This window comes from Paenibacillus sp. G34, from assembly GCF_056856875.1.
This window is the reverse complement of sequence record NZ_CM166469.1, coordinates 2768227-2883569: the sequence shown is the minus strand read 5'-3', so window position 1 is coordinate 2883569 and position 115343 is coordinate 2768227. Positions and strand designations below refer to the sequence as shown.

At 45.3% G+C, this 115343-nt stretch carries 92 protein-coding genes and 1 pseudogene (1 of these 93 running past the window's edge); 24 read left to right on the top strand and 69 right to left on the bottom strand.

Going from position 1 to position 115343, the window contains the following annotated elements; translation table 11 throughout:
- Positions 1-730, top strand: the 3' portion of a protein-coding gene (locus AC1VYS_RS13250; protein ID WP_482914632.1) for a M15 family metallopeptidase. It extends 47 nt beyond the left edge of the window; the window shows 730 of its 777 coding nt (coding positions 48-777); the start codon falls outside the window, past its left edge; the stop codon is at positions 728-730.
- 247 nt (positions 731-977) lie between these two features.
- On the opposite strand, the gene AC1VYS_RS13245 is transcribed toward AC1VYS_RS13250, so the two are convergent.
- Positions 978-1220 (bottom strand): hypothetical protein, encoded by a 243-nt coding sequence (locus AC1VYS_RS13245; protein WP_482934525.1) that lies wholly within the window; start codon positions 1218-1220, stop codon positions 978-980.
- Between the two features lie 138 nt (positions 1221-1358).
- Here AC1VYS_RS13245 and AC1VYS_RS13240 point away from each other — a divergent pair, with 138 nt between their 5' ends.
- Positions 1359-1991, top strand: a complete 633-nt coding sequence (locus tag AC1VYS_RS13240; protein ID WP_482914630.1) for a nitroreductase family protein — start codon at positions 1359-1361, stop codon at positions 1989-1991.
- Positions 1992-2196: 205 nt separating this feature from the next.
- Here the strand turns inward: AC1VYS_RS13240 and AC1VYS_RS13235 are convergent, their stop codons facing one another.
- Positions 2197-3372 (bottom strand): leucine-rich repeat domain-containing protein, encoded by a 1176-nt coding sequence (locus tag AC1VYS_RS13235; protein ID WP_482914629.1) that lies wholly within the window; start codon positions 3370-3372, stop codon positions 2197-2199.
- Between the two features lie 233 nt (positions 3373-3605).
- Here AC1VYS_RS13235 and AC1VYS_RS13230 point away from each other — a divergent pair, with 233 nt between their 5' ends.
- Entirely contained in the window at positions 3606-4082 is a 477-nt protein-coding gene (locus AC1VYS_RS13230; protein ID WP_482914628.1) for an AraC family transcriptional regulator, read from the top strand.
- A 128-nt stretch (positions 4083-4210) separates the two neighbouring features.
- Here the strand turns inward: AC1VYS_RS13230 and AC1VYS_RS13225 are convergent, their stop codons facing one another.
- The 4 genes from AC1VYS_RS13225 to AC1VYS_RS13210 form a co-directional block, all read right to left on the bottom strand.
- Positions 4211-5461, bottom strand: coding sequence for an aminopeptidase (locus AC1VYS_RS13225; protein WP_482914627.1), 1251 nt, complete (start codon positions 5459-5461; stop codon positions 4211-4213).
- A gap of 121 nt (positions 5462-5582) precedes the next feature.
- A complete protein-coding gene (locus AC1VYS_RS13220; protein WP_482914986.1) occupies positions 5583-7124 on the bottom strand; it encodes an acetate--CoA ligase in 1542 nt (513 codons plus the stop codon).
- Between the two features lie 297 nt (positions 7125-7421).
- Positions 7422-7781 carry a cupin domain-containing protein gene (locus AC1VYS_RS13215; protein WP_482914626.1) on the bottom strand — a complete coding sequence of 120 codons (360 nt, stop codon included), beginning with the start codon at positions 7779-7781 and terminating at the stop codon, positions 7422-7424.
- A gap of 166 nt (positions 7782-7947) precedes the next feature.
- Entirely contained in the window at positions 7948-8952 is a 1005-nt protein-coding gene (locus AC1VYS_RS13210) for an aldo/keto reductase (RefSeq protein WP_482914625.1), read from the bottom strand.
- Between the two features lie 212 nt (positions 8953-9164).
- Between AC1VYS_RS13210 and AC1VYS_RS13205 the strand changes: the two genes are divergently transcribed.
- On the top strand, positions 9165-10001 hold the full coding sequence (locus AC1VYS_RS13205; protein ID WP_482914624.1) for an AraC family transcriptional regulator: 837 nt from the start codon (positions 9165-9167) through the stop codon (positions 9999-10001).
- Between the two features lie 95 nt (positions 10002-10096).
- Here the strand turns inward: AC1VYS_RS13205 and AC1VYS_RS13200 are convergent, their stop codons facing one another.
- From AC1VYS_RS13200 to AC1VYS_RS13160, 9 genes are all read right to left on the bottom strand, one after another.
- Positions 10097-10504: an Asp23/Gls24 family envelope stress response protein gene (locus tag AC1VYS_RS13200; RefSeq protein ID WP_482914623.1), complete on the bottom strand. Its 408-nt coding sequence runs from the start codon at positions 10502-10504 to the stop codon at positions 10097-10099.
- A gap of 346 nt (positions 10505-10850) precedes the next feature.
- Positions 10851-12815: an FtsX-like permease family protein gene (locus AC1VYS_RS13195; RefSeq protein WP_482914622.1), complete on the bottom strand. Its 1965-nt coding sequence runs from the start codon at positions 12813-12815 to the stop codon at positions 10851-10853.
- Complete coding sequence (locus tag AC1VYS_RS13190) at positions 12790-13560, bottom strand: ABC transporter ATP-binding protein (RefSeq protein WP_482914621.1); 771 nt, start codon at positions 13558-13560, stop codon at positions 12790-12792. Before AC1VYS_RS13190 ends, AC1VYS_RS13195 begins: the two co-directional genes overlap by 26 nt.
- Before the next feature lie 270 nt (positions 13561-13830).
- On the bottom strand, positions 13831-14814 hold the full coding sequence (locus AC1VYS_RS13185) for a sensor histidine kinase (RefSeq protein ID WP_482914620.1): 984 nt from the start codon (positions 14812-14814) through the stop codon (positions 13831-13833).
- Positions 14811-15515 carry a response regulator gene (locus tag AC1VYS_RS13180; RefSeq protein WP_482914619.1) on the bottom strand — a complete coding sequence of 235 codons (705 nt, stop codon included), beginning with the start codon at positions 15513-15515 and terminating at the stop codon, positions 14811-14813. Before AC1VYS_RS13180 ends, AC1VYS_RS13185 begins: the two co-directional genes overlap by 4 nt.
- A 76-nt stretch (positions 15516-15591) precedes the next feature.
- On the bottom strand, positions 15592-16950 hold the full coding sequence (nagZ, locus tag AC1VYS_RS13175) for a beta-N-acetylhexosaminidase (protein WP_482914618.1): 1359 nt from the start codon (positions 16948-16950) through the stop codon (positions 15592-15594).
- 474 nt (positions 16951-17424) lie between these two features.
- On the bottom strand, positions 17425-18528 hold the full coding sequence (locus AC1VYS_RS13170; protein WP_482914617.1) for an NADH:flavin oxidoreductase: 1104 nt from the start codon (positions 18526-18528) through the stop codon (positions 17425-17427).
- A 322-nt stretch (positions 18529-18850) separates the two neighbouring features.
- Positions 18851-20164: a hypothetical protein gene (locus AC1VYS_RS13165; protein WP_482914616.1), complete on the bottom strand. Its 1314-nt coding sequence runs from the start codon at positions 20162-20164 to the stop codon at positions 18851-18853.
- A gap of 170 nt (positions 20165-20334) precedes the next feature.
- Complete coding sequence (locus AC1VYS_RS13160) at positions 20335-21384, bottom strand: 2,3-butanediol dehydrogenase (protein ID WP_482914985.1); 1050 nt, start codon at positions 21382-21384, stop codon at positions 20335-20337.
- Positions 21385-21756: 372 nt separating this feature from the next.
- Here AC1VYS_RS13160 and AC1VYS_RS13155 point away from each other — a divergent pair, with 372 nt between their 5' ends.
- Positions 21757-22782: a LacI family DNA-binding transcriptional regulator gene (locus AC1VYS_RS13155; protein ID WP_482914615.1), complete on the top strand. Its 1026-nt coding sequence runs from the start codon at positions 21757-21759 to the stop codon at positions 22780-22782.
- Between the two features lie 272 nt (positions 22783-23054).
- On the opposite strand, the gene AC1VYS_RS13150 is transcribed toward AC1VYS_RS13155, so the two are convergent.
- From AC1VYS_RS13150 to AC1VYS_RS13140, 3 genes are all read right to left on the bottom strand, one after another.
- Positions 23055-23321 (bottom strand): hypothetical protein, encoded by a 267-nt coding sequence (locus AC1VYS_RS13150; protein ID WP_482914614.1) that lies wholly within the window; start codon positions 23319-23321, stop codon positions 23055-23057.
- A 102-nt stretch (positions 23322-23423) separates the two neighbouring features.
- Complete coding sequence (locus AC1VYS_RS13145) at positions 23424-23888, bottom strand: SRPBCC family protein (RefSeq protein ID WP_482914613.1); 465 nt, start codon at positions 23886-23888, stop codon at positions 23424-23426.
- Between the two features lie 76 nt (positions 23889-23964).
- Entirely contained in the window at positions 23965-24546 is a 582-nt protein-coding gene (locus AC1VYS_RS13140; RefSeq protein ID WP_482914612.1) for a TetR/AcrR family transcriptional regulator, read from the bottom strand.
- A gap of 281 nt (positions 24547-24827) precedes the next feature.
- Here AC1VYS_RS13140 and AC1VYS_RS13135 point away from each other — a divergent pair, with 281 nt between their 5' ends.
- Positions 24828-26060 carry an MFS transporter gene (locus AC1VYS_RS13135; protein WP_482914611.1) on the top strand — a complete coding sequence of 411 codons (1233 nt, stop codon included), beginning with the start codon at positions 24828-24830 and terminating at the stop codon, positions 26058-26060.
- 86 nt (positions 26061-26146) lie between these two features.
- On the opposite strand, the gene AC1VYS_RS13130 is transcribed toward AC1VYS_RS13135, so the two are convergent.
- The 4 genes from AC1VYS_RS13130 to AC1VYS_RS13115 all read right to left on the bottom strand — a co-directional run bounded on the left by AC1VYS_RS13130 (position 26147) and on the right by AC1VYS_RS13115 (position 33175).
- Positions 26147-27259 (bottom strand): HD-GYP domain-containing protein, encoded by a 1113-nt coding sequence (locus AC1VYS_RS13130; RefSeq protein ID WP_482914610.1) that lies wholly within the window; start codon positions 27257-27259, stop codon positions 26147-26149.
- A gap of 353 nt (positions 27260-27612) precedes the next feature.
- Positions 27613-29448 carry a UbiD family decarboxylase gene (locus AC1VYS_RS13125; RefSeq protein ID WP_482914609.1) on the bottom strand — a complete coding sequence of 612 codons (1836 nt, stop codon included), beginning with the start codon at positions 29446-29448 and terminating at the stop codon, positions 27613-27615.
- A gap of 284 nt (positions 29449-29732) precedes the next feature.
- Positions 29733-31667, bottom strand: a complete 1935-nt coding sequence (locus AC1VYS_RS13120; protein WP_482914608.1) for an S-layer homology domain-containing protein — start codon at positions 31665-31667, stop codon at positions 29733-29735.
- 68 nt (positions 31668-31735) lie between these two features.
- Positions 31736-33175 (bottom strand): dockerin type I domain-containing protein, encoded by a 1440-nt coding sequence (locus AC1VYS_RS13115; protein WP_482914607.1) that lies wholly within the window; start codon positions 33173-33175, stop codon positions 31736-31738.
- Positions 33176-33761: 586 nt separating this feature from the next.
- Between AC1VYS_RS13115 and AC1VYS_RS13110 the strand changes: the two genes are divergently transcribed.
- Entirely contained in the window at positions 33762-34091 is a 330-nt protein-coding gene (locus AC1VYS_RS13110; protein WP_482914606.1) for a hypothetical protein, read from the top strand.
- A gap of 149 nt (positions 34092-34240) precedes the next feature.
- On the opposite strand, the gene AC1VYS_RS13105 is transcribed toward AC1VYS_RS13110, so the two are convergent.
- From AC1VYS_RS13105 to AC1VYS_RS13090, 4 genes are all read right to left on the bottom strand, one after another.
- On the bottom strand, positions 34241-35533 hold the full coding sequence (locus tag AC1VYS_RS13105) for an amidohydrolase (protein ID WP_482914605.1): 1293 nt from the start codon (positions 35531-35533) through the stop codon (positions 34241-34243).
- A gap of 73 nt (positions 35534-35606) precedes the next feature.
- Positions 35607-35900, bottom strand: a complete 294-nt coding sequence (locus AC1VYS_RS13100; RefSeq protein ID WP_482914604.1) for a hypothetical protein — start codon at positions 35898-35900, stop codon at positions 35607-35609.
- A gap of 87 nt (positions 35901-35987) precedes the next feature.
- Positions 35988-37100, bottom strand: a complete 1113-nt coding sequence (locus tag AC1VYS_RS13095; RefSeq protein ID WP_482914603.1) for a saccharopine dehydrogenase family protein — start codon at positions 37098-37100, stop codon at positions 35988-35990.
- The gene (locus AC1VYS_RS13090) at positions 37084-37851 is read right to left on the bottom strand and encodes a class I SAM-dependent methyltransferase (protein ID WP_482914602.1); all 768 of its coding nucleotides are present in this window, start codon (positions 37849-37851) and stop codon (positions 37084-37086) included. Before AC1VYS_RS13090 ends, AC1VYS_RS13095 begins: the two co-directional genes overlap by 17 nt.
- Positions 37852-37984: 133 nt before the next feature.
- On the opposite strand from AC1VYS_RS13090, the gene AC1VYS_RS13085 reads away from it, so the two are divergent.
- Positions 37985-39124, top strand: coding sequence for a helix-turn-helix transcriptional regulator (locus AC1VYS_RS13085; RefSeq protein ID WP_482914601.1), 1140 nt, complete (start codon positions 37985-37987; stop codon positions 39122-39124).
- A gap of 156 nt (positions 39125-39280) precedes the next feature.
- On the opposite strand, the gene yidC is transcribed toward AC1VYS_RS13085, so the two are convergent.
- The 3 genes from yidC to AC1VYS_RS13070 all read right to left on the bottom strand — a co-directional run bounded on the left by yidC (position 39281) and on the right by AC1VYS_RS13070 (position 42221).
- Positions 39281-40213, bottom strand: coding sequence for a membrane protein insertase YidC (gene yidC, locus AC1VYS_RS13080; RefSeq protein WP_482914600.1), 933 nt, complete (start codon positions 40211-40213; stop codon positions 39281-39283).
- Positions 40150-40500: a hypothetical protein gene (locus AC1VYS_RS13075; protein ID WP_482914599.1), complete on the bottom strand. Its 351-nt coding sequence runs from the start codon at positions 40498-40500 to the stop codon at positions 40150-40152. Before AC1VYS_RS13075 ends, yidC begins: the two co-directional genes overlap by 64 nt.
- 104 nt (positions 40501-40604) lie before the next feature.
- A complete protein-coding gene (locus AC1VYS_RS13070) occupies positions 40605-42221 on the bottom strand; it encodes a DUF4153 domain-containing protein (RefSeq protein ID WP_482914598.1) in 1617 nt (538 codons plus the stop codon).
- Positions 42222-42361: 140 nt separating this feature from the next.
- On the opposite strand from AC1VYS_RS13070, the gene AC1VYS_RS13065 reads away from it, so the two are divergent.
- Complete coding sequence (locus tag AC1VYS_RS13065; RefSeq protein ID WP_482914597.1) at positions 42362-44143, top strand: ABC transporter substrate-binding protein; 1782 nt, start codon at positions 42362-42364, stop codon at positions 44141-44143.
- Between the two features lie 34 nt (positions 44144-44177).
- Here the strand turns inward: AC1VYS_RS13065 and AC1VYS_RS13060 are convergent, their stop codons facing one another.
- Positions 44178-45548, bottom strand: a complete 1371-nt coding sequence (locus AC1VYS_RS13060) for an FtsW/RodA/SpoVE family cell cycle protein (protein ID WP_482914596.1) — start codon at positions 45546-45548, stop codon at positions 44178-44180.
- The gene (locus tag AC1VYS_RS13055; protein ID WP_482914595.1) at positions 45548-45883 is read right to left on the bottom strand and encodes a PadR family transcriptional regulator; all 336 of its coding nucleotides are present in this window, start codon (positions 45881-45883) and stop codon (positions 45548-45550) included. The genes AC1VYS_RS13060 and AC1VYS_RS13055 overlap by 1 nt, the downstream gene beginning before the upstream one ends.
- Before the next feature lie 217 nt (positions 45884-46100).
- Between AC1VYS_RS13055 and AC1VYS_RS13050 the strand changes: the two genes are divergently transcribed.
- Entirely contained in the window at positions 46101-46691 is a 591-nt protein-coding gene (locus AC1VYS_RS13050) for a P-loop nucleotide/nucleoside kinase family protein (RefSeq protein WP_482914594.1), read from the top strand.
- A gap of 621 nt (positions 46692-47312) precedes the next feature.
- Here the strand turns inward: AC1VYS_RS13050 and AC1VYS_RS13045 are convergent.
- The 7 genes and pseudogenes from AC1VYS_RS13045 to AC1VYS_RS13015 all read right to left on the bottom strand — a co-directional run bounded on the left by AC1VYS_RS13045 (position 47313) and on the right by AC1VYS_RS13015 (position 55153).
- Positions 47313-48287 carry a sugar phosphate isomerase/epimerase family protein gene (locus tag AC1VYS_RS13045; RefSeq protein ID WP_482914593.1) on the bottom strand — a complete coding sequence of 325 codons (975 nt, stop codon included), beginning with the start codon at positions 48285-48287 and terminating at the stop codon, positions 47313-47315.
- A gap of 154 nt (positions 48288-48441) precedes the next feature.
- Positions 48442-50136 carry a hypothetical protein gene (locus AC1VYS_RS13040; RefSeq protein ID WP_482914592.1) on the bottom strand — a complete coding sequence of 565 codons (1695 nt, stop codon included), beginning with the start codon at positions 50134-50136 and terminating at the stop codon, positions 48442-48444.
- A 20-nt stretch (positions 50137-50156) separates the two neighbouring features.
- Positions 50157-50264: pseudogene (locus tag AC1VYS_RS13035) on the bottom strand (ABC transporter permease); the annotation flags it as partial.
- Between the two features lie 107 nt (positions 50265-50371).
- Positions 50372-51580, bottom strand: a complete 1209-nt coding sequence (locus AC1VYS_RS13030; RefSeq protein WP_482934524.1) for an MFS transporter — start codon at positions 51578-51580, stop codon at positions 50372-50374.
- 76 nt (positions 51581-51656) lie between these two features.
- Complete coding sequence (locus AC1VYS_RS13025; protein ID WP_482914590.1) at positions 51657-52727, bottom strand: ROK family protein; 1071 nt, start codon at positions 52725-52727, stop codon at positions 51657-51659.
- Positions 52728-52815: 88 nt separating this feature from the next.
- Positions 52816-54054, bottom strand: coding sequence for an ROK family transcriptional regulator (locus tag AC1VYS_RS13020; RefSeq protein WP_482914589.1), 1239 nt, complete (start codon positions 54052-54054; stop codon positions 52816-52818).
- 259 nt (positions 54055-54313) lie between these two features.
- Complete coding sequence (locus AC1VYS_RS13015) at positions 54314-55153, bottom strand: YitT family protein (RefSeq protein ID WP_482914588.1); 840 nt, start codon at positions 55151-55153, stop codon at positions 54314-54316.
- Between the two features lie 537 nt (positions 55154-55690).
- Here AC1VYS_RS13015 and desA point away from each other — a divergent pair.
- From desA to AC1VYS_RS13000, 3 genes are all read left to right on the top strand, one after another.
- Positions 55691-56749: a Delta(5) desaturase DesA gene (gene desA, locus AC1VYS_RS13010; RefSeq protein WP_482914587.1), complete on the top strand. Its 1059-nt coding sequence runs from the start codon at positions 55691-55693 to the stop codon at positions 56747-56749.
- Positions 56750-56841: 92 nt separating this feature from the next.
- Entirely contained in the window at positions 56842-57990 is a 1149-nt protein-coding gene (locus tag AC1VYS_RS13005) for a sensor histidine kinase (protein ID WP_482914984.1), read from the top strand.
- Positions 57987-58586: a response regulator gene (locus tag AC1VYS_RS13000; RefSeq protein WP_482914586.1), complete on the top strand. Its 600-nt coding sequence runs from the start codon at positions 57987-57989 to the stop codon at positions 58584-58586. Before AC1VYS_RS13005 ends, AC1VYS_RS13000 begins: the two co-directional genes overlap by 4 nt.
- A 172-nt stretch (positions 58587-58758) precedes the next feature.
- Here AC1VYS_RS13000 and AC1VYS_RS12995 read toward each other — a convergent pair whose 3' ends face one another.
- From AC1VYS_RS12995 to AC1VYS_RS12965, 7 genes are all read right to left on the bottom strand, one after another.
- Positions 58759-59694: a hypothetical protein gene (locus AC1VYS_RS12995; protein ID WP_482914585.1), complete on the bottom strand. Its 936-nt coding sequence runs from the start codon at positions 59692-59694 to the stop codon at positions 58759-58761.
- A 49-nt stretch (positions 59695-59743) separates the two neighbouring features.
- Positions 59744-60487, bottom strand: a complete 744-nt coding sequence (locus AC1VYS_RS12990) for a polysaccharide deacetylase family protein (protein ID WP_482914584.1) — start codon at positions 60485-60487, stop codon at positions 59744-59746.
- Positions 60488-60958: 471 nt separating this feature from the next.
- Positions 60959-61462, bottom strand: coding sequence for a ferritin (locus tag AC1VYS_RS12985; protein WP_441923752.1), 504 nt, complete (start codon positions 61460-61462; stop codon positions 60959-60961).
- A 167-nt stretch (positions 61463-61629) separates the two neighbouring features.
- Positions 61630-61749, bottom strand: a complete 120-nt coding sequence (locus AC1VYS_RS12980) for a dihydroorotate dehydrogenase (protein WP_111272660.1) — start codon at positions 61747-61749, stop codon at positions 61630-61632.
- 104 nt (positions 61750-61853) lie between these two features.
- Positions 61854-62111, bottom strand: coding sequence for a YolD-like family protein (locus tag AC1VYS_RS12975; RefSeq protein WP_090920584.1), 258 nt, complete (start codon positions 62109-62111; stop codon positions 61854-61856).
- Positions 62112-62275: 164 nt separating this feature from the next.
- Positions 62276-63979: a hypothetical protein gene (locus AC1VYS_RS12970; RefSeq protein WP_482914583.1), complete on the bottom strand. Its 1704-nt coding sequence runs from the start codon at positions 63977-63979 to the stop codon at positions 62276-62278.
- The gene (locus AC1VYS_RS12965; RefSeq protein ID WP_482914582.1) at positions 63976-70689 is read right to left on the bottom strand and encodes a DUF7507 domain-containing protein; all 6714 of its coding nucleotides are present in this window, start codon (positions 70687-70689) and stop codon (positions 63976-63978) included. The genes AC1VYS_RS12970 and AC1VYS_RS12965 overlap by 4 nt, the downstream gene beginning before the upstream one ends.
- A gap of 648 nt (positions 70690-71337) precedes the next feature.
- On the opposite strand from AC1VYS_RS12965, the gene AC1VYS_RS12960 reads away from it, so the two are divergent.
- Positions 71338-72039, top strand: coding sequence for a GGDEF domain-containing protein (locus AC1VYS_RS12960; RefSeq protein ID WP_482934523.1), 702 nt, complete (start codon positions 71338-71340; stop codon positions 72037-72039).
- Between the two features lie 116 nt (positions 72040-72155).
- On the opposite strand, the gene AC1VYS_RS12955 is transcribed toward AC1VYS_RS12960, so the two are convergent.
- Complete coding sequence (locus AC1VYS_RS12955; RefSeq protein WP_482914580.1) at positions 72156-72680, bottom strand: hypothetical protein; 525 nt, start codon at positions 72678-72680, stop codon at positions 72156-72158.
- Between the two features lie 89 nt (positions 72681-72769).
- Positions 72770-74410, bottom strand: coding sequence for a cache domain-containing protein (locus AC1VYS_RS12950; protein WP_482914579.1), 1641 nt, complete (start codon positions 74408-74410; stop codon positions 72770-72772).
- A gap of 311 nt (positions 74411-74721) precedes the next feature.
- On the opposite strand from AC1VYS_RS12950, the gene AC1VYS_RS12945 reads away from it, so the two are divergent.
- Genes AC1VYS_RS12945 through mnhG form a run of 6 tightly spaced genes read left to right on the top strand, consistent with a single transcriptional unit; the run spans position 74722 to position 80630 of the window.
- Positions 74722-77676: a Na+/H+ antiporter subunit A gene (locus AC1VYS_RS12945; protein WP_482914578.1), complete on the top strand. Its 2955-nt coding sequence runs from the start codon at positions 74722-74724 to the stop codon at positions 77674-77676.
- 1 nt (position 77677) lies between these two features.
- Positions 77678-78016, top strand: coding sequence for a Na(+)/H(+) antiporter subunit C (locus tag AC1VYS_RS12940; RefSeq protein ID WP_482914577.1), 339 nt, complete (start codon positions 77678-77680; stop codon positions 78014-78016).
- Complete coding sequence (locus AC1VYS_RS12935; RefSeq protein ID WP_482914576.1) at positions 78009-79487, top strand: Na+/H+ antiporter subunit D; 1479 nt, start codon at positions 78009-78011, stop codon at positions 79485-79487. The genes AC1VYS_RS12940 and AC1VYS_RS12935 overlap by 8 nt, the downstream gene beginning before the upstream one ends.
- Positions 79488-79493: 6 nt before the next feature.
- On the top strand, positions 79494-79970 hold the full coding sequence (locus AC1VYS_RS12930) for a Na+/H+ antiporter subunit E (protein ID WP_482914575.1): 477 nt from the start codon (positions 79494-79496) through the stop codon (positions 79968-79970).
- Positions 79970-80254: a Na(+)/H(+) antiporter subunit F1 gene (locus AC1VYS_RS12925; protein ID WP_090920611.1), complete on the top strand. Its 285-nt coding sequence runs from the start codon at positions 79970-79972 to the stop codon at positions 80252-80254. The genes AC1VYS_RS12930 and AC1VYS_RS12925 overlap by 1 nt, the downstream gene beginning before the upstream one ends.
- Positions 80238-80630 (top strand): monovalent cation/H(+) antiporter subunit G, encoded by a 393-nt coding sequence (gene mnhG / locus AC1VYS_RS12920; RefSeq protein ID WP_434751443.1) that lies wholly within the window; start codon positions 80238-80240, stop codon positions 80628-80630. The genes AC1VYS_RS12925 and mnhG overlap by 17 nt, the downstream gene beginning before the upstream one ends.
- 334 nt (positions 80631-80964) lie before the next feature.
- Here the strand turns inward: mnhG and AC1VYS_RS12915 are convergent, their stop codons facing one another.
- The 6 genes from AC1VYS_RS12915 to AC1VYS_RS12890 all read right to left on the bottom strand — a co-directional run bounded on the left by AC1VYS_RS12915 (position 80965) and on the right by AC1VYS_RS12890 (position 88244).
- A complete protein-coding gene (locus tag AC1VYS_RS12915; RefSeq protein ID WP_482914983.1) occupies positions 80965-82083 on the bottom strand; it encodes a rhamnogalacturonan acetylesterase in 1119 nt (372 codons plus the stop codon).
- 136 nt (positions 82084-82219) lie between these two features.
- The gene (locus AC1VYS_RS12910; RefSeq protein WP_482914574.1) at positions 82220-83239 is read right to left on the bottom strand and encodes a dienelactone hydrolase family protein; all 1020 of its coding nucleotides are present in this window, start codon (positions 83237-83239) and stop codon (positions 82220-82222) included.
- A gap of 117 nt (positions 83240-83356) precedes the next feature.
- Positions 83357-84109, bottom strand: coding sequence for a hypothetical protein (locus tag AC1VYS_RS12905; protein WP_145330245.1), 753 nt, complete (start codon positions 84107-84109; stop codon positions 83357-83359).
- 36 nt (positions 84110-84145) lie between these two features.
- The gene (locus AC1VYS_RS12900) at positions 84146-85066 is read right to left on the bottom strand and encodes an ABC transporter ATP-binding protein (RefSeq protein ID WP_482914573.1); all 921 of its coding nucleotides are present in this window, start codon (positions 85064-85066) and stop codon (positions 84146-84148) included.
- Between the two features lie 205 nt (positions 85067-85271).
- The gene (locus AC1VYS_RS12895) at positions 85272-87437 is read right to left on the bottom strand and encodes an MMPL family transporter (protein WP_482914572.1); all 2166 of its coding nucleotides are present in this window, start codon (positions 87435-87437) and stop codon (positions 85272-85274) included.
- 186 nt (positions 87438-87623) lie between these two features.
- On the bottom strand, positions 87624-88244 hold the full coding sequence (locus AC1VYS_RS12890) for a flavin reductase family protein (protein ID WP_482914571.1): 621 nt from the start codon (positions 88242-88244) through the stop codon (positions 87624-87626).
- A 257-nt stretch (positions 88245-88501) separates the two neighbouring features.
- Between AC1VYS_RS12890 and AC1VYS_RS12885 the strand changes: the two genes are divergently transcribed.
- Positions 88502-89161: a hypothetical protein gene (locus AC1VYS_RS12885; RefSeq protein ID WP_482914570.1), complete on the top strand. Its 660-nt coding sequence runs from the start codon at positions 88502-88504 to the stop codon at positions 89159-89161.
- A gap of 107 nt (positions 89162-89268) precedes the next feature.
- Here AC1VYS_RS12885 and AC1VYS_RS12880 read toward each other — a convergent pair whose 3' ends face one another.
- Complete coding sequence (locus AC1VYS_RS12880) at positions 89269-90504, bottom strand: multidrug effflux MFS transporter (protein ID WP_482914569.1); 1236 nt, start codon at positions 90502-90504, stop codon at positions 89269-89271.
- Between the two features lie 45 nt (positions 90505-90549).
- Positions 90550-91296 carry a GTP pyrophosphokinase gene (locus AC1VYS_RS12875; RefSeq protein ID WP_123063813.1) on the bottom strand — a complete coding sequence of 249 codons (747 nt, stop codon included), beginning with the start codon at positions 91294-91296 and terminating at the stop codon, positions 90550-90552.
- Between the two features lie 232 nt (positions 91297-91528).
- Here AC1VYS_RS12875 and AC1VYS_RS12870 point away from each other — a divergent pair, with 232 nt between their 5' ends.
- Complete coding sequence (locus AC1VYS_RS12870; protein WP_482914568.1) at positions 91529-92254, top strand: YoaK family protein; 726 nt, start codon at positions 91529-91531, stop codon at positions 92252-92254.
- Between the two features lie 36 nt (positions 92255-92290).
- Here the strand turns inward: AC1VYS_RS12870 and AC1VYS_RS12865 are convergent, their stop codons facing one another.
- The gene (locus AC1VYS_RS12865; RefSeq protein ID WP_482914567.1) at positions 92291-93211 is read right to left on the bottom strand and encodes a LysR family transcriptional regulator; all 921 of its coding nucleotides are present in this window, start codon (positions 93209-93211) and stop codon (positions 92291-92293) included.
- 174 nt (positions 93212-93385) lie between these two features.
- Between AC1VYS_RS12865 and AC1VYS_RS12860 the strand changes: the two genes are divergently transcribed.
- Positions 93386-94102: an O-methyltransferase gene (locus AC1VYS_RS12860; protein WP_482914566.1), complete on the top strand. Its 717-nt coding sequence runs from the start codon at positions 93386-93388 to the stop codon at positions 94100-94102.
- Between the two features lie 77 nt (positions 94103-94179).
- Positions 94180-95520: an MFS transporter gene (locus AC1VYS_RS12855; RefSeq protein WP_482914565.1), complete on the top strand. Its 1341-nt coding sequence runs from the start codon at positions 94180-94182 to the stop codon at positions 95518-95520.
- A gap of 74 nt (positions 95521-95594) precedes the next feature.
- Here the strand turns inward: AC1VYS_RS12855 and AC1VYS_RS12850 are convergent, their stop codons facing one another.
- The 13 genes from AC1VYS_RS12850 to AC1VYS_RS12790 all read right to left on the bottom strand — a co-directional run bounded on the left by AC1VYS_RS12850 (position 95595) and on the right by AC1VYS_RS12790 (position 114908).
- Positions 95595-95798, bottom strand: coding sequence for a hypothetical protein (locus AC1VYS_RS12850; protein WP_482914564.1), 204 nt, complete (start codon positions 95796-95798; stop codon positions 95595-95597).
- Positions 95799-95872: 74 nt separating this feature from the next.
- Positions 95873-96136 carry a YkgJ family cysteine cluster protein gene (locus AC1VYS_RS12845; RefSeq protein ID WP_482914563.1) on the bottom strand — a complete coding sequence of 88 codons (264 nt, stop codon included), beginning with the start codon at positions 96134-96136 and terminating at the stop codon, positions 95873-95875.
- 27 nt (positions 96137-96163) lie between these two features.
- On the bottom strand, positions 96164-97018 hold the full coding sequence (locus AC1VYS_RS12840; protein WP_482914562.1) for a chemotaxis protein: 855 nt from the start codon (positions 97016-97018) through the stop codon (positions 96164-96166).
- 244 nt (positions 97019-97262) lie between these two features.
- The gene (treP, locus tag AC1VYS_RS12835; protein WP_482914561.1) at positions 97263-99257 is read right to left on the bottom strand and encodes a PTS system trehalose-specific EIIBC component; all 1995 of its coding nucleotides are present in this window, start codon (positions 99255-99257) and stop codon (positions 97263-97265) included.
- A gap of 37 nt (positions 99258-99294) precedes the next feature.
- Positions 99295-101010, bottom strand: coding sequence for an alpha,alpha-phosphotrehalase (gene treC / locus AC1VYS_RS12830; RefSeq protein WP_482914560.1), 1716 nt, complete (start codon positions 101008-101010; stop codon positions 99295-99297).
- Between the two features lie 354 nt (positions 101011-101364).
- Positions 101365-102057 carry a metal-dependent hydrolase gene (locus AC1VYS_RS12825; protein WP_482914559.1) on the bottom strand — a complete coding sequence of 231 codons (693 nt, stop codon included), beginning with the start codon at positions 102055-102057 and terminating at the stop codon, positions 101365-101367.
- Between the two features lie 183 nt (positions 102058-102240).
- Complete coding sequence (locus tag AC1VYS_RS12820; RefSeq protein WP_482914558.1) at positions 102241-103944, bottom strand: glycoside hydrolase family 13 protein; 1704 nt, start codon at positions 103942-103944, stop codon at positions 102241-102243.
- 184 nt (positions 103945-104128) lie between these two features.
- Positions 104129-105001, bottom strand: coding sequence for an effector binding domain-containing protein (locus AC1VYS_RS12815; RefSeq protein ID WP_482914557.1), 873 nt, complete (start codon positions 104999-105001; stop codon positions 104129-104131).
- A 275-nt stretch (positions 105002-105276) separates the two neighbouring features.
- Positions 105277-107709, bottom strand: coding sequence for a glycogen/starch/alpha-glucan phosphorylase (locus AC1VYS_RS12810; protein ID WP_482914556.1), 2433 nt, complete (start codon positions 107707-107709; stop codon positions 105277-105279).
- A 364-nt stretch (positions 107710-108073) separates the two neighbouring features.
- On the bottom strand, positions 108074-109177 hold the full coding sequence (glgD, locus tag AC1VYS_RS12805) for a glucose-1-phosphate adenylyltransferase subunit GlgD (protein WP_482914555.1): 1104 nt from the start codon (positions 109175-109177) through the stop codon (positions 108074-108076).
- Between the two features lie 122 nt (positions 109178-109299).
- On the bottom strand, positions 109300-110463 hold the full coding sequence (locus AC1VYS_RS12800; protein WP_482914554.1) for a glucose-1-phosphate adenylyltransferase: 1164 nt from the start codon (positions 110461-110463) through the stop codon (positions 109300-109302).
- Between the two features lie 730 nt (positions 110464-111193).
- Positions 111194-112345: an iron-containing alcohol dehydrogenase gene (locus AC1VYS_RS12795; protein WP_482914553.1), complete on the bottom strand. Its 1152-nt coding sequence runs from the start codon at positions 112343-112345 to the stop codon at positions 111194-111196.
- An 868-nt stretch (positions 112346-113213) separates the two neighbouring features.
- A complete protein-coding gene (locus AC1VYS_RS12790) occupies positions 113214-114908 on the bottom strand; it encodes a M3 family oligoendopeptidase (protein WP_482914552.1) in 1695 nt (564 codons plus the stop codon).
- Positions 114909-115343 lie beyond the last annotated feature (435 nt).

The window sequence follows — 115343 nt, the reverse complement described above, 5'->3', positions numbered from 1 at the left end:
CTCAGTACTTGCGGGCACTGCCTTTACTACACTCCCTGTCAGCCAAATGCTCAATCCGGTCGCTTCTGCGGCAAGCTCGAGCTTCTCCCAATTTTTGCATGATAACGCCCCAAGCCGTACGATCACGACCTCTAGCAAGGGTGTTGCTACCGTAACGAATCTTTCCAGCACCGTTGTACTTGTGAATAAAAAAAGAAATCTGCCGTCCACTTATGAACCGAAAGATCTGGTGGTGCCTAACATCCCATTTAGCTTCTCCGGCTCCAGTCCGAAAAAGCAAATGCGCAAAGTAGCTGCTTCAGCCATCGAAAAGTTGTTTGCCGCAGCTAAAAAAGACGGCATTGATATCAAAGCCGTTTCCGGCTATCGTTCTTACGCCACGCAAAAATCAATCTTTGACCGCAATGCCAGCGTTAAAGGTGAGGCTGTCGCCAATAAAACTAGCGCTCGCCCAGGACAGAGTGAGCATCAAACCGGACTCGCCATGGATATTTCCAGCGCTTCCGCCGGTTATGATCTGCAGCAAAGCTTTGGCAACACCAAAGAAGGCAAATGGCTGAAAGCCAATGCCCACAAATACGGCTTCATCATCCGTTACGGCAAGGATCAAGAGAAATTGACCGGATATTCGTACGAACCATGGCATGTCCGGTATGTCGGTGTCTATATCGCTGGCGAGATCACGAGCCAAAAACTGACACTCGAGCAATATCTGGAGCATGCAAAATAGAGATTAACTTGATATGGAGCTTGTTCAGTTTTGTTTGATTCTGTTCAAACATGTTGTTCATCCAAACTTTTTGATAAAACAAACCCGGAGAACGGGGCACAATAGCCCCTTCTCCAATTAAAGTCCATAGGTCCTCAACGGTAAATCAATTTTGGACACCTGTATTCTACGATTAATTTTGGCGAAAAGCGCTGGCTCCCATACCAATTACAGTTCAAAGCTTCAAGGACAACAAACTTCAAACTTTTCAAGCTCCGGCAATGCGCCGAAACAAAGGTGGCAACCGTTTCACACCTTCGGTACCTGCCCATGTGCTTGCACCTGCCAGCAAATCATTATGGCACAGATAAAGGGCTACATTGTACACCAGATAACCCAGTATGAGCTCCACTACCACAAACTTTTTCAGGGTAGAAGATTTAATAACATACACCCGGAACTCATGATGGTGCAGCCGTGCTAATTTTAATCTGTGGATGAACGATATCATGACTCACCTCTGCCGTTTTCTACTAGCGTATGGCGAGTACGTCTTGTCTTATTCAAAAATAATACTTACATAAAGTAATTAAGTATGTTATATTCACTTTGTAAGCAAGCAAAATTATACATAAGCGAGGTAAACAACATGAGCGAATTGGACCATTTAATTAAAAATCGCAGATCTGCTGTTATTTTTGAAGAAGGAATTGAAATTTCGGAATCGGAACTAGAAGAAATGTTTGCTTTGAACAAGTTTGCACCATCCGCATTTAACCTGCAACACACTCACTATCTTGTATTGACCGATGAAGCTCAGAAAGAAAAAGTCTATGAGGCTTCACAGCAATATAAAGTGAAAACAGCTTCTGCGGTCATCGTTGTATTAGGCGATGTTAACGCACATCATCATATTCGCACGATTAATGAAGGCCTGCTCAACCTGGGCGCACTGACTCCATTTCAATACGAACAAGAATCCCAAAGTGTTATTGATTTTTATGAAACTCGAGGCAGATTTTTCCAACGCGAGGATGCTATCCGTAATGCCAGTCTGTCTGCGATGCAGTTCATGCTGATTGCTCAGGATCGCGGCTGGGACACTTGTCCGATGATCGGATTTAATGCAGAGGAACTTCAGCAGAGCCTGGGCATTCCGGATCACTACGTACCTGCGATGATGATTACGATTGGCAAAAAATCCGAATCCAAACAGAGACCACGTGGATATCGCAAGCCCATCCATGAATATGTCAGCTTTAATAAAATGAACGCCGAATAACCACGTCTGCACCCTTTCACATATTGTAGCTACTTTTCGCCAGACCTAATAAATCTCATAGCGATAATCGAAGTGGTTATCTTGACTTATCATCCTTATCATTCACTTTGATGTATCTATCTTCTTTAGGATCATAAAGATATACAAAAAGAGCCACGACATCGTGGCTTTTTTGTATTCTGCTACTTGATATCGGTTCATCGGTTCAATACGTTTCGTAAATCAACTCATTCGAGATCTGAAGACCGCTATCAAACTCGATATAGATATAGAGCTGTCCAGCCGGCGTCTCCCCGACATCAAATCCCAGTTTCAAGCTGCCATCCGCTTGGAATTCTGCATCAGCGAGCACTAAAGTACTCAGATCCTCATCGGGATGAGCTTCGCCAATGATATTAAGCGCCCTTTCTCGTAAAACATCCCATTGTTCCCAGGCAGCCTTGAACGAAGCCGATAACGTATCCATACCGGCCTTCGTTGAAATTTGTGCGGTTACTCGCAGTTCTCTTTCCTCATCTTGCAAATTCAAATAATACACGGTTGTTTCATTATCATATCGAAAAGTACCCATGCCCGGAACTTCATAATCCGCTTCAACAATCAGATTATCGCCGTATTGAATGTGCTCGAGCTTGTAATTTTGGCGGACATCGAGTGATTTTAGCTTATTTTCAGAACAATACAGCTCCACCAGTTCAGTATTATGAGAAAGACTCAATTCCCGAATATGATTGTTGAAACACCGCACACTTTCCAGACGAGGATTGGAACGGAGGTCCAAACATTGGAGTTGATTATGATGACAACGAAGCTCGGTCAAAATGGGACATCCTGTGATATCCAGATCGATGAGATCATTGCTCGCACAATCTAAATTCATGAGCTGGTCATTGCTTGCCAGATCCAGGGAGAAAAGTGAATTGTAACTGCAGGCGAGCTTCTGCAATTGTTTTAGATGATCCACTTTCAACTCAGAGAGCATGTTCCAGTGGCATTCAATGGATGCAAGCTTGTGATTATGTGACAACTCCAGTTTACGCAAACGATTGAAGCTGCAATCCAGTGTTTCCAGCTCTGTATTGAATTGAAGTTGCAGGTCGAGAAGCTGATTTTCTCTGCATATTAACGTTTGCAACTTCAGATTATGTTCAACACTTAGGCTGATCAACGCATTATATGAGCAATCAAGCAGCTTAAGCTCGGTAAAGTACTCAATTCCTTGCACGTTTTTCATGCCGACTTTTGGAAGTTCTAGGATCTCCACTTCACTCACATCTTGTACACGAATATAATCTCGTTGTTCACAATAATTGGCTAATATGTATTGCCTGAAATTCTCATCCGTAAAAGCACTTGTAATATCCATTCCATCCACACTCATCTATGAATCCCCTCCCTAAACAGTTTACACATATTCAATATCTAAATGTCCATTTCGTTCCTATTCTAAGAGTTCCATGAGAGGTTTTCAATGCTACCAGATGTCCATTTCTGTGCCGAGTCCTCTACTGAATCAATGTTATATCAAGTTTACCGAAAAATATTATGTAATTTTTTTTATAACATGTTAGCATACTTCAAGTAAGCACTCTATTCAAAAAGGAGATGATGATCATGGAAAAGAAAAACATGTGTCTCGAAAATCTTGCCTCCGTCCGTATTGCTTATGTCCGTCAAACTGGACCTTATGGCCCTTCAAACATCCAAGCAATGGAAGGTCTGAAACAATGGGCTGCGCAGAAAGAACTATTGAAAGAAGACACCGTTCTGTATGGTATTCCTCAAGATGATCCTGTATCCACACTCCCGGAGCATTGTAGATACGATGCCTGCATTGTAATTAGGGATGATTATAACCTTGAAAAAGAACCTCATCTCAACATTAGCTCAGGAAGCTTCTCAGGTGGAGACTATCTCGCAATCATGATTCCGCATACGGCTGAGGGCATTCAGAAAGCTTGGGATGAAATTATCCCGCAATTACAATTGCAAGACTATCGTATGGATACCAAACCTATTATCGAAAGATATCGTCCTCAACTGCTGGCTCAACATTTATGCGAGCTATGTATTCCTGTAACAAGGAATTAAAACAACTTATGTCACTCATTTCTTATGCCAAGCCAAGTTTTTATATTACTTCATCTTTCTAAACAAAAAAGCGACTTCCATCGAAGTCACTTTTCTCTAATTACATCTGATATTAATTTGAATTTGATTCAAACCTGGAAGGCCCAGTTTCCTTTGCGGAATACCGGCTCAATCGTGCCATCCTGCAACTCTCCATCGATGTCCAGTTCCGCGGAACCAATCATGAAATCAACATGCGTGAGACTTACATTACATTCATGTTTCAGCAGTTCTTCATTCGACATCGTCGTGCCATCCTTCATATTGAACGGATATGCACTTCCAACAGCCAGATGGCAGGATGCGTTCTCATCGATACCCGTATTATAGAAAATACGATTCAGGTTCGAAATTGGGGAATTATGCGGCACAAGTGCCACTTCTCCCAAATAACGAGCACCTTCGTCTGTCGCAAAAAGATTCTTCAAATGTTCTTCGCCAGAAGCCGCTGTATAGGCAACAACCTGACCATCTTTAAATGTAATTCGCATCTGATCCACGAGTTGACCGTTCAGGTTCAGCGGCATCGTGCTGCTAACATAACCGTTAACACCGCTGCGCTTCGGCATCGTAAATACCTCTTCTGTTGGCATGTTCGCTACAGTATAGACGCCTTGTTTGTTCTCACTGCCACCGCCGCCCCATATATGGTTTTTGACCAGCTCGATCTTCAGATCCGTACCTGGTGCGCGATAATGCAGACTCTTGTAATTTTTCTCATTCAGCAAATCGCTCATTTTGTTCAATGTCTCGATATGCTCTTTCCAGTTCTGTACGGCATCTCCGCCGTCCACACGATTCATCTTGAAAATGGTATCCCACATCACGTTGATGCGATCTTCCTCAGGAATATCGGCAAATACTTTATTCGCCCAAGCTTTGGTTGGCGCTTTGATCAAACACCAGCTAATTTCATGATTACGAGTGTATTTCGAGTATCCTTTACGCGCCTCTGCTGCCGCTTTGGTTGCACGCGATACTTTGGTTGCTTCAATTCCATTGTACAAGTCTGGGTCAGGTACTTTAATCGTCAGCGTTGCTCCTCCGGCTTCGGCGAACCGTTCCATCATGTCGCCTTTCCACTTCGGATAATAGTCAAAGCTGTCATCCGAACCTTGCTCAAAACGGCTACGTGTAATTTGATCGTCCTCGAAATCAACCTGCACATAATTAGCTCCGGCTGCGTATGCTTTTTGGACGATCAGACGGGTGAATTCCAATGTTTCAATCGGTGCTGTCACCAGCAGATCCTGTCCCTTCTGAATGTTCACACCAACCTTGACCACCAATTCCGCATATTGTTCCAATGATGTTGCAAAAGACTGCTCAAACGAACTCATGTTAAATTCACTCCTGCTTCGGTTAAGATTCGAATTGCTGTATTCTTATAACTTCATTTTCATAGATGCTTTTCTGCTTTTCATCTTTATCCTCTAAATTGCTTCATGCATAGTCCAAATACTAAGTGTTGCGTTTTTCCTGTTCACGGAGTTCAATGCGGCGGATTTTACCGGAGTTAGTCTTCGGCAGATCTGTCACAAATTCAATTTTACGCGGATATTTATAAGGCGCTGTCCATTCCTTCACATGTCTTTGCAGTTCATGCGCGAGTTCAGATGAAGCCAGTGCTTCATCTCTCAGCACAATAAACGCTTTGACGACATTGCCGCGAATTTCATCCGGACTTGCAACGACAGCACATTCTTTCACGCTTGCATGTTTCATGAGTGCTTCTTCTACCTCAAACGGACCAATCGTGTATCCCGAGCTGATGATGATATCGTCACTACGTCCTTCAAACCAGAAGTAACCTTCTTCATCTTTACTTGCCCGGTCACCAGTAACAAAATACTCTCCGCGCTGGTTCGCTTCCTTGCGCCCCTCGTCCTGATAATAAGCACGGAAGAGTGCTGGCATGTCCTGATGCACAGCTATGTCTCCCACTTCGCCCGCCGGCAGAGGTTGTCCATCTTCCCCGATAATTTCGATTAATCCCGGGGTAATCGACTGGCCCATGGAACCGATTCGCACAGGCGCATCCTTCAGACTGCCGATTAACAGTGTGCTTTCCGTCTGTCCGTATCCATCCCGAATGGTAAGATCGAAATGGCGCTGGAAGATTTCAATGACTTCCTGATTGAGCGGTTCGCCCGCTGATACAGCGCTGCGCAGATGGGATAAGTCATAGTGTCCCAGATCATCCGTTTTGGCCATCAAGCGGTATTCGGTCGGTGTACAGCAGAGCACGTTGATCTGATGTTCCTGCATCAATTCCAGATAACGCTTTGGCTTGAATGAGCCGTTGTATACCAATCCTGTAGCCCCTCTTCCGAGCACCGACAGGAACGGGCTCCAGATCCACTTTTGCCATCCAGGTGCTGCTGTTGCCCAAACGGTATCCGACGGCTGAATATCCAGCCATAACGTGGATGCGATCCGCAAATGAGCATATCCCCAGCCGTGACTATGTACGACTCCTTTAGGATTACCCGTGGTACCCGAGGTATAAGCCAAAATGGCCATATCATCACGGTGCGTCTGAACAGCAGCCATCTCGTCAGGCTGATTCTCCATCAGCTGGTGTACGTTAACCCAGCTTTCTCCAGGCACAGTATGGTCACTGTTAGGTGATGCAACGATACGATGGGCAAGTGCAGGCAGGTCGGAATCCATTTTTTCCACTTCCGATGTTGTCTCAGACCATACAATCACTGCCCGAGCCGATGAATGCCGCAGACGATATTCCAGATCTTTCGCACGTAACATCTCGGAAGACGGGATGACGGCAATTCCGAGTTTCAAACAAGCAATGTATATGACATAAGCAATAATCCGGCGTGGTACCATGACCAGCACCCGGTCTCCTTTCACGAGTCCAAGCTCACGCAGCCCCCCTGCCAGACGGTTGGCCTGTTTCAACAGTTCACCATACGTAATTTCTTCTACTTCTTGCTGATCGCTGAGCCATCTAAGTGCAATCCGGTCTGGCGGGTGATTCTCCATCTCGGATGTCAGGTTATAGGTTTCAGGCGAAATCCACTGTTCAAAATTCAAATGGAGCCTCTCCTTTATCATTCAAATATATATAAATTGAACAGGTTTACACATCCACTACGATGACAGAATAACCTTCCAATCGCTGTTATCTCCAGGTTTTTCTGTCCTCTCCGTTTACGTGTAAAAAAGTTCATTTATATAGCTTCTTTATATTATACATCAAATCCTAAGACCAGGTACTATGAACAGCAACCTTTTTTATTATAAAGCAAGATTTCCTCACTCATTACATGATAATTAAGGTCAACTATCTCTGGAAGTCATGTATGCTGAAGGTGTCAATTCATCACTCTCAATTACAATCGCCGTCAAACCCGTTGTCGTTTTAGTTTCATGCCATTCTCCGGTTTCCCAGAATACAGCCTCTCCCGCATTCACTTCAACATAATCGTTGTTACCACTTCTGACCCGGCCTTCCCCTGACATAATTAACATCAACTGTGGTGAAACCGCCTGGTGGTAACCAACCACACCATTAGCGGGTATATGCATACAGCCTATATGCGCGTTCCCACTCGTTTGAATGATTCGGGCCATCACAAAGTTTGAATCAAATTTCGTAATCTGCTTGCCGCTCTCTTGATCAAATCGATACAACTCCATGATGCATCCCCTTTTCTTGCTCATCTAAAAACCTAATCACGAATCATTCCAGTATAAACCTTATACCATCCGATACGCCAGTTTTCTCCTTTCGTACAACGCAAAAAGTACCTCTTCTCAATTAGAGAAAAGGTACTCATTATAACACATTCTGCATTCAATTCTTTCACCAAGGGTAATTTCCGATGCCATCCAAAATGGACTCGATCTCGCTCAGCTCCGCAGCTGTGAGTTCCGGAGCTTTGAGCGCAGCAACATTCTCTTCAATCTGGGATACTCGGCTAGCTCCAATTAATGCAGAAGTAACGCGGTTACCACGTAACACCCAATTGAGTGCAAGCTGGGAGATTGTCTGTCCTCTTCGCTCTGCTACTGCCTGCAGTCCTTCGAATTTGGCAATGCGTTCGTCGGTGTATGACTCTTTTTTCAACGTTCCGGTTGGATTGCTGCGTTCCGCTTTAATTTTGTCCACATATTTATTGGTTAACTGACCGCGGCCAAGGGGGCAAAAGGCGATGGAACCTACACCTTGCTCATCCAGCACATCTTGCAATCCGTCTTCAATCCAGCGATTTAACATAGAGTAGTTCGGCTGATGAACGAGACACGGTGTTCCGAGACGACGCAGAATGGTCACCGCTTCCTGTGTCTGCTCTGCATTATAGTTGGACAAGCCCACATAAAGTGCCTTCCCTTGTCTTACGATGTGATCAAGCGCTGTCATCGTTTCTTCCAGCGGCGTGTCTGGATCTGGACGATGATGATAGAAAATATCGACATAGTCCAGTCCCATACGGCGCAGGCTCTGGTCGAGACTCGCAATCAGGTTTTTACGTGAACCCCACTCACCGTATGGGCCGCTCCACATATGATATCCTGCCTTTGAGGAGATCAACAGTTCATCTCTGTAAGGACGCAGATGTTTATGATAGATCAAACCAAAATTCTCTTCAGCGGATCCCGGAGGCGGTCCATAGTTATTTGCAAGATCAAAATGGTTAATTCCAAGATCGAACGCACGTAAAATCATTTCTTCCTGAATATCCAGCGTGCGATTGCCACCAAAGTTCTGCCATAATCCGAGTGCAATCTGCGGCAGTTTAATGCCTGATTTACCAGAGCGCACATAGTTCATGTCATCATATCGTTGTTCATTTGCAATATAAGGCATCGTTATTCACTCTTTTCTGTAAGGTTGGTCGCTCAAGACGTTGTCACCCCTTTATCTTAGTCATTTTGGAGCAAGAACGATATGGATTATCACTATATTGATATGGAAAAATGATCGGTATCTATCCATATTTGTTTCATTTCAAATGACAAATACTACGTTGAATATGTTAAAATGCAAGAATCAACCACCTCACAACAGGAGTGAACGCTGTGATTACATATATGTTCAAAAACAGTCATTTCCAGGAGCTGCAGCTTCTTCATTATGGTACGGAAGCTTGTACACCCGGACACCATTTTGGCCCAGCGATGAGAGACTACTATAAAATTCACTATGTACTGAACGGCAAAGGTACGTTTGAAGTTTCCGGCAAGACATATCATCTGCACAAAGGCCAGGGCTTCCTCATCGTGCCTCACTCCGTGGTGCATTATAAAGCCGATCTGGATGATCCATGGGAGTATAGCTGGGTGGCGTTTCAAGGCTCGCAAAGCTCTTCCTTTCTACAACAAGCCTGTTTATCCGAGCAACACCCCATCTTTGATCTCGGGGATGAAGATGATGAGATGCGCTCCTGTCTGCACCGAATTATTCATTCTCGTACAACACACAAAGGCTGGGAGATTAGCATGACAGGATGGCTATATCAGTTTTTTGCGATTCTAATTGATCATGCCCATGACGAGAACTTACAGCCTACCGCCGATTTTGGCAAAGAAACTTATGTGACACAGGTGATCGATTTTATTGAAATGAACTATGCCAACGCCATTACGGTACAATCCATTGCTTCTCATATCGGCTTGCAGCGAAGTTATCTGTGCTCACTCTTCAAAGATCAGATCGGGAGCAGCATCCAATCCTACCTTGTCCATTATCGTATGCGCAGAGCAGCCGAACTAGCACTCGATCTTAGCCTGAGCATCGGTGATATCGCCCGTTCTGTCGGTTATAATGATCAGCTTCTGTTCTCTAAAATGTTCAAAAAAGTGATGGGCGAAGCCCCAACTTATTATCGCAAACAAAAAACAGCACCTTCGGTGTAACGTTCTACACCAAGGTGCTGCTTATTAATGAAACATGAATGAGTGCTTGCACTGAAACCCTCTAAAGGAATGACGCTACCTGCATTAAAATAGCCTTATACGTTTTCAGGCATGGCAATCCCAACAACTTGCACTTTAACTTCTTTCACGATTACGCCTGCCATCTGCTCTACCGCTTGCTGTACGTTGTGTTGCAGTTCCTGGCAGACCTCGTGCATCTTACGGCCATACTGCACATTAATACGCAGTTGAATCGATGCTTCATCATTTTGAATATGAACGTCTATTCCTTTTTGCAGACTTTTGCCGCTGATACTTTTGGCAAGACCTTCCGTCAACCCGACAGACATGGACGACACACCTGGTGTGGTTTGTGCAGCCATGCCTACAATTTTAGACACAACATCATTGGAAATATGGACGGTTCCTAAGGGAACCGCTGGAGGTGCGATATATTCCGCTTCGGGTGCAATGTTTTCAATTTTTTCAATCATTTCAGACATAAGTTCCTCTCCTTATGATCTTTTTTTGATGTTCTAAGTATGGCTGTTACCCCTTCTATTCTACCATGGTTTGCGAACAGTTACATTTCTGCTCTCTGAGCAGGTCAGCAAAAGCTGCTAAACATTCTGTCACTTCTCATTCAAGAACATCTGATAGATTCGAACCGCAATATTTTCACAATCATATACACTGTGATAATAATTAGATATTAACCAAAATTAAGGATCGTGCAATACTGAATCGGAGAAATGATCTGATTTTGACAGTAACCTAAAAAAATAAAAGCCCTGACCTCCCGGCCAAGGCTGATAAAACGTAGTGAAATGTATAAGTTGTACTGCTAATTTACACCAGCTTCGAATACATATGACGCAGATAACGCCAGCGCACCAGTGCAAAGAATACAACCTGCATCGTGACAAATACCATGAAGATTTGAAGGCTGTGTTCCAGAACAGAAAACTGAACCAGCTGATAGAGTGCCGCAAATGCCACCGAGCTGTGAATCAAGGCCACCAGAAGCGGTAGGAAAAACATCAGCACGAGTTGTCTTGTTACGATTTTGCGAAGTTCCGGGCGGCTGAGTCCCATTTTCCCAATCATGCGATATTGTGCCTCATCTCGCTCCAGATCTGCATACAGCCTGAAATAGGTGAAGCTTGCCGCAAAGGTGAAGAACACAATACCGATCAATCCACTTACGATGAGAATAATGCCATTGGTTTGTTTATTATTCAGCCAGTCTACGACAAGAGAAGTGAACTGAACATACCCCTTCTCCGGACGGTCTTTCTCAATCGCATCCAGCAATTCCGGAGCAAAACTGCGCGTAGCCATCCAGTCTTTTACCACAAAAAACGTCGTCTGATCGGAGTAAAAGTCAACATCCATCTTAATCTCTGCAATGTATGCTTCTCGAATCTTGGAATACAAGTCATCAGAAACAATGTAGATGCCAGCCTCACCTTCCATCGGAATCACGATGTCGGTTGCCGGTGGCAACATCTGCATTTGCAAATGCTGCTGTTCACCAATATACAAGTCAGCAGAGTATGGGTAACTATCCTCTTTCGTATCTAACAGTTTATTGCGTGCAGTAATATTAGGTGCTGTATTAAACGCCAGATCATTGCGATCCAACACCCGTTCTTCATAACCAAGCGCTTTGGCAAGACGGTTATATGAACTCAGTTTTACGATGTAGTTGTTATTGTTCTCATACAGAGGCTGATAACTACCTTTTACATATGGAACTTCATGATTAACCAGCGTCTCTTCAATTTTTCGCATCTGACGATCAACAACCGCAGCATCCGTAAAGCCTGAATTCGTATAGGTAAAAGCATATGGATTCGTCATGGAAGACAGCCTTGGATCACCTATAGTCAGCATGCTGCCAATGCCTGTAAACGCGGAAGCAGAGATAACACTGACCATAAAAAACATCACGGCATTATCTTTCATACGATAGGTGAGCTCGGACAGGAAGAGTAGATTGGTTTTGCGTAAAAATAACCCTTCATTCTTTTTCAGTGCCCGGATGATATAGACACTAAGCTGCGTAAACAATAGATATGTGCCTGCAATGACACTGAGCACACTGCCAAACAGTAACGGGAATAAAAGCACCCCCCACGCAAAGATAAATACGCCGGTATATCCTCCACCAATCAATACAACCGAGAGCAGCGCAAGCATACGTGATGCTTTAGGTTCAGGCTTCGGTTTCTCCTCCGATTTCACGAGATCAATCAGCGTTCCCTTACGGATCAATAATGACGAAGATAGAGCAATAACCACAAAGAGCAACAGAAATGCTCCAGCTGTTAAGAGAATTCCTTTGAGTGGAAAATAAAATCTCAGACTGTTCTCCACCGCAAGCATGGAACCGCAAATGAGCAAAACTAATTTACCGAAGATCAGTCCAAGTCCGATCCCCGCCACAATGGAAGCTATGCCGATACACATATTTTCCATAAACAAAAGTCGGTTCATCTGCTTGCGAGTCATGCCAATGATCAGAAAGATACCAAATTCCTTCTTCCGAGTCTTCAAAAATGAACCGACCGAATACAGCAAAAACAGGAAGGAAAATATGAAAATAATGATTTCGGCGATCATCAGACCCTGGTTAGCAAGTACCGTCACCGTTTGTGATGAACCTTTCAAACCATCTTGTAAATCCGGATGAAACAGCAGCAACGCATAGATAAAAAAGATCATAACCGAGAACGTACTGCTTAGAAAATGAGCTAAATAAATCCGTTTGTTTCGAACTACGTTATTAATGGCGAACTGGCGAAAATTCATGTCCAGAGCCTCCCATCAGGGATAATACATTTATAATCTTTTGATAGAAGGCCGCCCGATTATCACCGTAATGAATTTCGTTATATAACTGACCATCCTTAATGAAGACCACTCGGCTACAGTAACTAGCTGCAACCGCATCGTGGGTGACAAGCAACATTGTTGCCTGATCCTCTCGATTGCGCTGTTCGAGAATCTCCATCACATCCTTTGCTGCCTTGGAGTCCAGATTACCTGTCGGCTCATCCGCCAGAATCAATTTGGGAGAATGGATTAAGGCTCGGGCGATCGCTGTCCGCTGCGCCTGCCCGCCCGAAATTTCATACGTGCGTTTGTTCAAAATCCCTTCAATGCCAAGTTTGCTTGCCAGTTCCGCTACTCGTGCATTCATCTCCTGCACGGAAACACCATCCAGCGTTAATGGAAGTACGATATTTTCTTTGACCGTCAACGTATTAAGCAGATTGAACGATTGAAACACAAATCCCAATTCTCTACGCCGGAATAAAGCCAGCTTATCCGAATCCAGCTCAAAGGGGTTCTGACCTGCGATTTGCAACTCCCCTGATGTGGGATGATCAATCGTTGAGATCATGTTGAGCAGCGTTGTTTTGCCACTGCCGGATGGCCCCATGATACCCACAAACTCTCCTTCTTGAATACTAAGGTCAATGCCTGACAAGGCCTCGTATGAAACAACACCTTTATAAATTTTGCTGATCTGTTTGACAGAGCATATCTCCATACGTACAACTCCTTCATCGCTTCATTTGTATTTTAACTTTTCATCCAGGCTAACTTCTGATATCAGTCTACCCGAAACTCCACTCATTCTCCTATGGGTTAACCTTTCACCAACATGACAATATTGTAAGGTTCAGCTAGACTCTGAAAACTGCAAAAAAAAGACGCCTTCCTCACAGCACGGCAAAAGGCGTCGTTATAACTTATATTTTGATTTAAACTTGTTTCCAAGCTTATTTTGTATTTCAGGTTTCTTTCACGACCTTATCTTTCAAACCGAAAAAGTAATTCGCACGGTGGTTCCTTCCCCATACACTGATTCAAGCTCAATCTGATGATTCATGCGTGTGAGCACTTCTTTCGCAATATACAGGCCCATACCTGTAGATTCCTTGAAATGCCTGCCATTTTCCCCGGTAAAAAAAGGTCTAAACACCCGGTTCAGGTCTGACTTGGGTATGCCGATCCCATGATCCTGAACTTCCAGTATAACTTGGCGCTCCGCTTCATAGGCGCGAAGATGCACTTTCTGTCCGCTGCCTACTGCATATTTGATCGCATTGGATAAAAGCTGTACCAGTACAAATCGAATCCACTTTACATCAGACTGCACGACCAGTGAATCATCGATTTGCATTTCAGGATAGACATGGTTCCGAATGAAAAATCGTTTCAGCTCATGAATCGCTTCTTCTCCTACCGCTCGCAGTTCAACCGGTTCAACGCTGAAGTCCTGCTCAAAGGTATCCAACCTTGCGACATACAGAACCGTCTCCAATCCCCGGCGCATCTGATCTGCTTCCTCACGAATACTGCGAAAACGAGCATCATCGTCCTCCTGCTCCTCCACAGTCAGCTCAATAACAGATAACGGTGTCTTCATCTGATGTACCCACTGGTTTATAAACGTAAGGTATTCCTGTTGTTTTTGCTCAAGCCGGCTTAGGTGCGCGTGATACTGCGCATATTGCGAATCCAGCAGCTTTTCCAAGGAGGTTGACAGCGGTGCAGCTTCATGGAGCGCTACCAATTCATTCAGCGAATTCACTGGTCGTGTCATACGACTGTAAAAGGCACGATGGGACATGTAACGATACACCAGATAGCTGGCATACAGGAACAAACCTAATCCTACAGCGTATAGAGCCGTTTTCCAATGATTGTATCCATCGTACCAGAACACCGCCACCACGGTCAGCATCATCGCTATCACCCAGCACGTCAGAGCGAGATGTTCACGAATAAGCAGCTTCATAACTGTGATACCGCTCTCCAGTTATTAATTAGCCTGTAGCCAGAGCCTCTCACCGTTTCTAGTGCATCCGTAATGCCTAACTCGGCAAGGCGTTTACGTACACGTGTAATGTTCACACTTAGCGTATTGTCATCTACAAACGAATCATCCCAGAGCTTTTCCAAAATGGTTTCCCGACTGACCAACTTTGGACTACGACGCATCAGTGTTTCGAGTAAGATTGTTTCTTTCTTAGTGAGCTGTACTTTTAGATCACCGAGTTCAATCTCCAACCTTTCCAAGTAAACTACGAGTCCGTTCAGCTCCACTTTGCGTTCTTCATCACGGGCAGCATAGTCCCCATATACCCTGCGGAGCTGGCTACGTATTTTGGCCATAACAATCTCGTGTTCAAACGGTTTGGTGATATAATCATCGGCTCCGTTCTCCAAAGCCATAACTTGATCCATCTTTCCGCTCCTTGCGGAAATAAACAAAATGGGACATGTCGATATCGTACGAATCTGTCTGCACCAGTAGAACCCATCGTAGCTCGGCAAGTTAATATCCAACAATACAACATGAGGTTGAATCTGCTTGAACTGTTCCGTCACCTGCTCAAAATCTTCGACCAATACAGCACGGTCACCATAACGCTCGATATGTGATTTCAATAGTCCCGCAATTTTGGGATCATCTTCGATAATCATAATGGTATACATGAAAAAGCTCTCTCCTCTAACCTGTGATGATGGCATACTTGTTTCAATTCATAGCCAAATCATAACACAGGATAGATCAGCGGGCATCGACTTGCTTGCGCCAGCTCCGAATATCTGCGTTTAACTGCTTCACATCTCCTGTGGCCTGTTGCTCGTCCGATAACTTGTAATGCTGCTTTAACGCCAGAATACGATACACACTTTCATCAATACGGGATTCCTTGATTTTGCCTGATTTCACTGCATGAATTAAGGTATCAAAAATCGTTTTTGCACTCTCATAACTATGAGCCACCAGCAAAATATCACTTCCGGCCTGAACGGTAGCGACAGTAGCTTCGTTTAACGGATAGTTCTTCGAGATGGCTCCCATGCTTAAATCATCTGTGATCACCACACCGTCATACTTAAACTTACCGCGCAGATGATCCCCGATGATCACTTTCGAAAGGGAAGCCGGATAACTTGGGTCCAGCTTGGGAAACAAAATATGGGCAACCATGACTGCCTCGGCCTGTTCTTTCACAGCAGCCTGGAACGGAATCCACTCTAGCTCCGCAAGCTGCTTTTCCGATTTTTTTACTACAGGCAAGTCCAGGTGAGAGTCCACAGAAGTATCGCCGTGACCAGGAAAATGTTTGACCACCGGAATAACGCCTTCACTACGCAGTCCTTTCATCTCGGCGATCCCCATACGTGTAACAAGGTCAGCCGTAGTGCCGAAGGATCGATCCCCAATGACCGGATTTTTCGGATTACTGTTAATATCGAGCACTGGAGCAAAATCAACATTAAAACCGGCAAGTTTGATCTGTCTGGCCAGCAATACGCCCATCTGCTCGGCAAGCGCAGTGTCGTTCGTTTTGCCTACTTTCCGACTGGAAGGAATGGACTCGACCGCGTCTGGCATGCGGCTCACCTTGCCACCTTCTTGATCGACACTCATCAGGATGGGAACCGGGTTTTGCTGATTCGCCTGTTTGATCGATTTCACAAAAGCAGCCGTTCCCTGAAGCGTTGTTACGTTGTTGGCATAGAAAATAATGCCCCCGACCTTTTGGCCCGCAATCATCTGTTTTGCTTCTTTATCTAACGTTGTTCCCTGTACACCAGCCAGAATCATCTGGCCTACTTTTTCTTCGAGTGTTAGTTGTTGAAGCTGTTCTTTGATCGGGTCATTCTCCTCTTGCGTTTCATCCTGAGGCTCTTCTTGGGGCTCTTCTTGCACTTCATCTTGCGATGAACCCCCATTATTGCTGGAAGGCTTATTGTTATTGTCCGAACTAGTGGCTGACCCACTACTATTGCCAGTTGCGGTAGAGGGCTTTGGTGCCTGTCCACATGCCGCTAATAACAAGATGGTCACCGCAAGCAGAGACAACATCTGTATTAATTGTTTTCGCCGTTTCGAGCCAGGTTTTCTATTCTTGTTCAAGGATGCTCATCCTCCTTCTTATGTCTTGTCCGTTATGGGATTGTTGAGGCTTGTTTAGGCCTAACCTTACCATATGGTGAGGGATTTTCAAAATGAGACTTGCATGTAAAAAAAGTTCTTTCTTTTAGCATTAAAATATGGAATATGTAGACTTTTTACAGAGAGCGGGCGATAAAAAATCGAGGTTATGCAAGGTAACTGCGGAATTCGAGCGGTTTTCTATTGTGAATTTTTCATATGATGAAATATTTATTTAAGAGGATTGTTTCACAGGATTGGAAAACATCATGAAGATCGTTATTGCGAAAATAATGGTTTGAAGATCGTTATTTCCAATGATGGTTGTTATTTCATCAATAAAAAACCGCCTCGCGGCGGCTTTCATTTTGACCTTTATTTGTTTTTCATTTCATTGTTATGGATGTTAATAGACTTATTCAGAACTATTATGAATTTTTCATACGTTGAATTTGTCTAGTATAATTTGGATAATACTTCGCTTGTAAAAGGAATGATATCGGCATTACGTCCCTCCTGCACTTTGAGTGGCCATTCTGGATCACTCAAAAGTACACGTCCGAGAGCAATTAGATCAAATTCCCCTCGCTCCAACTTGTCGTTCAGTAAGTCAAGATGAGCGTCTCCTGTTTCTTGTTTTTCACTTCCACGCTCGACAAACTCTGCCTCTAAACCTACCGAACCAACCGAGATTGCCGGTTTGCCTGTTATTTGTTGGGTCCAGCCAGCAAGATTGAGATCCGAACCTTCGAATTCCGGTAGCCAGAAGCGCCGTGTAGAACAGTGAAAAAGGTCTACGCCAGCTGCACTAAGCGGCTGCAGAAACTGTTTCAGCTCTTCAGGGGATTCGACCAGCCTTGCCTCGTAACTACCCATTTTCCATTGTGAGAAGCGAAGAATAATCGGAAAATCAGGTCCCACTGCAGCACGACAAGCTTCGATCACTTCGACTGCGAACTGTGTTCGGCTTACCGGGTCTCCACCATACTTGTCAGACCTGCGATTGGTCTGCGCCCAGAAAAATTGGTCGATCAAATAGCCATGCGCTCCGTGCAACTCAATACCATCAAATCCGATTCGTTTCGCATCAGCTGCCGCCTGAGCGTATGCCTGGACAAGCTCTTGAATCTCTACTTCAGTTAAAGGTTCGTACGCTGCTTCGCCAGCCATACTGATCCCTGAAGGACTCACCGGTTGAGCTTCTGCATTAGGCAGATCTCCTGAACGCCGGGCAGTGCCGACATGCCAGAGCTGAGGCATGATTTTCCCGCCGACGTCGTGGACAGCCTTGACTACATTCGCCCATCCTTGCAACGCTTCCTCACCATAGAAGAGCGGAATCTTTTCACCGCTAACTGAGGACGGATGATTAATGCCTGTGCCTTCTGTAATAATAAGTCCCACGCCGCCAGCAGCTCTGCGGCGGTAATAGTCAGCGACATCAGGCCCCGGCACTCCGTTCGGCGAGAATCCACGTGTCATAGGCGCCATAACAATTCGGCTTGGCAAGGTAAGCTTGTCGGACGTGAACGGTTTAAATAAAGATGAAGGTACGTTCATGATTTAGTCTCCTTTGCAATGGAAAGTATACATCTTGCACTTACCTTGAGTTGTGACATGCTTCGAAACATCAAGCAGTGGTCATACGACTGTGGACTGTCATAAATAATTTCTCTTTATCCATTTTATAGATTCTTATTTTTATTTTCAAACAAATTTCTCACATGAAGCTAATACAAAAAAAAGAACAGCCATTAAGAGCCGCTGTCCATTGATGTCGGGTGCTGCTGATGATACTGCGTAAATATACATGAAGATCGCCTTTCCCGGTCACCAACAATGTAGATGCAGCATAATATATAATCCATAATCTTCCTTATTCTTAATTCGAATTTACAGGAATATCATCTCGTTTCGCTCGCAGCAGTTTACCAGAAGAAGTTGACCCGACATCGGGATCCGTACCCAAGCCAAAATAAAAATCACCATCATGCTCTTCAAATGACTTGGCGTAGGTATCCTGCGTAAATCGCAAAATTTCACTCCAGGTTGTCAAATCACTTGATTGATAGACCCTGTTCAAGTAAAGATTGCTCTGTTTGCGGGTATACGTTAACACGTACACTCTATCATTACGCACCAGCAAATCTGTGGGCAATGCATTCGAATCAGGTAGATCGACACGCCTAGCCTGATTGATATCTGTCATCACATTTAATGATTTGGGCAGCAATTGACTGTCATTAAACACACCGCCAGCAATATACACCAGCTTGTTGTTAAAATTAATATTTTTACCGATTTTATTATAAGGAACCGTGCCTTGCTGATAGGTTAACCCCGGTAACATTTTATTGCCGTAAATGACCACATCTCTTTTTTCCAAACGATCATTAATCTCCAAAATATTTGTCTTGTCATTCCATATTTTATTGGCAGGATACATCATCGCAGAGGCATATAATTTTCCATTGATTTCGAACAGAGTATATGCTCTGTTGCCAAGCGAATTAATGGTAGCAAATTGCTGCCAGCTTTGTCCTTCATTATGCGAGATTAATACCGTTGGTTTGGTTTCCGTACCAAGTGCTGCGAACATCTTACCTTTATAATATGCAAGATCATAAACATGCACACCTTTTGGCAAATTACGATATTTGGTCCACACCTCTCCATCCAGGCGATAGAAATTGCCCCAATCCCAGCTCTCGCCATGAGAGTCATGGCCAGGGATATACAGTTTTCCGTTCAATACTTTATAGAGATCAATCTGCTCTTCATCCACGTACATTTTCGTCGAAGGTATAATGCTTGGGTTGCTGTTCGTCACCGCCTGTGTCTCAAACTTGGCATTCGCTGCATCATAATATACGACGGGTATAGGTCCAGCATTTTGTGCAGGTCCCGCATTACTGCTATTACCATGACCCAGGTATATTTTTCCATTGTAAAGCTGCATGTCCCAGATGTTATTGGCGTACGGCGCTTTATTAAAGGGTCTTCCGAGCAATTCAAGCTTGCTTGTCACGTCAACCGATTGAATCGGTGCATTTGACACCTGAACATCTCCTCGCTCTGTTGCCACCGGTCTTGTAGCTGGTGTATTCGTCTTTGGCTTGGAGTTCCCCATTAGCATCCAACCTGCGCCGGCGACAAGAGCCAGTACGATCGCTGTCCATGTAGCTTTTCTTTGCATGTCCGCTTCCTCCTTCAACTTGATCACTTTCAAAAATTCAAAAAAGATACAAATTGTATCTTTTTATAGTATGTAAAAGGTGCTAACACTGCAACAAATTTCGCCCTTTTCAGCAAAAAAAAGTAGACTCTCACATCCGAAGATATGATGTCTACTATGGGATTTGGGGGTTATTCTGCTTTAACCAAAATTTTCACCTGATTTTTTTCTTGAAGCAATGCTTCAAAGCCGTGTTCTACAACGTCATCCAGTACAATTCGTTTGGTAACGAGCTTCTCCGCCGGAAAAAAACCTTTTTCCATTAAGCGAATGACAGCCGGAAACACATCGCGATAACCAATAATCCCGTTCACTGTTCGTTCTTTCATCACTATAGAGTTGGGCTGAATCGGGGCTTCTTGTTCAAAAATACTTACAATCATCAGTTCGCCACCAATACGTGTGGAGTCAATGGCTTGTTGCAACACACGCGGGACACCCGTTACTTCGTAGGCTACATTCACTCCACCTTGCGTGCGCTGGTGAATCTCCTCAACCACGTCCACTTCCGTAGGGTCAATCACAATTGCACCCAGCTCTGCTGCTTTTGCTTTACGCTCCGCTGACAGCTCCACAACATAAATATCGGATGCTCCCGATGCCTTTAGCGCTTCAATCACGAGCAACCCAATTGGCCCTGCCCCAAATACTGCCGCAGTGTCGCCAACGTTAAGTTTACTCTGGCGCACAGCATGAAGTGCTACTGCAGAAGGTTCAACCAGCGCACCCTGTTCGTAGGAAATTGAATCTGGAATAGCATGAACCATGTTCTCATCTGCTGTAACGTATTCCGAGAAACCGCCTCCGCCTCCGGCCAGACCCAAAAATCCCATCTTATCACACAGATTGTATCTGCCCTGTTTACAAGCTTCACAATGACCGCATGCATAAATTGGCTCTACAACTACACGGTCACCAGCCTGAAAACGAGTCACGCCTTCACCAACTTCAACCACCTGACCGGAAAATTCATGCCCCATAACAACAGGTGCTTTCTCCCCTGTTAAGGGATGTGGTAGTTGAGCGGGAATAAAGATAGGCCCGGCTGTATATTCGTGCAGATCGCTGCCGCAGATCCCGCACCATTCCACTTTTATTTTCACTTTCCCTTGTTGAGGCTGCGGTTCAGCAATATGTTCCAGTCGAAGATCTTTGACACCATGCCATCGCAATGCTTTCATTTCATTCATCTCCCAAATGATTAATTCGTATAATTTCGGAAACGTTTCCGTAAATTAAATATGTCACATTTGAGATACACTGTCAAACAAATCTATCCATAAATATGTCGATTTCGTGTGCAAACCCGTCGATTAATTTAATAATTTGTTCTGAATTGGAGAAAAATTAACCCTTTTCTTATCAGATTCCCTTCATCCTTAATGATTTATTAGAAAAATAAACATAAAGATGCATAAAATTACATTGTTTTCTGATAGTTGACGGGCTACTGGACTGCTCCAATGGTATAATCAAGTTATCTACATACCTTGCCTAACATACATAAACCGAAAATACGGAATCGTTTCCGATGAAGTGAGGTCAATTATAAAGTGAGTAAAGAACAAAAAATCACCATTAAGGATGTTGCTGAACGCGCTGGGGTCGGAATCGCAACCGTATCGCGGGCTATTAACAACTCAGATGGAATCAGCAGTGCAACGCGGGATAAGGTCATGCACGCGATTGAGGAGCTAGGTTTTGTGCCTAACACATCGGCACAGAGTCTCAAAATACGTCAAACGCACCAGATTGCACTCGTCGTTCCGGACATTCGCAATGCCATCATTCCCGAAATCTCTTGGTCTGTTGAACAGACGGCAAAACAGCATGGATACCATGTTGTGCAGATTAACACAGCAGGCAATGCCAGAACAGAGCTTGAAACGATACGTAATGTTAAAAAGTTACACGTCGACGGCCTTATTTTCATGCCGCTTGCTTATCCCAAAACACTACCTGGACTGATCGACAAGGCTCCTCTTCCGATCTCGATCATTAATTATGGAAAAAAACTTGAGCCGGACATCAAGGCAGACATTGTTTCTTTATCACAGCTTGAAGGAAAGCTCGTCATGGATCACCTGTTCAAAATTGGCCGGACCCGGATTGCTTATGCCGGAGCCCCTAAAGACATTATCGAGGATCGTTATCGTGCTTATGAGCAGGCTGTCGGTCATGTGGATATCTCCCTTGTCTACTTCGGCGAGGATTTCTCACTTAGTACGGGGGCAAGTGCAGCAGACTATTTCTACGGCTTGACCCATATGCCGGATGCGGTCTATGCGATCAACGATATGGTTGCGATTGGACTTGTAAACCGCTTTAAAGAATTGGGTGTACGAGTGCCTGAGGATGTTGCTGTAGTAGGCATTGATAACAATCAATGGACAACCGTATCATCGCCCCAGATCAGTTCCGTATCCATTATGGGAGAGGAAGTTGCTCGGCTCGCTACGGAACTGTTGCTTAAACGAATTCGTGAGATGAACACATCGGATTATGAGCATATCCAGTTTGAACCTCGCTTGATTGTCCGCGGGTCCAGCGTAGCCATGCTTCGTTCCTCATCACACTAGATGTGTGATATGGCACACCATGATTACGAAGTCACATCATGTTCCATTGATACGAGAACACTTGTTTACTTAGATACGAGGACACTAAATTAATATGGATACGTGGACACTTCAATGTTGCATAGATAGAATGTCACTCCAATCCATATATCATTATCGCAAAAGGTGCTGTAACAGGGATTCTTTACGTCTCTGTTATAGCACCTTTTCTTCATGATTATTGATTAGATTATTCATTTGTTGGGTCTCTCATTCTGGTGTCGCTCCATATTTCAGGCGAATAGAAATACAATGCCTTTAATTAGAAAAACCGTTAAGACTGCGATGACCATCACCTTGCCAAACGCTCGAATTTTCTTCACAAACAAATCTAATCGGGAATGGTTTACACTAAATAGAGACTCACCTATTGCAATTAATGCGACCGTTACAGCACAGGTGAGAACGTATTCCAAAATATTAAACTTTCCTGTTGCCAGCAGAAGAACACTAAATAAAAAAAACGCTACCATTTGGATTCGATTAAATATAAGTTGCATGTAACTCCCCCCTTACAAATACATACGTTACAAGCAAAGGTGGGGTTGTAAAAATTGTAAAAAATTCTTCCTTAACCTCCAAGCATACTCGCTTCGTTTATGTCATGTTTCCTCCTGCTCGAGCAGAACTTTCAATTTAGCATTACGGCTTTCCAGGAAAGCCTGCATATATTTTTTTAGAACAAGGCGCTCTACGGCCCATCCCAGCAATCCGAGAGGAGCTTCAAAGTACAAAGTATCTCTCATGCAAGTCTCACGTTCTCCACATACGCTAAAATGATGTTCGTGCCGCATGCTTTTGAACGCCCCCTTCTCCATCTGATCAACAAACAATGAAGGTCGCTCATAAAGTGTGATACGTGACTTCAACCGTTGTTTAATCCCAAAATGCGTGGCCTCAAAAGTAACCGTATCACCATATCCGATTGGGCCACTGATTACTCCTGCGACGGCTCGTTCTCGCGTGTGCTTCCACACCGTCTTTGTATGTATGTCAATGTCACGCGCCAGATCAAAGCAACGTTCAATCGGAGCTTGTATGATGGTTACTGTGGTTACCTCAATCATCAGCGGTTCCCTCCGTTCTCCCGAAATTCCGTTGATCCTTCGTGAAATCCTTATTTCAGTGAAAACATAGAGAGCGCTATCGCAACACAGCTAGCGCTGCCTGGATACTTTGCTCAATAAATGAACGTTCCGGTCCCGACTTCATTAGCACCGTTATTCCTATCATAGAAACAAGCAGAGATTGTGCCACAAGTCCAGCATTTAAATCTCCTCTTATTTCTCCACTTTGTTGTCCTTTTTCGAGTGCCTCTCTGAAAATAACGGCTAAATACATCTGATGCTCTCGTGATAACACGGCAAATTTGGGATCATGAGGAGCCAGTTCAACCATCGTGTTAATACAGAAACACCCGTGACTTGCATTACCTGTGCCCCCCTCTGTTGCAATACGCTCAAAAACAGCACAAAAAGCTTCTTTAACGGACTCTCCTTGACCAAGCATTGCTCTAATCTGTGCGGCATGGGAGGTCGTATATCTACGAAGGACAAGTTCAAATAATTCCTTTTTATCTCCAAAAGCTGCATATAAGCTGGGCCGTTGAATTCCCATTGCCGTTGTTAAATCCGTTAGTGACGTCGCCTCAAAGCCATTGACCCAGAATACATGCATAGCCGCATCAAGCGCCTGATCTGTATTAAACTCCCGTTTCCGAACCATAACACCGCTCCTTTTTTTATTGAACAGTACAATTATATTTTAACCTAACGCATTGAGAAGTCAAAATACCTGTAAGTCATACCACTCTTCTTCCCTTCAAAAAAACAGTTTGAAAGGATAATTTTTAAACTTTTATAACTTATTCCCCGAATAAACCTTAAATCATTTTTTGAAATCATTATCCTCATTGACATTTATACAATAAAAATATAATGTTAATTCCTATCATAATATACTGATTGGTACAAAATAATTTTACATTCGAAAGGATAGCGATACAAATGCAACGTTCTTTTCAAGATTCAGAAATAAGCACTTCGACAAAACAGAGTATGACAAGCACACTGGCTTGGGTGTTTGCAGTTTGCAGCGGTCTTTCCGTAGCGAATATTTACTATGCGCAACCTTTGCTGGATTCCATTGCACTAGAGTTTGATTTGTCTACTGCAACCATCGGCTCTGTTATTACAGTTACTCAGATTTGTTATGCATTGGGTCTGTTAATGCTTGTTCCGCTTGGAGATCTGGTTAACCGCCGCAAACTGATCATCATACAGATGCTTTTTTCGGCATTTGCTCTAATTGTTGCAGGCACTTCTTCTTCAGAATCAATTCTTTTCTTAGCTATTGCGATGGTTGGGTTATTAGCTGTGATCACACAAACATTCGTTGCTTACGCAGCCCATTTGTCTTCCGAGTCCGAACGAGGTAGTATCGTAGGCCGGGTCACCAGTGGTATTGTCATTGGCATCCTGCTTGCCCGATCTGTCGCCGGTTTAATGAATGACTGGTTGGGCTGGAGATCGGTTTATTTATTTTCTGCTAGCCTAACGTTAATCAGTTTATTTGTATTGATGCGCATGCTGCCTCACCAATCATTCAAAGCATCTAAACTTGGCTATTTTCAATTGCTTGGTTCCACGCTGCGACTATATGCAGAGTTACGTGTTCTTCGAATGCGAGGCATCCTTGCCATGTTCATTTTTATGGCGTTCAGCATATTATGGACTGCCGTAGTATTACCACTCAGCGCGCCTCCAATCTCGTTATCTCACTCACTTATAGGCGCTCTTGGCTTTGCAGGCATTGCTGGAGCACTCGCTGCCGCCAAAGCAGGTCAACGGGCAGATCGTGGTTTAGGACAGAAAACAACTGCCATCTCTCTTATTCTTTTAGTGTTATCCTGGATTCCGATTGGATTGTTACATACTTCTTTATGGTTCCTGGTTGTCGGTGTAATTCTGCTCGATCTTGCTGTGCAGGCCGTACATGTGACCAATCAAAGTCTGATCTATCAAGTCCGCCCGGAAGCTCAAAGCCGATTAACCGCATCCTATATGATCTTCTATTCTATCGGCAGTGCAATTGGCTCCTTAGCTTCTACACAAGTATATGCCTGGTCAGGCTGGAAGGGGGTATGCTGGTTAGGTGCAGGTGTCAGTACCGCGGCTTTGTTGGTATGGGTCGTGGATCGTCTGTCTGATCGGCGGGTTCCAGCCAAGCGTAATGGTTAACTATGATTGGCAGCTTTTCCTCACTAAAAAACGAGCTTCTCATCCAAGGACAAGAGGCTCGTTTCAACGGTCTTCTTTTTCGTGACTCAAATCAATAATTCGTTAATGGAAAGGGTGCGTTCTTTGGAGAGATCACGGTACTCTTCGGACTCCACTTTGATAAGCGGTTTGAAAATATCGGACGCATTGTTCATAACAATAACACCCTTCTCTCCATTGCTTAGCAGCACCTGTTTGCCAATAAAGTTAGGCAGCAAATGCTGCATTAGCGCTTGAACCGCCTTTTCATTCAATTTACCGAATCCCATGCCATAGATATCCCTGAGATTGTTGATCAGGTTCGGATTACTTGCTCCATGTTTACCGGTCCGCATACCAATGTAAATATCAGCTACGGACACAATTTGGGTATACGGATGAATCTCACCTTTTCCGAGTTGCATTGGATAGCCTGAGCCATCTTCTCGTTCATGATGCTGCAAAGCTACAAGCGCCGTAACTTCGTCTGTCATCGAATTTTTAATAATTTCATGTCCGTAGATGGTATGGCGTTGCAATTCAAGCTGCTCGTCCACCGTCAATGGCTCTGTTTTATTCCGGATTCGAAGTGGGACTTTACATTTGCCGATATCGTGCAAGTATCCTCCGCGACTGATCTTGTAACATTCTTCCTGAGAATATCCGAGCCAGCTAGCAATATAGAAGGATAATAGACCTACCTGAATCGAATGGGTGTAGTTGTTAACGTCATCACGTTCCAGCATCATCAGGAGATGTACAACGTCCTTTTGCTCATCAAGTCCCTCCACCATCGGTTGCAGAGCATCATCCACCATCGTTGCATTAAACTTGCCTACCGTCAGCGCTTCCAGAAACGCATTCTGATAATTATGTACAGTTTGAAGGAATTGAGACTTCATCTCTTCCTCAGGAGGTTGTTCACCCGTGCTTGTGCTGCTTGTTGTACTGTTACTTTTTGATTCCGCTGCATGTTTCATAGATGCTGCAAAGAACTCCGCTTCGGTAATTCCTTCATCACGCAATTCAATATCTACGTAATCCACACGATGCTGCATGAGCAAGGTAATATCCTCACTTCGAATGACAGTCCCCTTTCCGAGAATGTGCAATCCTGCATCACTAAAAGTATCCGCTGTCAGACGGTCCCCGTCTTGCAGGTTCATAATATGGATTCTCAATCGGAACTCCCCCTGAACAAATGATTATAGTTAACAGCACCCAGACCTTCGGGGCCAAGACATACCTATACATCTTATATCGTATGAAACTAACATTTCTTACATAGTCCAAATGACCTTAATCATATAGGCAAACATGAACATCTAAGACTTTATCCTCATAGGCAATACGGTATGATCCCGGGTTTTATTTTCGCGTATACGAGATTTCATCAAGACACGCCCTAAACAAAAACAAACTCATCAAAAAAGGAAGCCCGAATAACTCGTTTGGACTTCCTCACTTTGTATCAGCATCTTCTGAAAAAGTTACTTGATATATCGAGAACTATATAAGACGTTCCGATAACTCCTTACAATTTAATGGATTCCAGGCTTGCTCCTTTTACGAAAAAACGTTCAATCCCTTTCTCCACAGATGCATCGGGAATGAGCGGCGGTGCCTGATGTGGTTTCACCCGCGCATCAATAATGATCTGATCACAGCCCCAGTGCTTGTGATTATAACTGCTGTTCACTCCGTACATGTCATGCGACGGGTTGCTGCGCGTAAACGTAGCCCATAAGAAGTTGCTGAGGTTTGCACTCAGGAACGAGCTGTCGTCACACACAATAATCATCGGGCATGCTTCCAATCCCCCACGTTCATGCAGAACATCCGCGAAGTCTTTCATATCCCTTGCCGTGTCAGCATAATTCGTGAAAGCAGTTGTCTGAATCGAAACCACACCCGGCATAATCAGTTGTGGATTTTCATAACCGCGAATATTTTTCAACGACTCCGGCACTTCCTTGCACAGATCACGAATCTTGTCACCGTAAGCGGCCAGTACAACCTTACTACCACTATTCAGCCCCGTACCGGAGTAATCTAGTGTATCAATCGTTGTATGGGTATGAAAATGTATATCACGCTGCAAATCCATTCTTTCCAGTATATAAGTCAGGAATTCAACTTCCTTATGTGTATCGAGTGGCTGCTGATCTTCGGCTGTAATAAACAAATATTTCGCCAAGCTGAGTTGTCCTGTCCCCAAAATTCGGTTAGCAATAGTCAGCAACTCGGTTGGCTGCTTCACATCCGTATAAGGGGTGTAACGTTCACTGCCAATGGCAAACAACAATGGATGTACACCAGCAGCATCCACGGCATGTACCTCTTTAACACCCGGAATTTCCTGTTTGATGGCATCTCCCGTAATTTCATGGATCAAATCACCAAATGCCGTATCCTCTTGCGGCGGACGACCTACAACCGTAAACGGCCAGATTGCGTTAGGTTTGGCATATACTTTATGCACACGCATGAGCGGAAATTCATGAGTCAAGCTGTAATAACCCAAATGGTCGCCAAAAGGACCTTCTGGCTTGGTTTCGCCTGGGTAAATCTCACCGGTAATCACAAAATCCGCGTCATTACTGATGCAGTACCCATCCTTGTAGCTATATCTGAAACGACGTCCGGCAAGCAGGCCGGCAAAAGTCATTTCACTTAAACCTTCTGGCAGTGGCATCACTGCCGCTAACGTATGTGCTGGCGGCCCACCGATGAAAATGCTGACCTTCAACGGTTCTCCCTTTTTCACGGCTTTGGCCTGATGGATTCCGATTCCGCGATGAATTTGGTAGTGCAGACCAATCTCCTGATTCATTTCATAATCGTTGCCACTAAGCTGTACACGATACATGCCCAGATTAGAATTCATAATGCCCGGTTTGTCCGGGTCTTCTGAATACACCTGCGGCAAGGTTACAAACGCCCCTCCATCCATCGGCCAGTGTTTGATCAGGGGCAGATCCGAAATCTGAATCTCCTGCGCCGATACCGGAAGGCTGATGGATTTTTGTTTCGGCAATGCCTGCCAGGCGGCAAGTCCTGTTTGAATATGCTTGAATGGTGTTTTGAGCGCCTTCATAGGATCGTCTCGCACATCCATAACCCGCTGTACACCTTCCAGTGTTTCACGGAACATGAATTTGCTACGTTCAATGGTGCCGAACAGATTCGATACGGCTTTGAACCTGGAACCTTTTACATTTTCAAATAATAGCGCAGGCCCTTTAGCCTTATGCACTTTCATATGAATTGCAGCCATCTCCAGATTCGGATCTACCTCTTCCTTAACCCTGATCAGATGACCATGCTGCTCCAGGTCGTTAATACAATCTTCCATATTGCGATATTTCATCGGATGGCTCCATTCTATATATTATAAAATCGCTAGATTATGTTCATATATTCACATAGACGCGTGAGAAGCTTTTTCTATCAAAAGTGTGCTGAGGCGTCCCTTCTATATTATCAAATGATCTGCCGCTAAACAAAGCTTTCGTTAAAATTCGGATTACACGGACGTAATTTGTTGTTAGAAATCAAAAACACCTGTCGTTCATTCAACGATAACGTTAAACGAACGACAGGTGTTCCATGTTGATAGAATTACCTTTTAATAAACAATCATTTCGAAATTAATTAAATCAATCCGGCTTTTGCCAGCAAACGTTTCACAATAGCTGCCGTCTGCGCACGGCTAATGTCAGCGTCTGCCATCAGTTTCCCGTCAGCACCTTGCACTAGACCTTGCTTAATCGCTGATGCTACAGGCTCTGCAGCCCACGCTTGGACTTTGCTGCCATCACTGTATGAACCCAGCAGGTTCGCAGTTTCGGATGCATCCGCTTTGGCCAGGTCTACCAGTTTCATCGCACGTGAGACGATTGTCATCGCTTCAGCACGGGATATTTCGTCGTTTGGACGGAAGCTGTGATCCGTGTAACCGGAGATCAGTCCGTAGGAAACTGCGGTTTGTACTTCATTTTCATACCAGCTATCTGCGTTCACGTCTGTAAATGTCGTCGTTACGGCACTTTCAGGAGAATGCAAACCAAGACCTCTGAGCAAAACAGCGGTAAACTCTGCACGTGTAATACTGCGGTCCGGTGCAAATGTGTTATCTCCTGCACCTTCTACAACCAGACGTGAAGCCAGATCCTCTACATCCGTGCGACTCCAGTGATTGGAGATATCCGTGAACGTTGCCGGGTGGTAAATCAACGCATACGTACTGTTTGTCAAGCTGTTAATTACCGCGGAATCATTAGTTGTACCTTTGATCACTTTAGTTGGCACATGCAGCATCGTAGCATCCGCCTGAAGCACAACACCCGTGGTAATCTTGGAGCCGTCAGTGTCTTTAGGCAAGGTGATCGTGCGCTCTACATACGAATTGAAGCGATTCACATCAACCTGTTGTCCTTGGTAAACGGCTTTGACTTCGAAATCAACCGGAGCCGCAATTACCGTTGTATTATTCATTTTGCTTGCTGCTGCCTCAATTGCTGCTTTCTTGGTGTCATTGCTTGGTATGATGGAAATTTGGAACTTTACATCTTCCAAAGATGCTGAGCCACCAAGCTGTCTTACGATCTGATCGACCTTGATTTGACTGGCTGGAAGGGTATACGTTCCTGTATCCGTTTGGATAACAACCTGTGCATTGCTGCCTTCCATTGTTTTGACCAGTTTACCGTTCAATTCACCAACGACCGCGTTCGTACCTGTGCCTGTAACTGGAAGCAACAACGTACGAAGTCCGTTCCCCACTTGATTAATCACTTTATTGTTATCTACATGGATCGTTGTTGTTACCTTGTTATCTAGCGTTGATGTTGATGCCGTTGCCGACTGCTCCTGCTTTTGTCCGTTCACGTAAATGTCCACACCTTTAGTTGCCACTGGAGTTGAAGATGTGGTTGGTGCAGATGTTACTGGAGATGGCGCTGCTGAGCCCCCACCTGATGAACCCGTCGAAGGCGAGCTAGAGTTACCGCCTGAGTTAGCTGTTGTAATGGTGATTGTTCCACCTAACATTTCAGAAGGTGGGCTCTCATCTACATTATTAACACGCCAGTGCTCACTGTCAGTTTGATTAGTAGTCAGCTTTGTTTTTCCTGGAGCAGCGCCGATTTTAGCCTTTATCTCCAGATCAAACATTTGCTCGCCTGTATCAATTAGATGATTGTTACCTGTTAAATCCACCCAGACAATACGCACCCAGCCTTCGTTGTTATTGATATAGGACTCGAACTTAGGCATCATTTCTTCCTCTGAAAAAGATGCAATGGTACTGTATGCTTTAGGTGTAATGCGCAATACTTCTAAAGTATTCATATCAAAATTAATCTGCATATTATATGCTTTTACCGGATACTCAGCCTGTTTCAGCGTTACTGGCAAATGGACCGTTTTCCCCGCCTGTACACTAACATCGGTAAATTCAACTTGAGAGGTCTTGGCAGTGTAAGCACCAGCTGATCCAGGCACAACAAGCGATGATAATAACGTCAGCATGATCAGACCAGACATTGTTTTTTTCATTTTTGGACGTTTCTTTTGGGGTTGAAGCATGTAATTAACCCTCCATATCTAAATTAATATTGTTAGATGATAATTTTTGAAGCAAGCTAAAATTTTAACTAGTGTGGTACCTGTGTTGTAAATGTCCATGGAACACCATTTTGTTCTACAATAGTCCCTTGCATATAAGCCTTATCAGCCTTAGATCTGAAAGCGTCTCCAGAGATTTCAATTGAATAATTTTTATCGTATTTTAAACCATGGTTGAAAATATATACTTGATTATCAACTACCCCATAAAAAGCTGCCGATGAAATCTTGTAAGACTGCTCAATTTCATCATTTGTCAGGTTCCTAATGATAATACTCGAGTCACTGTCTAAATTCGCTTCCACTGGTTGGCTATACGTAATAATAAATGGTTGATTCACGTAAACTTCTGTAGAACCATTCGATGGCGAAAGATTTACGATATCACTCTGCTTTATCGCAACAGTTGACTCACTACGAATGACTATCGGTTTACCTTGAGGACGATCAGATGAATACGATTGAGGCGTAACCTGTAAAAAGAGATATTTCTCTTGCTCGGTAGCAGTAATCTTATATACGGCTTCAGTAGCTCCTATAATTTCTGTTTTATCTAATCCACTTGCTTCGGAACCCCGATACCATTGATAGAGCATCGATCTGGGTGTATCACCGTCAGGATCATAGAATTCAATGTGACTTGCTAAAGTAGCGCCTACTTTCAAATCCCCATATAACTTACCATTCAACGCATAAGGCGCGTCATCGACTTGCTTAAAAGTTAGCACATAACTATTATCTTTAGCACCAAGTGAACTGTTCGCGTAACCACTCAGCAAAGCATCCATGTCAGCCAATTCTAGTCTACCGCTTCGATCCACATCCGCCTGATTCATCTCTACGTCAGAGAAGCCACTACGGGTTAACATGTTACGAAGGTAACTATGTAGTAGAACCGCATCGGCAGAATCAACCTTATCATCACCGTTCAAATCTCCTCTTTTACTGATGTGAAGCTGGATATTGTCTGTGACGATTTCCTGAGGCTCTAAATCGGTAATGATATTTTGCGACTCTGATTCTATCAGGCTAAGTTGCTGATTAGGAATATAGTTTGCCTGTAACTTTATGTTGATTACGCCGCTTCTATAAGGTATGACTACCAATTGATTTCCTTCTATATATACGTGTGCTATTTTGGGTGCGTCCAGTTGATATACATTTTGAGCAACGGCGCTGATCCCACTAAACTTCCCTTCTGGAAAATGAGTGCTCAGATCAATCGTTATTCTATTATCAGTTTGCACATTAATTGGTACTAGAGGTGAATTCGTATCTTTTGAAGAACGATTTAACCATTGGATATCATCATTAAGTACAGGCCCTGAAATTTGGATACTTGGACCAGGTGCTCCTGCTACTGGAGGAAGTGATCCGGCTAAAGGTAAAGCAATACTTAATCCAAGCGCGGCCAACATGCTTTTTTTCATGATCGGCTTTAATTTTTTGTGTTTATTTTTCCCCTTCAATTCATGTTCCTCCTCGTGTTTATCTCATTTTTGTATAGATACATAGCAAGTATAACGACCTATTCTGAACGGATTCTGAACAGGTCCATAGAACTATTACCAGTTAATATTCGACAAAAAACGCCATGGGATAAGCTCCCATAGCGTTTTAACCATCAAAAAATTTCCATTTTCGATTCATTTCTTGAAAAAAAAATTTCAATACGAGCAGATTCCCATGTGGCACTCATTACTAAACATATATTCCCACCAATCCATATATACCATCAACAAAATATGTATTCCAATATATTACATGTTATACTTCATATTAATATAGTAAATTGCACTGCCAGCAGTTAGCTCAAGTTCAGAACATATTACCGACAAAGAGGAAAATTAACAAATTTGGTTCTTTGGACAGGTCATTTGAGGTAAATGCTTAGAGAAAGGCGGTTATATTATAAAAAAACGAATTCGAATTATACTCATTATTTTCTTCATTAGTTTTATTGCGCTGTTCATCTTTTATAAATTACCTTATAACATTGAACAAGATTATACAGCTAGTACATTAGACGGAGAAACGATTCAAATTCAAGTTGAGTTGAAAGGTTATCGCAATTTTTTTACACCTACCTGGTTTAAAGGGATCATGGTCATTGATCATCAGGTTTACGATGTTTTTGAGCCTGACAGAGCAGATCGTCTAATGACTCAGATAAAACAAAAAATGAATGGAGACATTTATTTTCCAATGATTGCAAATAAAAATCGAACAAAGTCGGATGATTTTTATATCATTCTATGGACTGATCCTAAATTTAATAAATTATATTTTATTCACGCAAAAAATGATTCTCGCTATTTTGCCCCAGCAACTAACGCTTCATCTGCTAATCAAGTTTCGGATGAAATGCAGCAATACTTGAAATGAAATATAACAAGTTTTAAGGAACCTTTACTCTCGCGCAAGTAAAATACACTTATCTGAGCAGGCATCCGGTGAATGACCCAGCCATAACCGGGAGCCTGCTCAGTAAACTTCCCTTTAGTAATTCATTTAATGAAGAAAATCCCGAATATTTAAATCCCTTCCACAATTCGCTTCGCGCGAATGTTTACTTCCCGATATAACTCATCCTCATCTATGGTAAGCAACTTTCTGTCCTGCATCAAGATCTTTCCGTCCACAATGGTAGTATGCACATCTGCTCCATTCGCGCTATAGGCCAGAAGCGACTCTACATTATGAACGGGTTGCAAGTGAGGTTTAGCAAGGTCAATCAGAATGAGATCTGCCTTATAACCAGGTGCCAGCAACCCTACTTCATTCTGTATTGAAAGCAATTTCGCACTCCCACGGGTTGCCATATCAAGCACTTGACGTGCTGGAAGCCGGGTTGGATCACCGTAGTCCAGTTTTTGCAGCCAGCATGCAGCCTTGATTTCTTCGAACATATCCAGTGTTGTTGCACTCCCTGCCCCATCTGTCCCGATTCCCACCGTAATACCTTCGGCGATCATCGCCTCTACCGGGGTGATACCACATCCAAGTTTCAGGTTACTAACCGGATTATGAGCGACACCGCCGCGTATGCCCTTCAGCCTGCTAATGTCTTGTGGATTCAGATGTACTCCATGAGCCAGTAGCACATGTGCTCGCTCAAACATGCCTGCTTCCTCCAAATACTCCGTCGGTGTCATACCATAACGGCTACGAACCTTCTCTACCTCTTCCTTCGTTTCGGCCAGATGAATGTGTAGTGGAGTATCGCCCTGAACAGCCATCGCAATGACCTCACGTAACGGTTCCATCGGGCAAGTGTAAGGAGAATGTGGCCCATACATCGTTGTGATTCGACCATTCGCTTTCCCTGACCAGCGCTGCACCAGGTCGATCGCTTCCTGTAGCCTGCGTCCTCCATCATCCTCCATAAAAACCATGCCACGTGTCAGTGATGCACGTATTCCCGTTTTGTTGACCGCTTCCGCAATCTCATTCATATGGATGTACATATCGGCAAAGGCGGTCGTACCGGAACGAATCATCTCTGCAATGCCCAATTGGGCTCCCCAGTATATATCTTCGGGTGTCATCCGTCCTTCGGCAGGCAGCATCTTGCGCTCCAGCCAATCCATCAACTTCAGGTCATCCGAAAAACCTCGAAGCAGGCTCATAGGTGAATGCTGGTGAGCATTCACAAGACCAGGCATAGCTAATTTATTTCGACCGTCGATCACGTTATCCTCAGGCTTAGGCATGATTTGACTGGCGATCTGCACGATCTGATTTCCTTCAATACGAATATCTCCCGTAAACGGCGCTTCGGCTTCTTGCATCGTTAGAATCGTCGCTTGCTGAATCAAAATGCTCATGTACTTACACTCCTCTGGATTGGATATATTTATCACCAAACCAGCGTAAGGCTTCACGTAGCGGCAAGGTCAATCATTTTATTCGAGCAGTCGCCACTTGATGAAACGTTTGGATAAATGGCCTCGGGTCGATCTCCACCATATACGGATACACTCCTGTACTTGTATGCAGATAGAAAAATCCACCTTCATCTCCCATCCGGCGAAAAGACATATCAAATACTTCCGTAATCAGAAACTCCCTGTATTTGGTCACGATTCGATCCGGGTAAAGGGTCATGGTACGGGCATTCATCTCAAATTCCTGCGAAAGGCCAGTCACCTCTCGCTGTACTCTGTAATAAGGCAGTACGGCGATACAGTCCATGTTCTCCCTCCAATCGTGCTTGATCTATAGTTCCATCATAGCAGATTGCAGTCTACGGACAAAAATATCTCAAAAGGGTTGCATCCATCAGTCATGTTTATAAATCTTCGTTACCACATTTAAAGGCTGAACCAGTTCTTCCTGAATATCTTGTAAGGAGAAACATTGTTCCACATGATATACCCCCGGCTCTCGTGGGTCCACGTAAAGTTTTGTCGCCACAGCTGCGGCCACCTCTGCTGTTATAACGGCTTCTTTTTCGCCAATAACAAGTTGTTGTATATCGATCCGTTCTGCATTTCGCCACCCTGACACATCGACTTTTACAGCAAACATCGGCTTGCCTCCAGGAATCAAAGCAAATGCTTTTACTGCCATCTCACGAACCCAGGCAAAACGCAACAGCTTCAGCAGCCCCGCTCGTCTGGATATCGACAATGCTCTGGTAATCCAGCGAGAATCCAAACATAATCGCGTTGACACGTTCGGGATACGAAGTGTTCGGGATACAGCCTGTTGATCTGAAAAAGGGAATCGATAAGCCCTATGCCGTCCCAGCCCCTCCCCAAAATCAATCGATTTGCCGCCGCTCAGACTTTGTACTTCGACTAACTCTCCTTGCTGCATGATTTCATAATTGGCGTTCATATGATCTACCGTCCATTCAACAGCGGCCTTGCCATGTTTTTCTCCAAGACCGAGCATCACCGTGATGTCCGTCTCATCCACTTGATCAAGTTGCCCAGCTGCTTCACGAACAAGCAAGTTAGTCACGCCGGGTGACAATCCAACACTGAGAATTGCAGTTGATCGGGAAGATTTCATCATCGAATCCAGTCGCTCCACTTGTTTTAGAAAATCAGCCTTGGCAGAAATATCGATATAATCTGCTCCGGCTTTGGTACAACTTTCAACGAACCGGGTATCGTTCTGATCTACACACATGATGACAAGTTTAACGTTTTGCAACAGTGCAGGGTCTACCCTTTCCATAATATTCAGTTGCATCGGCTTCACAGCCCCACCCGTCTGTTGACTGAATTGTTCAGCGCGTTCCCGGCGTGTACCTGCAGCCCATACTTTGCCCGGAAAAACCGCTGCGAGCTGAGTACAGATCATCTGTCCAACTTGGCCATATCCACCAATGACCCAGATTCGATCCTTCAAGTTACCTTGATCCATATTAGTCTCGGATTGCATAATATCCCTCCACCCAGAATGCCCCGAAATAGCGGGTTATCCGGGAAAAACCACACTCCGCGAGCAAACTCACCAAGGTTTCAGCAGATACGGGATCGGATGTTCGACCGAGAGATGCGGCAAAACGCTCCCATTCCTCGGCAAGCACACCTGCTTTCAGCATATGTTCTTGCCATGCCTTCATCATGACAGGATAAGCCGGAGAATCCAGGTCTGCATTAACAGATGCAAGAATTAGCGGTGCTCCGGGTTTGAGCCTTTTGGCGAGGTGCAACAAAAAAGTCTTTTTCGCTTCCTGACCTTGAATAAAATGAAGCATTAACATGCTCGTTGCCCCGTCGTACATGAAATCTTCAGGTATTTGTTCGATCGTCACAGAGAGAAGTTTGACCCGATTCTTGATACCAGCTTCTGCTACTCTTTTTTCCGCCAACGCCAACATGGAATTAGAGGTATCCATGCCTGTCAACAACCAGTCAGGATGTTTTGTGCCCAGCAAAGTGATCTCTTTTCCGCCTCCAGCCCCAGTAATTAACACCCTATTTTCGTTGTTATCTGCCATTGATACTTGGAGAAGATTTTCCATCAGGTCATGCATATGAACATAACCCGGTATTTTAAGCGCTATAGATTGTTCATAACGAACGATGTCGGCGCTATCCCAGCTCATAGCTGAACGGTCATCCGACTGAATATAATCTGTCATTTCATCTCGTTTTTCAATCCGTGTACCATCTATATGATCTTTCATTGCAACTGCACTCCTCTTCATTTCGATGTTAGACTTGACTCTGTATTCGTCTAATTTCATTATAAAAGGATACAGACAGACTACTATCCCATAAGTGTGGGATATTAAAGTACTTGGGAAGGATTGAATCCACTTGACAGACCTGATCGCTCAACAGAATGTACACCGGATTACTTCCCTTGAAAAAGGTAACTGGACCTCTCGCACCTATCGGGAAGCTGTTCTTAAGCAAATACAAACGGTTATCGCATATGATGCCTATTGCTTCACCACCGTAGATCCTTCTACCCTTCTCTCTACAGGCGCTGTGACGGAAGATGGCATTGAAGCCATTCATGATCAGCTATTTATCAATGAATATATGGAAGAGGACCTCCATAAATATGCAGATTTGATCCAATCCGGTCAGCATGCTGCCATTTTGTACGCTTCCCTTCAATCGCGATCTGAGGCAAGTACACGTTATACAAATATTTTGCAGCCTGCCGGATTTGGGGATGAGCTTCGGGCTGTGTTCGTGAATAACGATGTTTGCTGGGGCTATCTCACGTTATATCGTAAACAAAACAGACCTGTATTCACCGAAGAAGAACGGTTGCTCATGCAGCAATGGACTTCCTCCATTGCATTTATGCTGCGAACGACCCGTCTTCTGCTCATTGAGGAGCTTCAAGGTGGAAGTCCACGAGAGCCTGGCATTGTTATTTTACGTGCTTCGCTTGAACTTGCAATGCAAAACTCAGCTGCACGTTACTGGTTATCTGAATTGCGCCGCTTGGAGCAAGTTGAAGACCATGTCCTGCCGCGCCCCCTTCGCGCGGTAAGCTCCCATCTGCTGCAATCCATTCGAAAAAGTGAATCTACAGAATCATGCAAATCAGATCGTCTGCAGTCCAAAGTATGCGTGCAGTTGGCGGACGGTCGCTACGTTATGCTTCAGGCAAGCGTGATGCAGCATGTAGATTCGAACGAGCCTTCGGACAAACCGGATCAAATCTCCGTTTGGCTTGAGCAGGCCATGCCTCAGGATTTACTTCCGCTCCTGTCTGAAAGTTACGCTCTATCCGCTCGCGAGCGTGAATTGCTCGCCTATGTACTGCGCAGCTATTCCTCGAAGGAAATTGCAGCGGCCATGCATATTTCAACCTATACCGTTCAGGATCATCTGAAGTCCATCTTTGCCAAAACAAAGGTGTCCTCCCGCCGTGAGCTTATCTGGCATTTTGTTTCCCGTTTTCAGTTATCCGGGGAACCGGAGATACCAGAAGTGTGAGTTATGTACAACAAAAGAAGCTTGCCCATAGGCACGCTTCTTCTGTTTGCATTACATATTTTTGATAATCCTAAACCCATTGAAGGGTTTGAATTGTTGAATAAACATCGATATTCATTATGCTCAACTCGCCTTACTATTGATCCGTATATCTAACTACGATTTGGCAGGTTTAGCTGAACGTTTGGCTGCACCTGCATTTTTCGTATTTTTAGCATTCTTCGTGTTTTTAGCGCCTTTGATGTGATCCGGCTTTTGCGTATTTATTTCTGTCACTGCAACTTCCTGTGGATGCTCTACAGGGTACAATTTGCGGAATAGCAACGTCTGTAGCACTAAAAACGAACCCCCAACTGTCCAGTACAGTGGCATAGCTGCCGGTGCCGAAAGCGAGAAAAATGCCATCATTAGCGGGGAGATATACCCCATTATCGCAAACTGTTTTCGCTGCTCCGGAGCCATATTCGCCTGTGATACTTTCGCCTGAATCAGATAAATGACTGCCACAACAACAGCCAGCACATAGTCAGGCGCTCCGAGCTTAAACCATAGAAACGAATGGGACGAAAGTTCAGGCGTCAGCCGAATTGCCGTGTAAATTCCTGATAGAATCGGGAGTTGAATCAACAATGGCAAACAGCCGATATTCAGCGGGTTGAACTTATGCTTTTTATACAACGCCATCGTCTCTTCCGATTGTTTCTGCCGGTCAGCCGAATCCGTCTTTCCCTCATATTTTTTCTTGAGCGCATCCAGTTCAGGTTTCATCGCATTCATAATGACGCGTGTTCCCTGCTGAGACTTGGCTTGGCGCATCATGAGCGGTAATAAGGCGAGACGAATAATCAATGTAATGACGATAATCGCAACGCCATAGCTTCCATTAAATAAACTGGCGATATGCTGAATCAGATACGACAGCGGAAAAACAACGTAATGATTAAAGAACCCTGGCGTTGATGAGTTAATCTCTGATACATTGTTACTGCATCCGGCAAGCAGCATGACCGCGAATAAAATCGCAATCAGACCATAGATCCGTCCCTTGCCAGACGTAAGTGTGAACCTCTTGTTTGTATTATTTTCCATGTATATCCTCCTTGTTGATTGCTTGATTCAAGTCTCAACAAGGAAAAACAGTCTGGTTCATCTTCATCCGGTGCTTCTTTTCGTCTGACCATGCGGCTCCAGTCTTCCGACCTGCGCTGTAAGTTCAAGCCAAGTGCCGGAAAAACTGGTTCGATTCCGTCCCCAGCGCCACCTTCCATCCAGTACTCCGTCATGCCACAGTGAAGATGGGCAATATAGGCGTAACTAACGGTGAAAATCAGACCAATGGAGAATATATACGGCAATAGCTCATGTAATTCAAACAAGAGATTCACCCCCTTCATACGTTTATTTTTACATTATAGCACTTACATATTAGATTTGCATAAATGAACTGCTGAGAAATCCAAACTCCGCTCTATCCTGTTCTTCATTTGGACAAATCTAACCTAGCGTGATGTCTCGCAAAATTAAATGAAACCCAACTCGCATCTTTCACATGCATGTCTAGAACTTGTTTACGATCCATCAAATGAGTCTCTAATTCCGGAAATTCTTTGCTTGCAAACTCTTTCAGTAACGGTAAAGTATCTGCAGATAAACTTGCCAAATAGGCGGTATCGATGTTGCCTGTCTGGTGATAACGTTCGATGTTAAGCTCCGCAATTCGGTTATCCATCCCCATATAGTTCATTAGCGTATAAGCCGACAGTCCAAGCACAATGTAACAGCGAATCAGCGGTATCTTTGTATATCGAATCCGTAGCGCAGCGATGATTAACAATAACCCCAGAAAGATCATAAAGGCATGAACAAGGAATCGAATGTAAGTATATCCATACGCTTGTTCATACAGATTCAGACGGACAAATGCAGAACCTAACATGATTGCAGAGCAACATACCAGAATCAGGAGCAGCACCTGCTGTACGATTAAACCCCTTCTCCCTTTGATCTGAGTATATTGCAACACAACAACCAGGATGAGAAAGTTCAATCCAGTGACCAACACTAGCTCGGTAAAACCATTTCTTGCATACTCGGCGTAAGACAAATCCTCTGGCAAATATCCTTTCCCTGCCCCAAACAGGTATGAAAACTGTACAAGCACAAACAAAATGTAAACACTGTTCATGACCGTTAATATTGTAGCCGTGATAATTGAATCCAGCTTGAATGGCTCTTCTTGCTTAGGCCCGGACTGCTTAAGAGGAGTTACGGGAGTGAATACAGGTATACTCTCTCCTTCCTTCTCCGAGTTAGGCTTAGATTGCTCAGCAACTTGATGCGGCTGAACTGCCGATAAATCTGGACTACTTTTCCAACGGGCATTCTCTGATCTCTCTGCTTCATATTGCATCGGCTGCACAAATCCCCAGACGTAAGCGAAAAACATGATGGCTGCCACTATAATCCAGATGATTCGGGGCAGCATCGGCATGAGTGCGAGTTGATCTAACCACTCTGGAAAGCCAGATAAGTAGGCATTAAAGACACCATCCGCAGAAGACAATAAGGTGAGCACCACAAGCAGAAAAGGTATTGAAGCCAATAAACCGATCAGCACTTTGAATACGATCACTTTTTGTGTTTTATCCATTTTGCGCCCTCCGGCTCTGACCATCATGGAACCAATCGTTCCCCAGTGACGAATCGTTTGCGGAAGCACATGGTCTATCGCTGTACCAATCAAACGTAACTCCCACCATTGCCGCTTCTTCCTCCCCATGGCATAAGCCAGATGCAGCATGACAAGACTTGGGATAATCATGAAGTTGAGTACCTGAAACAAAACATTATCAAATAACAGATATGTCAGTGATAACAGAAGAATCACACTTGCGATCCAGACATCAACAATCGTTAATGCCCTCATTCGATCTCTGGCAAATATGTACATAAAACTATAAAACAGGATAACAAAGATCGGATACGACACCCCGATATCAAGGTCATAAAATAAATATTGATGCATAACTGCAAGCAATACAGCCGTTAGCAGCGTAATTATCGCACGATGGGGTGAAGACATTATTTTATCAATCATGGGAAATACCTCCATTTATCTATCTACGTTTTATTTTAGATGATAAAATAAGAATATAAATAGAAATATTGATCGATATAACTTCTTATTTTAGATATTTGGTTAAGAAATCGAATTAGGCCATCAAGGGGGAAGCTTCGTTGAAACTGCATCAGCAATATTTGCTGCTACACAACCAGCTAGGAGATACATCAGAACATTCCATTACTCTTGCCGACCTCGCTATATTGCTAGATTGCACCCACCGCAACACACTAACCATCGTGAAAAAAATGGTTGCGCTTGGTTGGATTAATTGGCAATCCCAGAGAGGGCGAGGGCGGCGTTCTACGCTGTCTCTACTGATACCGGCCGACCAAATTGCTGCGGAGTATATGATGCAGGCAATGAATCGCCGAGAGCTACAAGAAGCTGCTGATCAGGTTAGAGCTTTTTCCAATTCAATGTCCATGCAACATGTTCTGAATCAGTGGCTGCTCGGTTATTCTGGACACCACACGGAATCTGGGTCCAACAATGAGCCGATTGATACGCTCCGTTTACCCCTTCGTCAACAGCTTCATGCGCTCGATCCGCTCTATATCAATCTGCTCGCAGAGTCTTTTGTGACCAGCCATGTTTATGATGGGCTTGTACAGCGGGATGAACACGGAGAGATTATGCCCTGTTTGGCGCATACGTGGGATGTATCGGGTGATAGACAAACATGGATTTTCCATTTGCGAAAAGGGGTTTATTTTCACAACGGCAAGCCGCTTACGGCTTCGGATGTTGTCTATACATTTGAACGATTGCAATCCACGGAACGCCGTACGTTATACCGTGAGGTGGTGCAACAGGTGCATTCCGTTGAAGCGTTGAATCCACTAACCGTGCGCTTTGATTTGAAGAAACCTCAGGAATTGTTTTTGTCCTTCTTGACGACTAGCCGGGCTGTCATTGTTACGCCAAACTCAGATGCAGATAAGGCACAATTGCCAACAAATCTGATAAAGCCTATGCCCAAACCGGTAGGAACGGGTCCTTTTAAAGTAACCGCATGGGATGATCACCTGTGCAGACTTGAAGCTTATCCAGCCTACTTTCAGGGGAGAGCTCTCATTGATCGGGTGGATATTTTGCAAATTCCGTGGAGTACTTCGGTGGAAAATGTTGATGAAAATCAGGGGCTCGGATCAACCGAACAGGTGGAATCGCCTTTCTTCCACCTTGTACATAATCCATCCAAAACGGTAGGTAAGGCATGGACACAAGCAAGTTCAGGTGTGACCGTTACCAAGTTGCTTACGTGTAACACACAAAAAACCGGACCGTTAAACGATCCGGGTGTACGAGCCTACTTGAATCAGTGTATTGATCAGGTACAAGAGAATGTGCCGAATCGGCCTCTACATCAGGATTACAAACCGGAGAGTCACCAATATTCGCTGGGGCCTTCTCCTTATGATGAGCCCATTGCATTGCACATAGCTACCATTCCGCAATATCGGCTGGATGCTGAGTGGCTTGCACTTGCTTTGGAACAATCCGGTTTTCTATGCACCATACACACAGGAAGCATGGAACAATTCAAAGGAGATTGGCGACTTGAATCCGATCTGATTCTTTTCTCTCTGATTCAAGATCGGGATGTGGAGCTTCGCAGATATGATTTGTTTGCTACCTTATCTGAGCATCTGGAGCACCAGTCTCAAATGCTGGTTCAACATAGGTTAGAATCCATTGCCGCATCCCCATATGCAACAGAGCGAAGCCAAACGTTGTCCGAAATGGAAGGGTACCTTCTCCGTGAACATCTGATGTTCATTTTATCCCAAAAACCTGTAGAAACTGCTTATCTTCCTTCCGTTCGCGGAATGTCATTCAACAGTCAGGGATGGGTTAATCTGCGGCATATCTGGTTCCCCTCAGAGAAGTTGTGAACCTTGAAAGCTCCCCATCATCTTTCAGGTAAAGTCAAACTGTGCCCCTGGCGGGTACAGTTGTATTACGGCTTAAGGAAACCGTATCCTTCCGGCGATAAACACCAAGAAGCAATCCGATCATGGCGTATTCAAGTATCACATGGGAACCATAGCCGATAACGGGAAATTTAACACTCATGATGGGAACTACTCCAGTGATGATCGCAACTGAATAACTCAGTTGAAGTGTAAGTGTAGCCGTTATAGAAAGGACAATGATTGAACCAAACTTGTCTTGTATACGCGGCAGCATTTTAAATAATGTACTTACAAACCACACGAGGCCAACAAAAAACAGCGCAAAGGCAGGCCATCCAAACACATCAACGAGCATCACCCCGGGAAAACTCAGATAAAGATATTTTAAAGTTGAACCTGTCGGAATGCTCGTTCCATTCCCCCACCATCCCGCTGTTTTGATGATATCGATAATAGCGTTATTCGTAAATCCCATACCTTTTGGATCTTGATCTAGATTAAATACAATAGACAATCTTTCGAATCGACTATATTTATCTGTTATAAGTAATAACAAGGTTGCAGCCACTCCGCAAAAACAGGCTGTAATCAGCATATACAACCATTTTCTTGTAATCCATCCGAAGAGTAGCAAAGATATACACCCAAATAACGATAATCGGACCCAATCCGAGATTTGATAAATAAGTACCATAGGCAAAGCTACTAATGCAATGTAGGTCAAGATCATTTGTACATGCAGACCCGAACGAAAATGAGGAATCACAATTCCGCCGATCGCAATCGGCATTATCCAAAGTGCAGATGTGGTAACATCAATGGACAAGCCATATGGTAATGAAAGGAATCTATTCATGCCGCCATACGAGTCCGCTATCACCGGGGTAATCCATAAGAGGACATTCATTAGAATGTATACCCACCAAGCAGAATTAATCCATTTCCTATAGTCAAAAAAGAGACAGAACAACATGGCTAACATCCCCATGCTTGTATACAGTAGATGAACAGATGAGTATTCATATCCCAAGCTTAATACACTATTCGTATAAATCCATGACAAAACCAGGCCGATTATAGCCATGCCTATTACTCCCGCCAATAATCCCCAGTGCATCTGGTGACGGTGAATTTTGTGCATTCTTCTGCCTAGATCAGCCGGATCACCCATTTGTTCAATAGCATATGCGGCAGCTTCCTCCGATGTAAATCCTTCCTGCTCCTTGTCATAAATCATCTCTTCGAGATGATTCCCGAGTTCTTCACGAAGATCATTATGTACTTCACTCGCCTTAACATGACCACAGATTTGATCCAGATATATCTGAATTTGCTGCTTTTCTCCTGTCTGCTTCCCCTGCTCTATCGCTTCCTTCAGATTCATCAGGTTAAACCTCCTTCACCGATTACACGATCTATTGCACGGCGAAATAAGGACCATTCTGCTTTCTTCTCCTGTAATGCCTGTATGCCTTGATCTCGAATGGAGTAATATTTGCGTTTTCTGCCCTCTACCTCTGCCCAATAAGCCTCAACCCATCCCTCGATTTCCATGGCATGCAAGATAGGATACAATGTACCTTCTTTGAGACTAAACACGCCCTCGGATTGACGATGCAGTTCCTTAATTAGCTCATAGCCATACATGGGTTGTGTATGAAGTAACGTTAAAATCAATGTTTCTGTACTTCCTTTAATCATTTGTTTATTGATCGGCAAGCAAAACTCTCCTTCCTAAACACATCGTCTAATACATCGGAAACCTATGCATAGTTAACCTAGGTGTCATATTACCTTATTATTCCTTTTAAGTCCAGCCCGGTTGATCTATTTATGTTAAAATACCTCTATCTGGCCCTAACCTATGAATAGAATTTTTTGCGATCTTCAAAAATTTAGACAGACTGTTATCACATATTAAAGGAGACATTATCGCATGAGCAAGAGTAAACTCGTTTTCTTTCTCGGCGGAGCCGGAAGTGGCAAAACTACACTCGCCAAAGCGCTCTCGCGTAAATATAAAGCTGCATTTTTGGACATGGACATCCTTCTTCGTCCAGCAGCAGAGGCCATCATGACGTTGCAAGGGCTTGATCCATCAGACCGGGATTCACCCGAATATAAACGGCTATGTCGTGATCTGGGTTATCGAATTACGATGGACGCCGCTTTGGATAACGTACAACTTGGTGTAGATACTTTCGTGGTTGGGCCTTTTACCAAAGAGACCGAGACGCCCGATTGGATTGAGCAGGAACTCGCACGCATCGGACGCTCTCTCAATGACACCGATGTTCGAGTCGCTTACGTTTATTTACAGAACGAAGCATTGTATCACCAACGAATCACAGCGAGACAATCTCCATTAGATGAATGGAAACTGGCTAACTGGGATGCGTTCCGTTCATCTCTTGAACGAAAACGCGTGGCCTGGCCGCTTCCGTCCGAATCTGTTGCATATATCGACAATTCCAGTGATGATCTCGCGATTGCTTTTGCTGAATTGGAACGACGAATGTATGAGTGAAAGGATTTTGAGGTGCTAGAGTTCGGAGATGCTAGGATTCTGAGGTGGGAAAATTGCGAGGTTCGGGAAGGTTGGAGCTGTCCAGGTCCAGGTCCAGGTCCAGGTCCAGGTCCAGGTCCACAAAAATTCTAACGATCTCAGGTAACGTTATTTTCCGAAAAAAGGCCTAAACACACTCGAAAAGTTATTGAATCAACGAAATAAGCTCTTTGGTGATCGTTAGAATTTTATTTTGTCGTTTTTGGAGGAAATAAGGTTCGTGGTGATCGTTAGAACTTTTAGGGTGAGGATTAGATCTCATTTTGCATTGCTTTTGAGATACGTTAACGTTTTTGTATCACCGTTCCGTTCAATCGCTCTCTCCATTCCACTCTTCCCATAACCTGCTTAATACACTCTAGTTTCGACGCGGTAAAAAAACCACGAAAGAGTATATCCTCATCTCGTGGTTTTTGTGTTTGTGTCGTTCTATGGTTTCTGTCGTTCTGTGCTTTCTGTGCTTTCTGTGCTTTCTGCGGTTTCTGCCGTCTTGTGTTATCCGTGTTTTCTGTGGTTGGTTCTATGTTTTCTGTACTTACTCGCGCTCGTTGTACCTTGTACTTCCCCAATTCCACTACTGCATCACAATTCGTTCGCCTGCTTCATTTTCTCCCGACGTTCAGCAATACGAGCTGTAATGAGTTTATGACTTTCGTCAATCTCCTCGGGTGTGCAGGCCGCTTTCAGCTCATACACCTTCACTGGAGATCGATCAATGATATCCAGGAATGAATCAAAATAAGTCATGTCTTGACTATGAATATACGGACACCAGTGGTCAGACAATCCTACCGTTTCATGGATATGCACGCCCACGACATGATCGATCAGCGCATTTGCTTCGCGCACATTGTCATACAATCCCATGCGATCCATCATCATGCCGTGGCCGATATCATACCATAATCCCAGCGGAGCACCTTTCATATGACCAATGATTGTTCCTGCTTCCTGCAGCGTTGGCATCTGATAACAGCGTGAACGGGTTTCAATACCAAAGTTCACACCATATCCGCGTTGCTCGGACAGATCACATACCTCTTCCAGACTTTCCTGAATACGTTTCAAGTAATGGGCACTTCTAGCCTGTCTCTTCTCCAGCATCTCCTGCCACAACGCTTGATAAGCCGGTGAATCCTTGCCTTGCTCGTGATAGATCTTTTTCAGAGCTTCATCAATGTTATACTCAAACGGCACTTCCCCAGGGTGAACAACAACTGCCTTGGCACCGTAGCGATGAGCATATTCGGCAGAACGAAGCAACAGTTCAATTGCCCGTTTACGCCGCGGCTCATCATCAAATCCAAGTAACACGGAATCCGTACCGTAATCCGGATCGGCTACATGCGGAAACGTGTTGTGCACGCTCGATACACCCACTTGCCCACGTTCAATCATCGGTTCAATCGTCTTTAATAGCTCATCCGTCACATTATAATTCAACTCCACCTGCCTAAATCCAAGCGACAGAATCTCTTCGATCATGCCTTCGCCCGTCGTATGGCGTTTGATATTCCAACATGTCGAGAATGAGTATTCTTTCTTGTCTGTGTACATTTACTCTGCCCGCCTCCTTCCTTTAACCCTACCATAGCCCTTCTAATAGCCTTGTAATATCCTTCTTTCTAATAGCCCCTTCGAATAGAGCCTTCTAAAACGTCCATTCATCGTCTCTTGCCTAACCCTGTGTTAACCGTCTCACATCATCGATCTATTCACTGATCCCGAGTTCAAACCTCATCCGGTTTTCCGTCATGCCCGGAACATAGAGGTAAATTATTTCAGCATAATCCGTATACATGAGCACTGTCGGCGCTGGCGCTTCTGCTTTTACAGAACAGGTTAGCCCCGGAAGCGTCCAGCGTGTTGGTTGTAAATGCTGTGGATGCAAGTGAGGTCCTTTAATTTCAAAATAAACCTCGATCTCCTCCGCCGTATCCAGCTGCACCTCAATTTGCAATGACTCCGCCGTGACCTCCGCTTCAAAAGTGATGCCGCGCAAATGACTGTTCCAGTCTCCACCTGTTTCACGCCGAACAAGACGCAGGTAATACCGCTCTCCTGTCTCGGTCTGCCAATGAATCGTTGCCGGATGCATCTGGCCGTTGGTATTGCGACTGCCGGACATCGCTCCCATCATTCTTCTCTCACCAATCCAGGCCGAAGCGGTGCACAAATTTCGATTCGCTTTTGGATCGCTCCGTTCGCACAGCTCCATGAACTGCTTTTGCACAAGTCGATCTCCCTGATGGGCTTTGAAATACGGTACAGCCTCTTCAGGGACATCAACACCCAACAACGCGATCATCGGATCATGCCCCGATTCGCAGTTCATGCCTGTTAGATACTCGTAACCTTCTCCTAACAAAAGATAGAGAAACACACCGATGGAGCTATGCTCCCGCATCTCCATATCATACGCACGAGCAAATGGCCCGGAGAGATTCTCCAGATTGGCATTGTAATACAGTGCAATATTGTTCCATAGTCCATGTTCAATCTGGTGAGCAATTTCAGTCATGCGCTCAGTTATGGCATACTTTCGGAACATGCCAAGTACGGCGAGATCCACCCCGTAATAGGTCGTGGTATTGAACTCAGCAAACGTGCCTCCGAACTGCTCAAACTCCTGTAACAGACTTTCGGCCTGTGCATCCGCATGCTGAATCCAATCCGCTCGCTGGAACCGATGTCCATAATAATGGGTAATAAAAATATGCATCAGTTCAATATTGGTGTTCATCGGAATCACATCTGACCGTCTGCGATCCACAGAGCCTTGAACGGCACGCACCATCGCTTCATCCATCCGCTGAATAAGCTCATCTGGTAGATGCTCTACAAACTCCGCTGTGGCAATCGCACACACGCAAGCAATAAATTCCCGCCAGTTTGGATCGTAACTGATCCAGACCGGGGGCAAAACAGCGTTCACAGAGTCATAAAACAGTTCTCTCAATCGTTTGGCGTCCGAGCCTTCCTTCAATAAATCATTCTCTTGCTGCAGATTATGAATAAACTGCGCAGACACCTTCTCAAAGGTGCGTTCCAGGAAATATGCCGTGCCTGGCGCAAATGATTTCCATGCATAATGACCCGCGGGTGGGTGCCCTTCATTCGTCTGGGTCGCGAAGGTGCCGTGATAAATTTCTTCCGGTGCATCATATTGATAATCAAGCACTTTATGAAGGACACGAACAGCCCGCTCCACATCGCCGGGCTCCTGACGAATAAGCAAACCCAGCGCATAATGCGCACTTCCTCGTGTACCGTGCTGTGATGCATCGTCTTCAAAGCTGCGAAGCAATGCAAATTCATCGTCATGAAAACGATCCATCATGACCATGGACTGGTGAACCAGATGCTGCTGTTCCTTGGACATCTTCTTAACCATCGGTTGTGTCATGCCTATGACCTCCTGAGACGTTAACCTTTCACAGCACCTACCATTACACCGCTGATGAAAAATCGCTGCAACCACGGATAGACGAGCAGGATCGGCAACGTCGAGAATATACAGCTCGATGCTTTCAACTTTGTACTCCGTTCTAAATTTACCTTCATAGGCCTCAGTTCCTTCCGTTTTTCTTTAGTTTCTAATCTATCTGTAGCCTATTTGTAGTCTCTTTCTATACTTGTTTCTACGCTAACGGGTACGCCCTTCTCTGTTCTTTGGCTTGTCGGCTGACGATGTACAGAATGATTGCCCCCATTGCCGCACTGATCGTACAAGCCAGATACATCGTTGACGGGCCGCCCGTATCCAGTAAGTAGCCGTTAAGCATATTCCCCACAATGCCTCCGAGTCCTGCGAACACCATGTTAAATAAGCTTTGACCTGTCGCCTGCATTTCACGTCCAGTAACAGACGCTACATATTCCACTGCCGCGATATAGAAAAATCCGAACGACAATCCGTGCAACACCTGAACACCAATCATCACTTCAGGACTCGGCCACAACCATTGAATTCCCCAGCGCAACATGTAGGCTCCCGCCGCCAGCAACATGGTTCGTTCATGTCCCCACCTGCGTAACACATAAGCGGCTACAAGCATGGAGGGTACATTAGTGATAGAAGCGATCAAAAGAGCTGTACCCGTCAAGGCAACTGAGCCGCCAGCCATCTGAAATGAAATAACAAAAAAGGAGTTAAACGCCGTGAGCGTCTGATTCACCAGAAAACAACCGGTGAGAAAGAGAAGGAACGTACGATTTCGTAGCAATCTTGCCAAACCTACGGAGAAGGTTACCGAGGACGAGGAAATGCTCGTCTGCTTGGGGAGTGTGCCCGCCAGTATTGCGCTCAAGATGTTAAAAAGCAGAAAGGGCAACCATAACATATGAATAGAAAACTGGGAGAGGTACATCCCTGCAGCGAATCCGCCAAGCCCTGTCCCCAGGCTTCCGAACAGCCGAATCATACCGTATGAGGTATTCGCCGCTCTTGCTGCCGTTACCGCATAGGAGTCAGCTACAGGTATCTGTGTCACTTGAAATATAGTGCATAAAGTATAGATCAAAATTAAAATAATGTATACCTGAATATTATAAAAATACGCTAACGCTGCTGGAACAAGCAGGCTGATGACCAAAACAAGGCGTGTCTTTTTGAATTTATCCACCAAAATTCCCCAGACAGGCTGGAGAATGATGGATATTAATGTTCCAAAGGCCATAATAAATCCGGTATCCTTACTCGAAAAACCCTGTGCAACCAGAATGGGATTGATGTAAGGGTTAAAGATGCCTCCGGCAAGTCCCATAAAGAGATATAAACCCTGCAATTTAATTAATACCGCTTTTGCTTCTTTGAATTCGGCTTTTGTTTTTTTTGTATTAGCCGTCATATGTCTATCGCTCATCCGGATCTCCATCCTTTTATTTCTGTAGTCTCTGTGTATGGTTTACTCCTATCACTAGCCTTTACATACGTTCAAGATGACGTCTAATGGAAGCGAGCGCCCCGATAGCCCCTGCTTTATTGCCAAGTTCTGCAATGACCACTTGGATCGGAAGCACAACATAACGTTTCAGCCGAGCCTCAACTTCATTCAGATAATAGGTTGGATTGGATGCAGCTACTCCGCCACCGAGCACAATAATCGATGGGTTCAGCAGCGCCGTAATATTAGCGAGTCCTCTTGCCATATAACGCATTGGCGGTTCCAGAATTTCAAGTGCAGCTACATCGCCTGACTCAGCCGCCTTGAACACATGTCTTGCTTCAATCTGCTGCACTTCGCCTCCCGCCAGACTCCAGATCAGGGATAGTTCATTTCCTTTTCCCGATGTAAAATAATGCCTCGCCCGCTCCGTAATTCCTGTGCCAGACGTAATTTGTTCAAACACACCGAATGCATCTCCATCTGCCACATATTCAGAAGTCAACCCTTCGTCACCTGCAATAAAATGTCCGATCTCGCCAGCTGCCCCCTGCTGTCCACTGTAAAGTTCTCCATTCAGGACGAGTGCAGCCCCAATGCCCGTACCCACGGTTACCATTACACTATGACGATGTCCTTTGGCTGCTCCCTGATCCACTTCTCCCATAGCTGCCATATTCACATCGTTATCCAGAACGATCTTTCCACTGTAATACTTGGCGATAATCGGCCGAATATCTTCTTCGGGCCACTGAAATGCAGGAGCGTTTCGAAGCACAGCTTCATCTTGCAAAATAACACCCGGGAAACCTAGTCCGACACCCGCGAGCTGATCCCAATCACATCCAACTTCCTCGCAGAACGTTTGTAATTCGGCAAATAACCATTGGAAAAAGGATTCCGGCTGATCCGCGGCTTGCGTCGGCAATCTACGCTCATGAACTTCTCCACCGCCCTTCCGCGTGGATAACAACATTAGTGTTTTAGTACCGCCAATATCAACACCGGCGATCCATGAAGTTTTTCCCTTTAATCCTTCATTCTGCAGATGTCTCAGGCCATCCAGCTCTGACTGCTGACTTGCCGTGGTGCCTTGAACCGTTTCTGTCATTACACTTTCCTCCTTGGCAGGTATACTATTAACTGTTAGTTGAACGTAGTACAACGGTTTTTCAAAAAGTTCGAATCAATATAGGCTGCTAATCTTCAAGTGCCTCTTGCTGGAGATTCATCATGGTCTGCTGCAGCGCCACTTGCACAGCCCCAGTCACGACGGCTCGTTCTCCGAGCTCCGAACATATCAGCTGTGGCTGCACCGGAAAGTGCTCGGCAACAGCTTTCCTTAGCAGAGGTAACAATACATCACCATTTCCGCCAATGCCGCCTCCAAGCACGATTAATTCAGGGGCGAGCAACGTGCTAATCTGACGCAACGCCGAAGCGATCATCTGACTGTACTCCTTCATCATGCTTAAAACCCATCCCTCTCCGCTCCGAGTCGCCGCAAAGACATCCTCAGGTTGCATCTCTGAACTGAAAGGCTCGCTCGAGAAATGGCGCTTTGCTAGTCGCATCAGTCCATCAGCCGACAACGCATCCTCCAGACGCCGGCCATCTTCCATGCGCATCTCAGCTACTTCACCGGTTAAACCACCCAATCCATGCAGCAAATGTCCCTGAACCATAATACCTGCACCCGTTCCAGCCCCGATTGAGAAAAATATAAAAAGCGGTGAGTCCTTTGCAGCCCCTCTGCTGTATTCACCGAGAGCAGCGAGATTCACATCATTGTCCAAAATGACGTCACATGGAAAAGTACGGTCTAAAGCATCACGCGAGAACTCCTTCTCCATACCTGCAAGCGGGGCTACAATTCGGCTAATCTTTCCTGACCCGGGCAAGACAACACCCGGAATTCCAAATCCGATACAGCGAATATCTTTCCACTGAAGCCCGTTTTCCTGAAGCAACTGATCCACATAGCCGTAAAGCACATGAAGTACAGGCATTTCAGATGATTCGAATGAAGGATGACTGCCCTCCACTTCTGCCTCTTCAGGTGACTGAACGAATTCTGGCCCTGACACTCTTTTCATGTTTCGATCCATTGGCGGATAGGTGGAATATGTAACGATTTTCCCATTCAAGTCAGATAAGGCAATTCGAATACGTGTGGCCCCGATATCAACCCCGCAGACATAATAAGCCGTTTCATTAAATTGAATTAACGTGGCCTTGCGCCCTTGGGCGTTGTCGGCTCTGCCTGTCTCCTTCACCAGATTACGTCCGATCAGGTGCTCTACCGCTGATGATACTGTCGGTTTACTAAGTCCTGTTTGACGGCTGATATCCGCTCTCGACATAGTGCCTTGTGCTATCAGGGCATCCATAATCAAGTTTTCATTCAGATTGCGGATATATTGCGGTGTGCCAGCCATTTTATCACCTCCACTTCATAGTTAGTTAAGTTTCTTAACGAATTAAATTCAATATATCATCCACTTTGGAGTGTGTACAGCATATTTTCCGCCAATACATCTCATGCAAATGACATCCCCTACAATCACGTTGAATCAGAAAAAAAACGACTGAATAAGCTTTTATTTTTATCGAAGGCCATATCATTCCATAACGTAAAAAGGACGAAGCGAGAATTATCTCCACTTCGTCCTTTTTACATTGAACCAGTAAAACAAACTATGACTTCGAAAGCTCAATAAAACCTTCTCCGAATACGTCGCGCACGTCATGAATGGTGATAAATGCAATCTCGTCCTCGGCTCGTACAATTTTCTTCAGCATCGGAACTTCTTGCTTGCTGATCACAATATACAAAATCTCTTTCGGATTCTTCGTATAATAACCGTGGCCGGACAAAACCGTAACCCCACGATCCATCTTCTCAATGACCTGCTTCGCAATCTGATCTTGTTTGGCTGAGATGATCATGACTGCCTTTTTCGGATTGAGTCCTTCAATGATAAACTCCATCGTTTTGGTTCCCACAAATAGCAACACAATCGTACACATCAAGCCCTGAGGCCCAATGATAAAGTAAGAAGAGAACGCCACAATCAGATCAAAGAAAAGCAATCCGTAGCTAATATTCCAGTCCAGGTATTTGTTCGCAAGCCGTGCCAGAATGACCGTACCTGCCGTTGTTCCCCCTACTTTAACAATTAAACCGATCCCGAGACCTGCAAATACACCTGCAAAAATAGTATTAACCCACAGTTCATCTGACGCAATGCTCCAGCTTTCTGTCAGGTGCAGGAACAGCGAGTTAAAGATAACCGCAATAATCGTGTATACTGTCGTCGTTCGATCCAGGAACTTGTAACCTACGAGTAATAGAATACCGTTCAGGATCAGGTTCATCAGTCCGGGAGACCAGTGAAACAGATAATACAAAATGATGGTGATCCCTGTCACGCCACCCTCTGCCAGATCATTAGGGATGACAAACAAGTTTACCGCCAGCGCAAACAGAAACGCACCAGCCATAATAAATAAAATATCCGTGATTCTTCTTTTCATTCAGCGCTCCATCCAATCCATCCAAAAATAATAACATAGCTTATCTAAACCTTCTAAAATCAATGTACTTATCTAGATCTTCTAAAATCAATGTACTTCATCTAAACTCTTTAAAATCAATTTACTTGGATCTTTTCAAAATCAAATCAGGCTTCATCTACATCTTCTAAAAATTGTCTCACCTAAGCTAACACTTCCAAAAATAATTCTCTACCATATAAGCTGTCATATACACTCCAGGATAGATTCTACCATGCTCTTCGAAAAATTTGTATACATAATACAAATTGTTGCGTCATTTGTGCAAAGGACATTTGAATACGTCATCTTTTCGTGCTCTGTATCATGTAAAACGGAAACTGACCATGACAAATATCATGGTCCATACTTGATATTTGTCATTATAGCAGGCTGACGTTTATGACTTACCGTCATGCGCACATTCTTTTACAATGATAAAAACGCTTCCCAAAGAGTCCTGCCGGGGATCGTCAGAGTACAGACCGCCATGGTTTGTACGCATAAGGAGGAACATGTATGAGTAGAAGCAAAGAAATGGCGCTAAAAAAAGAAGTCACACCTTTTGAAAAAAATGATCTCAAACTTAGCATTCGTCAATTAATCAATACATTGTTGCCGCTCTTTCTATTATGGGCAGCTGCATATTTCAGCTTATCGATCTCGTACTGGCTGACGTTCCCTATCGCACTCGTGGCATCGGGATTTGTGCTTCGAACCTTTATTATTTTTCATGACTGCTGTCATGGCTCATTCTTCAAAAGCAAACGAGCCAACGATATTCTTGGCACCATCACGGGCGTATTAACCTTGACACCTTACCAACAATGGAAGGCCGAACACTCGATCCATCATGCAACAAGCGGCAATCTGGATAAACGCGGTGTAGGTGACATTTGGGTCATGACTGTGGATGAATATAAGTCTGCCACACCTTGGATGCGTCTTTTCTACCGAGTTTATCGTAACCCCGTCATTATGTTTGGCATCGGACCAATCTATGTATTTCTGTTTGCCTATCGTTTTAACCGCAAAGCGGCAAGGCGCAAGGAAAGAATTAATACCCATTTAACGACTGTTCTAATCATTGCGCTGTATAGTTTCATGTGCTGGCTGATTGGATGGCAAGCTTTTGTCATGGTGCAAGCACCCGTATTTTTCTTCTCTGGTTTCTTCGGCATCTGGCTGTTCTATGTACAACATCAGTTTGAAGAGACATATTTCGAACACGAAGACGAGTGGAGTTATGTGAAAGCAGCCGTAGAAGGAAGCTCTTATTACAAGTTGCCGAAGCTGTTGCAATGGGTTAGTGGGAATATCGGCTTCCACCATGTGCATCACTTGAGTCCGCGTGTACCGAACTATTATCTGGAAGATGCACATAACGCGACGCCGCCTTTGCAGAAGGCAACCACCATCACGTTACGTTCCAGCCTCGTTGCGCTTCGCTTCCGTTTGTGGGATGAGGAAAGCAAACAATTTATCAGCTTCAGAGAACTGAAACAACCTTCACGCAAAAACTACGTTCCGAATCCGATTCGGGTAACCAATCAAGCGGGTCTGACAGAGAAGCCTTAGGCTCTGTCGGATTCGTTTTCTTGTATTCAGACGACAGTCATGCTACAGTCAGGCTAAAGTTGAGTAATACCTTTTTCAAGGAGGAGAATGATATTCAGAAGTGGTCACAGCTTTTTTATAAAAATACAGGCTTGAACCCGTACGTATGGCTCGTCTTTTTCATCCTGCCCTTCTATTACATCTCTCAATATTCGCAGTTGTGGACCTTGGTTACCGGCATTATTATCATTATCGTATTTTTTGTCTGTTATCTGCTCGCCTTCATTACCAAGGGATGGCAGGTTTACATGTGGATCGGCTTGCTGATTGCCATATCCGTTACGATGACAATTGCATATGATTATGCCTATTTCTCATTGTTTCTAGCATTTTTTATTGGCAATATTAAAAATAAAGCCGGCTTTTTTACCCTCTACTCGGTAAATCTCGGCGCAAGCTTCCTGACGGTCAATTATGGCTTTATTAATCAAAGCTCGATGTTGCTTAGCCAGTTTCCCTTTGTCTTTATCAGCTTGATGGCCTCTATCCTTCTGCCAATCAGCACATATAACAAAAACAAACGTGAACAACTCGAAGGTCAGCTCGAAAGTGCCAACAAACGACTGGATGATCTGGTGAAAATGGAAGAACGGCAGCGAATTGCACGTGACTTGCACGATACACTCGGTCAAAAACTCTCTCTGATCGGACTCAAAACGGATCTCGCCAAACGTTTGCTTCGCAAAAATCCGGATCAAGCGATCGTTGAACTGAATGAGCTCAGACAGACGGCAAGCACAGCTCTGAAGGAAGTTCGCGAGATGGTTACAACGATGCGTGGAACGCAACTGGTTGATGAATTGTTCCGGGCGGAGCAAATCTTGAAAGCCGCTTCCATTGAATTCATTTTACATGGTAACCCAAAGCTGCAGGATACATCTCAATTGAATGAAAATGTACTCGGGATGTGTTTGAAAGAAGCAGTAACCAATGTGGTCAAACATAGTCAGGCAACGGTATGCACAATTCGGATTGAGGAGACACCCTCCCACAACCTTTTAACGGTGCATGATAACGGGGTAGGCATCGAACGGACTCGCAAGCAAGATCGACGCGGAACGGGCATACTCGGGATGAAAGAACGACTGGAATTTGTGAACGGCTGCATGGACATTCGGTCAGGTACAGGAATCGAAGGTACATCGCTGATCATCCATGTGCCCAAACTGGTACGCAAACCGATAAAGGAGGCAGAAGAATGATCAGAATCGTCATTGCTGAAGATCAGCGCATGATGCTAGGCGCATTATCTTCGCTGCTTAATCTGGAAGAGGATATGGAGGTGGTTGGACAAGCCAGCAATGGTCAGGAAGCCCTTGCACTCGTACAACAACATGCGCCTGACATCTGCTTGATGGACATTGAAATGCCCGTCAAGAGCGGACTCGAAGCTGCCGAGGAACTCAAAGGAATGAGCTGCAAAGTTATAATCCTTACGACATTTGCAAGAACCGGATATTTCGAACGTGCACTCAAAGGCGGTGTCCGTGGTTATTTATTGAAGGATAGCCCGATTGAAGAACTTGCGGAAGCCATCCGTCAAGTGATGAATGGCAGACGTATCTTTGCGCCAGATCTCGTCGATGAAGCTTATGTAGAGGAAAATCCTTTAACCGAACGCGAACATGCTGTTCTTGGCCTCATGGCAGACGGAAAAAACACAAAAGAAATTGCTGGCCATTTGTTCATCACAACGGGAACCGTTCGGAATTACATCTCCATCATTCTCAATAAATTAAATGCAAGTAACCGCATTGAAGCAATCACTCGTTCCAAAGAAAAGGGATGGTTCAAATGAAAGAACCGGTATGTACGTTAAGCCGATTTGGACTTGGATACGTGCAACCTCGATACGATGTAATAGCAAAAAGCTTGGCTCAGGAACCCTCTCCTTATGCCAAGCTTTTTTGGTTTCTTCATCTGAGTATGGACTGGTTTCTTTACCAGCAGCTTTATACAGAGGTTCAAGATTATTTTACGGATACAACCATACCAAGTGCCTCCAGCGGTACCTGCTCCGTTTTCAACTGGTGAATTTGTTTACCGTCCTGCCATGAGATAGTCACATGAACTGTTTTTCCCCCACTGGCATAATCCACCTTCACAAATCCCTTGTCTTTGGGAGCAGGCAAGCTATGTGACTCCAAATACTCGACCATTTTCTTCGCGATCCCCGGATTGTTCATCTGATCTTCTGAAACGGAGCGAATTTGTAATGTCCACCGGCCTTCCTTCCAGGTTAAATACTGACTGCCGGCAGCTCCTTCCACCATGCCTTTAATTCCATGCCCCAGATCAACCGTCATATCCTTGGGAATGTTCTTCAGATCTGTGTCGGGAAAAAGTTCAGATTGATTTGCATTCTTGTAGGATTTCACCTCATAACTGGCAAGCCAGGGCGCTGAACTCTCGGTTTCCGTTAATGATGGATCATTTAAAGCCACTGCTTTGTTCGCAGCGTAGAAGTTCACATGCAATGACTCCAATGTGTTTGTTGTGATCACTGCACCCAAATATCGGTTTTTAGGCAGTGGAAAAGACGTTGGCAACGAAGCACTTGGCATCTTTAACTCAGCGCGAACCGCCTTCACCACTTCCTTCACATTCGATAATTCCGAATCTGATTGTTTTCCGTTAGCGTTTGATACGGCTGCATCTTCTTTTCTCGATGTAGTACTGCCTGAGCTGCTTGAAACTGCATTTGAATCTACATTCGCTGATCCGGCCTGATTCCCGGATTCATTAGATGCAGTACTTCCATTTCCGGATTGTGTTTGTTCACCAACGGTTGTCGAAGAGGTGCCACCAGCCGATGCTTGATTAGAGTCTGGTCCTCCGCATCCAGTCAGCGCGAGCAAAACTGCTGTCGTCACCGGAATTGTCATCCATAACGTTTGTCTTTTCATGATGTGTACCTCCTATAGATTGAAACAACCGGTTTCCTGGGACCTGTACTTAACGTTTGTCATTCCAGAAATTCACAGGCTGTACGTTTTTCGTTAGAATTTCGAATTGATATCCTTCTGCCTTTAACGTTTTTAACACTTGTGGCAGTACTTTCAGTGTCGCTTGCTGATCATGCATAAGTACAATAGGCGTTGTTCCATTCTTTTTCACATTGTGAACCTGGGACATGATATTATTGTATACTTTCTGATGATCTTTCTTGTATTTCCAGTCCAGTGAATCGACATTCCAATCCCACAGATGGAATCCTCCTTGGCCAAGAAGCACGTTGCGGAAAGCTGGTTTCATATAAGGTTTACTACCATATGGCGTACGAACAAGGCTCGTTTTAACTCCGGCTACCTTGTTCAAGCTTTCATTAGCTTGCTGCATTTCTTTTAATCCGCTATAAGCCGATTTATAAAACTTGCCGGGTACATGGGTTACTCCATGTAATCCGAGCCCGTGGCCATCTTTTACAATACGTTGTGTGGCTTTCTGATATTGTTCCATATGAGGCCCGAGCATGAAGAATGTAGCTTTGACTTTATATTGATCCAGAATATCGAGAAGCTGACCAGTATGGGCTGTAGGACCATCATCGAATGTCAGATATACCACTTTGGCACTCGCCTTGCTCGCTGCCTTCTCAGTGGATGACGATGCGGCCGAAGCAGACTGAGGCATAAATATCAATGGTAAGAGAAGTAAAATAACAAATGTAGCGACGAATGATTTACGAATATTTAGCATAATAAAATCTCCCTTGTGTGTGTTTTTCCCCAGGTGTGTGTAAATCGTTTCTACTCGTATCCCATGGCGATTAATTTTAATAGTATCAGAGACACCACTCTCTCTTCTCTCTTCAAAGGCTACGGTAGAGTTACACTTTTGTTAGATTAACTTAAAAATTAAAACGATTTTGATAGATTTGATCTTTGAAAACCACCTCTAAGCATAGATCTATGTTGACATATACTCTATTACCCCATTTTCACAATTTGATAGACTTATCTTCCTTTCTTCATTCTGCGCACAACAAAAAAGCTTGCACGTATGCAAGCTTTTTTCCGTATGAGTCACATCCTAAGGGGCGTGGATCATTTCGTAAAATGGTCGTACCATCCTTCAATACGTAAAATGGTGTACCGTCCTTCAATAATGACGCAACAGGGTATACGGTATGTACTTGTTTGTTCCATTTTAGACAGCATTCTGTCCTGCTTACTCCGCAGGAGCCGTAAATGAACGTTTGGCGAATTCTGCATCCAACATGTAGAAGGCGTTGCTGTCATTTTCAATCCGGCGTAGTTTCTGAATAATGTTATCAAACAAAGCTTCCTCTTCGACCTGCTCATCAATAAACCACTTCAAGAAATACATCGTAGCGTGCTCACGCTCGTTCAGTGCGATATCCGCCAGAGCATAGAATTTCTTCGTATTTTGCTGCTCATGCGCATAACCGTGCTCAAACACATCCAGCATAGAGCTGTATTCGTTCTTCGGCTCAGGCATTGCTGCCAGTGTAGCGCGGTGTCCACGATCATTAAGGAATTTATAAATTTTCATACCATGAAAACGTTCCTCTTCCGCTTGTACGATGAAAAAATTAGCAAATCCATCCAGACTCTTGCTGGAACAATATGCAGCCATCGCCATGTAAACATGAGCGGAGTAAAACTCAAAGTTCATCTGCTCGTTCAAAGACGCAGTCAGTTCTTGACTCATGAAAAACACCTCTTTCTGTGGGAATGGTTCCATTCTAACACAACACGAAAGTGGCTTGCATCCGATTTTCTACATTTTTCGCCAATGAGAGTGACCCTAAGTCTTGGCTGATTAAAAAAGCTCTGCCATGACGGCAGAGCTTTCTTTTATCATTTTAATGAAAATGATTATACCAAGAACGCTTTGGAGATGATTACCAACAGGATGAACAGAACCAGAATTGCGCCTACAGAAGTGAAACCACCATAGCCGTAACCTCTTGTTTCTCCACCTACAACTTCGCTCATTGATTGTACCTCCTCTGCAACAGGTATGGGTTATCTTATGCAGAGAACGGAACTTTGACAGGGCGAATGCCCCATTGTTAAAATGCTGATTGCTTATTTTTGAATTAGTACCGCGGAGACTGCACTTGCATGATATCCATGAAAGGCACTTTCGCTGTGAATTCTTCTTCGGTATGTTCAACATGAACAAGACGTGTACGGGAATCCATTTTGACAATAATCCCCTGCACTTGCTCTTCCTTGCCCCAGACTGTTAACAACACTTCTGAGCGCTCATGAAAAGCCTCTACCAATTGATTCCCCAACTCCTCCAGTTCAAACTCATCCCGTGTGGGTCTTTTTGCAACTTTTGCTTTCGCCAATGCAGCTGCCTCCTCTACTCCGACGTCCCGATTCCACGGTTGTTTGCCGAGTGCATATTCAATTAGTATACCATTCATTTACGTTTGTGTAATGTCATGACACCTTTTTTCGGCAAAATCCTCCCTGTATTTCAACTTGAATTCCCCTCTCCAACTCATCCCGACTATTCATCCCGATCCTCTACCAGAATGCTGTATTCGTTCGATCTGGACTCTCCTGAACGCTTTTGTCCGCTCCATTCATAGGTGTAAAGAGCCAGCAAATAGCCCTTCAGTACACCGGTTTGTTCGGGTGCAAGCAGTACAAGGTAGGACAATTCTTTCTCCGATTCCGCTCCCAACTCACCGATGTGGAGATACCTCGGGGTCGAATATTCCGGAACATTTAACTGCATTTGGCTCTCCTCCTGCCCCGCCCATTTGGCGCCCTGAGGCAGAATATTCCCCAACTGCACTCGTGCAGGCAACGCACCCTTATTACTGACCCTTACTTTGAAAGTCACTGTTCCTCCTTGCTCAACAATGGTGGGGAAAACCTCTACATAAACTTGAATCACAGGCGCTCTGAGCTCCAGAACGGCCTCATTCGAAACGAGTCTACGCTGAACTATACGAGAATCCGGCAAGCGGAATGTGTAGATTAACACGGCCCGGTTCACCAAATTGCCCTGAGTGGGAATGATTGTATCTGTTCCTTCCACTGCCGCTTCAATCTGGGCCTCAAATTGAATATGTAGCTCAGACCGGGCAGTTAATGTACCCAGATCTACCCCTGTGTTAGGGTTAGTGCCTGGGCGTTTGACGCCATTCCAGCTCAGACTTCCTTCAACAAAATGTATTGCCGTGGGAAGAACATCCTGTAGTTTGGCATCCACTGCGTAACTGCTCTGGTTAGACACCGTGATATGATACCGCACCCGGTCTCCTGGTGTTGCCGTAGCAGGTAACACCGTTTTGGATAAAGATAGCTGAGCTTCAACAATAAGCAGTGTGACCTCATTGGAATAAACCGTTTCCCGTCTGCCTGCAACGATGTATCTCAAAACAGCCTCACTTGATAATTGGCTCGCCCCTTGACCGCTGGTTACCTGGACACGATACTGCACTCGAACGACATTTCCTGGTCCGATCTCCCCTAGATCAATCCCCGCATCCGGTGTGACCTGGGGGGCGAACATATCGTTAATTGTCACACTAGCCGGGATAAAAATGACACCTTGCGGCAACATCACCGTTAACTCGGCATCTGTCGCCGCAGCAAAACCCGGATTACTCACCAGAACCGTGTACATAAGGATATCCCCAGCAAAAGTGTGGCTCCGGTCCACTTGCAGACTCACTTCGAGCCTTGACGTTTCGATACGGATTTCAACAACGTTGGACTTCTCCATGCCCGTAACTGTTCTGCCTTCTGTGGTCACAAACTCATAATTCACTTCTGCCTGATTTAGCAACCTAAGAGCCTGGGGCACTCGCACAATGACTACCTGAAAGTGATAGTTGAGTACTGCACCCGGTGCAATCTCTGCGGAAGGCAGTCCTTGCGTAAGGGAGACTCCTGGCAATGGGATCCCATCCCGCAACACGCTGTTCGGCAGAAGTGAAGTTTCAGAAGAAAGCGGGTCTACCACACGGACAATTGCCGTGCGGTTACCCGTATTAACGATCTCAATCTGATACGTCAGCGACTGACCCAGAACAGCTGTTGTTGCATTACAACTTTTGCTTACCTTGATTCGAGGGCCAATCCATGGTGTAACAACCGTGTTGGAATAAGCCACCTGTTCCAGTTCAGTCGTGCCCGAGCTGAATCGAACCAGGGACTGATTCTTTAACCAGTGGGACAACGTACCTGGAATCTCGCTCATATGACCACAACCTCCACATTAAATGTAACTGTAGTAGAAGCCCCGGCAGCAATAGAACCCAGTGTGATACCTGTATTCGGATTACCTGTCGGTCTGGCCACGCCGTTCACCACTACACTTCCCGGAACAAAAACAGTTCCGGCGGGCACAGGGTCAACCATGACAACGTTGTTTACCGTTTCTATACCGCTATTGGTGACCACCACCGTATACGTGATTACATCACCAACGACAGCATCGATTGCACTCGTGCTTTTGACAACCACAACATTCGGAGCTGATACCGGAATAATGAGCACATTAGACGATACCGTTCCAGTTAATACGCGTCCGTCTGGTGGGCTAAATGTATAGTTCGCTACAGCTTGGTTACGCAGTTGCTGATCTTGAGGCAGTGAATCGACTGTAACTCCTAGGGTAACCGCAACATTTACAGAGCCACCAGGAGGGATGTTTCCTACGACAATACCCGTTTCGGGATTAGCCCCTGGCTGAGGAACACCATCGATCAGGACGCTGTTCGGCAGTAGCACGGCACCAGTCGGGATGTTATCGGTTAACGTAAGATTCGCAACCAGATTACCGCTGTTATTAATTGTAAATGAATACACGATGTCGTCACCAATCGTGGCATTCGATGTGCTTGCTGTTTTGGAAACTGCGATAATTGGCTGGTAGATCGGAGTGACAATCGTATTGGAATACGCCGCTCCAGAGAACACACCCGATGTAAAGCTTACAGATGATTGGCTGCTGACTTGCGGCGGTGTTGGCAGTGAGTTGACACGAACAGCGTAAGATACTGCAATTGACTCCCCGGGAGCCAAGGTACCGAGTGCAATACCGAGTGCAGGGTTCGCCGAAGGACGAGGTGTGCCGTTAACCAAGACACTTCCTGCAACAAACGTAGTCGCCGGGTCGATGGGATCCGTGAGAACGATGTTGTTAACCGGGTCAATACCACTGTTGGTGACAACCATCTCATACACAATTGTGTCACCTACGACAGCATCTGTTGACGTTGTTGTTTTCACGACGGTGACATTTGGTGCTGAAACTTGAATAATTAGTGCGTTTGATGTAAGGCTTCCGCCAAGCGTTCTTCCATCCGGTAGCGTGTACGTAAACGTAGCTGACGCCTGATTCGTGATGGATTGGCTCACTGGAAGTGTTGTAATCACAATTGAAAATGTGACGACGGTCGTGGTTGATACCACACCAAGGGAAATACCTGAAGCAGGGTCAGCACCAGGCGCCGACGCTCCATTAATCACGACACTATTCGGTACAAACTCCGTACCGGCAGGAATAGTATCCGTCAGTGTAACCGTAGCACCATAGTTTCCCGTATTCGTGACAGCGATGCTGTAAATGACGGTGTCACCCACTGTGGCAATGGCTTGATCTCCTGTTTTGACCGCAGCCAGGATCGGCTGATATACCGGAGTTGAGACTGTATTGGAGAACGTTGTAGCTGAAAAAGCTCCTGACGTAAAACTCACTGTAGATTGATTGTTCAAAACAGCAGAAGCTGGCAGGCTTGTAACACTCACACTAAATACAACGGTTACGGTAGCTCCAGGTGCGATGGAACCTAAGGTAATCCCCGTAGAGGGATTTGCATTTGGACGGAGCACTCCATCCACAAAGACACCGCTTGGCGCGAGTACTGTACTCGCTGGCAAAGCATCCGTAAATATGACATTGCTTACATTCGCGATACCATTGTTGGTCACTGCTATGCTGTATGTTACGATATCGCCTACAGACGCGGCAGTAGACGTTGTTGATTTGACAACAGCCACGTCGGGTGCAGACACCGGAATCGTCAGAACATTAGACAGTACTCCTCGGGTAATACTTCTTCCATCTGGCAATGTGAACGACAATGTAACTGAAGCCTGATTAACCAGTTGCTGCGGACTTGGGAGCGTCTCAATCACAACGGAAAAAGTAATTGTCGTTGTTGCTCCTGGGGCTACATTTCCCGCAGGTATACCCGTCGCCGGACTGGCAGCAGGCAACGGCTGCCCGTTAACTATCACACTGTTCGGGACAAGCACGGTACCCGCAGGCAAATTGTCTGTCAGATTAATCTGCGCTCCGAAGTTCCCCTGATTATTCACACTAATGGTGTAACTCACTGTATCCCCAACGGTCGCATTCTGTGTACTGGCCGTTTTCTGTGCAACTAATACAGGTTGATATACAGGGGTTAGAACGGTGTTGGAGAACGTTGTACCTGAAAATGTGCCGGAGGTGAAACTTACGGTTGATCGGTTGCTCAGCTGATTGTTCGAAGGAATTCCATTAACGGTAACGCTAAATGTAACGGTTGCCGTTCCTCCAGGTGCAAGTGTACCCAGCGGTATTCCGCCAGATGGACTCGCTGCGGGTTGTGATACACCGTTTACCGTTACACTGCCCGTAACAAATGAAGCTCCGGATGGAATAGGGTCTGAAAACTGTACACTGTTTACGGGTGCAATACCGCTGTTCGTCACCAGTACGGAATAAACGACCGTGTCACCCACAGTAGCTGCTGTAGATACTGTGCTTTTAACCACACTTACATTAGGGGATGAGACAGGGAAAGTAAGTGTGTTGGACGTTGCAGTTCCTGTCAACGTTCGGCCATCGGGGGGTGTAAAAGTAAATGTAGATGATGCAAAGTTACTGAGCTGCTGCGGAGATGGCAAGGAATCCACAACAACCGCAAATGTGACAACTGCTGTTGCACCCGCCGCTACAACACCTACTGGAATGCCAGTGCCAGGCGTAACTCCCGGCTGCGGTACACCCGAGACAACCACACTGTTAGGCACAAGGGTTGTCGCTGCCGGGATGGTATCCGTGACAGTAACATTCGCCTGAAGGTTACCCGTATTACTCACCGTGATGGTATAAACGACGGTATCACCGACGGTAGCATTGATCGTGTTTGCCGTTTTAACAAGAGCAATCTGCGGCTGTATAACAGGAGTCTGCGTTGTATTCGAAGATGATGAACCCGAAAAGGAACCTGAAGTAAAGCTGACCGTCGACTGGTTGTTAATCTGTGAAGGGATCGGCATAGTTATCCTCACCTCAAAAGTTACGGTTACTTCAGCTCCTGGCGCCAAAGTACCGATTGGGATGCCGGCGGTCGGATTGGAGAGCGGTGATGCGCTCCCGTTCACCAGGACACTTCCGGGTATTAATGGGGTGTTCGAAGGCAGTGGATCGACAAATATGACATTGTTGACAGCGGTTGTTCCATTATTCCGAATCACAGAGGTGTAACGAATCACATCCCCGGACACCGCATAATCAGCGTTATCACTTTTAACAATGCTTACATTAGGCAAGGACACCGGAATGGTTACCGTATTGGATGAAATAAAACCTGCAATGACTCTTCCGCTTGGCAAGGTATAACTGTATGAGGCAACAGCTTGGTTAATCAACTGTCTTGGATCTGGCAGACTTGTGACAGTTGCAAGGAATGACAAGGTTACAGACGCTCCGGCAGCCAATGTCCCAAGACTGATTCCCGTATTCGGACTAACGCCCGGAGCTGGATTCCCATTAATCAGGACACTGTTTGTCACAAATACGGCTCCGGCAGGAACCGGGTCGGTTAGTGTAACCGTTGCTGCTATATTACCTGTATTCGTGATCTGAACATTGTAATTAAAAGTATCTCCGACAGTAAGACTCGAAGAACTTGCCGACTTAACGACTTGAATGACTGGTTGATAGACGGACGTGTTCACCGTTACAGATGAAGACACACCATTAAAGCTGCCTGAAGTAAAGGCAGCACTTGCCCTGTTAGTCACCACACCAGATGTGGGAACTGCCGTAACCCTCGTCTGATACGTCACCGTTACGCTTGCCGAACTGTTTAGTGTTCCAATCGCGATGCCTGCGATCGGACTTGCATTACGCTGGGCGCTTCCATTGATGGTGACACTTCCTGCTACGAATTCAGAGCCAGAAGATGGAGTGTCCGATAGAACCAGATTCTGTACAGCGCTTGTTCCTGCATTCGTAAGCACAACTGTATAAGTTAATACGTCCCCCACAGTAGCATCTGCCGTATTCACGGTTTTAGATATGCTGATATTGGGAGCAGAAGCAGGTATCCGCACAACATTGGATACTGAACTGCCAGACAGATTACGCCCACTTGGAAGTTGATACGTGTACGAAGCCGTACCTTGATTCTCCAGAACAGGTGGTGAGGGTAACGATACAAGTGATGCACGAAACACCACCGTCGCACTCCCTGAAGGGGGGAGTGTCCCAAGCGTGATGCCTGTCAGCGGACTGGTTCCGGGCCTTGCTGTGCCGTTAACCGTTACTGAATCCGGTACAAACGTAAGGCCGGCCGGAATCGTATCCGTCACATTGACTTGTGCAGCAATATTTCCGGTATTGCTCACGACGAGGGTATAGGCAATTTGATCCCCTAGCGTTGCATTCGTTTGACTCGCCGATTTCACGATGTTAATCACGGGCTGATACACAGGTGTAGTTATTGAATTTGAATTTGAAATGCCTGTAAACGCTCCAGAACTGTAGGACACAGAGGCTCGGTTAAGTAGTGATCCGCCCGTAGGCACGGATTGTACACTCACCTGAAAAGTCACCGTTGCAGAAGTCGCAGCATTTAATGTTCCCAGAGTGATTCCACTTCCCGGATTGGCAGACGGCACACTCGTCCCCCGAACCGTTACACTTCCAGGAACAAAACTTAACCCGGATGGAAGGCTATCCGTCAGAATCGCATTGCTGATCGGTTGTATGCCCCCATTGGTTGTTACCACCGAATACGTGAACGTTTCTCCTACTGCAACATCCGTGACCGTTGCTGTTTTAACAACGTTAACATTGGGCAAAGTTACCGGGATGGAAAGTGTATTGGATGCCGCCGTCCCCGTAATGGTCCGTCCGTCTGGTGAGTTAAATGAATACGTCGACGTAGCCTGGTCAACCAAGGTAGGCGGTGTAGGTAGATTGGTTACCAGTACTTGAAAAGTAATTGTAGTAACACTTCCTGCAGCCAGTGTACCTAAATTTACGCCTACGGCCGGATTCGCTCCTGCAACGACCGTTCCATTAACACGGAAACTTCCAGCTACATAAGTACTCCCTGCTGGAATATTATCAGCAATCGTAACATTTGCTCCTACGTTACCTCCGTTGGTCACCTGTAACGTATAGGTTACTTGGTCACCTACCGTGGCATTCGTTGTATTCGCAGATTTCACGATCGACAAGTTTGGCGAATAGACAGGAAGAGTTGAATTATTAGAAGGTATGACACCACTAATGATGGGACCTCCGGCAACACTTTGAAAAGTAAATGCGGCATTTGCAGAATTGACTAGTTGCAAAACACTCGTATCATTTGTAATCTGAGCACGGTACGTGACGACAACACTGCTGTTCAGGGCCAAAGAGCCTAAAGGTATCCCTGATGTCACATCCAGTGTCGGCCTTGACACACCACCTACCGTGATGCTACCAGGTACAAAGGTTAAACCGGCAGGTAGCGTATCCGACAGAACCACACTGGCTGCACTAGCCGAGCCGCCATTCGTAATTGTTGCGCTATACGTGACGATGTCTCCCGCTACAGCCCCCGTTGCTGTAAATGACTTCGCGACAGTAATCCGTGGTGCATTAATATCCACCTGAATGGCATTTCCATTCACGATATACGCATCACCAGAGGTCGTTAATGTTAGGACTGCTGAAGACTGATTGTTAATCAGCCTTGCGGAGACATCCACATTGGTGATATCCCAGCCCTGACGTCCCCCGACAATATTGGTTCCTGGCGCTCCATTGATCTGGTTGCGGGTACCAAACGTTCCTGTCGTATTCAGGGCACCCGTATCACCATTAATTTGTGACGCAAAAAAATTGGCCGCCAGATTGTTTGGCCCAGACAGCGCGACTGAAGTTGCGGAAGTTGCTCCGAATAACGCCTGATCTCCTGTCCGATTTGCATCCCCCTCCTGCGCACTGAACAGCGCCCTACCTCCCAAGGCTCCAGAAACTGGCGTTGCAAAGCCGGTAAGGGTGGTAACAACTGGCGCTGAAGTAGATTGAACCAGTACTCCTCCCGCACGTAAAGACATGTTTCGAAAAGGCAAATTGCCATTTTGGTATATGACGCCCAGTGTCCAGCCCGCATGGTTGGCTGTAGCATCATTGGTGATTACAATCGTGCCTACGACCCCGCCGGTGACATATGTACCTGCTCCCCCATTTTGCACAAGAGTGGTGACGTTAGCCGAGCGTACATAACCCGCTGCGTTGTTTCCAAGGTCAAACTGATTATATGTGGCCGGATCTGGCGTAACACTGAACGTGCCCGCAGGGGTGGTAAACGAAACCGGATTATTGATTGCTGAACTCAGATTGACCGTGCCATTGATATAACTTCCGCCCCAGATCAACTCCGCATAAAGAACCGTACTCCCTGCTGGCAAAACCAGAATTGCAGCTGAGCTGTTGCTCTGGTACAGGCTGGTTGTCCCTGCGGGATACGTCCCGAAAGTGGAAGCTGTGTTGATCGTTGTAAATCCGCCGATACTATCTTGCGTTCCCGGCACCCCTGCCGTTTCGGAACGGCTTAATCCCAGAGTATTGCCCGTAAATGTAATTGCCCCTGTAGCGTTGACGGTTGAACGAACGACAAGAGGAATGGATTTCACCTCCCCCTTCAGCAAAATAAGAATCCTGATATAGAGCCTGTTATCAGTCTATGATGCAGGATCAGGAAATTTGTATGTCCACTTCTGAAAGTTTGTATATCCTCTGGATTATTATGTAAGGTTTAGTGTCATGTTTAAAATTTTATCTCTTGCGTTTTGCCGGTTGTATCTTATAATCAATTTATACGAGAGTAATCTGTCGTATCATTTTGATGCAGTCAGCGGTGATATATGAATAGATCAACAGAACATAGCAGCCACATCCCAAGCGAATATGAGATCAAGCATTCCAAATGGATCCGTAAAATGCTTCATGCTTATTCAGTTGTTGTTGCTGCACATTTTTTAACTCAGATTGCTTGTTACCTTTTCTTGCAATATGATCGCGCCCCCCTGGATTTCATCGTAAACGTGTTGTTTTGGCCTACTGCTCTAGCTGTTTTTTGTATTTTACTCACCAGTTACATGGATCGAAGATTTCCTTCCTGTTCGTTCTACACAATGTCCGTTACCAGTACAGTGACCGCTTGGACTATTATTCATGTCAATTACGACATTCGGATTATGCCCGCCATATGTCTTTTGCCGATCTTTGCCTCTGTTTTGTTTTTTGACAGCAGGCGTGTGTGGTTCATTTGTTTATTACAAATGGCAGGCTATGGTCTGCTTCTAATAGATCCCGCTTATCGCGCATATCTTAACTCGTTTGACATGGTTTCCATTCCAGTATTTTTGATCCTGGCCACCTATGTGGCACAAATTATTGTAACCAGCGGGGTTGAGGTACTGGACGATTTGCAGACAAGCATGAACGCCAAGAAAGACCTGATCGTACGGAATGCCATTATCGCCAAACAGTCCAAAACAGACGGGTTAACCAATCTTTATAATCAAACCTCGTTCAAGGATTATTACGAGAAGGCTTTTGAGTATGCCAATCTAGGAATGAGTCTGCAATTGGCGCTAATTGATATCGATGATTTTAAAGTTATCAACGATACATATGGTCATCTTGTAGGCGATATTATTTTGGAAAAGGTATCTCTAATCATTCAGGAGAGCATTACGGCTAGTGATATTGCTGCGAGGTATGGCGGTGAGGAATTTGCTTTGTTAATGTTTGATCAATCCTTTGAGCAGGCGTATGACTTGGTTGAACTCATCCGGCAAAAGATTTCACTAATGGGCCATCTGGAGCTAGGAGGGTCATCCATTACAGTAAGCATCGGTCTAAAGGGATACAACCTTGATCTAAGCAAAGATAAATTATTTGAAGAAGTGGATGCTTGCTTGTACGCCGCCAAACGTACGGGTAAAAACAAAACGGTAACGTCACTGGTTGCCTCCTGACCATTTAAGAGCCAGTAATACAAAAAGTTGTGTGGTGTCCCGAAGCTCTGGGGCATCACACAACTTTTTCATTTTCATGCGAATCCGCCTATCTCAATTCGCTATATGCTCATTCCCTATTCTTCTGCCCATTCCCAGCGATGGCGATATTGCTCCAGCCTTGGGTGCATTTCTACGGGCTGACCGTCAATAATAAGCCGCAACTCCTTAATCCAGTCTGTAAAAGAGTCAAAGGAAGCCCACTGATTAGCCATCTCTATGGTCATATATAAAAAAAGAGGAGCCGGATATTCGGATTGAATATGTCGCAGAGCTGTGTCAATCGGCGTATACTTTTTTCGTTTCCCCTCTAAGCCCTCTACCCGGATTGGTTCGGACGCGTGATTACGCCGCCATTCGTGAAGACGATCCTCTCTTTTGTAAAAGGAATGGACTGCATCTCGGCTCATTCGTTTTACTGTGCTTTCATGTAATGGGTAGAGCACTAGCTGCTTGAAAGCTCTTGCATTCGTAATCGCCACAGCTCGTTCTAATTGTTCGTCCGTCACATTCTGGAACGAGTCGTAAAAGATCAGTGTTCCCTTGCGACTGGGTGCAACAGGTTCATAACCAAAAGGTACGTTAGCGTATTTTCCAGACAAGCTCCCTCCTCCTCTCTCTTCTCAGTTATGACACATTCCGTACTCACCTAAATGCATAATGAACTCAAACTTCATGTATCTATTATAACCTAAAGATTCTCATCCAACTCGGAAAAAAAGGTAACTCTGTTCTTGCCCGCACGTTTGGATCTATAGAGCGCTTCATCAGCCATTCGAATAATCTCACTTGGATTGTTGCTATTCGTCGGATACTCCGCTCCTCCAATGCTGCAGCCAATATGCACACGCTCATACTCAATAATGAATGGTTTGTTCAAACTTTGAATGATATCTTGCGCATACTGGATCGCTTCTTGCCTCGGATTATCTCCGATAGAGCGAAGTACAATCAGGAATTCGTCACCGCCAAGACGTACCGTTATACCGTCCTCATGACTTAGTGCTGTAAGTCGCTGAGCAACTTTTTGCAGCAAAATGTCACCGGTCTGATGTCCCAGCGAATCGTTCACACTTTTGAAACCGTCCAGATCCAGATAGAGGAAAGTCAACGTATGATCCTCGCTCTCTGTCTGCAGAGATTCCTCAAGATACGTCTCAAGAGCTGTACGGTTCTTCAATCCGGTCAGCTGGTCATAGTGTGCAAGATTTTGCATCACAACCAGTTCTGAGTCTTTATTCATGATCGAAGATACCATGTTTCGCAGTGAACGTGACAATGCTTCAATCTCCTTCAGTCCTTTGGTCTCAGGGATGTCAATATTCTCCCCTGCGCTGAGACGATCTGCAACACGGGTTAATCGAACCAGAGGTGCCGAGATTATTCTGGAGAGAAGCCAGCCAATGGGTGCAAACAACAGCATTACCACGATGCCAGCAAAGATGTTAAACCACATCAGATCAACGACAGATGAAAAGGCTGCCGATTTACCCTGACGAATGATAATGGTCCAGCCCAGCCCCGGATATTCTTTATATCCCTGACTATACGCTAAACCGGTAACATATTCCTTGCCATCCGGCCACTTTTCAGTGGACCAGCTGCTTTTACTTTTTCGATGATCTCCAATTCCCTCTAGATCAAGCGGTTTGCCTACCCACTCTTTGGGGCCGAGAAGCACGGTGTGCTCTTTTTTGCTGACGATAAAGAATTCAATATCTTTCTCCTCACGTTGTAACGGTACGAGTACGGAAGCCTCGACTTCTTTGGCCCACGCCCAACTGAGATGCGCTGCTAATACACCACGAATTTGCCCTTGACTATCCTTAAGCGGGAAGCTGATATCTACAAATTGCAATGGCTCTCCCGATGGATTAGGCAATAGCTTGGCCAGCAACACCGCATTATGTACATCTCCAATAAATTTACCCTTGATCCCTTCCTGATACACAGGCCGTTCTGATAAATCTTCGCCTAGAAGAATTCCATCTGTAGCGGCTAACACTTTTCCCTTTGGATCCATGAATCCAACCCAGGAAAAAGAGGGAAAGCTATTTTGAAGCTGATCCAACAGCATTTGGATATCCGCGTAATTAAATTCATCATTCATAGAGGCCATGTTGCCAAGAAGATTCATTTCACCAGATCGAGAGTACATGAAACGATCCAGCTTGTCCACGGTCTGTAAAGCCGTGCCTTCCAGGGAGTGTCCAATTTCGGTTTCCACTGCATCAAATGATTTTTGGCTGAAAACATATCCAATGGTTAAGATAACAAACAGAGATAATACAGCGAAAATGACGGTGAGCACCGTTCTAAGTTTAAATGACATAATTCCTCCTGCACATACGGTGAACCGCTCTTACAATCTCAACCATCCACAGCTCTACGCTGCAAAATGATAAGAAATAGCTCTCACTTATTTTGAATTATATCGGTATTTTAGTTTGCATTTTTAATATATGTACCCATACAAAATTCATCCGAAATTTGACCGGGTTTCTTCTATTCAAAGAATAGTCACGATTCTGTATATACAAACTTGGGTTATGTAATAGAGAGAGCAAGCAAACCCTTAGAGGATTGCGCCTGTATGTCCCACATAGAGAATGACTAGAAAATAAACATTGGGGGTGTAATTATTTGAGCCTGCTTCACATTGCTGTTATTTTGCCTTTTGCAGCTGGTATCCTTCTTGCCTTGTTACACAGACTCTTTCGTAAAATTCATCTAGGATGGGCGGTATTACTTGTACCGACATCGTTATTCATTTATTTTGCAGGCAAGATCCCTGCTGTGTCTCAGCGTCACCCGGTATCCGGCCATATTCCCTGGATTCCGTCCCTCGACATCGGATTTAATCTATATTTGGACGGACTCAGTTTACTGTTAACGCTGTTGATTAGCGGAATCGGCGTACTTGTTGTCTTCTACTCGATTTTTTACATGAGCAAAACAGAGGCGTTAAACCGCTTCTATCTCTATCTGTTAATGTTTATGGGAGCCATGCTTGGTGTCGTATTGTCAGACAACATGATCGTCCTGTATGCATTCTGGGAACTGACCAGCATTACATCATTCCTGCTGATCGCTTTTCATTACAAACGCAAAGCCTCCACATCCGGCGCACAAAAATCGTTCCTGATTACGGTTTTTGGCGGATTCGCCATGCTTGCAGGATTTATGTTGATGTATCTGATGACAGGCACATTCAGTATCCGTGCAACGATTACCGAATGGGGACATATTCAGGATAGCGCTCTGTTTCTACCGGCCCTTGTTCTGATTCTCATTGGAGCCTTCACAAAATCGGCACAATTCCCATTCCATATCTGGCTGCCTGATGCCATGGAAGCTCCAACACCCGTTAGTGCGTATCTGCACTCCGCCACCATGGTCAAAGCCGGACTGTATGTTGTTGCCCGTTTCACACCGATCTTCGGTGGCCAAGGACTCTGGTTCTGGCTTGTAACAGGTGTGGGCTTACTAACGCTGGGTTACGGATCATTTTTGGCCGTGAAGAAAAATGATCTCAAAGCTATTCTTGCCTATTCGACAATCTCACAACTTGGTTTGATTATGTCCCTCTTCGGGATTGGATCTGCTGCTCTCTATTTCGGATATGGCGAATCTTCTACTATGTACACCGTAGCTATCACGGCTGCGTTGCTCCATTTATTCAACCACGGCACCTTCAAAGCTGCCCTGTTTATGGTGGCTGGCATCGTCGATCATGAGACAGGTACACGGGATATTCGCAACCTTGGCGGACTGGCAGCATTCATGCCCGTCACATTCAGCATAGCGCTGATCGGTTCACTTGCCATGGCAGGTATTCCGCCTTTTAACGGATTCCTTAGTAAGGAATTGTTCTTTCAAGCGATGGTCCAAATTAAAGACCTCCGTATCTTTGGAATGGGCTCCTGGAGTATTGTGCTGCCAGTCATCGCGTGGCTTGCCAGCGTTTTCACGTTGATTTATGCCCTGATATTCGTGTTCAAAACATTCCTCGGTCGTAGCCGAAACGAGTTGCCTGCCGAGAAATTACATGAGGCGCCTGTCGGGTTGCTAATTCCGCCGCTCGTTCTGGGTGCGCTGGTCATCGGTTTTGGACTCTTTCCGGATTTACTGTCCGGGTCACTGATCGAACCGGCAATGGCGGCCGTTCTCCCATCCTTACTGAATGGGAATGAACGCTTTGATGTACATTTCTCACTATGGCATGGCTGGACTCCCGAATTGTTCATGACCATCGGTGTTGTTATTCTCGGGGTCATGCTCTACAAGTTGCTGCCACGATGGAGGAATATTTATGAGCACTATCCACAAGGTCTAACGATTAACAACATGTATCATGTGGTGTTGGACAACGTACAGCACTATGCACGTAAATGGACAGAAGCCTACATGAATGGCTCCGTCCGTAATTATCTGGTTTACATTTTTTCATTCACCGTGGCATTACTGGTCTACGCTTTCTTCCGCTCTGGTGAAAATATAACCTGGAATGTGCAGGATAATGCACCTTACTCATTCTACGAAGTTGTGTTGTTGGTCACACTGATTGCAGCTGCCGTTTCCATTCCTTTTGCCAAAAACCGCTTGTCTGCGGTCATTATGACTGGTGCTGTCGGTTATCTGGTTACACTGCTCTTCGTTCTATTCCGGGCACCTGACCTAGCACTGACACAAATGATTGTAGAGACCGTCTCTGTAGCTCTGTTTCTGCTCTGCTTCTACCATCTGCCTGAATTACAACGTGGCAAATCAAGTCCACGTTATCTCACCGTCAATATGATCGTTGCCATTTCTGTCGGCGTTGTCATGACATTTGTAGCACTCGCTGCAAGTGGTACAGCATCTCTTGACAGCATCTCGTCTTTCTTTCTGCAGGAAGCTTACAGTTCGGCTGGTGGTAAAAATGTCGTGAATGTACTGCTCGTGGATTTCCGCGGTTACGATACGTTGCTTGAGATTATGGTTCTTGGCGTAGCGTCTCTATCCATCTACTCCATGATTAATCTGAACCTCGAAGCGAAAGATCTCGGAGCCAGACTGAAATTTCGCAAAAAAGAAGAGAAGCAAGACGAAGAACCCGAACTTGACGATGAAGCGGACAACACCAAAAAATACGGAAACCGCGAGCGCAGCACATTGTCCTGGGATACGGTTCCTTTGCAAAGTAATGATGTTTTGCTGCAAACGACAACGAAAGTGGTTGTCTTTATTATTCTGACCTTCTCGATGCATCTGTTCTTTGCCGGACATCACAATCCGGGCGGTGGTTTCATCGGTGGTCTCGTCACAGCAGCAGCCTTGGTACTAATCGCGCTGGCTTTCAGTACCGATACGATTCGCAAAGCACTGCCCATCGATTTTCGGAGCTTGACTGCTATCGGTTTGGGTATAGCTTTGCTCACCGGCTCAGGTTCATTCCTGTTCGGTGTTCCGTTTCTCAGCCAGACGTTCGGATATTTCGAATTACCTCTCCTGGGTGAAACAGAGCTTGCTACTGCCATGCTGTTTGATCTGGGCGTATACCTCGCTGTGCTCGGCGTCACCATGACTATCATTTTACAGATCGGGGAGGATCGTTGATATGGAAATTTTGATGTGTGTGGCCGTAGGTATTTTGTTTGCGGTTGCCGTCTTTTTAATCTTGTCACGGAGCCTGCTCCGTATCGTACTGGGAATGTCCATTTTGACACATGGAGTGCATTTGTTGTTGATCACCATGTCGCGTCTTAAAACCGGCGCGCCTCCACTACTCGGAGAAATGGCAGAGAAATACGTCGATCCGCTTCCCCAAGCGTTAATTCTAACGTCCATTGTCATCAATTTTGGACTGACAGCCTTCTTCTTCGTTCTTTCTTATCGCTCGTATCTAAAGCTTAGAACCGACGATATGGAAGAAGTAAGGAGGCGTCCATATGAATAATCTTGTTGTTCTGCCGATTCTGCTTCCATTGATCACGGGCGTGATCGCCCTGTTGTTCTTTCGTAAAATCAATATACAACGCTTCGTCAGCGTGATTGGTCTATTGGGCACTGCAACGGTCTCGACCCTACTGATTACTCGTGTTGCACAATCTGGCGTCCAGACATTGAATATGGGTGGCTGGAAAGCTCCTTACGGGATAGTGCTTGTTGCCGACATGGTTGCAGCACTGCTCGTTGTAGCGGCTTCAATTATTGCGCTTGCCTGCCTGCTCTATGCTTTTCGAAGCATCAACAAAGAACGGGAGCAGCATCACTTTTATCCCTTCTTTCATTTTTTGATCGCAGGTGTGAACGCTTCGTTCCTGACCGGTGATCTGTTCAATCTTTTTGTCAGCTTTGAATTGATGCTAATCTCTTCCTATGCTCTGATTGTGCTCGGAGGCACGGAAAGGCAATTGCGTGAAACAATCAAATATGTATTGATTAATATTGTGTCTTCAGCTTTATTCGTAGCTTCTATCGGCTTCCTCTATTCCATTACAGGTACGCTGAATATGGCTGACTTGTCGGTTCGCATTGCCGAAGTGGGACAGAGCGGGGTTGTCACGTTAATTGCGGTTCTTTTCCTGATCGTATTCAGTATTAAGGCCGGTTTGTTTCTTTTCTTCTGGTTGTCCGGCTCTTATGCAGCTCCCCCAGCAGTTGTTACGGCGTTGTTCGCAGGATTGCTCACCAAAGTTGGCCTGTACGCCATTGTGCGGACATTCACGTTGATCTTCTATCATGACCCGGACTTTTTCCATGCCTTAATTGGATGGATGGCTGGTGCAACGATGATTCTGGGTGTTGTTGGTGCAATCTCGTATCGTGATGTAAACAAAATTCTGATCTATAACGTGGTAGCCGGAGTAGGCTTCGTTGCATTCGGGATGGCCGCTGCCAGCCGCACTGCTCTGGAAGGGCTGCTATTCTATATGCTACATGACATGTTAATTAAAACACTGCTTTTCCTGCTCGGCGGTGCTCTTATAGCCGTAGCCGGTACATCCAGGCTCGATAACATGGGCGGATTGATCCAACGTTATCCCATGCTGGGATGGATGTTCTTCATCAGTGCGCTTGCGCTTGCAGGTCTGCCTCCATTCAGTGGATTCCCAGGAAAACTGATGTTGTTTGAGGGCGGATTAGAGGCAGGATTATATGGTTTAACTGCTGTTGCGGTGCTCTCTAGCCTGCTCATGCTGTATTCGGTACTCCGCATCTTCATTCAGGCGTTTTGGGGTGAGCCTCCTTCGGGCATGGCAAGACGTCCTTACGCGGTGAACGGATTGTTGATTCCTGCCGGCATTCTCTTTGCTTTCATCATCGTCATGGGTCTGGGTGCTGAAGGCATGTTCCAGCTTACCTCCCGTGCTGGCGATATTCTGCTGCATCCCAATATTTATATTGATGCCGTATTGAAGGAGTAGATGTCTATGGCCTTTCAGATTGTACTCAATCTTATTATTACCTTTGTCTGGATGTTTCTGAATAATGCTTGGAATGGTGTTGGTTTTCTCGTAGGATATATGCTTGGACTGCTCTTGATCGGAGGCATGAGGCGTTTCTTCCCGCAGCGCTTCTACATCGTTCGAGTCTGGGCCATTTTCAAGCTGATTGGACTGCTGTTCAAAGAACTTGTACGTGCAAGTATCGAGGTCATTCGCGAGATTATCAAACCACGGCTTGATATTCGTCCGGGTATTTTCACCTATCGTACACAGTTATCCTCAGATTGGGAAGTTACCCTGCTCTGTCTGCTAATCTCATTAACGCCAGGTTCACTGCCGCTTGAAATTTCGGGTAATCAACGTAAGCTTTTCATCCACGCACTGGATATCAAGGATGAAGAGAAACTGCGAAACGATATTCAGAATACGTTTGAAAAAGCAATTATGGAGGTGACACGTTAATGTTATCTTCATTACTGTTTATTTCACTGCTCATTCTATCTCTGGCGATTTTGGCCTGTTTATATCGGGTTCTTCGCGGTCCGTCTATGGCTGACCGGATTACTGCACTTGATACCATCGGAATCAATGTCATCGCCATCGTAGCTGTACTATCCATGATGCTGAAGACACAGGCTTATCTGGATATCATCCTGCTAATCGGTATTCTCGCTTTTCTTAGCACAGTAGCATTTGCACGTTATATCGAACGAGGGGCGGTGTTCAAAAATGAAGGAGATCGTTAGTGGCACCGCTGAAACGGCGATTGGACTGCTGGTGCTGCTTGGTGCCCTGCTCAGTGCACTCAGTGCCTTCGGACTTCTTCGCCTGCCCGATGTATATTTAAGAGCCCATGCTGCTACCAAAAGTATGACACTTGGCGTGTTTTGTGTGCTGAGCGGTGCCTTTTTCTTCTTTTGGTATTTTGACAACTATATCAGTGCTCGTCTGTTACTTGGGATTCTGTTTGTGTTCATCACCGCACCTGTCGCTGGGCATCTGAACGGGCGTGCAGCCTATCGCACCGATGTCCCACTCTGGGAACAAAGTGTGCAGGATGAACTTGAACCGTTGTTAAAAGGGAAAAAGATGAATCACGAAGAGAAGGATATGATGGAGTAGCTTATATAAATTTAATGAATAGTTTACACGGAACACTCCGATGACAGAATAACCTTCCGATCGCTGTTATCCCCGGATTTTTTGGATTCCCTTTTCCAAAGGGGAAAATCCGGTGATAAAGGCGAACGCTTAGCGCTTCTTCAGGTTTTTTCTGTCCTCTCCGTTAATGTGTAAAAAAAAATTTTTCAACTTATATAGGTGGCGAAAATAAGTAAAAAATCCCCTGGAGATATCGCGCGTAAGCGGCTTTCCTCCAGGGGATTTCTTATATAACCTAAATATGGTTTGTGTACTTCAAATACAGATAGAACTTACCCAACACACTACTTTCTTATCAGAAACCATTTAAGCCTTGGCGTTTCAGATCCGCAGCCACGATTCGAGCAAGTTGTGATGCCCCTTGCCGATTCAGATGCAAGCTATCGCCATTCATGTACAGAGCAAGCGTAGCTGCCGGCCCAATGGAAGTGAAGTATGCCGAGCTGAGCTTGTTCAGATCCACGAGTGTCACTCCCTCTTCCTGTGCCAGTGCACGCGTAGATGCGTTATACCAACGGTTCTCGGCTTGATGCACATTGGCCGAATTGAAATCTGTTGCTCGGCCCTGTGGTGTAGAGAGAATCACCGTAGCCCCTTTATTTTTCGCCTGTTGCACCATATTTCGCATAATTTCTTTGAACTGCGCCTCAGTTGTATTGTTCTTGGCGTTGGTATCGTTAATTCCGAGCTGTAGAATAAAATAGTCACCCGGCTTAATATACTTCAGAATCGCTTCCATCTGACCATCATCACGGAACCCTCTGGCAATTTGCCCGCTTGTGGCCATGTTACGAACCTGGAAAGTTGTTTTGTTTACATAGGACGGAAGCAGTTGCCCCCAGCCTCCCTGCACGCTGCTAGCGAGCGGGTAATAGTTGCAAACCGTTGAATCTCCACCAATATAGATTGTACGATTCGTGACAGGCTGGTTGGACAGTTTCCGAATTTCAAGGGCACTTAGCGTAAAAGCAGTACCTGCCTTGCCTTCCGTCACCAGCAGATTCAACTGTCCGTCGGTCACCGGAATCTGGAATTGATCGGTTGCGCCGTTGCCCGTCATATTCATGATCTGATAGACTCCTTCGGCTGCCACACTAGCTCTGGCGGTGTTACCCAGAGTCACTTTGACCTCATACAGACCATTCGGCAGGTCAACATTGAAGGTGTTATCACTTTTCGTACCAAATTTCAGAAATTGAACGGCATCACTTGCAACACCACTACCTGATGCGGAAACATTTTTCATATTAGCCGGAGTGTTGAAACCATAACCCCTTGCAGCTGTATAGGCCGTTGTGGCAGACACTCCAGTATATCCGTTCTCCACTGCTCCTGCACCAAAATCGAATTTGTAATGATCCGATGCCGCCTCGGTTACGTCTACTCTGTCACTTCCAAACCCAACCGCAATCATACTCGTAGCAAGTACAGTACATAACATCATTCGTAAAGAAGTTGACCATTTCATCATACACTGCTCCTCTCGAATTCAAATGATACGATTTTGTACCCCTCCGAATGCAGATCATGATGAAATTTTACAGAGACAATTACAATACCTGTTCAAGCCAATCATTGGCCTTTGCACCGCTAATCTCGTGTCCACCTTCGAAATAATCTGCACCTAGTGCTTGCCCCGCACCAGCATGTTCATAAATCATTTTCAACCGTTCATGGGCCTCTCGCGCCGAATGAAGCGGAAAAACAAGATCCTCACTTCCTATCTCCAAAAAGAGAGGACGCGGAGCAATCAGACCGATGATGTCCGGAAGTTCTGCCTCCAGCAAAATGCCCGGGATATAATTGTCGAGACAATGATTACGGTCCAGAATGCTGCCATGAAACGTGCTTGCATAACCGCTGACCACGACAGCTTTACATCGCTTGTCCAGCGCTGCCGTAAAGGCAGTAACCAGTCCCCCACCGGAGATGCCCATGCTTCCAATCCGTTCTGAATCCACTTCTGACCGAGTCGATAAATAGTCTACTACACGCATTGTTTCATAAACCCGATGTCCTGCAAGCGTTTTACCCACCATAAGCAGATGTGCGGCGATCTTCGTACAGGAACTTGCCCCTGGCAGAGCATCTCGATCTTCATCCAGCCTTCTGTCCCCAAATCCAAGCAGTTCTGGAGCAGCTACAACATATCCACGCTTCACAAGTGCGACTGCAAAGTCTTTGTGTAATCCAGGCTCCCCTGCCCGTGGCGAACCATCCGGCTCCATTCCGCAAATCTCCCGGCTCCCATAGCCGTGTCCATGACAAGCAACAATAGCAGGCCTCTTCACATCGGTAGCGCTTACATTATCAGGGATTAAAAGATAAATGGGCATCCGTAATCCCTCATACGTTGTGATCTCAATCCGCTCCCGGATGTAGCCATCACATGGAACACGTTCCAGTACGACAGGGTTCAATGCAGCGGGCATCATTGGAAAATCGCCCAGCTTTTCTTGGATACGTGTAAGCAATTGATTTTGCCATAACTCCAAGGGTTGATCTGCATCAAACGCAGAACGACCTCGAAGTGTGGTTTGTTGCTGCAGATAAGCTTCGATTTCGGACATGTTTCAGTGTACCTCCTATAGGTGCTGGAATGATGCTAATGATGAATTGTAAAATTTGGTAACCCCTATCTATTATAGTACTAGAAGTAACATCGTCGCCACCTTTAGTTTACGGCATTAGACCACTTTTTCAACTTTAAAATATCCCATTATTAACTTTGAGAAAAGTATAGCCATCACGAAGATTCCCAAACTTAACCCAACATAACGAAAGTCCAGACCACTGAAATCCATCCGAAGGACGTTTACAGCTGGAAATGCCGCTACAATGCCAACCAGAATCAATATGCGATAAACCTTCAATATCAGTTCACTTCCATGTGTTGCCCATACGATAGCGTTCGCAAGATACAAAAAAGCAGCTATGCCGAGCAGTATCGTTAACGCAGAAGAAACCAGACTGACGGATCCTACCGAACGGAATCCGAGTACAGTGAAAATACACCAGATTAGTATCCCATTAATCATGGACATAACAACAACACGAATCAACGCGAACAACCAGACAGCAAGCATGATTTTCTCTGGTCTGGATACTACAGCAAGCATAAAACCCAAGTTTTTTTCGGCCTTTTCTTTAGTGAAGAACTGTAAAATATGGGGAATGCCTACGTATAAAGCAAACACAAGTGCAGACGACAGGAAACCAACAGTCATTAAGCTATTCGTAAACATCAATCGATGTTCACGTGTCTCATTTAACTTATGAAGTAGCGGAACCATGCCCTCTATAGATAAACCAAGATTCGCTTCCAGCTCCCCCAACTGACTGATTGTAAAAATAAAAAACATTCCCAGCATCAACACCTGCATGGTCAGTGATCTTTTCCAATGAAGAGTTTTCACATCTTTGCGTAATAACGGCAGCATTTACAGCCCACCTTTCTCTCAAATTGTTACTTAATCTCACTCTCGAATAGTGGCTTGTTTGATTTTTTTGTAGAAATCCTCCAGCGAGTTTTTTTCCTTGAAAAATTCCTCTACTTCAATGCCATGTTGTAATAAGAGTTGTAGAAGATGCTTGACAGAGCCTGATCCCGACATAAAAGATACAGACTGTTCATCCTGATTCATTACATAAATACCCTTTACATTATGAAGAATCTTTACCGCGTGTTGCGGGTTACTGCAAATAACGATGTAACGTTCGGTCACTTCTGTTATTGTCTGAATGCTCTGATCCGCCACGATTCTTCCTTGATGAATCATCACAACCTGATCAGCGATTTTCTCCAGATCAAATAGATCATGAGAACTAATGAGAATTGAAGTACCTTGATCCGAACAGATCGCACTTAGTTGGTCTCTCAAAAAAAATTTAGAATCCGGGTCCAGCCCGTTAAAGGGTTCATCCAGAATTAATAACTCTGGCTTGTGTAACAATTCACGTATAATCCTAAGCTTTTGCTTCATTCCTTTGGAAAAATGCCCTACCTTCAAGGAAGTCTTCAATTCAAACTGTTGCACAAGTCTGTTGTAGGGTTCTTCGATTCTCGCTCTGGGTATTCCACGGAGTCGTGCGAAAAACAGTACATTCTCCCAGGCTGACATCTCACCATACAATCCGCCCTCATCGAAAACAACTCCCAAACGGTTTCTGCTCCCCTGACTCATGTAATAGGCTTGCTCTCCAAACACCGCACATAGTCCCTGTGTAGGAGGATACAGACCTGTAATACAACGAATCATAGACGTTTTGCCCGCACCATTCTCCCCGATCAAAGCGGTGATTTGCGCCGGACGGACAACCATATTTACATTATGAAGTACAGGCTTACCCTGTAAGCTCAAGTTCAAACCATGTATTTCCGCCACTTGAGAGCTCATATTTTACCCCTCCTGAGTATTCCAACATGCATATGATAGGGTAATGCTATCTATTTTCATAGGATGAAAATCACTATTTTTTTCTAAATTAGTTAAATAAAAAAGGAATATTCCAAACCTAAATTCAGGTTTCAGAATACCCTTGATATAACTAGAGACGACTGAATTCTCCTGGCTACAAATCCCCTTCTTTATTTACCTACAATCAGCCAGGCAGCCACCAATTCCATCTTCCCATCAGTTTCATCAAGGAAGGCACAAGTACAAGGCGGATCACGGTAACATCAATAAATACCGCTGCTGTGATCCCAATGCCTAACTGTCTTACCCCTTCGACTTCAGCGAATGCAAAAGGAACCGTTACAGCCAGTAAAATGCCTGCTGCAGATGTAATTAAACGGCCTGTGGAAGCCAGTCCTTGTTGAACAGCCTTGTCGCTGTCCCCTGTTCGTCTGTACACTTCCTGGATCCGGCTAAGCATGAAAACGCCGTAATCCATTGATATGCCAAATACCAGTCCAGCAATGAAAACCGGGATCATAATCGCCACAGCTGACGGTTCCATACCCAGATGTCCTTCGTTAAACACCCATACCAGTATGCCAAAGGAAGCCGCCAGGCTTAGCAGGTTCATCAGAATCGCTTTCAAAGGGATGAGTAGGGAACGAAAAGCAGTGAGCAACACCAGATAATTGCTTACCACCACAAAAACCAGCACTTTGGGCAACTGCTGCACAATTTCATGCATGATTTCATCCTCATCAACCGCTTCGCCGCCATATTGAATCGGAATGCCCACTTTCCCGGCTGTTACATCATCTGCCCTTGTCTCCCAGAGCCATTCTTTCATCTCGTCTGAACCCGCTTCTCCGTATACCCCCACCGTTAACCGGATAAACGAATCCGATATGTTCTTTGAAGAATTGATGTTCACCACGTTTCTATCCTGTTGAAGCTTGGTCACTTTGTGGTTAGCCAACTCCCAATGTGACGCTGTTAATGGCACTCCCTTTTCCCCAATGATGATATCCACCCATGAAATATGCTCCTGTCCAAAGTTATGCTCGATCTGCTCCAAAGCTTGACGTGACTCCATTCGTGCAGGTAGCGAAGAAGCATCAGGAACGGACAAATCCATTCGTGTAACGGGAAACACACACCATAACAGAAGTGTTGTACCTGCGAGTCCCATCCATACAGGACGCTTCATGACCGTCGCTGACCAGCGATGCCAGAAGTTGGTTTCAACATTCTTATCCTCTGTTCGCTGGTCTGAAATACGGGATGTAGACAATAAACGTGCAAATACTCGGTTCGCATTTAGGGAGAGAATGGCAGGCAACAAAGTGATATTCAACAGCAACGAGAGTACCAGCACGATTATAGCCCCGAGCGATACACTGAGGAACATAGGCAGCCTGATCCAGAGCAGCCCCAGCAACCCCAGGAACACACATGCCGCTGAGAACAGCACCGCTCTTCCCGCTGTGCGCAATGTCTGCCGCAATAGCTCATACTGCATTTTACGCTGAACCACGTTGTTGCTACGCTCGAAGTTGAGCCTGCCTGTATTTACGTAACTCCGCTGTAGTTCTTCCCTGTACCTGCTCAAAATAATAAGTGCAAAATCAATGCTAAGCGCCATTCCAACCATTGGAATCACGTTAATAATAAAATTGGACAGCTCCAGATAGTAACCAAGTAGAGACGTTATTCCCATCGCTGTAATGACTGCACTGACACCCATCATGACGGCAATACATGCTGCGTAGAGCCCCCTGAATGCAAAACAAAGCACGCATAGTGCAATCGGTAACCCCACAAGCTCGGCTCGTTCCAAATCCTGAAAGCTCAATCGATTAACATCCTGTTGCACAACTGATTTTCCTGTCAATTGTACCGTTCCGGGCAGTTCAGCTTGCTTGTCCACTTCGAGGAGCTCGCGTAATTGAACTAATGGCAGTCTCATATGATGAGGTGCAATATCCATATTAATCAGTGCATAAGCCTGATCTTCACGTATCATTTTTCCTTGTGTATTTGCATCGAGAGGAGAGATAATTGAAGATATGGCTGGCATGGTACGGACTGCTGCAAGCTGTTTCTGAATCCATGTCCTAAAGGCCGTGATAGAAGTATCGGGATGTTTATTAAAAAGCAACACCACCGGATCAGGCTTAGAGCCAAATTCCTGTTCCAATATTTGTTCCACGGCTTGAGCCTGTCCATGGACCAGCTTCAATCCATGATCCTGAACCAGATCAGGCAACTTCCACGCCCAAGCGGCTGACATCCCGATGATAAACACCCAGCAGATTATAATAAATCGCGGATATCGGCTGATGAGGGAAGCTAGGCTTCGATAAATCATACCCAAGCTCCTCTGCATATAGAATTTAATCTTTCTTATGGATAATCAACACGATGAGATAAAATTTATGTAGTACAAGTCTATTCGTGACCAGACATAATTATGTTTGTAATGAAACAAAGACAAACAACCTCATGCATGAGATGCATGGGGCTGTTCGTCCTTACTGTTTCATTTCACATCCAATTATTCGGGCCGAATGACGGTGAATCGATCACCCAGTTTGGCATAATCGTTACCCGCTAAACGGCTGACCGGTTTTAACTGATCCATCAAGATATACCCTTTGTCTGAAAGATAAACCTGCTCGCTAAAATGATATTGGACAATCCGAACCAGAAGCAGATCACTTACAGGCAAGCCTGCATCATTGGAGATCGGAATATGCTGGTACAGCTTGCACTCCATCCGAATCAGTGCTTCCTGAATTCCGGGTACAGCGACCATGGAACTGGGTATAGTTGTCAGACGAGTTCTTTCCAATTCGCTTTCATGTGGCTCCAATAAAGCCGCCGTTTCATTCACGTCTTCAATGATATTCTCGTCACACATGTGCACAACGAGTTCTTTATGGGCGAGAACATTACGTGCCGTATCCTTCATGGTCCCATTTTTGCGTCCAACCGAGATGGATAACAGTGGCGGATCAGAGCTCACGATATTGAAAAAGCTAAATGGCGCTGCATTAATAATTCCATCATGATCTGAGAGTGTAGTCACAAAGGCAATCGGACGTGGCACAATCGAACCGCTCATTAATTTATAGTTATCTTTGGCCGTAAGTTCTTCCGGATTTAATGAATACATATGTAGCTCCCCTTTCCTGCTGGCATGGGGCATGAGGTTTATCCTCATTCCCTTTACTGGCTTCATCGTTATTATATATGCATGTCATCCATTAAAACAAAAAATAATTAGACGAACATGTCAAAACTCAATCTTGTTCCATTTTTCATTTCCACTGCATACTTACTGCAGAAGGACATATTTCAACAAAATCACACATGGGCGAAAGCCGTCATATGCTGTTTTCAGAATAGATGACAGGAAGGATGTTTCTGAAAATGAATGAGATTTTTTCGCCTTTTGCAGGTTACGGAGATGGTCGTTATACAGGTTATGGAGATGGTGCATATACAGGTTATGAAAATCGTTCGATTCAATTCCCTCCGATCTTCCCGGGTGGAGGCGGTCTACCGGGAGGGCAGACTCCGCCCGGCTTCTCTGGAAGCCCAGGCACGTATCCTCCATTTATTCCTGGTGGTGGGACTCCTGCGGGCCCATTTTTCCCTGGAGGTATACCAGGCCCAGGCCCAAGCCCGGGGCCAACTCCAGGTGTACCTGCACAGCTAGCACAAGGGAATCTGCCTTCCTTGCTTAGTGCTTATCCTCGTCCAGTCGGTCAGCCGCCTGCCGAGATGTTATTTTTGTATAACCTTATCAAAAGCAGTCCTGGTCTGCTGCCACTGTTCCTGCAGCAGCAACCGCAAAGCCTCACACAAGCCGTTCAATTTGCCCAAACAGGTGCGGCCGCGCCACGTGATCAAGAGCAGCGTGTACTCCCTAACTTCTGTTATAACCGTTGGTCCCTCGTATTTACGTATAATGATGTGTATCTGATGTGGCCTGCCATTAACCTCTTTGGCTTTGTCGTTGGCTACTTCTATCCATTCCAGACACCAGGAATTCTGCTCAACACCCAGATTTTATTTGCCCTCTGCTAGAGACGCCACCTCACTTTTTCAGGGTTTCTGTCCTGATAAACAAAATACTGCCCGCACTTGGAAACTATGCTTCCGTGCGGGCAGTTCGTGGTTATAACAAATAAAGACTATACAGATGTATAGCTGCTCTGTTTCGATTTGTTTCTGTTAATCAGGACGAAATACAGAAGTAAAGCCCCTAAATCAGCACAGGCGATCACAATACCCATTGGCACAGCTGTCTCTTCTCCCCCAAGACCAACAAGCGGAGCTACGAGTCCTCCGAACAAAAAGGTCATGACTCCAATTAATGCCGATGCACTTCCAGCGGACTTCGCCTGATCGGCCATAGCCAGCGCAAACGAAGCCGTATTAATCAACCCCACACTGGAGACGACCAAGAATAATGGAATTAACACGGTAATTAGTCCGCCTCCAGCCAGAATCGCAATAAGCAAGGATGTCCCTCCCACAGCTGCCGTAAGCAACCCAGCAATTAACAGCCGTGTCTCCGATACTTTGCCAGCAAGTCTGCCTGCAATCTGACTAGCGAGAATTATGCCCAGACCATTAATAGCAAAACATATACTGAACATTTGAGGTGACACCCCATATATTTTCTGAAGCACAAATGGTGATCCCGATATGTAAGCGAACATGCCTGCCATTGCGAAACCTTGTGTTAGAGCATATCCCATAAAACGGCGATTCCTGGCGATTCTGCCAAACGTGAGCAACGTCTGCCTAAGCCCTCCGCTTGATCTTTTTTGCGCAGGAAGTGTCTCCCCTAGGCCAAAAATGACCGCAAGCAGCGCTAGTACACCGATCAGACTGAGCAAAATGAATACGCCCCGCCACGAGGTATACGTTAGTATTTGTCCGCCTATTATTGGTGCTGCGATGGGAGCGACTCCGTTAACAAGCATCAACAGAGAGAAGAAACGAGTCAGTTCAGGACCTTCGTATACGTCCCTGACTACTGCACGTGAGATGACAATGCCCGCCGCTCCAGCCAATCCCTGAATGAATCGTAACGCAACAAAGGAACCCATCGTTGGGCTAACAAGGCATAATACGGATGCAATCGTATAGAGTACAAGTCCGACAATCAGCGGTATTCTGCGACCTCGCACGTCACTTAATGGTCCGGCAAGCAACTGTCCCAGCGCAAGCCCAACCATACATGCCGTCAGACTAAGTTGAGCATACGACGTGGACGAACCGAATTCTTCCGCCAGCGTTGGCAGGGCTGGCAGATACATATCCAGAGACAGCGGTCCGAAGGCGGATAGCGTCCCAAGGATTAGCGCCATTCTCACTCGCGGCGTAGCAGGGATGTGTAATGACGCGGGTTTACTTTTCATCCAAAACATTTCCTTTGCCTTCAGATTGTGCTCTAGTGCCCATTCTTAGTCCTCTCCGCCTCCAAGCAATCTTAGCAAGTTATTCGGCAAGGTAAACTGCTGGTTATTAATAATAATGCGGCGTAGCTCCTCTTCATCCCGCTCATTCTCGGCGTCCTTGATCTCCTGAATCTCGCGGTGCAACCGTTCCATCTGATGATCCAGTGCATTGGCAGAGTCTGCTGCATTTTTTAGTTCTCTCGTTAGATGCTCAGGAACGTCTTTGTTGTACTTATAAAAGATTTTATGTTCCAGACTCGCCCAGAAATCCATCGCAATCGTACGAATCTGAATTTCCACACAGGCACGTTCCTCGCCATTGGACATGTATACCGGCACTTCAACAAGCAGATGCAAACTTTGATACCCGTTCGGTTTCGGATTTTGGATATAATCCTTCACTTCCAGCACACGCAAGTCACTTTGGTTGCACAGCATGTCCTTAATTCGATAAATATCAGAAATAAACGAACATGTAATACGCACACCGGCTATATCTTTAATATTCTCCTTGATGCTTTCAAACGTGAGCTCATGGTTTTTACGGAACATTTTATTCATAATGCTCTCGGGAGACTTCAATCTCGACTTGGTATGCTCAATCGGACTATAGTCATGAAGCGACTGGAACTCTTCTTTTAGCACTTCAATTTTGGTTTCCATCTGGTCCAGCGCAAATTTATAGATCATCATAAATCGTGTAATTTCATATTTGAATTTCTTGAACTGGTCAATCGGATGCGGAGCATTCATCATCAGTTTCTTCCTTTCTTTTGACACCTCTATGATTTGATAACCAACATGTATACGTTCATGCGAACGCTGGTCTTATGACATGTCTTCTATATCATTATAAAACATCTGAAATGAATAAACGAATTTTAGAGATGTACGGGTGCCGCTTTGGTTGAGATTTCGTTTTGATGAAGGCGGTACAATAGCTGTATACTGGAGAAGTTATGTTTGCTTGAAAGGACGGGAAATAATGAATCACAATCACCTCCAGAAATACGCTATGTTGCTGCTCTGCATGTCAGCCGGCATGGTCGATGTCATCGGATATCTAGGACTTGGGCATGTTCTCACAGCGAATATGACAGGAAACATCGTGCTGCTAGGCATCGCAATTGCCCGTGCTCAGGAATTTGTCGTACTGCGTGCTTTGCTCGCTCTGATCGGGTTTATTGCAGGGAATGCAATCGCGGCACATATGCTTGGAAAGGTCAAAACCAAAAATGGCTGGTCCCCGCGGGTTACTGCCGTATTCTCCGTTGAAAGCATACTACTTCTGCTGTTTGCAATCCTGATGATCAGTCCCTTTTCCGAGCAATTATCCTATTTGTTAATTGTACTGCTTGCGGTCGCGATGGGGATGCAAACAACGGCTGCCCGTAGAATTGGTATTGCGGGAATCTCTACAACGGTGCTCACCAATAATCTGGCAGCCGTAATTGAAGATGCTGTAAGCATCCTTCATCGGTTAAAACATGCCAATATCCGCTCCTTGGTCAAAGCGCTGTCCACTGACGCCTACCTGCGAGCAGGTGCCGTTGTGATCTATCTCGGCGGGGTCATCTTCGCAGCATTGCTTTTCCATCATGTGCCCCTAATAGCGGTCTGGGTTCCCGTACTGATCATTGCTGGCGTAACGCTCCAGGCAAGATTCGCGGATTGGGGCAAAGAGTTAGAGCTACAAAGTAATACAGAGTGAGAGAAAATCTTGCGATTATGTGCTACTGAAACACATTCATAAAACTGAATGATTTGTTGAAGAGTGCATTGCAAGTGCTTCTTGCCTGATCCATTGAACCAATTGTTTTGCCGCTGGCGACAACTGTTCTCCTGCCCGAGTACAGATAGCGATCGTATTCTGTAACTGTACGTTTTGTACATATACACGGGCAAGTTTGCCTTGATTAACGTCCTCTCTTACAACAAGGGATGAGATGAAATTAGCACCATATCCTGCCTTTACTGCGCTAATCGTTTCGTTCAATCCGTTGAACTGAAGTGTTATGCGTGGAGAGGGCAGGTTATTGGTCGTACACAAGGCAGCCAGTCGTTCTCGTGTTGCACTACCTCTCTCACGCATAATGAATGGCTCAGCTATCATCTCGTGCAGTGCAATGTTTTGACCTGCATACGGATGATCTGGATGCACCACAAACCACATTTCATCCTCGAATAACTTATCCCAATGCACGCCCGGATGACTGACTCCACTTCCTCCGTATATCGCAATCTCGGCTTCATAACGCAGTAACTGGTCAAAAGCCATCTGTGTGTTGCTTGTGCTTACGACAAGCTCAACATCCTCATGTGTCTGCTTGAACGTGGCAATCCAACGCGGCAGCAAAAAATTGGCCGGCAAGTATGTCGCCGTCAGACGAATCAGTCCTTTTTTCCCCTCCCTCATGTCCTCTACAAATTGTTCCACTTCCTGTTCCAGCATGAACAAACGCTCGGCATATTCCATTAAATGTTTCCCTGCATCTGTGAGTACAAGCTTTCGTCCTTCGGAACCAAACAGTCCTATGCCTAGTTCACGCTCAAACCGTTTGACCTGAGAAGATACCGCAGGTTGACTGATATTCAATTCTTCCGCAGCCCGGGTAACTCCGCCGTACTTCACAATGGCGTGAAACAGTCGTAATCCATGCAAGTTCATACATCTTCTCCTCCTCGTTGCTTTTTGACGTACTGATCCAACATTGTATCCATCATAATACATAACTTAATTATATATTAACATACAAAATATATATTTTATTTATATGTAAATCACCACTATAGTTGAATTATAAGAAATACGAATTCAGCTAAACAGAAAGGAAGATGTGTAATGAGTAAGTATGATTTGAATAATAGCCAGGTTAACCAGCCCGCCCGTTGGAATGAGGTCGATCACTATTTGAACAGCCTTCTTCTTCCAAACGACAAAGACTTGCAAGCTGCACTTGAAGCCAATGCAGAAGCAGGGCTACCGTCACATGATGTCACACCGAATCAGGGAAAGTTCCTTCAGCTATTGCTGAAAATACAGGGGGCCTCGCGCGTACTGGAGATTGGAACTCTAGGTGCTTACAGCACCATCTGGATGGCCAGAGCTCTGCCAGATCATGGACGAATTGTTTCGCTGGAGTCAGAACCTAAACATGCGGCAATTGCACAAGCCAATCTGAACCGAGCCGGACTAATGCACAAAGTAGATCTTCGAGTAGGCCCGGCACTAACCTCTCTTCCAGATATTAAGGAAGAGTACAAAGAACCCTTTGATCTGATTTTCATCGATGCTGATAAACCGAGTAATCTGGATTACCTGAGATGGGCTTTACGTCTGACACGACCAGGAAGCTTGATCATCGGAGATAATATTATCAGGGATGGGGAAGTCATTCACTCGGACAGCGAAGACCCAAGAGTTCAAGGAGTTCGAACCTTTCTCGAATGCATCGGAGAACACCCTCATCTTGAAGCCACAGCCCTGCAAACCGTAGGTAGTAAAGGATACGATGGATTTGTGATTGCTCGTGTCACAGATTCCCCTGTAACAAAATAAACAGTGGTCAATTCTTCCGAAAATCTGCCTTTCCTGTTACACTGGAAACACTGCACAGGCAGACTGGAGGGAATCACTTGAGAGCTTTACGACAGATTCATGTTGAAATTGGCGGGTGGTCTCGCAATATTCAACTTTTCTTTCTGGCAAGTCTGCTTTATCAGATCGGGAACGGCATGTTCTCGGTTCTTTATAACCTTTACATTCAGGGCTTAGGTTACGATGACACCATGAATGGTCAAATTGTAAGTATCCAATCTCTTGCTACAGCAATGATGTTCATTCCTATTGGATTTAGCGGTGACAAGTTCAGCCGCAAAAAACTGTTGATTATCGGTGCGCTATTCAGCGGTGCTTTTTTAATCGGACGATCCTTCGATTATGCCGCGAGCGGGTTGATCTGGTTTGCTGTATTTTCCGGCCTGTTCGCTGGAGTTTTCCAGGTACTCGCCATTCCCTATCTCGCAGAGAACGTCAAAAAAAGCCAGCGCCTCAAAATGTTCAGTTATTATTCCTCTTTGGTGCTGGCTTCTCAGGTTCTTGGCAGTCTGGGCGGCGGCGTGCTTGCAGATGTGCTTCATTCTGCCGGAATGGCCAAAGTTACCGGATTGCAGACGGTACTATTTATGGGTGGGGCTGCGACACTAGCCGCATTTATTCCGTTGCTTTTTGTAACCGAGAATCAGGAGTCTCCGGCAGATATAAATACGAAACAGCTTCAGCCTGGACAACAACCTGTTAAGGGAGATGAGGCAGAGCACACTCGTGCTGCAAGTACACCATCGTCCGTAGATGATGACACCCTTATTAAAAAAAGAGATACCAAGCTGATTGGTCAGTTTATTGTGACACAGTTGCTCATCGGACTAGGATCGGGGCTCGTTGTGCCTTATCTGAATTTGTATTTTACGAATCGCTTCGCCGTTTCGTTAAGCGGCATGAGTATCCTGATTGCACTCGGTCAGATTATGACCATTGTATCCATGCTCATCGGCCCAACGTTAGCTGCCAAAGTTGGCAGTGTACGGGCTGTAGTTATTTTTCAAGTATTATCACTGCCGTTTCTGTTATTCACTGGTTTTACAAATCTGCTTTTCATTGCATCTGTCAGCTTTCTGTTCAGACAAGCTCTGATGAATGCTGCTAATCCGATTCATTCTGCGATATTAGTAGATCGGATCTCGGACAGACGCCGCGGCATTGCTAATTCCATGATGCAAACCTCATTTATGATTGGCTGGGCCACGATGGGACCAGTACAGTCATATCTGGTTACTACCTATGGAACCTATTGGGGATATGCGATTACGTTTAGCATTACGGGCTGTCTCTACGTCATATCTTCCCTGATGTACTTCTTTATGTTCAGAGAACCCAAGCCCTCTGCTGCTGTCCTTGCAGACAGAACTGAATCATAAACAACATAAAAAGAGTATCCTCATGCCGTAGCATTCAGTGGATACTCCCTTTTTTGGTTATTCCCATCGGCTATCTACCAATATTTTGGATTATAAACGAGAACGACAATGCCCAGAGTCACTACCGCTGCCAACACGACAAACGTGTAATATCTAGGTTTATGTTCCGGACTTGGTGCCTGTTCATCATAATGATCGGAGTTGCGACGATAAGACCCCATCCACAGATCGCTCATCATATGGCCAACAACTTTCACTAAACGTTTTATCCAATCCATAAATAAACCTCCTCTCATAACCGATATTATTCCATATTAAGTATAATTAACCTTATGAGATCAGACAAGTCTGTTCACCTTTGGCCTGGTGCTGTCTGCCACTCCAACTGTGTCAAACGTTCAAATGCCTCCGGATCAGTGCGACCGCACATCTCTTCCTCAGCCTGCAATCCGCTGCATACTGCTGGGCGGTTGTCTTGCCCAAATATGCCGCAACGATTGTCTTCCGTCAGTTGTATGCAACGCACTCCCGCAGGTTTGCCTTCAGGCATGCCAGGAATCGGTGATGATATGGATATGACAATACAACATGCGGCACATCCAGTCCTGCATTCCACGATGTTTCCTCCTCTGTCTAAATACGGTTATTTTGAACGATTCACCCACGTCCAGGTTCTTGCCAATCCCTGAGCAATTCTGCGGTTCATGGCCTCACTGGTAAAGTACCCTCCGTGACTCAGTGGATTCCAACTTGTAGCTGGTCCACCGACATGCACCTCAATATCTTCCTTCACAGCAGCCGCATAGGCCGGGTCAATGGGGCGTAGTGGATATCCCAAAATATCATTGCTTTCAAAAAAATTAACCCACTCCCCTTCGAGCTTTGGAAAGTGATATGAGGCCTGCGGCGCAGGTACCTGAATGGGACGGCTAAAGTTGTCATAGCGTAAGCTCCACAGAGGCAACGTTGTACCAAAGGAGTAAAAATTGGTCAGCGTATCTCCTCGCTCCAGAGCTGAGTTCACATCCACAATTTCGGGTATTCGGCTGGAAGACGGGTACTGCAGATCATAGAAAAAGTTGCTTGCAATGACAGCTCCGAGACTATGAGCGACGACACAGAGCGGTGCTTCTGGCCCATTGCGCTGTGCAAGAACATGCATTGCCCGGTTCAGCGTTCGATGTACGGCATCATAATGATGTCCTTGGTTCTCTACGGGTTGGTAAGCCACCGCATCAGCGAGATAATGTATGACAAAACGGCGTAATCCCTGATAATTTAATCCTGGTGACCGAACCAACTGCTGAAACAAAGCCTCTTCCCGCTCCTCGAACACGTCCGCCCAGAAGACAGGTTCTATATCCAGCATCTGTTTCGCGGCGCCTGGCAGCACCATGACACGTTCCATTTCTTTGCTGAGACAAGCGATCAGCTTGTCTGCATAATCTTCCTTTTGCATACCCAGTCCATGAATGACCATCACCGCTACCCGAGTCATGGCTTTCCTCCTTATCATTTGACTAGGAACACGCTTTACACACCCACTGTATGAACTGCTTTATCTCCATATGACTGAGTTTAACGTTATACACCAGACGCGCCCACATCGACTAATTATAGAAAATTGTAATTACTTGATGACATAACTATTTTATCATGATACCTATGAAAAATAACACCTGTAAACGTCAAAAGAAGCTGCATATTCACAGCTTCTTTTGACTACAAAAACGGATACGGACTTATCCTTTCAGATGAATCTTCAGAACTCCACTCTGACTGGAAGTCACATCTCCCGTCACCGTTTCAACCCGTTCAACCATATCCTGGCCATCCGGAATAATGACAGGCGTGATGAGCGGATAACCCGCATCTTCAATTACTTTCCGGTCAAATTCAAGTAGCTTCTGTCCGGCTCTCACACGATCACCAGTATCTACATACATAGAGAAACCTTCACCTTTAAGGGATACCGTATTAATACCGACATGAATTAACACTTGCAGTCCGCTCTCATGTTCCAATATAACGGCATGTTTACTCTTAATGACATGTGCCACTTTTGCGTCAAATGGGGCAACCACTTGATTCCCCGAAGGTTCGATTGCGATGCCTTCACCCATTTGTTTCTCGGCAAACGCCGGGTCAGGAACTTGCTCCAGCGGTACCGCTTTACCCGTCAATGGCGCCATAACTTCGAGTGTTTTTGCAGATGCATTTCCAGACTTCGCTGTACTGCGATTACGCTCAGCCATATCTGTTCCTGCTGCTGTCTCAGCAGATGTGATACCCGAAGCGGACTCTCCATTCGCCATGAGTCGGTCTTCTTTTCTCAACTTCGCCCGTCCAAACACAACGGTCAACAGGAACGGCACCACCAGAACGATGGCCATACCGATAAAGAAGACACCCCATTTATCCGGGAAAATGGACAGGAACCCAGGCACACCGCCTACACCGATGGACGTGGCCTGAACATTATTCATCGTAAGCAGTACACCACCAATGGCGGAACCGACCATACCGAAGATAAACGGATAACGGTAACGAATATTCACACCGAAGATAGCTGGCTCGGTCACTCCGAGGAAAGCCGATACGGATGAGGTCGCCGCAAGCCCTCTCATTTTCTTCTCCCGTAACACCAGCATCATCGCAAGTGCCGCCGAACCCTGCGCAATATTGGACAAAGCCAGCATCGGCCACAGGAAGGTACCACCTTGACTACCAATCAACTGCACGTCAACGGCCAGGAAGGTATGGTGCATACCGGTAATAACAAGTAATGCATACAGTCCACCATAGATCAAACCACCCAGCGCTGCATACGAATCATAGACGTAAATCAAACCGGATGTGATGGCGTTTGCAATTGCAAACGTAACCGGTCCGATAATCGTAAATGCCAGGAATCCGGTAACCAGCAATGTCACAGGGGCTACCACCAGCAGTTTGATGGAATCATGCACCCTTTTATTCAGGAGAATTTCCATCTTGGCAAGCAGATATGCCGAGACCAATACAGGCAGAACCTGACCCTGATAACCGATCTTTTCAATCTCCCAGCCAAACAGATTCCAGGTCGGAACCGTGCCTTTGTTTACCGCGTCAGCGTAACCATATGCACTCAGCAGATCGGGATGTACCAGAATCAGACCCAGCACAATCCCGAGCAGCGGACTGCCGCCGAATCGGGTCACCGCAGACCAACCGATCAAAGCAGGCAGGAATGTAAACGCAGTGCTTGCTATGGTGTTAATGATGGAGGCAAGATCTTTCCATGCCGGATACACATCCACTAATGATTTTCCATCAAAGAAGATACCAGGACCTGTCAAAATGTTGTTAATCCCGAGCAGTAGACCCGCTGTAATAATCGCTGGCAAGATCGGAATGAAAATGTCCGAGAGCGTTTTGATGGCACGCTGCAACGGATTTTGCTTTTTGCCTGCGGTTGCCTTCACATCATCTTTGGAAGACCGTTCGCCTCCGGTAATCTGAATCATCTCTTCATAGACTTTATCCACTAGCCCTGGACCGATGACGACCTGGAATTGACCTTGGGAAGAGAACTGCCCTTTGACCAGATCATTCTGATCGAGAAGCTCTGTATCCACTTTGTCCTCATCATATAAAGCAAACCGTAGCCGTGTCACACAGTGTGTCGCCGCTTCAATATTGTCTTTGCCGCCGACGGCCCGGACGATCTCTTCGACCTGTTTTTTATCGATTGCCATAGTGTCACTTCCTATTTATAAAATGGACTTCATTCTGTTACTGCTGGATTAACCACATATAAGAAGCATACGGACTGAGCGTGATTTGCTGCTTCAGCTCAGGTTTTGCATCGGTATTACTGACAAGTAGTTCAGGTGATTTACCTGCAATATGATGGTTCCAGACCTCTTCAGGAACTTGAAATGCGGTATCCTGTTTGCGGAAGTTCGACACCACGATTAATGTCTCATTCCCGTTGGTGCGTGCATATGCAAATACTTCAGGGTGGGCATCATCCAACCGTTCGTACAAACCGTCAGTCAGCACAGCCACCTCTTTGCGCAGCGCAATCAATCTCCGGTAATGATGATAAATAGAATCCGGGTTGGCCATCTGCTCTTCCACATGAATGGACGGATATCTCTCATCCACCTTGAGCCAAGGTGTTCCGGTTGTAAATCCAGCATTAGCCGTACTATTCCACTGCATCGGTGTTCGGGAATTATCCCGGGAACGCTCCTTCACAATCCGGAAAGCTTCTGCGGCCGTTTTGCCCCGCTCTTCCTGCAACAAACGATACATATTCGTTGACTCAATGTCGCGGAACTCGCTAATGTCATTCCAAACGGGATTAGGCATACCAATCTCTTCGCCCTGATAGACATAAGGCGTGCCTTGTAATCCATGTAAAGTCGTTGCCAGCATTTTGGCACTCTCCGCACGGTAATCTCCATCATCTGCGAAGCGGGATAACGCACGTGGCTGATCATGGTTGTTCAGGAAAAGTGCATTCCAGCCACCACCAGCCTGCATTCCGGTCTGCCACTCACTGAACAATTGCTTCAAGGATTCAAAGTCGTATGGCATGAGCTCCCATTTCTGTCCGTCCGGATAATCCACCTTCAAGTGATGGAAGTTAAAGGTCATCGAGAATTCTCTGGAAGCCGGATTGGAATAACGAATACAGTGCTCAAGCGTAGTCGAGGACATCTCCCCTACCGTCACCATGTTATAGGGTCCAAATACCTCATCATACATTTCCGTAATATATTCGTGCACGCGCGGCCCATCCGTATAATACTTGCGTCCATCGCCCGGTGACACGCTACCATCGTCGTCCGGGAAACGCTGGTCTTTGGAAATGAGGTTAATGACGTCCATTCGGAAACCATCGACTCCTTTTTCCGCCCAGAACTTGATCATGTCTCGGACAGCCTTGCGTACTTCTTCATTCTCCCAGTTCAGGTCTGCCTGTGTTTGATCAAACAACGTTAGAAAATATTGTCCAGTCTGCTCATCATACTGCCAGGCTGGCCCACCAAATTTAGATTGCCAGTTGTTAGGTACACCGCCGCCCGGCGCGGGGTCTCTCCAGATGTAATAATCACGATATGGATTATCCTTGGATGAGCGAGACTGCTTGAACCATTTATGATCGGTAGAGGAATGATTCACTACGATATCTATCATCAGCTTCATATCACGCTTTTTCAATTCGGCTAACAGTTCATCAAAATCTTCCATTGTACCGTAGTCTGGATTAATTCGATAATAGTCCGCTACGTCATACCCGTTATCCCGCTGCGGGGACACGTACACTGGCTGTAGCCAAACAATATCGATTCCCAAATGCTGCAAATAATCCAGTTTCTCGGTCAAGCCTCGAATGTCACCTGTGCCCGATCCCGTTGTATCGTTGAAGCTCTTCGGATACACCTGATACACCGTAGATTTTTTCCACCACGATGACGGTTCCTTGTTCTTCAAACTCATGTTAACGCCTCCAATATATTGTATTGCCCTTACCAACCCCGCCTGTAACTTCATCATCTATATTACATAAGTAAACATGTATATACAAGTTGAAACGGAAATTTGCTTTTATGTACCTCTTCTACAACTTCCCCATTAATGCTTGCTCTGTAACAACTATTTTTGAACTCACGTTTCGTAAATGCCCTGATACATGTATCCGTGTGGAAAATTTGGACACGAAAAAAGACGAAACGGATTACTTCCGCTTCGCCTTTTTTCTTATTTTATAGCTTTTGTAGCTGTATGTTTTATATATTTAACTACTGTCCATGAATCAACTCATGAACTGGCAACTCATTAGAAGAACAACATTTACAGGGAAATAGAATCCCCAGGTGCCATTACACGTCCTTCTAATCCTTTGGAAGCGAGTTGTTGCACAAAACGCTCTGCATCCTGACGAATTGCAGGGAAAGTATCATAGTGAACAGGAATTGTGAGTTTGGCGTTAAACCATTCCGCAGCTTGCAATGCATCTTCAGGCCCCATTGTATAATGTCCGCCAATCGGCAGGAATGCAACATCGATATCATGACGATCGCCAATCATCTTCATATCACCAAACAGACTTGTGTCGCCAGCATGCAATACTGTTTTCCCACCAATATCAATAATAAAGCCGGCAGGCAAACCTGCATACATAATGCGTTGTTCCTCTTCCAGTACAATACCGGACGTATGGAACGCCTGAATCATTTTCGCCTTGGCAAATTCCAGATCCACCGTACCGCCCATATTCATGCCAATGGTATCCAGTCCTTTCCACGACATGTATGTAGCCAATTCCACGATCGCGACAACTTTGGCATCATTTGCTTTGGCGATCGGCTCAGCATCGAGAATGTGATCCATGTGAGCATGCGTTAACAGGATTACGTCCGTCTTGATGTCCTCCGGCTTCGTAACCGCAAGCTCATTGCCTCGCAAAAATGGATCGATCATGAGTGATTTATTTTCTGTGCCCAGTTGTACACTGGAGTGTCCGTGGTACGTAATATTCAACAATTCAGATTCCTCCTGACATTAATATAAGTTGTCCTCTCCGTTGCTGTGTGAACAAAAAACTCAACTTATATTTTTAGATTATTATAATTCAGAACGCTCTGCGAGCGCAAAACTGTCATCCTTGTTACGCTGGTCAACTAGCAATACATAATAATCACTTCCATTACGCCGCTAGCGCGTTGCTTATTCGCGGCTCTTACGCTTTTTGCAATATACCCTGGCTTCATACGGTTGCAATAAAATCGCTCCTTCATCCGTAGAATAACGCCTGCTCACATTGCCAATCATTAATTTGACGTCATCTGCATTCCAGCCTTCTGGCCATACCATCTCCGGCTCGTTTGCACTGAAATTCATCAGAATCAACCATTGCTCATCATCCAGTGTACGAGTATAAGCATAAATATTCGGGTCATCCGGCAAAAGCAATTCATATGCGCCATAGATCAACACATGGTTTTGCTTACGCAAGCTAATTAATTGACGGTAATAATGCAGAATGGAATGTGGATCCGTCTCCGCATCCGCCACATTGATGTCCTTATAATTTCCGTTCACTTCGATCCAAGGTTCACCTGTAGTAAAACCTGCATTCTTCGACTCATCCCATTGCATCGGTGTGCGTGCATTATCCCGGCTTTTCAGCCAGATCGCCTCCATCACCTCATGCTTGGATTTTCCTTGCCCGATATAATGATTGTAATAATTTTTAGTTTCAATATCCCGATATTGCTCAATGTTGGGGAATGCCACGTTGGTCATGCCAATCTCTTCCCCCTGATAGATGTAGGGCGTTCCTTCCAGCGTTAACATCCAAGTCGCCAGCATCTGCGCAGAGCGCACGCGGTACTTGCCGTCATCACCAAAACGTGAAACCGGTCGCGGCTGATCATGGTTGCCCATATAATTGGCGTTCCAGCCCCGGCCGTGCAGCACTGTCTGCCAGCGGCTCATAATTTCTTTTAGTTCCTTCAGCTTCCACGGTTTATAATTCCATTTGCCTATACCGGAAGACTCAGCATCAACAAACATATGCTCAAACTGAAACACCATGTTTAATTCATCCCGATCCGTACCCACATAAGCTAAAGCCTGTTCCGGCCCAAGCCCCGAAGTTTCTCCCACCGTCATCGGCCCATATGGTTTCAATATCATATGATTCAACTTGCGGAGGATGGAATGCACCTGCTCCAGATTGGAAAACAGCTCATATGCCTGCACCACAGGCAGATTATTCGGGTTATGCGCATTGGGCAATCCATCAGCTTTGGCGATATGGGCTACTGCGTCAAAGCGGAAGCCATCCACCCCTTTTTCCAGCCACCAATGCACCATTTCATACATTTCCTCCGCCATCTCCGGATTGTTCCAGTTCAGATCGGGCTGATGCTCCGAGTACAGATGCATATAATATTCATTCGTTTCCGGATCATGCTTCCACACCGAACCTCCAAAATAGGACTCCCAGTTGTTCGGCACCTGCCCGTTTTTACCGGAACGCCAGATGTAATAGTCACGCCTTGCATTGGTTTTGGAAGAACGGGATTCCGCAAACCAGGCATGTTCATCCGAAGTATGATTCAACACAAGATCCATCATGACCTTGAGTCCACGTTTATGCGCTTCTGCAAGCAGTCGATCGAAATCCTCCATCGTCCCGTATTTTCGTAAAATCGCATAGTAATCACGGATATCATATCCGTTATCATGACCTGGTGAATCATAGATAGGACACAGCCAGATGACATCTACACCGAGCTTTTGCAAGTAATCAAGCTTCTCATAAACTCCCTGCAAATCGCCATACCCGTCTCCGTCGCTGTCCTTGAAGCTACTCGGATATATCTGATATACCACACTTTCTTTCCACCAAACGATAACACCCACCTCGCTTCCCTCTCTTATAAAGCACTTCACCCGTTAATATGTTTTATCCGAAAAGAAACCCTTATAAACACCCGAGCCTTGAGTTTTATGCAAAAAGACAAAAAGACTCGAAACCTCAATCGCACCATGCGATCAGCTTCGAGTCTTTCTTGACCTTGTTTTCCCGCCAAACGCGCGGTAAGGTCTATTTTAGCGGGATATAGATCTTCATGTCCAGCCGCTCGGGCGTTGACTTCCATACATCAGTCACTTCAAAGTCCGGTCCCTCCCGCCGTTCGTACTTGGATGCAGCTAACCAGCTTCCGTAGATCATTTTGCGCACATCCTGCTCTGAGCCTTCGGTTGTAAACTCGGCATACAGCCCGCCTGGAATCTCCAGACAGGTATATCCGGGTTCCAGGGAATCCTCACTCCCTGCACTTTCCTCCCCTATAATAAATGAAAATGCTCCATCCTCCTGAAATTGAGCTGCAACGCCGTACGCCATATCGGGGCGAATCCGGTCTGGAATGTTCATGAACTTCTGCTGGCTTCCGAAATCATGATAGAAACCAGGAATTTCTGCGTAATGCTGCTCATTGTTCAGATTCGTTGGATATTCGTAACCTATGATGCAGATCGGCTCCAGCGTCACCAGACGCGGCGGATTCATGTGGAAATCTGTACCGAGTTTTGAACGATATTCATTAAAATCAATCCTCTGCTGCATCTGCTTCTCCGTCAAATGCTCCTGCTCCTCCTGCTTGCGATACCGGGCCGGTGTAATTCCATAGTGAGCATCGAAGGCTCGGGTGAAGGCTTCCTGTGATTGATAACCATAACTGAGCGCAATCTCCAACACACCCTGAGCCGTATTCCGCAAGGTTGCTGCCGACTCCGTTAGTCTTCGTCTGCGCACGTACTCCAGAACGGTAAAACCTGTAATAGCCTGGAACAAGCGTTGGAAATGAAATGCTGAAAAACTTGCGGCAGCCGACGCCTCCCTAATATTGAAAGGCTCCTGCAAATGCTGCTCCAGATGCTCGATGGCGAGCTGAATTCGTGAGTAATGATCCATATATACGTCTCCTATTCATTTGCGTGATATGTACTCTACTTTGTCTTACCTTACTGGTCTGTTTCTTCACTTAGTATGACTGAAATACTCAGACATTTTTTGATCCTGAATGCGAACGTAAATAACAAAAATCTCTTGTTCATGTCTGCAGCCCTGCAGCAAACTTCGCCACGGCAGACGCAGACATCAAACAAGAGAAAATGAACTTCCGTTTGTAAAGCTAATTTAAATGCTAAGTTATCTATTCTTTTTTTTACATACACGCCTTCTGTAGGCTAACCATTCCAGTGTCCTGACACGGGATGAATTCCCCAAATATCCGTTGCGTACTCACTTATTGTACGGTCACTGGAGAAGATGCCCGAATGCGCTGTGTTAAGTACCGCCTTGCGAGTCCAGCCGGAAACATCACGATACGCTTGATTAATCGCCGTATGAGCATCCGCATACGCCGCAAAATCACGTAATACAAAATATTCATCCCCATGCGCAAGCAACGAGTCATAAATATCCCAGAACTCTCCATCCCGATCACAGAATGCCCCCGGATGTACTAGTTGCTCCACGACTTCGCGGATACGTTCATCCTGATCCACGATTTCGTTCGGACGGTAATTGCCATTCCGATAATATTCCATCACCTCATCCGCGCGAAGTCCATAGATGAACATGTTTTCTTCACCGACCTGCTCTGCCATCTCTACGTTTGCCCCGTCCATCGTACCGATCGTCAGTGCGCCATTCATCATAAATTTCATATTGCCTGTGCCGGAAGCTTCTTTTCCCGCTGTTGAGATTTGTTCACTCACATCTGCTGCTGGGATGATTTTCTCGGCAAGCGAAACAGAATAGTTCTCCAGGAAAAAGACTTTCAATCGATCGTTTACCGCTGTATCTCGATTCACGGTGTCTGACACTGTATTAATCAGTTTGATGATCTTCTTGGCAAAATAATAACTCGGCGCTGCCTTCGCCCCAAAGATAAACGTGCGCGGTACCATATCAAACGAAGCATCGCTTTTCAATCTATTATACAGATGCATGACGTGCAGAATGTTCAACAGTTGTCTTTTGTACCCGTGTAATCTCTTGACCTGTACGTCAAATACAGAATCCGGGTCAACGGGTACCCCCGTGTGATCTAGGATGTAAGACGCCAGACGATTTTTGTTATCTCGTTTGATCGCACGAAACTGTTCCTGAAAAGCGGACTGATCCGCATAATCAGCCAGTTGTTCGAGTTTGCCAGGTTCCGTGATCCATTCATTGCCGATCGTCTCTGTAATGAGATTCGACAGCTTCGGATTGGCATGCATTAACCAGCGGCGGTGTGTAATGCCATTGGTTTTATTGTTAAATCGCTCCGGATACAAGGCGTAAAACGGTGCCATCTCCCGTTCTTTCAAAATCTCGGTATGCAGTGCAGCGACACCATTGACACTATGACTGCCTACGATGGCAAGGTGTGCCATGCGAACCTGGTCATTCGCGATAATCGCCATATGTTCGATGCGATCGGAATCACCGGGATAACGATCCAGCAGCAAACCGCAGAAGCGTTTATTGATCTCTTCAATAATCATATAAATGCGTGGCAGCAACTTGCTAAGCATAGCCACCGGCCACTTTTCCAGGGCCTCGCTCAGTGTGGTGTGATTCGTATAAGATACGGTGCGTGTAGTAATGTCCCACGCTTCGTCCCATCCATAGCCCTGATCATCCATCAGAATCCGCATTAGTTCGGGAATCACCAGTGTCGGATGGGTGTCATTGATATGAAACGCCACTTTATCCGGCAGACGGTCATAAGAGAGCCCCAGTTTACTGAATGTACGCAATGCACTCTGCACACCTGCGGAACACATAAAGTATTGTTGCTTCAAACGCAGCAATTTGCCCTCGTATTGGGAATCATCCGGGTAAAGGAATTCGGAGATCGACTCCACGGAACGGCTGTAGTCCAGGTATCCGTAATAGTTCGAAGGGGTGTCCACTGACGTTTCCCGTTTCGGCTCGGCACTCCATAACCGTAATGTGTTGACATGTGGCTGACCATAACCGATAACAGGTACATCATACGGAACAGCAACAACCGATTCAGCGTCCTTCGTCACAAAATGGTAATGTCCATCCTGCTCGTAAGCCTCAACGCGGCCCCAGAACTGAACTTCAACCTTTTTGTCTGGACGCCGCACTTCCCATTCATTACCCTTATCCAGCCAATTGTCAGGCAACTCGACCTGATTGCCATTGATAATTTTTTGCTCGAACAAACCGTATTTATAACGGATACCACATCCATGTCCCGCATAGCCGAGTGAGGCCAAAGAGTCTAGAAAACAGGCAGCTAGTCTTCCCAGTCCTCCATTGCCTAACCCCGCATCCGCCTCCTGTTCCTCAATACACTCTAGCGAAAATCCAAGTTCTGCTAGACTGTCGCGAACCAGTTCCAGTTCATTTACGTTCAGCAGATTGTTGCCGAGCAGACGTCCAATCAGAAACTCCAGCGAGAAGTAATACACCTGTTTATCCTGACGCTGCTTGAATCCCTGATTCGAAGCTGCCCAGTCCTGACCCACATATTCACGGATCATACTGCCGAGCACGTGGTACACGTCTTCCTTTGTCGCTTCTTCAATTGGTTTGCCCAGTTTGCTGACGAGATTCCGTTGAAAGATCGATTTAAACGTTTCTTTGTTGTCAAACAAAAGTAGGTTCCTCCCGGTGAAATCCTGCGAGGTTAGGGCGGTTCGTGACTAGTTCGAAGGCATGCGGTTACACCTTTTAAAGCTGGACGTTGGAGCCGAGCACCCGTTTCAGTCACGAATCATTCTTTCGATCGCTGTTGTCTCTTCCATTTCCTGATCACCTTTTACAAGGTTGAAATGGGGAGACAAAGGCGAACGCTCCGCTTCTCCAGAATTGATTTCGTTCCCTCCACTGCGTCTGCACCAACATAGCAACTTTGACGGTGGCACTTCATGCGTTCAAACAGACACAAACCTGAAAACGTACCCGCAGGATTTTATTTTTTTATTTATAGTTATGGATGATATCGGACGGATTGTTGCTTTAAATAATAGTGCTTTTGGCCAAAATATACGGATTCGACGGGGCACCGATCAACGTCTGCCCGCCGGTCAGCTTCACGTCTTTATCCAGAATGACGTTCTCCAGTACAGTGCCTTCGCCAATATAACATTTCTGCATAATGATCGAACCCTTAATTTTCGCTCCCTTGGCCACATGCACACCCCGGAACAGGATACTATCCTGCACTTCACCACCAACAATGCAACCATTCGCTAGCAGAGAGTGTCTGACATCCGCTGATTCCAAATATTTGGCGGGTGCTTCGTATTTGATCTTGGTTTGCACAGGATCTTCTTTGAAAAGCTGTTCGTATTGTCCTGTATTCAGCAGATCCATGCTGTTGCGGTAGTAGCTGTCAATCGAATTAATTACGGCATGATATCCTTGATAAGCATAGGCCGCGATTTTCAATCCGCTCGGATTTTTCAAGATAGCGTCACGGAAGAAATGAGTTTCACCATGTTCAATGCAGCGCTGCACCTGTTTGAGGAACAGTTGTTTTTCCATGATAAAAATCTCCGTATATATATTCGTATGGTCGGCACATTGGTGAATGTCCACCACATTGCCATCCTCATCATGATCGACTTTGACGCAGGACTCATGCTCAGGCAGCAATTGGTCTACTCTTTTGCAAACCAGCGTGACGTCCGCTCCCTTACGAATATGATATTGATAGACATCCTGAAGATCAGCTTTAGTCACATGTCTGCTGCCTGCGTGTACAACGTATTGCCCCGCGCCTCTATGGAAGAAATCCAGATTATTGTGGAAATGCTGCAAATCTCCCTGCGAAGTGTCCGTCGGGTCGTTCCAGTCCGGGGGAAGAATAAACATGCCACCATGTTTGCGATCCAGATCCCAAGGCTTACCATCACCCAGATGATCCATCAGCGAACGGTATTTGCGGCGAACAAATACACCTATGCTTTCAATACCTGCATTCATCATGTTGGACAGCACAAAATCGATCAGACGATAACGTCCGGCATAAGGCACCGCGGCTCCGCAGCGAAAGTACGTCAATTCCTTCAATTCTTCCAGCTCATGGTCAAGGTTAATTACTCCGATCAATGATTTCATCGCGCGCACCGTCCTTCTTAAACCATTTTGGTAGAGCATAAGTCTCGCATCTGCATTTGCACACGATGACGGAGATCTCCCTATTTAACGTTAACATTGGTCTTATTCCTTGGATACGCAAATTAATTAGCAATTCCTTGACGTAATTGTCGTTCCAGTTCTTCCTGATCTACCAATAAAATATCACTCTCGTCTCCCGGCGCAGGGGCTATCCGGGTTCCGTCTGGGATAACTAATCCTTCAGAGATAATTGCTTTTTGGATAGAAACATTCCGGCCAATTTTAACCCGTGGCATCACAACGGAATCCATCACCGCACTGTTCTCTCCTACCTCTGTTCCATAGAACAAGACAGAATGATTTACCTCTCCGTGTACGATGCTGCCCTCACTAATGATGCAATTGCGTACCTTGGCGGCAGGCGATATATATTGAGCAGGCTGGTTCGGGTTACGGGTGAAAATACGCCAGTTGGGATCATTCAGATTCAGCGGCGTCTCCTCATCAAGCAGATCCATATTGGATTCCCACAGACTGCGAATCGTTCCAACGTCTTTCCAGTACCCTTCAAACGGGTAAGCAACTAAAGATTTATCATTTTCAAGCAACAAAGGAATAATGTCTTTACCAAAATCGTAGGAGGTAGATGCCTGTTGTTCGTCCTGAATCAGGAACCGTTTCAGCACATCCCATTTGAAGAGATAGATGCCCATGGAAGCAAGTGTGCTTCGGGGCTGGGAAGGTTTTTCTTCGAATTCATAGATGCTGTAGTCCTCATTCGTATTCAAAATACCGAAACGACTCGCTTCTTCCAGCGGAACGTCAATCACTGAAATGGTGCAGTCGGCATTTTTTTCCTTGTGATACTGGAGCATTTTATCATAGTCCATCTTATAAATATGATCACCGGACAGAATCAGCACATGTTCGGGATCAAATTGTTCAATAAAGTTCAGGTTACGGTAAATCGCGTCTGCTGTACCTCGGTACCAGTTACTTCCGTCTTCCCGCTCATGGGGTGGAAGTACATAAACCCCGCCATTTTTGCGATCCAGGTCCCAGTCACTGCCAATACCGATGTAGGAATGCAACACAAGCGGTTCGTATTGGGTCAACACACCAACGGTATCAATACCCGAATTCGAGCAGTTGCTCAGTGGAAAATCAATAATGCGGTAGGTTCCCCCAAAATAAACTGCTGGCTTTGCCAGTGATTTCGTCAATCCCTTTAATCGTTTACCCTGCCCTCCGGCGAGCAGCATCGCTACAACCTCTTTTTTTGCCATCATTACAGCCTCCTCCACGTGCATTCATTCTGATTCATTTCAGAGCCCATAATCGATATTCTGTTGTGAAAACACGGCTGTCTTGATTAGGAGCATGCTGTACAGATGTGTAACGGTATAAGACATCGTGTATATGTAACGGGACGTCTTTCGTTTGTGATCATCTGGATTGGTTGAGCGAATCTAAGCAGTGAACATGTTTGGGTCGAAGTTTTTTTTCAATTCAAATAAGGCTGGCGGTGTGTCGATGAACGTTAATCATGTAGATTGGGTTTAGCATCTGGATCATGTTGATCATGTAGAAAATGACTTTAGTTGCGTTGAAAACTGGCAAAAAATGAGCTCTTAGAATAAGTGCTTATTACCCATTAAACAGGAATTCAATCGGGGAATCTTGCGGTAACGGCGAATTTGAAAAAAATTAGGGCAACACTGGTTTGAACCTTATGTGCTCCTGTAACTGCCGCTGTTATTTAAATCTATTCGCTAAACACAAATTAAAATCCTTTTGGTAATAATATGGTAAAATCAAACTGCTTGATTGGGAGGGTTCGCACATATCAAAAAAGCCGGATCTCTCCGGCTCTATACATCGGCTATTTTACACTCTAATTCACCCGTATACTTACATAAGCTTTCAGGTCATAGACGACAGGGCTAGCACATATTGCCCCTGATTAGTTGCTATTGAGAGGATATATCTTCGACTATATTTATCTTTTAATTGGCGTTAAATAATCTTTCGGAACAAGTCGATTACCTCATCCTTGGATGGTTGATACGGGTTGCCTGGTGCACAGGCATCTTTCATCGCATTACTTGCGAGTAATTCCACGTCGGGGTTCTGCACACCGAGTTCGGATAATTTTTCAGGAATGCCCACTTCTTTCGCCAGCTCTCGGATTGCCGCAATTACATAATCTGCACATTCTTCATCCGTGCGCTCTTTCACATCCATCCCAATCGCCTTGGCAATGTGACGGAATTTGTCCGGCACATGTTTGGCGTTCATCTCCTCGACATAAGGCAGCAGCATGGCATTGCATACACCATGTGGCAAATCATACACTCCCCCTAACTGATGCGCCATGGCATGAACATATCCAAGACCCGCATTATTAAAAGCAATGCCTCCCAAGAAACACGCGTATGTCATATACTCCCTGGCTTCCAGGTCGGTTCCATCCTTAACCGCTCTTGGTAAGTATTCAAAGATTAACTTGACCGCCGCTGCAGCGGTTGCACTTGTAACCGTAAAACCCCCAGGTGTAACCATTGCTTCTACCGCATGGGTTAACGCATCCATGCCCGTAGCTGCCGTCAAGCTGGCAGGTTTATTCAGCATGAGCTCGGGGTCATTCACCGACAGATCAACTAGACAGTTTCGATCCACCATCACCATTTTCACTTTTCGCTCCTCATCTGTAATCACGTAGTTCATCGTTACCTCGCTTGATGTACCAGCTGTTGTATTCACAGCTACAAGCGGAACCGATTTGGTTTTGGATTGATGCAGTCCTTCATATTCACGGATATGTCCACCATTCGCAGCAACGATACCAATCGCTTTGGCAGCATCCTGCGGTGAACCTCCGCCTATCGATATAATGGCGTCACAGCCATGGTTCTGGAATACTCGTAATCCTTCATGCACATGATCGCATGTTGGATTGGGCTGTACCTCATCATATACGACATAGTCTAACCCTGCTTGTCGCAGTGTAGATAATACACGCTCAGCGACACCTGACGTAACCAGTGCCTGATCTGTAACGACCAGTGCCTTGCGTATACCCATCTGTCCAATCATTGGAGCTGCATCCTGCAAACACCCTCTACCCATCAAATTCACGGGTGGAACATAATATGCATGCGTTGCCATCTGAACCAGCCTCCTGTAACCCTGATTTACTACCTTTATTGTAACTGAATCCGTTTGCAGCTATAGTGAAATAAATCACAATCACTTGATGAATGTTACATTGTCCTATCTAGTTACAAGGAAGTTTAAAGCTTATTTTTTGCTCTTTTTATATTTTTTAGTTTCTAATTGTTTAGTTTCATGGGCTGTTTGCGTATCTATTCGCTTACTTTCATCGATGCTATGCATCTCGTACTATCTTTCTATGATATTTATGTGCAAAAAAGACGACTCACACCCCCGAAGAGTCTAAGTCGCCTTATCTTGCTGCATAGCCATAGCGTATTTATAGCGTATTTGTTACCTAGGAAATTTGTACAACCCTAGGAAGTCGCTACACAACGCCCAAGTTCTAACGATCACCAGAAGCCTTATTTCCCTTCATTCTCGCATAAAAAAAATCTAACGATCCTCAGCGACGCTATTTAGCTCATTTTGAGCAAAACTGAAGCCAAAACGTGCATATTCCAGCAAATAACGTTCCTACGGATCGTTAGAATCGTGGATCACGCCAAAATGGCGAAATAAGCTCTGTGGTGATCGTTAGCCCATACCACAGCAGGCAACACAGTAACATGCGGAAACCTTTTCTATTCGTACACGTTACGATCTCCTGCTCACCTTTGTATCCATTTAGTACTGGTGGCGTTGCATTATTGTAACCTAGCATTATACACTACAGCTTGCTTACTGCTTACCCTGTCTTACCTCATTACATCTAAATTGTCCTGTCTCACTCTATCCAGCCAGTCTCGGCTGACCCACTTTACTTTACTTTACTTTACTTTACTTTACTTTACTTTACTCCGCTTTACTTCCTGCCCCTTACTTAAAGGGCTTTGTCGTTTACACCATCAAGCCATGCTTCAATATCCCCAATGACAGAGGACACACAGCCGTCTTCAAACGGTGATTTCAAACCAGCAAGCTCGACCAGACCTGTGAAGGACAGGCTACCACCTGCTTTGCACAATGTCAGATAATCCGCCCATGCCGACTTCATATCTTCATTGCTGCGTTTCCAGAACTGGAATGCACAGATTTGAGCCAGCGTGTAGTCGATATAGTAAAATGGCGATGAGAAGATATGACCTTGCTTATGCCAAAAGCCACCTTGCTCCAAATACGCGTTGTCTTTGTAGTTAATATGCGGCAGATAAGTCTTCTCAATGTTGCGCCAAGCCTGCTTGCGTTCTGCTGGTGTCGCATCCGGGTTCGCATAGACAAAATGCTGGAATTCATCGACAGATACACCATATGGAATAAACAGCAGGGCTGAGGACAAATGATCGAACTTGTACTTGTCCGTATCTTCCTTGAAGAACAATTCCATCCACGGCCATGTGAAGAACTCCATACTCATGGAATGAATCTCCGCAGACTCAAAGGTCGGCCAGTTATATTCCGGTACCGCAAAGTTACGGCTCTCGTAAACTTGGAAAGCATGTCCTGCTTCATGTGTCAATACATCAATATCACCCGACGTACCATTGAAGTTGGAGAAAATAAACGGTACTTTGTAATCGTTCAGGAACGTGCAATATCCGCCGCCCTGTTTACCTTTTTTACTAACCAGATCCATCAATTCATTCTCGGTCATCATCTGGAAGAACACATCGGTCTCTGGCGAGAGCTCCGCGTACATACGTTTGCCGTTCTCCACAATCCAATCTGGATCACCTTTGGGTGTTGGATTACCCGTCTTGAAGCTGAAGCCCTGATCGTAGAAATAGAGTGTATCCACATCAATCCGGCTGCGCTGACGTTCTCTGAGCTTGGTTGCAACAGGTACGATGTAATCTCGAACTTGTGCGCGGAAATTCGCTACCATCTCAGCATTATAATCCGTACGGTTCATACGATCATAACCGAGCTCCACGTAGCTTGGATAGCCCAGCTTTTTCGCAATCTGTGTACGCACCTTCACCAGCTCGTCGTAAATGCGGTCGAATTCCGCTTCATGCTCTGCCATAAATGTATAGCGGGCTTCTGAAGCACGTTCCCGCATGGAGCGATCGGTAGACAGCTCAAACGGATGCAACTGAGGCAGTGTGCGCTCTTCCCCTTCAAACGGAATTTTAGCGGAAGCAATCAACTGATTGTATTCCGTAGAAAGTTTGTTTTCCTTCTGGAGATCTTCAATGATCTCCGTGCTGAATGTTTTCAACGCCTGATCGGCGAGCTGGAACAGTTGGGTTCCCCACTTTTTTTCCAGTTCCGCACGGAACTTGGAATTCACCAGCGCACGGTAGTAATCCGTGATATACTCCTGAACAACAGGCTGACTTTCATCCAGAAACTCGTTCTCTGCCTTATAAAACTCATCGTTGGTATCAATGGAATGTCTGATATAGACGAGCTGTGCCTGGGTTTCGAAATCACTGCGCAAGGCATTGATCTTGTCCATGAATTCACTTTGCTCTTCCACTGAAGACGCCGCTTCGAATCCCTCCAGCAGTTCACCGAAAGCAGTCTTGATGTGTTCCAGATCGGGACGTGTATACGTGTATTCACTAAACTTCATTTATGTACACCCTTTCCTGTTTGGCAAATTTCGGGGAAAAACCCGAGAAGCTATTCCCTATTATACAAAAGTAAAGCCTAAAAATCCCATCTTTACGAAAAATATTTGTCCATCGGTCAAATGCTTTCCAATCGGAACTGAACCCTTCACATCGTTGCGTGAGGTATCTGTATGATCCGTTTAAATGTATGGCTTTATCATATTTGAATCGCATCAGCACAAATAAGCCTGCCCGCATCAGCGAAGCAAGCTTATAGGCTTGTCTTTTTCAAATGTTACAGTTGATTTGCAAATTAGTGTTTATCTTCGTCAACAATCTTATAGAACCAGCCCATTCCAATCATACCCACAACCATAATCACAGCCAGAATAATAATATAAGTCATGAATGTACCCCCCTTGCCCGTATATTCATCTCTATACTAGTGTACACGC

What these genes read in the sequence shown, in the direction of transcription:
- AC1VYS_RS13245 (WP_482934525.1), bottom strand. Translation starts at nt 1,220, where the DNA reads ATGATATCGTTCATCCACAGATTAAAATTAGCACGGCTGCACCATCAT.
- AC1VYS_RS13240 (WP_482914630.1), top strand. Translation starts at nt 1,359, where the DNA reads ATGAGCGAATTGGACCATTTAATTAAAAATCGCAGATCTGCTGTTATT.
- AC1VYS_RS13235 (WP_482914629.1), bottom strand. Translation starts at nt 3,372, where the DNA reads ATGAGTGTGGATGGAATGGATATTACAAGTGCTTTTACGGATGAGAAT.
- AC1VYS_RS13230 (WP_482914628.1), top strand. Translation starts at nt 3,606, where the DNA reads ATGGAAAAGAAAAACATGTGTCTCGAAAATCTTGCCTCCGTCCGTATT.
- AC1VYS_RS13225 (WP_482914627.1), bottom strand. Translation starts at nt 5,461, where the DNA reads ATGAGTTCGTTTGAGCAGTCTTTTGCAACATCATTGGAACAATATGCG.
- AC1VYS_RS13220 (WP_482914986.1), bottom strand. Translation starts at nt 7,124, where the DNA reads ATGGAGAATCACCCGCCAGACCGGATTGCACTTAGATGGCTCAGCGAT.
- AC1VYS_RS13215 (WP_482914626.1), bottom strand. Translation starts at nt 7,781, where the DNA reads ATGGAGTTGTATCGATTTGATCAAGAGAGCGGCAAGCAGATTACGAAA.
- AC1VYS_RS13210 (WP_482914625.1), bottom strand. Translation starts at nt 8,952, where the DNA reads ATGCCTTATATTGCAAATGAACAACGATATGATGACATGAACTATGTG.
- AC1VYS_RS13200 (WP_482914623.1), bottom strand. Translation starts at nt 10,504, where the DNA reads ATGTCTGAAATGATTGAAAAAATTGAAAACATTGCACCCGAAGCGGAA.
- AC1VYS_RS13195 (WP_482914622.1), bottom strand. Translation starts at nt 12,815, where the DNA reads ATGAATTTTCGCCAGTTCGCCATTAATAACGTAGTTCGAAACAAACGG.
- AC1VYS_RS13190 (WP_482914621.1), bottom strand. Translation starts at nt 13,560, where the DNA reads ATGGAGATATGCTCTGTCAAACAGATCAGCAAAATTTATAAAGGTGTT.
- AC1VYS_RS13185 (WP_482914620.1), bottom strand. Translation starts at nt 14,814, where the DNA reads ATGAAGCTGCTTATTCGTGAACATCTCGCTCTGACGTGCTGGGTGATA.
- AC1VYS_RS13180 (WP_482914619.1), bottom strand. Translation starts at nt 15,515, where the DNA reads ATGTATACCATTATGATTATCGAAGATGATCCCAAAATTGCGGGACTA.
- AC1VYS_RS13170 (WP_482914617.1), bottom strand. Translation starts at nt 18,528, where the DNA reads ATGAACGTACCTTCATCTTTATTTAAACCGTTCACGTCCGACAAGCTT.
- AC1VYS_RS13165 (WP_482914616.1), bottom strand. Translation starts at nt 20,164, where the DNA reads ATGCAAAGAAAAGCTACATGGACAGCGATCGTACTGGCTCTTGTCGCC.
- AC1VYS_RS13160 (WP_482914985.1), bottom strand. Translation starts at nt 21,384, where the DNA reads ATGAAAGCATTGCGATGGCATGGTGTCAAAGATCTTCGACTGGAACAT.
- AC1VYS_RS13150 (WP_482914614.1), bottom strand. Translation starts at nt 23,321, where the DNA reads ATGCAACTTATATTTAATCGAATCCAAATGGTAGCGTTTTTTTTATTT.
- AC1VYS_RS13145 (WP_482914613.1), bottom strand. Translation starts at nt 23,888, where the DNA reads ATGATTGAGGTAACCACAGTAACCATCATACAAGCTCCGATTGAACGT.
- AC1VYS_RS13140 (WP_482914612.1), bottom strand. Translation starts at nt 24,546, where the DNA reads ATGGTTCGGAAACGGGAGTTTAATACAGATCAGGCGCTTGATGCGGCT.
- AC1VYS_RS13135 (WP_482914611.1), top strand. Translation starts at nt 24,828, where the DNA reads ATGCAACGTTCTTTTCAAGATTCAGAAATAAGCACTTCGACAAAACAG.
- AC1VYS_RS13125 (WP_482914609.1), bottom strand. Translation starts at nt 29,448, where the DNA reads ATGAAATATCGCAATATGGAAGATTGTATTAACGACCTGGAGCAGCAT.
- AC1VYS_RS13120 (WP_482914608.1), bottom strand. Translation starts at nt 31,667, where the DNA reads ATGCTTCAACCCCAAAAGAAACGTCCAAAAATGAAAAAAACAATGTCT.
- AC1VYS_RS13105 (WP_482914605.1), bottom strand. Translation starts at nt 35,533, where the DNA reads ATGAGCATTTTGATTCAGCAAGCGACGATTCTAACGATGCAAGAAGCC.
- AC1VYS_RS13100 (WP_482914604.1), bottom strand. Translation starts at nt 35,900, where the DNA reads ATGGACTGTATCGCCGTACTGCCTTATTACAGAGTACAGCGAGAGGTG.
- AC1VYS_RS13095 (WP_482914603.1), bottom strand. Translation starts at nt 37,100, where the DNA reads ATGCAATCCGAGACTAATATGGATCAAGGTAACTTGAAGGATCGAATC.
- AC1VYS_RS13090 (WP_482914602.1), bottom strand. Translation starts at nt 37,851, where the DNA reads ATGAAAGATCATATAGATGGTACACGGATTGAAAAACGAGATGAAATG.
- yidC (WP_482914600.1), bottom strand. Translation starts at nt 40,213, where the DNA reads ATGGAAAATAATACAAACAAGAGGTTCACACTTACGTCTGGCAAGGGA.
- AC1VYS_RS13070 (WP_482914598.1), bottom strand. Translation starts at nt 42,221, where the DNA reads ATGATTGATAAAATAATGTCTTCACCCCATCGTGCGATAATTACGCTG.
- AC1VYS_RS13060 (WP_482914596.1), bottom strand. Translation starts at nt 45,548, where the DNA reads ATGAATCTGAAGGAAGCGATAGAGCAGGGGAAGCAGACAGGAGAAAAG.
- AC1VYS_RS13050 (WP_482914594.1), top strand. Translation starts at nt 46,101, where the DNA reads ATGAGCAAGAGTAAACTCGTTTTCTTTCTCGGCGGAGCCGGAAGTGGC.
- AC1VYS_RS13045 (WP_482914593.1), bottom strand. Translation starts at nt 48,287, where the DNA reads ATGTACACAGACAAGAAAGAATACTCATTCTCGACATGTTGGAATATC.
- AC1VYS_RS13040 (WP_482914592.1), bottom strand. Translation starts at nt 50,136, where the DNA reads ATGACACAACCGATGGTTAAGAAGATGTCCAAGGAACAGCAGCATCTG.
- AC1VYS_RS13030 (WP_482934524.1), bottom strand. Translation starts at nt 51,580, where the DNA reads ATGACGGCTAATACAAAAAAAACAAAAGCCGAATTCAAAGAAGCAAAA.
- AC1VYS_RS13025 (WP_482914590.1), bottom strand. Translation starts at nt 52,727, where the DNA reads ATGACAGAAACGGTTCAAGGCACCACGGCAAGTCAGCAGTCAGAGCTG.
- AC1VYS_RS13020 (WP_482914589.1), bottom strand. Translation starts at nt 54,054, where the DNA reads ATGGCTGGCACACCGCAATATATCCGCAATCTGAATGAAAACTTGATT.
- AC1VYS_RS13015 (WP_482914588.1), bottom strand. Translation starts at nt 55,153, where the DNA reads ATGAAAAGAAGAATCACGGATATTTTATTTATTATGGCTGGTGCGTTT.
- desA (WP_482914587.1), top strand. Translation starts at nt 55,691, where the DNA reads ATGAGTAGAAGCAAAGAAATGGCGCTAAAAAAAGAAGTCACACCTTTT.
- AC1VYS_RS13000 (WP_482914586.1), top strand. Translation starts at nt 57,987, where the DNA reads ATGATCAGAATCGTCATTGCTGAAGATCAGCGCATGATGCTAGGCGCA.
- AC1VYS_RS12995 (WP_482914585.1), bottom strand. Translation starts at nt 59,694, where the DNA reads ATGAAAAGACAAACGTTATGGATGACAATTCCGGTGACGACAGCAGTT.
- AC1VYS_RS12990 (WP_482914584.1), bottom strand. Translation starts at nt 60,487, where the DNA reads ATGCTAAATATTCGTAAATCATTCGTCGCTACATTTGTTATTTTACTT.
- AC1VYS_RS12985 (WP_441923752.1), bottom strand. Translation starts at nt 61,462, where the DNA reads ATGAGTCAAGAACTGACTGCGTCTTTGAACGAGCAGATGAACTTTGAG.
- AC1VYS_RS12980 (WP_111272660.1), bottom strand. Translation starts at nt 61,749, where the DNA reads ATGAGCGAAGTTGTAGGTGGAGAAACAAGAGGTTACGGCTATGGTGGT.
- AC1VYS_RS12970 (WP_482914583.1), bottom strand. Translation starts at nt 63,979, where the DNA reads ATGAGCGAGATTCCAGGTACGTTGTCCCACTGGTTAAAGAATCAGTCC.
- AC1VYS_RS12960 (WP_482934523.1), top strand. Translation starts at nt 71,338, where the DNA reads ATGGCAGGCTATGGTCTGCTTCTAATAGATCCCGCTTATCGCGCATAT.
- AC1VYS_RS12950 (WP_482914579.1), bottom strand. Translation starts at nt 74,410, where the DNA reads ATGTCATTTAAACTTAGAACGGTGCTCACCGTCATTTTCGCTGTATTA.
- AC1VYS_RS12940 (WP_482914577.1), top strand. Translation starts at nt 77,678, where the DNA reads ATGGAAATTTTGATGTGTGTGGCCGTAGGTATTTTGTTTGCGGTTGCC.
- AC1VYS_RS12935 (WP_482914576.1), top strand. Translation starts at nt 78,009, where the DNA reads ATGAATAATCTTGTTGTTCTGCCGATTCTGCTTCCATTGATCACGGGC.
- AC1VYS_RS12930 (WP_482914575.1), top strand. Translation starts at nt 79,494, where the DNA reads ATGGCCTTTCAGATTGTACTCAATCTTATTATTACCTTTGTCTGGATG.
- AC1VYS_RS12925 (WP_090920611.1), top strand. Translation starts at nt 79,970, where the DNA reads ATGTTATCTTCATTACTGTTTATTTCACTGCTCATTCTATCTCTGGCG.
- mnhG (WP_434751443.1), top strand. Translation starts at nt 80,238, where the DNA reads ATGAAGGAGATCGTTAGTGGCACCGCTGAAACGGCGATTGGACTGCTG.
- AC1VYS_RS12915 (WP_482914983.1), bottom strand. Translation starts at nt 82,083, where the DNA reads ATGATTGCGGTTGGGTTTGGAAGTGACAGAGTAGACGTAACCGAGGCG.
- AC1VYS_RS12910 (WP_482914574.1), bottom strand. Translation starts at nt 83,239, where the DNA reads ATGTCCGAAATCGAAGCTTATCTGCAGCAACAAACCACACTTCGAGGT.
- AC1VYS_RS12905 (WP_145330245.1), bottom strand. Translation starts at nt 84,109, where the DNA reads ATGCTGCCGTTATTACGCAAAGATGTGAAAACTCTTCATTGGAAAAGA.
- AC1VYS_RS12900 (WP_482914573.1), bottom strand. Translation starts at nt 85,066, where the DNA reads ATGAGCTCTCAAGTGGCGGAAATACATGGTTTGAACTTGAGCTTACAG.
- AC1VYS_RS12895 (WP_482914572.1), bottom strand. Translation starts at nt 87,437, where the DNA reads ATGATTTATCGAAGCCTAGCTTCCCTCATCAGCCGATATCCGCGATTT.
- AC1VYS_RS12890 (WP_482914571.1), bottom strand. Translation starts at nt 88,244, where the DNA reads ATGTATTCATTAAATCCGGAAGAACTTACGGCCAAAGATAACTATAAA.
- AC1VYS_RS12885 (WP_482914570.1), top strand. Translation starts at nt 88,502, where the DNA reads ATGAATGAGATTTTTTCGCCTTTTGCAGGTTACGGAGATGGTCGTTAT.
- AC1VYS_RS12880 (WP_482914569.1), bottom strand. Translation starts at nt 90,504, where the DNA reads ATGAAAAGTAAACCCGCGTCATTACACATCCCTGCTACGCCGCGAGTG.
- AC1VYS_RS12875 (WP_123063813.1), bottom strand. Translation starts at nt 91,296, where the DNA reads ATGAATGCTCCGCATCCGATTGACCAGTTCAAGAAATTCAAATATGAA.
- AC1VYS_RS12870 (WP_482914568.1), top strand. Translation starts at nt 91,529, where the DNA reads ATGAATCACAATCACCTCCAGAAATACGCTATGTTGCTGCTCTGCATG.
- AC1VYS_RS12865 (WP_482914567.1), bottom strand. Translation starts at nt 93,211, where the DNA reads ATGAACTTGCATGGATTACGACTGTTTCACGCCATTGTGAAGTACGGC.
- AC1VYS_RS12860 (WP_482914566.1), top strand. Translation starts at nt 93,386, where the DNA reads ATGAGTAAGTATGATTTGAATAATAGCCAGGTTAACCAGCCCGCCCGT.
- AC1VYS_RS12850 (WP_482914564.1), bottom strand. Translation starts at nt 95,798, where the DNA reads ATGGATTGGATAAAACGTTTAGTGAAAGTTGTTGGCCATATGATGAGC.
- AC1VYS_RS12840 (WP_482914562.1), bottom strand. Translation starts at nt 97,018, where the DNA reads ATGACTCGGGTAGCGGTGATGGTCATTCATGGACTGGGTATGCAAAAG.
- treP (WP_482914561.1), bottom strand. Translation starts at nt 99,257, where the DNA reads ATGGCAATCGATAAAAAACAGGTCGAAGAGATCGTCCGGGCCGTCGGC.
- treC (WP_482914560.1), bottom strand. Translation starts at nt 101,010, where the DNA reads ATGAGTTTGAAGAACAAGGAACCGTCATCGTGGTGGAAAAAATCTACG.
- AC1VYS_RS12815 (WP_482914557.1), bottom strand. Translation starts at nt 105,001, where the DNA reads ATGGATCATTACTCACGAATTCAGCTCGCCATCGAGCATCTGGAGCAG.
- glgD (WP_482914555.1), bottom strand. Translation starts at nt 109,177, where the DNA reads ATGAAATCATTGATCGGAGTAATTAACCTTGACCATGAGCTGGAAGAA.
- AC1VYS_RS12800 (WP_482914554.1), bottom strand. Translation starts at nt 110,463, where the DNA reads ATGGCAAAAAAAGAGGTTGTAGCGATGCTGCTCGCCGGAGGGCAGGGT.
- AC1VYS_RS12795 (WP_482914553.1), bottom strand. Translation starts at nt 112,345, where the DNA reads ATGGCAACGCATGCATATTATGTTCCACCCGTGAATTTGATGGGTAGA.
- AC1VYS_RS12790 (WP_482914552.1), bottom strand. Translation starts at nt 114,908, where the DNA reads ATGAAGTTTAGTGAATACACGTATACACGTCCCGATCTGGAACACATC.